The sequence below is a fragment of the Enterococcus gilvus ATCC BAA-350 genome (assembly GCF_000407545.1).
Taxonomy (GTDB): domain Bacteria; phylum Bacillota; class Bacilli; order Lactobacillales; family Enterococcaceae; genus Enterococcus_A; species Enterococcus_A gilvus.
The window spans coordinates 399,349-514,691 of record NZ_ASWH01000002.1 but is presented as its reverse complement, the minus strand read 5'-3'; the positions used below and the strand labels follow the sequence as shown (position 1 = coordinate 514,691).

105 protein-coding genes, 1 pseudogene and 2 other annotated features (2 of these 108 only partly in view) are annotated in these 115,343 nt (G+C 43.5%); of the genes and pseudogenes, 47 read left to right on the top strand and 59 right to left on the bottom strand.

Going from position 1 to position 115,343, the window contains the following annotated elements:
• The 5 genes from glpK to dhaM form a co-directional block, all read left to right on the top strand.
• Positions 1–452: the end of a glycerol kinase GlpK gene (gene glpK, locus I592_RS17535; RefSeq protein WP_010779235.1), read on the top strand. It extends 1,057 nt beyond the left edge of the window; the window shows 452 of its 1,509 coding nt (coding positions 1,058–1,509); its start codon lies off the left edge, out of view; it ends in the stop codon at positions 450–452.
• Between the two features lie 72 nt (positions 453–524).
• The gene (locus tag I592_RS17530) at positions 525–1,247 is read left to right on the top strand and encodes an MIP/aquaporin family protein (RefSeq protein ID WP_010779236.1); all 723 of its coding nucleotides are present in this window, start codon (positions 525–527) and stop codon (positions 1,245–1,247) included.
• A gap of 154 nt (positions 1,248–1,401) precedes the next feature.
• Complete coding sequence (gene dhaK / locus I592_RS17525) at positions 1,402–2,385, top strand: dihydroxyacetone kinase subunit DhaK (protein WP_010779237.1); 984 nt, start codon at positions 1,402–1,404, stop codon at positions 2,383–2,385.
• Positions 2,386–2,453: 68 nt separating this feature from the next.
• Positions 2,454–3,032, top strand: a complete 579-nt coding sequence (gene dhaL / locus I592_RS17520) for a dihydroxyacetone kinase subunit DhaL (protein WP_010779238.1) — start codon at positions 2,454–2,456, stop codon at positions 3,030–3,032.
• Positions 3,025–3,393: a dihydroxyacetone kinase phosphoryl donor subunit DhaM gene (gene dhaM, locus I592_RS17515; protein ID WP_010779239.1), complete on the top strand. Its 369-nt coding sequence runs from the start codon at positions 3,025–3,027 to the stop codon at positions 3,391–3,393. The genes dhaL and dhaM overlap by 8 nt, the downstream gene beginning before the upstream one ends.
• Positions 3,394–3,494: 101 nt before the next feature.
• On the opposite strand, the gene I592_RS17510 is transcribed toward dhaM, so the two are convergent.
• Positions 3,495–4,862 carry an MFS transporter gene (locus I592_RS17510; RefSeq protein ID WP_010779240.1) on the bottom strand — a complete coding sequence of 456 codons (1,368 nt, stop codon included), beginning with the start codon at positions 4,860–4,862 and terminating at the stop codon, positions 3,495–3,497.
• A 133-nt stretch (positions 4,863–4,995) separates the two neighbouring features.
• Between I592_RS17510 and I592_RS17505 the strand changes: the two genes are divergently transcribed.
• The 8 genes from I592_RS17505 (at position 4,996) to I592_RS17470 (ending at position 11,908) form a co-directional block, all read left to right on the top strand.
• Positions 4,996–5,415 carry a MarR family winged helix-turn-helix transcriptional regulator gene (locus I592_RS17505; protein ID WP_010779241.1) on the top strand — a complete coding sequence of 140 codons (420 nt, stop codon included), beginning with the start codon at positions 4,996–4,998 and terminating at the stop codon, positions 5,413–5,415.
• Positions 5,416–5,428: 13 nt separating this feature from the next.
• Complete coding sequence (locus I592_RS17500) at positions 5,429–6,001, top strand: hypothetical protein (protein WP_010779242.1); 573 nt, start codon at positions 5,429–5,431, stop codon at positions 5,999–6,001.
• 12 nt (positions 6,002–6,013) lie between these two features.
• Positions 6,014–6,223, top strand: a complete 210-nt coding sequence (locus I592_RS17495) for a hypothetical protein (RefSeq protein ID WP_010779243.1) — start codon at positions 6,014–6,016, stop codon at positions 6,221–6,223.
• 209 nt (positions 6,224–6,432) lie between these two features.
• Positions 6,433–7,140 (top strand): deoxynucleoside kinase, encoded by a 708-nt coding sequence (locus I592_RS17490; protein ID WP_010779244.1) that lies wholly within the window; start codon positions 6,433–6,435, stop codon positions 7,138–7,140.
• A 54-nt stretch (positions 7,141–7,194) separates the two neighbouring features.
• Positions 7,195–7,938, top strand: coding sequence for a nicotinamide riboside transporter PnuC (gene pnuC, locus I592_RS17485; RefSeq protein ID WP_010779245.1), 744 nt, complete (start codon positions 7,195–7,197; stop codon positions 7,936–7,938).
• A 200-nt stretch (positions 7,939–8,138) separates the two neighbouring features.
• A complete protein-coding gene (locus tag I592_RS17480; protein ID WP_010779246.1) occupies positions 8,139–9,623 on the top strand; it encodes a sensor histidine kinase in 1,485 nt (494 codons plus the stop codon).
• 170 nt (positions 9,624–9,793) lie between these two features.
• Positions 9,794–10,357, top strand: coding sequence for a PadR family transcriptional regulator (locus tag I592_RS17475; protein ID WP_010779247.1), 564 nt, complete (start codon positions 9,794–9,796; stop codon positions 10,355–10,357).
• Positions 10,358–10,372: 15 nt separating this feature from the next.
• Complete coding sequence (locus tag I592_RS17470; protein ID WP_010779248.1) at positions 10,373–11,908, top strand: MFS transporter; 1,536 nt, start codon at positions 10,373–10,375, stop codon at positions 11,906–11,908.
• Between the two features lie 74 nt (positions 11,909–11,982).
• Here I592_RS17470 and I592_RS17465 read toward each other — a convergent pair whose 3' ends face one another.
• On the bottom strand, positions 11,983–12,420 hold the full coding sequence (locus tag I592_RS17465; RefSeq protein WP_010779249.1) for an Lrp/AsnC family transcriptional regulator: 438 nt from the start codon (positions 12,418–12,420) through the stop codon (positions 11,983–11,985).
• Positions 12,421–12,631: 211 nt separating this feature from the next.
• Between I592_RS17465 and kynU the strand changes: the two genes are divergently transcribed.
• Both kynU and I592_RS17455 read left to right on the top strand, forming a co-directional pair.
• The gene (kynU, locus tag I592_RS17460; protein ID WP_044926865.1) at positions 12,632–13,903 is read left to right on the top strand and encodes a kynureninase; all 1,272 of its coding nucleotides are present in this window, start codon (positions 12,632–12,634) and stop codon (positions 13,901–13,903) included.
• 110 nt (positions 13,904–14,013) lie between these two features.
• Complete coding sequence (locus I592_RS17455; RefSeq protein ID WP_010779251.1) at positions 14,014–14,463, top strand: GNAT family N-acetyltransferase; 450 nt, start codon at positions 14,014–14,016, stop codon at positions 14,461–14,463.
• Between the two features lie 140 nt (positions 14,464–14,603).
• Here I592_RS17455 and I592_RS17450 read toward each other — a convergent pair whose 3' ends face one another.
• Complete coding sequence (locus I592_RS17450; protein WP_010779252.1) at positions 14,604–15,926, bottom strand: 2-hydroxycarboxylate transporter family protein; 1,323 nt, start codon at positions 15,924–15,926, stop codon at positions 14,604–14,606.
• A gap of 144 nt (positions 15,927–16,070) precedes the next feature.
• A complete protein-coding gene (locus I592_RS17445; RefSeq protein WP_010779253.1) occupies positions 16,071–17,702 on the bottom strand; it encodes a malolactic enzyme in 1,632 nt (543 codons plus the stop codon).
• Positions 17,703–18,052: 350 nt separating this feature from the next.
• On the opposite strand from I592_RS17445, the gene I592_RS17440 reads away from it, so the two are divergent.
• The 4 genes from I592_RS17440 (at position 18,053) to I592_RS17425 (ending at position 25,976) form a co-directional block, all read left to right on the top strand.
• Positions 18,053–18,769, top strand: a complete 717-nt coding sequence (locus I592_RS17440) for an alpha/beta family hydrolase (protein ID WP_010779254.1) — start codon at positions 18,053–18,055, stop codon at positions 18,767–18,769.
• A 206-nt stretch (positions 18,770–18,975) separates the two neighbouring features.
• Positions 18,976–19,653, top strand: coding sequence for a DUF4767 domain-containing protein (locus tag I592_RS17435; RefSeq protein ID WP_010779255.1), 678 nt, complete (start codon positions 18,976–18,978; stop codon positions 19,651–19,653).
• Positions 19,654–20,579: 926 nt separating this feature from the next.
• Positions 20,580–23,345 (top strand): leucine-rich repeat protein, encoded by a 2,766-nt coding sequence (locus I592_RS17430; RefSeq protein WP_044926719.1) that lies wholly within the window; start codon positions 20,580–20,582, stop codon positions 23,343–23,345.
• A gap of 156 nt (positions 23,346–23,501) precedes the next feature.
• Entirely contained in the window at positions 23,502–25,976 is a 2,475-nt protein-coding gene (locus I592_RS17425) for a helix-turn-helix transcriptional regulator (protein WP_010779258.1), read from the top strand.
• 68 nt (positions 25,977–26,044) lie between these two features.
• Here the strand turns inward: I592_RS17425 and xerS (I592_RS17420) are convergent, their stop codons facing one another.
• The gene (gene xerS / locus I592_RS17420) at positions 26,045–27,154 is read right to left on the bottom strand and encodes a tyrosine recombinase XerS (protein ID WP_010779259.1); all 1,110 of its coding nucleotides are present in this window, start codon (positions 27,152–27,154) and stop codon (positions 26,045–26,047) included.
• A gap of 215 nt (positions 27,155–27,369) precedes the next feature.
• On the opposite strand from xerS (I592_RS17420), the gene I592_RS17415 reads away from it, so the two are divergent.
• Positions 27,370–28,446 carry a bifunctional transcriptional activator/DNA repair enzyme AdaA gene (locus tag I592_RS17415; protein ID WP_010779260.1) on the top strand — a complete coding sequence of 359 codons (1,077 nt, stop codon included), beginning with the start codon at positions 27,370–27,372 and terminating at the stop codon, positions 28,444–28,446.
• Between the two features lie 31 nt (positions 28,447–28,477).
• Here the strand turns inward: I592_RS17415 and I592_RS17410 are convergent, their stop codons facing one another.
• Positions 28,478–28,804 carry a hypothetical protein gene (locus tag I592_RS17410; RefSeq protein WP_010779261.1) on the bottom strand — a complete coding sequence of 109 codons (327 nt, stop codon included), beginning with the start codon at positions 28,802–28,804 and terminating at the stop codon, positions 28,478–28,480.
• Positions 28,805–28,816: 12 nt separating this feature from the next.
• Entirely contained in the window at positions 28,817–29,215 is a 399-nt protein-coding gene (locus I592_RS17405; protein WP_010779262.1) for a helix-turn-helix domain-containing protein, read from the bottom strand.
• Positions 29,216–29,465: 250 nt separating this feature from the next.
• On the opposite strand from I592_RS17405, the gene I592_RS17400 reads away from it, so the two are divergent.
• From I592_RS17400 to I592_RS17340, 14 genes are all read left to right on the top strand, one after another.
• The gene (locus tag I592_RS17400; protein WP_010779263.1) at positions 29,466–30,221 is read left to right on the top strand and encodes an alpha/beta fold hydrolase; all 756 of its coding nucleotides are present in this window, start codon (positions 29,466–29,468) and stop codon (positions 30,219–30,221) included.
• A 140-nt stretch (positions 30,222–30,361) separates the two neighbouring features.
• Positions 30,362–31,381, top strand: coding sequence for a LacI family DNA-binding transcriptional regulator (locus I592_RS17395; RefSeq protein ID WP_010779264.1), 1,020 nt, complete (start codon positions 30,362–30,364; stop codon positions 31,379–31,381).
• 110 nt (positions 31,382–31,491) lie between these two features.
• Positions 31,492–33,714 (top strand): alpha-galactosidase, encoded by a 2,223-nt coding sequence (locus tag I592_RS17390; protein ID WP_010779265.1) that lies wholly within the window; start codon positions 31,492–31,494, stop codon positions 33,712–33,714.
• Positions 33,704–34,894 (top strand): MFS transporter, encoded by a 1,191-nt coding sequence (locus I592_RS17385; RefSeq protein WP_010779266.1) that lies wholly within the window; start codon positions 33,704–33,706, stop codon positions 34,892–34,894. The genes I592_RS17390 and I592_RS17385 overlap by 11 nt, the downstream gene beginning before the upstream one ends.
• Positions 34,887–35,468, top strand: coding sequence for a sugar O-acetyltransferase (locus tag I592_RS17380; protein ID WP_010779267.1), 582 nt, complete (start codon positions 34,887–34,889; stop codon positions 35,466–35,468). Before I592_RS17385 ends, I592_RS17380 begins: the two co-directional genes overlap by 8 nt.
• A 181-nt stretch (positions 35,469–35,649) precedes the next feature.
• The gene (locus I592_RS17375) at positions 35,650–36,297 is read left to right on the top strand and encodes a response regulator transcription factor (protein ID WP_010779268.1); all 648 of its coding nucleotides are present in this window, start codon (positions 35,650–35,652) and stop codon (positions 36,295–36,297) included.
• Positions 36,278–37,654 carry a sensor histidine kinase gene (locus I592_RS17370; RefSeq protein ID WP_139243510.1) on the top strand — a complete coding sequence of 459 codons (1,377 nt, stop codon included), beginning with the start codon at positions 36,278–36,280 and terminating at the stop codon, positions 37,652–37,654. Before I592_RS17375 ends, I592_RS17370 begins: the two co-directional genes overlap by 20 nt.
• A gap of 100 nt (positions 37,655–37,754) precedes the next feature.
• Entirely contained in the window at positions 37,755–37,892 is a 138-nt protein-coding gene (locus I592_RS21475; RefSeq protein WP_010779270.1) for a hypothetical protein, read from the top strand.
• Positions 37,893–37,897: 5 nt separating this feature from the next.
• The gene (locus tag I592_RS17365) at positions 37,898–38,707 is read left to right on the top strand and encodes a metallophosphoesterase (RefSeq protein ID WP_010779271.1); all 810 of its coding nucleotides are present in this window, start codon (positions 37,898–37,900) and stop codon (positions 38,705–38,707) included.
• A gap of 76 nt (positions 38,708–38,783) precedes the next feature.
• Entirely contained in the window at positions 38,784–40,289 is a 1,506-nt protein-coding gene (locus I592_RS17360) for a helix-turn-helix domain-containing protein (protein WP_010779272.1), read from the top strand.
• A gap of 92 nt (positions 40,290–40,381) precedes the next feature.
• Complete coding sequence (locus I592_RS17355; RefSeq protein ID WP_010779273.1) at positions 40,382–40,828, top strand: Spx/MgsR family RNA polymerase-binding regulatory protein; 447 nt, start codon at positions 40,382–40,384, stop codon at positions 40,826–40,828.
• Between the two features lie 219 nt (positions 40,829–41,047).
• On the top strand, positions 41,048–42,883 hold the full coding sequence (locus tag I592_RS17350) for a beta-glucoside-specific PTS transporter subunit IIABC (RefSeq protein WP_010779274.1): 1,836 nt from the start codon (positions 41,048–41,050) through the stop codon (positions 42,881–42,883).
• Between the two features lie 18 nt (positions 42,884–42,901).
• The gene (locus I592_RS17345) at positions 42,902–44,365 is read left to right on the top strand and encodes a glycoside hydrolase family 1 protein (protein ID WP_010779275.1); all 1,464 of its coding nucleotides are present in this window, start codon (positions 42,902–42,904) and stop codon (positions 44,363–44,365) included.
• 17 nt (positions 44,366–44,382) lie between these two features.
• Complete coding sequence (locus I592_RS17340; RefSeq protein ID WP_010779276.1) at positions 44,383–45,219, top strand: PRD domain-containing protein; 837 nt, start codon at positions 44,383–44,385, stop codon at positions 45,217–45,219.
• A gap of 98 nt (positions 45,220–45,317) precedes the next feature.
• Here I592_RS17340 and xerS (I592_RS17335) read toward each other — a convergent pair whose 3' ends face one another.
• The 6 genes from xerS (I592_RS17335) to I592_RS17310 all read right to left on the bottom strand — a co-directional run bounded on the left by xerS (I592_RS17335) (position 45,318) and on the right by I592_RS17310 (position 53,018).
• Complete coding sequence (xerS, locus tag I592_RS17335) at positions 45,318–46,460, bottom strand: tyrosine recombinase XerS (protein ID WP_010779277.1); 1,143 nt, start codon at positions 46,458–46,460, stop codon at positions 45,318–45,320.
• A gap of 1,056 nt (positions 46,461–47,516) precedes the next feature.
• Positions 47,517–49,460, bottom strand: coding sequence for a PEP/pyruvate-binding domain-containing protein (locus tag I592_RS17330; RefSeq protein ID WP_010779278.1), 1,944 nt, complete (start codon positions 49,458–49,460; stop codon positions 47,517–47,519).
• A 3-nt stretch (positions 49,461–49,463) separates the two neighbouring features.
• Positions 49,464–50,027 carry an adenylyltransferase/cytidyltransferase family protein gene (locus I592_RS17325; protein ID WP_010779279.1) on the bottom strand — a complete coding sequence of 188 codons (564 nt, stop codon included), beginning with the start codon at positions 50,025–50,027 and terminating at the stop codon, positions 49,464–49,466.
• Positions 50,028–50,179: 152 nt separating this feature from the next.
• Entirely contained in the window at positions 50,180–50,596 is a 417-nt protein-coding gene (locus I592_RS17320) for a DUF3788 family protein (RefSeq protein WP_010779280.1), read from the bottom strand.
• Between the two features lie 51 nt (positions 50,597–50,647).
• On the bottom strand, positions 50,648–51,541 hold the full coding sequence (locus tag I592_RS17315; RefSeq protein ID WP_010779281.1) for a helix-turn-helix transcriptional regulator: 894 nt from the start codon (positions 51,539–51,541) through the stop codon (positions 50,648–50,650).
• 103 nt (positions 51,542–51,644) lie between these two features.
• Positions 51,645–53,018 (bottom strand): M24 family metallopeptidase, encoded by a 1,374-nt coding sequence (locus I592_RS17310; RefSeq protein ID WP_010779282.1) that lies wholly within the window; start codon positions 53,016–53,018, stop codon positions 51,645–51,647.
• A gap of 185 nt (positions 53,019–53,203) precedes the next feature.
• Between I592_RS17310 and I592_RS17305 the strand changes: the two genes are divergently transcribed.
• Complete coding sequence (locus I592_RS17305) at positions 53,204–54,754, top strand: AcpB/EbpR/MafR family transcriptional regulator (RefSeq protein ID WP_010779283.1); 1,551 nt, start codon at positions 53,204–53,206, stop codon at positions 54,752–54,754.
• Positions 54,755–54,800: 46 nt separating this feature from the next.
• On the opposite strand, the gene I592_RS17300 is transcribed toward I592_RS17305, so the two are convergent.
• The 14 genes from I592_RS17300 to I592_RS17235 all read right to left on the bottom strand — a co-directional run bounded on the left by I592_RS17300 (position 54,801) and on the right by I592_RS17235 (position 69,117).
• Positions 54,801–55,679: a sortase domain-containing protein gene (locus I592_RS17300; RefSeq protein WP_010779284.1), complete on the bottom strand. Its 879-nt coding sequence runs from the start codon at positions 55,677–55,679 to the stop codon at positions 54,801–54,803.
• Between the two features lie 229 nt (positions 55,680–55,908).
• On the bottom strand, positions 55,909–57,099 hold the full coding sequence (locus I592_RS17295) for a DUF6179 domain-containing protein (RefSeq protein WP_010779285.1): 1,191 nt from the start codon (positions 57,097–57,099) through the stop codon (positions 55,909–55,911).
• 1 nt (position 57,100) lies between these two features.
• The gene (locus I592_RS17290) at positions 57,101–57,526 is read right to left on the bottom strand and encodes a DUF6323 family protein (protein ID WP_010779286.1); all 426 of its coding nucleotides are present in this window, start codon (positions 57,524–57,526) and stop codon (positions 57,101–57,103) included.
• Between the two features lie 397 nt (positions 57,527–57,923).
• A complete protein-coding gene (locus tag I592_RS17285) occupies positions 57,924–58,964 on the bottom strand; it encodes a peptidylprolyl isomerase (RefSeq protein ID WP_010779287.1) in 1,041 nt (346 codons plus the stop codon).
• 141 nt (positions 58,965–59,105) lie between these two features.
• Positions 59,106–59,636 (bottom strand): ClbS/DfsB family four-helix bundle protein, encoded by a 531-nt coding sequence (locus I592_RS17280; RefSeq protein ID WP_010779288.1) that lies wholly within the window; start codon positions 59,634–59,636, stop codon positions 59,106–59,108.
• 131 nt (positions 59,637–59,767) lie between these two features.
• Positions 59,768–61,516 (bottom strand): thiol reductant ABC exporter subunit CydC, encoded by a 1,749-nt coding sequence (gene cydC / locus I592_RS17275; RefSeq protein ID WP_010779289.1) that lies wholly within the window; start codon positions 61,514–61,516, stop codon positions 59,768–59,770.
• The gene (gene cydD, locus I592_RS17270; RefSeq protein ID WP_010779290.1) at positions 61,513–63,225 is read right to left on the bottom strand and encodes a thiol reductant ABC exporter subunit CydD; all 1,713 of its coding nucleotides are present in this window, start codon (positions 63,223–63,225) and stop codon (positions 61,513–61,515) included. The genes cydC and cydD overlap by 4 nt, the downstream gene beginning before the upstream one ends.
• 41 nt (positions 63,226–63,266) lie before the next feature.
• The gene (gene cydB, locus I592_RS17265) at positions 63,267–64,310 is read right to left on the bottom strand and encodes a cytochrome d ubiquinol oxidase subunit II (RefSeq protein ID WP_010779291.1); all 1,044 of its coding nucleotides are present in this window, start codon (positions 64,308–64,310) and stop codon (positions 63,267–63,269) included.
• Entirely contained in the window at positions 64,303–65,718 is a 1,416-nt protein-coding gene (locus tag I592_RS17260) for a cytochrome ubiquinol oxidase subunit I (protein WP_010779292.1), read from the bottom strand. Before I592_RS17260 ends, cydB begins: the two co-directional genes overlap by 8 nt.
• A 331-nt stretch (positions 65,719–66,049) precedes the next feature.
• A complete protein-coding gene (locus I592_RS17255; RefSeq protein ID WP_010779293.1) occupies positions 66,050–66,538 on the bottom strand; it encodes a DUF6773 family protein in 489 nt (162 codons plus the stop codon).
• Between the two features lies 1 nt (position 66,539).
• Entirely contained in the window at positions 66,540–66,737 is a 198-nt protein-coding gene (locus I592_RS17250) for a helix-turn-helix transcriptional regulator (protein ID WP_010779294.1), read from the bottom strand.
• A 196-nt stretch (positions 66,738–66,933) separates the two neighbouring features.
• On the bottom strand, positions 66,934–67,827 hold the full coding sequence (locus I592_RS17245; RefSeq protein WP_010779295.1) for a diacylglycerol/lipid kinase family protein: 894 nt from the start codon (positions 67,825–67,827) through the stop codon (positions 66,934–66,936).
• A gap of 167 nt (positions 67,828–67,994) precedes the next feature.
• Positions 67,995–68,636, bottom strand: a complete 642-nt coding sequence (locus I592_RS20825) for a helix-turn-helix domain-containing protein (RefSeq protein ID WP_010779296.1) — start codon at positions 68,634–68,636, stop codon at positions 67,995–67,997.
• Positions 68,637–68,796: 160 nt separating this feature from the next.
• Positions 68,797–69,117, bottom strand: coding sequence for a MazG nucleotide pyrophosphohydrolase domain-containing protein (locus I592_RS17235; protein WP_010779297.1), 321 nt, complete (start codon positions 69,115–69,117; stop codon positions 68,797–68,799).
• Positions 69,118–69,195: 78 nt separating this feature from the next.
• On the opposite strand from I592_RS17235, the gene I592_RS17230 reads away from it, so the two are divergent.
• Entirely contained in the window at positions 69,196–69,756 is a 561-nt protein-coding gene (locus I592_RS17230) for an LOG family protein (RefSeq protein ID WP_010779298.1), read from the top strand.
• A gap of 116 nt (positions 69,757–69,872) precedes the next feature.
• Here the strand turns inward: I592_RS17230 and I592_RS17225 are convergent, their stop codons facing one another.
• The 8 genes from I592_RS17225 to trpE form a co-directional block, all read right to left on the bottom strand.
• Positions 69,873–71,279 (bottom strand): C69 family dipeptidase, encoded by a 1,407-nt coding sequence (locus I592_RS17225; RefSeq protein WP_010779299.1) that lies wholly within the window; start codon positions 71,277–71,279, stop codon positions 69,873–69,875.
• Between the two features lie 70 nt (positions 71,280–71,349).
• The gene (gene trpA, locus I592_RS17220; RefSeq protein ID WP_010779300.1) at positions 71,350–72,105 is read right to left on the bottom strand and encodes a tryptophan synthase subunit alpha; all 756 of its coding nucleotides are present in this window, start codon (positions 72,103–72,105) and stop codon (positions 71,350–71,352) included.
• On the bottom strand, positions 72,102–73,295 hold the full coding sequence (trpB, locus tag I592_RS17215; protein ID WP_010779301.1) for a tryptophan synthase subunit beta: 1,194 nt from the start codon (positions 73,293–73,295) through the stop codon (positions 72,102–72,104). Before trpB ends, trpA begins: the two co-directional genes overlap by 4 nt.
• A gap of 37 nt (positions 73,296–73,332) precedes the next feature.
• On the bottom strand, positions 73,333–73,932 hold the full coding sequence (locus tag I592_RS17210; protein ID WP_010779302.1) for a phosphoribosylanthranilate isomerase: 600 nt from the start codon (positions 73,930–73,932) through the stop codon (positions 73,333–73,335).
• Positions 73,929–74,687, bottom strand: a complete 759-nt coding sequence (trpC, locus tag I592_RS17205) for an indole-3-glycerol phosphate synthase TrpC (RefSeq protein ID WP_010779303.1) — start codon at positions 74,685–74,687, stop codon at positions 73,929–73,931. Before trpC ends, I592_RS17210 begins: the two co-directional genes overlap by 4 nt.
• Positions 74,687–75,700: an anthranilate phosphoribosyltransferase gene (gene trpD, locus I592_RS17200; RefSeq protein WP_010779304.1), complete on the bottom strand. Its 1,014-nt coding sequence runs from the start codon at positions 75,698–75,700 to the stop codon at positions 74,687–74,689. The genes trpC and trpD overlap by 1 nt, the downstream gene beginning before the upstream one ends.
• Positions 75,701–76,225 carry an anthranilate synthase component II gene (locus I592_RS17195; protein WP_010779305.1) on the bottom strand — a complete coding sequence of 175 codons (525 nt, stop codon included), beginning with the start codon at positions 76,223–76,225 and terminating at the stop codon, positions 75,701–75,703.
• Entirely contained in the window at positions 76,222–77,571 is a 1,350-nt protein-coding gene (gene trpE, locus I592_RS17190; RefSeq protein WP_010779306.1) for an anthranilate synthase component I, read from the bottom strand. The genes I592_RS17195 and trpE overlap by 4 nt, the downstream gene beginning before the upstream one ends.
• Positions 77,572–77,751: 180 nt before the next feature.
• Positions 77,752–77,978 (bottom strand) — a binding site (T-box leader).
• Between the two features lie 124 nt (positions 77,979–78,102).
• Positions 78,103–78,334: a binding site (T-box leader), on the bottom strand.
• A gap of 126 nt (positions 78,335–78,460) precedes the next feature.
• On the opposite strand from trpE, the gene I592_RS17185 reads away from it, so the two are divergent.
• Entirely contained in the window at positions 78,461–79,438 is a 978-nt protein-coding gene (locus I592_RS17185; RefSeq protein WP_010779307.1) for a YncE family protein, read from the top strand.
• 36 nt (positions 79,439–79,474) lie between these two features.
• Here the strand turns inward: I592_RS17185 and I592_RS17180 are convergent, their stop codons facing one another.
• Complete coding sequence (locus I592_RS17180; RefSeq protein ID WP_010779308.1) at positions 79,475–80,188, bottom strand: nitroreductase family protein; 714 nt, start codon at positions 80,186–80,188, stop codon at positions 79,475–79,477.
• Between the two features lie 95 nt (positions 80,189–80,283).
• On the bottom strand, positions 80,284–81,141 hold the full coding sequence (locus tag I592_RS17175; protein WP_010779309.1) for a formate/nitrite transporter family protein: 858 nt from the start codon (positions 81,139–81,141) through the stop codon (positions 80,284–80,286).
• A 171-nt stretch (positions 81,142–81,312) separates the two neighbouring features.
• Here I592_RS17175 and I592_RS17170 point away from each other — a divergent pair, with 171 nt between their 5' ends.
• The gene (locus tag I592_RS17170) at positions 81,313–81,747 is read left to right on the top strand and encodes an OsmC family protein (protein ID WP_010779310.1); all 435 of its coding nucleotides are present in this window, start codon (positions 81,313–81,315) and stop codon (positions 81,745–81,747) included.
• Between the two features lie 100 nt (positions 81,748–81,847).
• On the opposite strand, the gene I592_RS17165 is transcribed toward I592_RS17170, so the two are convergent.
• The 13 genes and pseudogenes from I592_RS17165 to I592_RS17105 all read right to left on the bottom strand — a co-directional run bounded on the left by I592_RS17165 (position 81,848) and on the right by I592_RS17105 (position 96,570).
• On the bottom strand, positions 81,848–82,519 hold the full coding sequence (locus tag I592_RS17165; RefSeq protein WP_010779311.1) for an Mpv17/PMP22 family protein: 672 nt from the start codon (positions 82,517–82,519) through the stop codon (positions 81,848–81,850).
• A gap of 15 nt (positions 82,520–82,534) precedes the next feature.
• Positions 82,535–83,653: an NAD(P)-dependent alcohol dehydrogenase gene (locus tag I592_RS17160; protein WP_010779312.1), complete on the bottom strand. Its 1,119-nt coding sequence runs from the start codon at positions 83,651–83,653 to the stop codon at positions 82,535–82,537.
• Between the two features lie 82 nt (positions 83,654–83,735).
• Positions 83,736–84,806: a butyrate kinase gene (buk, locus tag I592_RS17155; RefSeq protein WP_010779313.1), complete on the bottom strand. Its 1,071-nt coding sequence runs from the start codon at positions 84,804–84,806 to the stop codon at positions 83,736–83,738.
• A 3-nt stretch (positions 84,807–84,809) separates the two neighbouring features.
• Positions 84,810–85,703, bottom strand: a complete 894-nt coding sequence (locus I592_RS17150; RefSeq protein WP_010779314.1) for a phosphate acyltransferase — start codon at positions 85,701–85,703, stop codon at positions 84,810–84,812.
• A 9-nt stretch (positions 85,704–85,712) separates the two neighbouring features.
• Positions 85,713–87,053, bottom strand: coding sequence for an aldehyde dehydrogenase family protein (locus I592_RS17145; RefSeq protein WP_010779315.1), 1,341 nt, complete (start codon positions 87,051–87,053; stop codon positions 85,713–85,715).
• 141 nt (positions 87,054–87,194) lie between these two features.
• Entirely contained in the window at positions 87,195–87,773 is a 579-nt protein-coding gene (locus I592_RS17140; RefSeq protein WP_010779316.1) for a TetR/AcrR family transcriptional regulator, read from the bottom strand.
• Between the two features lie 239 nt (positions 87,774–88,012).
• Positions 88,013–89,984 (bottom strand): annotated as a pseudogene (locus I592_RS22315) (C40 family peptidase).
• Positions 89,985–90,378: 394 nt separating this feature from the next.
• Positions 90,379–91,254, bottom strand: coding sequence for a DUF7973 family transport facilitator (locus tag I592_RS17130; protein ID WP_010779319.1), 876 nt, complete (start codon positions 91,252–91,254; stop codon positions 90,379–90,381).
• Positions 91,255–91,266: 12 nt separating this feature from the next.
• The gene (locus I592_RS17125; RefSeq protein WP_010779320.1) at positions 91,267–92,778 is read right to left on the bottom strand and encodes an FAD-binding oxidoreductase; all 1,512 of its coding nucleotides are present in this window, start codon (positions 92,776–92,778) and stop codon (positions 91,267–91,269) included.
• A complete protein-coding gene (locus tag I592_RS17120) occupies positions 92,775–94,220 on the bottom strand; it encodes an FGGY-family carbohydrate kinase (RefSeq protein WP_010779321.1) in 1,446 nt (481 codons plus the stop codon). The genes I592_RS17125 and I592_RS17120 overlap by 4 nt, the downstream gene beginning before the upstream one ends.
• Positions 94,221–94,320: 100 nt before the next feature.
• The gene (locus I592_RS17115) at positions 94,321–94,884 is read right to left on the bottom strand and encodes a glycerol-3-phosphate responsive antiterminator (RefSeq protein WP_010779322.1); all 564 of its coding nucleotides are present in this window, start codon (positions 94,882–94,884) and stop codon (positions 94,321–94,323) included.
• Positions 94,885–94,973: 89 nt separating this feature from the next.
• Entirely contained in the window at positions 94,974–96,074 is a 1,101-nt protein-coding gene (locus I592_RS17110) for a glycerol dehydrogenase (RefSeq protein WP_010779323.1), read from the bottom strand.
• Positions 96,075–96,267: 193 nt separating this feature from the next.
• The gene (locus I592_RS17105) at positions 96,268–96,570 is read right to left on the bottom strand and encodes a hypothetical protein (RefSeq protein ID WP_010779324.1); all 303 of its coding nucleotides are present in this window, start codon (positions 96,568–96,570) and stop codon (positions 96,268–96,270) included.
• A 289-nt stretch (positions 96,571–96,859) separates the two neighbouring features.
• Here I592_RS17105 and I592_RS17100 point away from each other — a divergent pair, with 289 nt between their 5' ends.
• Positions 96,860–98,020, top strand: coding sequence for a cation diffusion facilitator family transporter (locus I592_RS17100; RefSeq protein WP_010779325.1), 1,161 nt, complete (start codon positions 96,860–96,862; stop codon positions 98,018–98,020).
• Between the two features lie 37 nt (positions 98,021–98,057).
• Here I592_RS17100 and I592_RS17095 read toward each other — a convergent pair whose 3' ends face one another.
• From I592_RS17095 to I592_RS17080, 4 genes are all read right to left on the bottom strand, one after another.
• A complete protein-coding gene (locus I592_RS17095) occupies positions 98,058–100,046 on the bottom strand; it encodes an ABC transporter permease (RefSeq protein ID WP_010779326.1) in 1,989 nt (662 codons plus the stop codon).
• Positions 100,047–100,049: 3 nt separating this feature from the next.
• Positions 100,050–100,811: an ABC transporter ATP-binding protein gene (locus I592_RS17090; protein ID WP_010779327.1), complete on the bottom strand. Its 762-nt coding sequence runs from the start codon at positions 100,809–100,811 to the stop codon at positions 100,050–100,052.
• Between the two features lie 141 nt (positions 100,812–100,952).
• Positions 100,953–101,942 (bottom strand): sensor histidine kinase, encoded by a 990-nt coding sequence (locus I592_RS17085; RefSeq protein WP_010779328.1) that lies wholly within the window; start codon positions 101,940–101,942, stop codon positions 100,953–100,955.
• Positions 101,939–102,619 carry a response regulator transcription factor gene (locus tag I592_RS17080; RefSeq protein ID WP_010779329.1) on the bottom strand — a complete coding sequence of 227 codons (681 nt, stop codon included), beginning with the start codon at positions 102,617–102,619 and terminating at the stop codon, positions 101,939–101,941. The genes I592_RS17085 and I592_RS17080 overlap by 4 nt, the downstream gene beginning before the upstream one ends.
• A gap of 659 nt (positions 102,620–103,278) precedes the next feature.
• On the opposite strand from I592_RS17080, the gene I592_RS17075 reads away from it, so the two are divergent.
• From I592_RS17075 to I592_RS22210, 3 genes are all read left to right on the top strand, one after another.
• Positions 103,279–103,662: a hypothetical protein gene (locus I592_RS17075; protein WP_010779330.1), complete on the top strand. Its 384-nt coding sequence runs from the start codon at positions 103,279–103,281 to the stop codon at positions 103,660–103,662.
• Between the two features lie 45 nt (positions 103,663–103,707).
• Complete coding sequence (locus tag I592_RS20820) at positions 103,708–104,319, top strand: DUF2922 domain-containing protein (RefSeq protein ID WP_010779331.1); 612 nt, start codon at positions 103,708–103,710, stop codon at positions 104,317–104,319.
• A gap of 88 nt (positions 104,320–104,407) precedes the next feature.
• Positions 104,408–104,500: a type I toxin-antitoxin system Fst family toxin gene (locus I592_RS22210; RefSeq protein ID WP_139243511.1), complete on the top strand. Its 93-nt coding sequence runs from the start codon at positions 104,408–104,410 to the stop codon at positions 104,498–104,500.
• Between the two features lie 59 nt (positions 104,501–104,559).
• Here the strand turns inward: I592_RS22210 and I592_RS17065 are convergent, their stop codons facing one another.
• The 3 genes from I592_RS17065 to I592_RS17055 all read right to left on the bottom strand — a co-directional run bounded on the left by I592_RS17065 (position 104,560) and on the right by I592_RS17055 (position 106,745).
• Entirely contained in the window at positions 104,560–105,408 is an 849-nt protein-coding gene (locus I592_RS17065) for a TIGR03943 family putative permease subunit (protein WP_010779332.1), read from the bottom strand.
• A 10-nt stretch (positions 105,409–105,418) separates the two neighbouring features.
• Positions 105,419–106,312 carry a permease gene (locus tag I592_RS17060; RefSeq protein WP_010779333.1) on the bottom strand — a complete coding sequence of 298 codons (894 nt, stop codon included), beginning with the start codon at positions 106,310–106,312 and terminating at the stop codon, positions 105,419–105,421.
• A gap of 157 nt (positions 106,313–106,469) precedes the next feature.
• On the bottom strand, positions 106,470–106,745 hold the full coding sequence (locus I592_RS17055; protein ID WP_010779334.1) for an HU family DNA-binding protein: 276 nt from the start codon (positions 106,743–106,745) through the stop codon (positions 106,470–106,472).
• A 342-nt stretch (positions 106,746–107,087) separates the two neighbouring features.
• On the opposite strand from I592_RS17055, the gene I592_RS17050 reads away from it, so the two are divergent.
• Together I592_RS17050 and I592_RS17045 are read left to right on the top strand one after the other, a co-directional pair.
• Positions 107,088–108,593: an AcpB/EbpR/MafR family transcriptional regulator gene (locus I592_RS17050; protein ID WP_244265205.1), complete on the top strand. Its 1,506-nt coding sequence runs from the start codon at positions 107,088–107,090 to the stop codon at positions 108,591–108,593.
• Positions 108,571–110,085: an AcpB/EbpR/MafR family transcriptional regulator gene (locus I592_RS17045; RefSeq protein ID WP_010779336.1), complete on the top strand. Its 1,515-nt coding sequence runs from the start codon at positions 108,571–108,573 to the stop codon at positions 110,083–110,085. Before I592_RS17050 ends, I592_RS17045 begins: the two co-directional genes overlap by 23 nt.
• A gap of 16 nt (positions 110,086–110,101) precedes the next feature.
• Here I592_RS17045 and I592_RS17040 read toward each other — a convergent pair whose 3' ends face one another.
• Complete coding sequence (locus I592_RS17040) at positions 110,102–110,497, bottom strand: hypothetical protein (protein ID WP_010779337.1); 396 nt, start codon at positions 110,495–110,497, stop codon at positions 110,102–110,104.
• Positions 110,498–110,783: 286 nt separating this feature from the next.
• Between I592_RS17040 and ald the strand changes: the two genes are divergently transcribed.
• Together ald and I592_RS17030 are read left to right on the top strand one after the other, a co-directional pair.
• Entirely contained in the window at positions 110,784–111,920 is a 1,137-nt protein-coding gene (ald, locus tag I592_RS17035; RefSeq protein ID WP_010779338.1) for an alanine dehydrogenase, read from the top strand.
• Positions 111,921–112,002: 82 nt separating this feature from the next.
• Entirely contained in the window at positions 112,003–113,703 is a 1,701-nt protein-coding gene (locus I592_RS17030; protein WP_010779339.1) for a M3 family oligoendopeptidase, read from the top strand.
• A gap of 168 nt (positions 113,704–113,871) precedes the next feature.
• Here I592_RS17030 and I592_RS17025 read toward each other — a convergent pair whose 3' ends face one another.
• Positions 113,872–114,651 carry an ABC transporter ATP-binding protein gene (locus I592_RS17025; protein WP_010779340.1) on the bottom strand — a complete coding sequence of 260 codons (780 nt, stop codon included), beginning with the start codon at positions 114,649–114,651 and terminating at the stop codon, positions 113,872–113,874.
• 104 nt (positions 114,652–114,755) lie between these two features.
• Here I592_RS17025 and I592_RS17020 point away from each other — a divergent pair, with 104 nt between their 5' ends.
• Positions 114,756–115,343: the 5' portion of a TIGR00266 family protein gene (locus tag I592_RS17020; protein WP_010779341.1), read on the top strand. 108 nt of this gene lie beyond the right edge of the window; 588 of the gene's 696 nt are visible here — the first part of the coding sequence; its start codon is at positions 114,756–114,758; its stop codon lies off the right edge, out of view.

Here is a 115,343-nt window from a genome sequence, read left to right as displayed (position 1 = left end):
CTTACTGGGATCAGCAGGCTCGAGGGGCGATCTTCGGCTTGACGCGTGGAACAACGAAAGAGCACTTTATCCGTGCAACATTAGAATCACTGGCGTACCAAACGGCCGATGTCGTAAATACGATGGCGAAAGATTCTGGCACAGACATCAAGCTGTTACGTGTCGATGGCGGCGCATCGAAGAATGATTTATTGATGCAATTCCAAGCAGACATTCTTCAAACACCAGTAGAACGTGCGCCTTATTTGGAAACGACCGCTTTGGGAGTAGCGTATCTTGCCGGATTAGCTGTCGGCTACTGGAAAGACATAGATGAAATCAAGAAATTCGCAGCAGATGGTCGACGTTTTGACCCTTCAATGGATAAAGAAGTTACTGATGATCTTTACGAAGGTTGGCAAGAAGCCGTACAGGCGACCATGCAATACAAACATAAACCAAAAGAAAACTAATTCAATTCGTCAGCTGCGCAGCATGTAAAGTTGTGTAGCTGATATAAGAATAAAAATTAAGGGGATGAGTTTATGGACACAAGTATGTCAACGCAGGTAATTGGAGAAATTATTGGGACCATGGTTTTAGTATTATTAGGTGACGGTGTCGTAGCAGGTGTAAGCTTGCGTAAAACAAAAGCAGAAGGCGCAGGCTGGATCGCGATCACTCTAGGCTGGGGCGCAGCGGTTACGATCGGTGCCTACGCGGCGGGGTATATGTCCTTTGCCCATTTGAATCCTGCTGTAACGATCGGAATGGCGATCGCCGGAAAAATCGGTTGGGATATGGTCGTTCCATACATCATAGGTCAAATGATCGGTGCAATCATTGGTGCAGTTCTTGTTTATATTCATTACTATCCGCATTGGAAAGAAACCAAAGATCAAGCGACCATTCTTGGTGTATTCTCTACTGGCCCAGCGATCCGAAGCTTAGGCGCCAATCTTATCAGTGAAATTATCGGTACCTTCATGTTAGTGTTTGCGTTGCTGACATTTGGCATGGGTAAATTTGGCGATGGACTGAATCCAATCGCTGTTGGTATTTTAATCTTAGTTATCGGGCTGTCTTTAGGTGGGACCACCGGGTATGCGATCAACCCTGCCCGTGACTTAGGTCCGCGGATCGCCCACGCATTCCTGCCGATTCCAAATAAAGGAGACTCTGACTGGGGCTACTCTTGGGTACCCGTAGTCGGTCCGATCATCGGCGGTATTTTAGCAGCATTGTTATTTATGGCGTTGCCAATTTAAGTTTGTTTAGGGTAATAGGACATGTTCTATTACCCTACTATTTTTAATACCAATGTCTGCGGCCCCTGTAGAAGCGGATCGTGGACAAAAAAAGGGATTTGTTCTACGGTTAAGGAGGAACAAATACTTTGAAGTGAATAAGGAGGAAGAGCAAGTGAAAAAAATTATCAATGATCCAAAGAATGTTGTGGAAGAAATGGTCAGCGGATTAGTTGGCGCGTATCCAGATTATGTAAAGCAAGTACCGGAAACATTAGTTGTTGCACGTAGTGATGAGTATGATCAAGTGGCATTGGTCAGCGGCGGCGGAAGCGGTCATGAACCTTCTCATGCAGGGTTTGTTGGGGATGGTATGTTAAGTGCCGCAGTTTGTGGTCAGGTCTTCACTTCGCCAACTCCCGATCAAATCCATGAAGCCATCAAAGCAACTGATAAAGGCAAAGGCACATTAATGATCGTTAAAAATTATTCAGGCGATGTCATGAATTTTGATATGGCAAAAGATTTGGCAGAAATGGATGATATTGAAGTCGATTCTGTTTTGGTAGATGATGACATTGCTGTAGAAGACAGTACCTATACACAAGGTCGGCGCGGTGTAGCTGGGACCGTATTGGTTCATAAAATTTTAGGTGCCATGGCCCGTGAAGGAAAATCTATTTCTGAATTGGCAAGCTACGGAAAAGCGTTAGTAGAAGATATAAAAACAGTCGGCATCGCGTTATCTGGAGCGACTGTCCCAGAAGTGGGCAAGCCAGGATTTGTTTTAGCAGATGACGAAATCGAGTTTGGTGTAGGAATCCATGGGGAACCTGGGTATCGCCGTGAAAAGATCAAACCTTCTCACGCGATCGCCGAAGAGATCATCAGTAAATTGAAAGCAGAATTCAAGTGGCAAGAAGGCGATAAATACGGATTATTCGTTAACGGGATGGGCGCAACGCCATTGATGGAGCTGTTCATTTTATTCAATGACAGTAAAAAGATTTTGGCGGAAGACGGCCTCGATCTTGCTTTCAGTAAAGTTGGAAACTACATGACTTCGTTGGAGATGGCCGGAGCATCCATCACGATGATCAAATTAGACGACGAACGTGTGCGCTTATTGAATGAACCCGTTCACACGATTGCTTGGTAAAAAGAACTGTTAGCTGGAACGTATAACGATCGAAATGCTGTACAAAAGAGTATCCAAGGAGGCCCATTATGTTTACACCAGATAATTTACGAAAAACCTTAGAACTATTCAATGAAAAAATCCAGATCAAGAAAGACTATTTAAGCGAACTCGATACACCGATCGGCGATGGCGACCATGGAAACAATATGGCTCGCGGGATGGACGCGGTGATGGCTGCGGATCTGTCTGGAGAATTGCCGGACATTTTGAAGGCGACTGCTATGGCGTTGATCAGCAAAGTCGGCGGGGCATCAGGTCCTCTTTACGGGACAGCAATGATGGAAATGATGAAAGCCAGCAAAGAATCAAGTGAACCAGAAATCTTACTAAATGCAGCCATTGCGGGGATCGAAAAACGAGGCAATTCAAAACCTGGTGAAAAAACGATGCTTGATCTATGGGTGCCCGCGGTAGAAAACTTGAACAATGGAACGTTGAATCCAGCAACACTTGAGATCTTAGTCGAAAAAACAAAAAATATCAAAGCAACAAAAGGACGGGCTTCTTATGTCGGCGAACGGTCGATCGGACACATTGATCCTGGCGCCATGTCCTCTGCATATTTATTTGAATCCATGATCGAGGCAGGTGTTTTTAATGACTAGAGGCGTAGTATTGGTATCACACACAAAAGAAATACCTGAAGGACTGAAACGGTTGATCGGTGAAGTCGCAAAAGATGTTCCTGTTACGACTGCCGGAGGGTTAGAAGACGGCGGCATCGGCACATCAATGGAACGGATCTCTCAAGCGATCGAAGAAAATTCCGCTGACGAGCTCCTTGCTTTTTATGACCTTGGCAGTGCCAAAATGAATTTAGAAATGGCCATCGAAATGACCGAAAAAAAAGTGACGCTCTTTGATACCGCTTTGGTTGAAAGTGCGTACACCGCCTGTGCATTGTTGGCAGCAGATGTCGGAGAAGCCGATATAGAAACGCAACTCGCTGCTTTAAAAGTAAAATAGAAAATCGTTATTCGAGAAGAAGTCAGTGTGAACTGACTTCTTTTTTTGTTTTATCGATGTGCCTACAAAAACTGGCTGCCAAATCGGCAGCCAGTTTTCTGTTAGTTCGGTGTTTTTTCCTTGGTGATTCGTGTCGCAAAATAGACGAGTAACAGGCTGATTAGTACGATCAATGCTGCCGAGAAAAAGACGGCGTGATAGCCCGTGGTCGAAAGAGATGAATGTGCAAAAAGGGAAAAGATCATGCCGAAGAAGGTGATCATGAAGCTTTGTCCGAGTGTTCGAAAGAGCGTGATAAATCCCGATACTGCGCCAATATTGTTACCAGTCGCAGCCGCTTGTGCGGATAATACGCTGGTCGTAACCGTCGTCCCAATGCCAAAACCTGAGAAACAAGCCAAAAGGAGAAAGGCAAGATAAGGTGCGTGTTGAGGCAGTACACCTAAAACCGCAAATACCGCGATATTGACCGCCAAACAGAAAATCAATAAGCGTTCCCTACCGAAGCGCTTGCTAAGCTGGGCGGAAAAGAACGAACCGGTAATGAAGAAAATGGAGGACGGTAAAAGCGCCAATCCAGCAAAGGTTGGAGACAGGTGCATTTCCGTTTGAATCCATAAAGGCACATAAACTTGAAAGCCAATCAATACCCCGTTGATCAAAAAAGTGATCATTGTAAATAACAGAAATCCGGAAGCCTTGAACGCTTCGATGGGCAAAACAGGGTCTGCTTGCTTTCTTTCACTAAGAAGGAATGTGTACAGAAGGATGATGCCCGCGACGAAGAAAAGTCCGCCGAATCCGAGATTCGTAGTCAGTACTTGAATGCCAACGAGTACAAGAAACAGACTGACCGTTAAAAACAAATATTGTTTCAGTTCATTAAATGAGAATTTCGTTGAAGAAGATTTTTTTTCTTCCTTATAAAAGAACTGAACGATCAAGATCGTCAAAAGACCAAAAGGAATATTGATAAAGAAGACCCAATGCCAACTTAGCTGGCTGACTAAGAAGCCGCCAAGTAGCGGGGCAACCAAAGAAGCGATCCCCCAAGCCGAATTATTCAATCCCATGATCTTCCCGCGCGTCTCAAAATCGAACAAATCACCAATCAAGGCAAAGGTGATGGGCATAATGCCGCCAGCGCCGATTCCTTGGAGCACCCGAAAGAGAATCAGCAAAGAAAAGGATGTCGAAATGCCGCATAAAAAAGTTCCGACGATAAACAAGAAAAGTCCGAATAGAAAAACTCGTTTCTTCCCATATTGATCAGCCAGTCGGCTTAAAATCGGTGTTGCTAAGGCACTAGAAAATAGATAACTCGAGAATAATAAAGAAATAGGAACATCGCCAGCGAAGCTTTTCGAGATCGCGTTCGCCGCCGTCACGACGATGGTGGATTCGATCGCTGTCATAAAGGTCGCAATATAGATCGCCAGTAACATCCATCCTTTTTTTGTGTTGCCCATGAAAAGACCTCCTTAATAAGTCACGCATACAAGCCAATGGATTGACAAAAAAGTCAAATGGATTTATTATATGCTTGCGCACGCAATTATAAATCGCGCAGACGAGAGTTGTCAACTAAAAAGGAGGGGTTTTATGGAGCAGAAAACAGAAAGTAACTTGAAATGGTTAGGAAAATTATCGAGAGATTATCATAAAGAGCTTGATCTAGAGCTGGCCCCGTTGCGGTTGAACGCTACAAACTATTACTTTATCATGAAGATCCACGATCACGGAGGATTGCCTCAAGAGAAGTTGATCACACTGACAGGACTTAACGGAAGCAATGTGACGAGAACCACACAGAAATTAATCGATCTAGGATTTGTATTAAAAGAAAAAAACGACCATGATCGGAGAGGCTTTCTACTGGAATTAACCGAAGAAGGAAATGCGGTATATGCTGAAATCATCGAAAGCGTTGCGCGTGCTCAATCCAAGTTTCTCTCCTTGTTAACCTCAGCAGAGCAGGAAACATTTGAAAAACTATTAGGAAAATTAGCTGAGTCAGAATGAAAGGGCGATAACCATGCAAATCAAACACCATTTATCAGAACAATTAACAACCATGCCAAAGGACTATGAATTAGTCAATGAAGCGGTTGAGAGTAGAAATAAAAAAACAGTCACCATTGATCGCTACCAAAAAGACGGCGTGTATACCTATAACGGAGAAAGAATCATTGAAGTCATCGAGAACGGTGTTCTTGTAAGCTTCAAGGATTATTCCCACGTACCCGATGGAAAATTACTATCCAATGAACGGGCGATGGATCTGGCGGAGGAAGTCTTCCATAAAACCAACCGCTCATATGCCAGAGGACTATCCTTCATCCGAAATGAAAATCAACGACGTTCTTTTATTGACGAGAACGGAGTAGAACAAACTTTCCCTGTGCAATGGATCAAGTTTGCACACAGAAACGGCAGCTACAACTGGGTAACCCTCGGCGGCGGCGGTGCAGTGGTAGAAATGGAAATCGATTCACGATGGGATTATTTCCGCGGTCGTCGCAAAACGGAAATGTGGGACAACGATGATTGGGTTCTAGCAAGAGAAGGAAAAGGCCCGCAATTGCCAAGTCCGAGTGCGTTAGCGTAAAGGAGAAAACGGATGGACGAGCTTCAATATGAAAGAGACATTGAACTTCTGGGCACTCTTCGGAATCGGCTCCGTCAATTAGAGGAGTCAGAGTATGTCACAGCCTATTACAAAGGCTACAGCTCTAGTGGGATGACGCTGGATGAAATCAAGGATGCGATGGAAGAACTCACAGAAGAAATCCGAGAATTAGAGAATCGGATGGAAGATATGGAATGGTAATGATTTTTACAGGAGACGCGAATACATGAGATTCGCGTCTTTTTTGTTTTGATAGGAAAGAAAGCACATTCAATTTCGTGTAACCGAAAACACTATATATTGTGTCTGTTTTTCTCATATCACTAAAAAGACACAAAATCTAGACTTTACTTCAAAAAAGTTTAGGAGTACTATTATCAAGGATAAAAAATAATTTTTAGTGAGAAGGGATGGATGAAACGATGCTATTGATCGCTGGTACGATTGGTGCGGGAAAAAGCAGTCTGACAGATATGTTGTCGCAGGAGATGAACTCGAAGCCATTTTACGAGAATGTGGATGACAACGAAGTGCTGCCATTGTTTTACTCGAATCCAGAAAAATATACGTTTCTGCTTCAAATATTCTTTTTAAATAAACGCTTTTTAGCAATGAAGGACGCATTGCAGCAAGCGGACAATGTTTTGGATCGCTCGATTTACGAAGACAGTCTGTTATTTCATTTGAATGCGGATCTTGGTCGGGTGAGTGCTGACGAGGTTCTCCAGTACGACAATTTGATGGAGACGATGTTGAAGGAATTGGAGCATGCAGCACCGAAAAAACGACCTGATTTACTGGTGCATATCAAGGTTTCTTTTGATGTGATGCTGGATCGGATCGAAAAAAGAGGGCGTGAGTACGAGCAAGTAGCCACGAATCCAGAGCTCTTGGCGTATTATCGAATGGTAAATGAGCGTTACCAAGAATGGTACGACAACTTCGATATTTGTCCAAAAATCCAAATTGATGGGGATCGCTATGATTTTGTCGCTGATCCGCAAGCGGCGGAGATCGTGATCAAACAAATCAAGGAAGAAACCGAAAAACTGAATCTGCAAGAGCCCCAGAGCTCCCGCTATTCTTCAAGAAGAAGTATTGAAAAAGGTATTTTTTAGTATTTCTTTTTAAATGAACCAAAAAGAACGACCGTTTTCTAGAAGGAGCCAATCATGTTAAACTATTTCAAATTTCTACTTCACCAATTAAAAGGATGGCCGCAACAAAACTATTATCTCTTTTTCTTTAGCTTAGGCTGTCAGGTCATGACACTCGTCAATCAACCGATGAACGCACTTACAGTAATCACCTTTATCGGAACGACATTAGGCGTGTTATGTATTTTGTCCATCAACGCCGCAAAATCAGTCAACGGTGTTTTAGGAATTATTTCAGCCATTTGTTTTATTTACGTCGGATACTCCGCAAAAAATTATTTGAGCATCGGCGAACAAATCGCGTATATGATCACTTTAGATATTCCCGTTTTATTAAGTAAAGAATGGAATCATAACATGGCATCGAAAATTCGTAAATTTACTGGAAAGACATGGGTCCTCGCGATCATCAGCACGATCCTGATGTATTTCGTTTCGGGTTATTTGATCCAGCGCTTTACGGATGATCCGCGTCCTTGGATCGACGCGATCGCCTTTTCAATCAGTTTGAGCGCCGGAATCATTAGTTTCCTACGCTACAACAATCAATATTACTGGTGGCTGGCTTCAGGTCTTGCCCAGATGGTCCTTTGGTATATCTCATTCAGACATGGATCAGCCAGTTTGGCGATGTTCGTCAACAGTTCCGTCTACTTGATCAATGACGTCTTAGCCTTTACCGTTTCTCCTTGGTACAATAAAAAAGAACGGGAACGGATGCAGCAGATGGAAGAAGAATACTACCATTTGAGTCATTAATTAATCGAGCGCCTAACAATGCCTAGCTGTTGTTAGGCGTTTTTTTCTGCCAAAAACCATTCAAAATGTTTAAAGAAGTTTTGCTAGATGAATTTATTATGAACAATAAGAACATTCTTTGATTATTCTGTGATTTATGAGATTTGCCTTTGAAAATCAGTTATTGTAAAAGTATCGAGCATGAACGAAGGAGGGCGCGTATGCGTTATTTGTATCAACAGCTTTTAGCATTTTGGCTGATTATTATTTTGACGATCGTTTTGATCGGTCTTTCTTTCACGAATATTAACCGACGCACGTTGGTGGCTCAAAATTACAATCAAATTCGAGATTATATCGATTCTGTTGAACGTAATTTGAGTCATCCAGAAGAAAATTTACCGGATACGTTCTCTAGTCCTTACAATGCACTGACCAGAGAAGAACACCTACGCTTCTATTTATATAACGCTGAGGTCATCCTTGCGAATCAAGGAATCAAGTTTGTATTGCTGGATAATAACAAATCTGTCATTTATTCTTCCACAGAGTTCAAAATTTTAGATTCCCTATTAAATAACGAAGAATGGGAAATCATTCGAACGGGAAGAAGCCTTGAGAAAACGATCAAGTACGACCTGAGAGGCGAACCGAGTCAAACGTCCTACATTTTATCAGGACGATTTGACCAAGATCAATTTTACGGGGTCTTGATCGCAGCGAAATCAGCCCGAGATTTGGAAAATAGTCAGAAGCTGATTACGGACAATCTATTGAAGGGATTTGTTATTTCATTATTGTTTGGCGGCGCTATCAGTTTTGCCCTTGCGACACGTCAGGTGAAGAAGATCAACGATTTGAAGCGGGCAGTCAACCAAATCACGAATCGAAATTTTGAGATCACGGTGGAAGAGGAAAAAGGAAAAGATGAGTTCAATGAATTAGCACATGATTTCAATAAAATGGCGGTGGCTTTGCAGGACAATGAAAAGGAAATCATTCGCCAAGAAGAGCTGCGCAAGCAATTTATGGCAAACACGTCCCACGAAATGCGCACCCCATTGACGACGATCAAAGGTCTGCTGGAGGGATTGAAATACAATGCGATCCCTGAAACGCAAAAGGATAAAGCCATTGTGCTGATGCAAAATGAGACGGATCGGCTGATTCGCTTAGTGAAGCAAAATTTGGATTATGAAACCATACGCAGCCATCAGATTACCTTAACGATGTGTTCTTTTGATGGAACGGACGTATTAAGAAACATTCTGACGCAATTTCAAGAAACGGCCGACGCTGTGAATGACCGCTTGAGCTTGCTGAATGAGCAGCCGATCGAGGTGTACGCCGACCGGGATCGTTTCATCCAGATCATGGTCAATGTGATCCAGAACGCCATCCAATTTACGGACAATGGTGAGATAAAAGTCGACCTGCGAGAAACGGATTCAACGGTTCTTGTCTCTGTGGAAGATACGGGCATCGGGATGACCGAAGAGGAACAAAAAAACATCTGGGATCGTTATTATAAGGCAGATCCCTCTAGAAAAAATACGAAGCTCGGCGAATCTGGTTTGGGACTTTCTATTGTGAAAGAATTGATTCAGCTTCATGGCGGATCGATCGATGTTTCAAGTCAGAAGGAAGTCGGGACCCTGTTTGTGATCCGATTGCCGAAAAAGACGCTGGAGAAAGACAAGCAATAGAAGTCGCTGAAAACAGCGATCAAATTCGTTAGACTGATTCCTTTGAATCGGTCTTTTTTTGTGGAAACAAGGTGAGAGAACTTTCTAGTTGACAATGTGTCTAAAAGACTTATAATTACAAAGTCGATAGATCTAAAAGACTGATGAAGGGCATCAGGAAGGGGGATAATATGTACGATTTACTACTTTTAGGTTCACTGATTACTGGCGATAAGACCGGCTACAAGCTTCAAAAAATTGTCGGATCTGCCTTGCAGCCGATGCGAAAAGTGTCCAGCGGGGTCTTGTATCCTTCACTGGAACGGCTAGAGAAAGAAGGGCTCGTCACCTCCACGGTCCATGAAGAAGGCCGAAAAATGAAATTATGGCATATCACCGCGTCGGGTGTGGACCGATTCATTGAATTGATGAAGGAAAAAATCCCTTCGGACGCGAAGCGAAATGACAGGATTCACTTCAAGCTGCGTTCGTTGGATAGCGTGTCGCTAACGGAGCAACTAGCAATATTAGAGGAATTTCAGTCATTTATTGAAAAGGATTTGGATTTTTATCAACACGCGCAAAAGGATATGACAGAGCATCAGGCGCGTTTTCCAGAAAACAAGGAACGCTTTCGTATTTTGGCCGAAGCCTATGAATTGGATATCCAATTAGCCAAAACAAAATTAACATGGATCAATAAACAGCTTGCTGATCGAAAGAATTCTGCTCAGCAGCTTGATACTTATAACTAGGGGTGCAAACAATTTATGGAAAATTCTTCAAAAAAATGGTTCTCATTAGTCGCGATGTCTTTGGGCGTCTTTATGGGACTTTTGGACGTGACGGTAGTAAACGTGGCGTTGCCAACAATGCAAAAGGCCTTCGATGCGCCATTTACACAATTACAGTGGGTGCTGAATGCCTACACATTAGTATTCGCGGTCACGTTGCTGATCGTGTCAAAAATGGGAGATATGTACGGGCGAAAGAAAGTCTTTTTGGCAAGCTTGATTTTATTCGTCATTGCTTCAGTAGTGAACGGCTTTGCACCGACTTTGCTGGTTCTAGACATCGGACGGGGAATCCAAGCCATCGGTGGAGCAGGCATGATGTCTCTGTCAATGGCGTTAGTTGCTTCAAATTTTGATGGCAAGCAACGTGGGTTAGCGTTGGGGATCTTAGGGTCGGTTATTGGACTATCTTCCGCTTCTGGGCCATTGGTGGGCGGCTTATTGGTGGATACCTTTGGTTGGGAATCGATTTTCTTTATCAATTTGCCGATCGGGATCATCGCTGTTTTAATGACGATGCGTTATGTAAATGAGACGCCAAGCTACGGAAAAGATCAGAAAATTGATTTTCTTGGGATGATTTTGTCTGCCGCAGCATTATTTAGTGCGATCTATGGCTTGATCGAAAAGGAAACACACATCAATTGGGGTTGGACAAATCCTCACGTTGGTGGCTGGATGCTTTTAGCGGTCGTGTTCTTAGCGTTATTTATCTTTGTCGAATCAAAGGTCGAAAGTCCTATGATGAACCTGAAGATGTTCAAGAATATCAACTTTGTCGGGTCCGTGATCGTTGCTTTTGCGCTAGGTTCAGGAATTTATGCGTTTAATACGTACTTAACAGTATTGATGCAGAACTATATTGGCTGGTCTGCCTTTGACACGGGGATTCGTCAATTGGCACTATCTGTCTGGTCCTTGATTTTAGGACCCGTAGTTGGGATTCTGGGAAATAAATTCTCGAAAAAATGGATGATCGTTGCGGGCTTATTGGTCAGCGGCGCCGGTTTTCTTTTCTTGATCGGTCAGCTTTCCCCTACGATGGGGTATGCACAATTGTGGCCAACGCTAGTGATGATCGGGATCGCCAACGGGATCGTGAACCCGGTATTGAACTCCGCTGGGTTAGAAGGGGTCGCGCCTCATGAGATGGGGATGGCTTCAGGCTTGTTGAACGTCTTCCGACAATTTGGTACCAGCTTTGGGGTGGTGATCCTAGGCTTAGTAGAGGCAAACCGTTACGCGGCTGTCCTTAATCAGCATGCCGCATCAATGCACTTGCCAGAAAAATTGACCACCAGCTTGATCAATGCCGGGCCTTTCTCTGGTCATCAAATCGTGTTCTCAGAGGCATTAAAGAACGCACCTTTTGCCCACGAATTGCAAAAGGTAGTGGTGAATGCCTTTGATAAGGGACTGATCCAGATTTGTTACGTAGCTGGAACCATCGTGCTGATCGGTGCTGTAGGTGCAGCGATCTTTATGCGTGAAAACAAAGAAACCATTCAATAGAGTAGGCTCTTTATTAAAAAGATAGACCGACCGCCAATGTTAGATTGAAATCTAACGCTGGCGATCGGTCTTTTTTAGAGGTCATCAATGAATTTCTTGTTATTTTTTTCTTCTAAAATAATCGACGTAGAAACTTTCCCATAAGCCATCAACTTGGAAAGAATCTCCTCCACCTCGCTAACGGAACGTGCATGACCGAAAAGAATATAGTTTTCTTCTCCGGTTACGGCATAAATAGAAACAAAGGCACTGATTTCCTCGACGATAGAAACAAATTTTTGTGCTGGAATCGTCAGATCACTGATTTTAACGAACAATGGCAGGGTGTAGCCAAGTTTTTTATAGTCGATATCAACAGTAAATGCGTTTAAAATCTCTTCATCCATCAAGCGCTGAATGCGTGTTTTTACACTTGGTTCGGAAAGAGCGACTTCTTTTGAAAGATTTTTTACCGTTGTTCGGCTGTTTTTTGAAAGTAGTTTTAAAAGTTTCAAATCTGTTTGGTCAAGCATGAAAGAGTCTCCTTTATTTATGCTAAAAAAATCCTTCATTTTCCTTATTTAATAAAAATAGAGCCCGAAATCTATTGGTTATCGTATATAAAAAGACGGAGCAGATGGGTACAATTTTGAGTAAGGACGTTATCAGACGAGCATTGAGTGTATTATAACTGAATGCATCCGTTTCTGGTAGGAAAATTTGATTAATGGAGCGTGGATGACGATGGAACGAACATTTGAAAAGGGCATCGAATTTGCCAAAGCAATGGATTTAAAGGATGAATTACGAGACTATCGTAAGGAGTTCTTTCTCCAAGAGAACGAGATTTACATGGATGGAAATTCTTTAGGTATGGCCTCTAAACCAGCCGTTGAAAGTTTAGAGAAAATGATTGAGCGCTGGAAGGTGGAAGGGGTGCGTGCGTGGAATGACCTTTATCGCTACAGTGAGAAAATCGCGGATCTGATGGCGCCGTTGATCTGTGCCTCAGCAAAGGAGGTCACCGTGACTGGAAGTACGACAGCGAATATCCATCAGGCATTGGCAACTTTTTATCACCCAACAGCGAAGAAATATAAAATTTTGATCGATGATTTAAATTTTCCTACGGATCGGTATGCGGTGGAAAGCATCGTTCAGCTAAAGGGGTATTCAGCAGCAGAGGGCGTGAAGGTAGTGCCAAGTACAGACGGGCAATTTATTGATGAAGAGGCGATGATCGAGGCGATGACAGAGGATGTCGCAGTCATCCTGCTGCCGGCGGTCCTCTATCGGAGTGCGCAACTGCTGGATATGAAACGCCTGACGGAAGAAGCCCACAAAAGAGGTATCCTTATTGGCTTTGATCTCTGCCATGGGATCGGCGCAGTCGAAATCGACTTTTCAGTGATTCAACCGGATTTTGCTGTGTGGTGTACGTATAAATACTTGAATGGCGGCTTTGGATCAACTGCGGGCCTCTACATCAATCAAAAGCACTTTCAACAAACACCAGGCTTGGCTGGCTGGTTTGGAAATCGAAACGACACGCAATTTCAGTTGAAGCAACAGTTTGAACATCAACCAGATGCGAGTGGTTGGCAGATTGGTTCCCCCGCACTCTTCTCGATGGCGACGCTGGAAGGGTCATTGCAGGTTTTTAAGGCGGTTGGAATTGCGACAATCAGAGAAGTTTCACTGGCTAAAACGGCGTACCTTATGTATTTGATCGATGAACGATTGACCGCCTATGGCTATTCTTATACAAATAAGCAGGAAGATTCTCTTCGTGGCGGGCATGTATGTGTGGTCCATCGTGAAGCCTATCGAATTGCGGCGGCATTGAGAGATCATCACGTAGTTCCTGATTTTCGTGAACCCAATGTCATTCGCTTAGCGCCGATCGCCTTGTACACTTCCTATGAAGACATCCACAAAGTCGTTGATACGTTGGAAGAAATTGTTCGAGAAAAAATCTATTTAAATTACAGCAACGAACGTTCCGCGGTCGTTTGATAAGAAGAACTACCGACTATTAAAAGAAACAGCAATCGGTGCGCCGATTGCTGTTTCTTTCTCTATTTGTTACTGTGAAAGCAGGTAAAAGATAAAGGAGGGACGAAAGAATGGGCTTAACGATCAAAGAGGTAGGCGAACCCAATTGGCGAGCTGTCTGTGGTCTTACCGTCGCAAAGAATCAGAAAGGATTTATCGAAAGTAATGCGCGATCCTTATTAGAAGCGGCTTACGACGTATCCCTTCATTGGCAGCCTCTCGCTCTATACGATGGGGAACTTCTTGTGGGTTTTTCAATGATCGGTGCAAAGCAAGAGGAGGAGATGTGGCTAGATCGCTTGATGATCGACGCGCAATTTCAAGGAAAAGGCTACGGCACACGGTTTATCCCGATAATCCTTCAATTCATGAGGCAAAAGTATGGAGTCCGTCGAATCTATTTGAGTATCCACGATGAAAATGAGAAAATTCTTCCCTATTACCAACGCTTTGGGTTCATCGACAGCGGAAAATACGATCCTGAAAATGGAGAACGGATCATGTTTTTAGACATAGAATAACTGGTTGTCACGTCTTCATTAGCTTCTTAACTAAAATAAAAAGAACAAAGCGCATTGATGGTAGAGTCAACGCGCTTTGTTCTTTTTTTATCTAATGTTTCTATGGTTAAAAGAGAGGGAGAATAGAACTAACTAGTAGATTAAGAGAATAGCTGCATAAGGAATCCTGAAATGATCAGTACGATCGCACCGCCAAGACGGTTCCCCATTTGAGCGAAAGCAATCAATTCCATGCGGTTTGCGGCAGATAATACAGCCACGTTACCAGTACCGCCCATGGAGTTGTTACATAGACCGGCAGTAATGGTCGATTCGATAGGGTACAACCCAAAGAGGCGTCCGACGAATCCAGAAACAAGGGAGATCACAACCACACTTGTTAAACATAAAACAACAAATTGCCATGTTAATGCAGAAGCTAACACGTTCAAGTTCAATAACGCAATACCAATACCGGCTAAAACAGCGGCAGTTAGGTTTTTAACGATCAAATTATTGAACATGATTGCTGCGTCTTCATAATATTCAGGCAAGATGTTCGTGATTTTACAAATAACAACGATGATGATCATAAATGCGTAGGCATGGATCTTTGGAACGAAGAAGTTACAGATTTGTCCTAAGATGAAGAAGGACAAAGCAACCATCAAACCAACACCCAATTGAGCGATATCTGGTTTCACTTCGCGAGGTTTGCCATCGCCAAGGTCGCCTTTTTCCATCAATTTTCCGTTACCGTTTAATTTAGGCAACGATTGTCCAGCACGCGCGACTAACGCAGCACCAATGATTGCTAAAACGTTGGTCATAGCAGTTGCCGGGATCAAACGAGAGATGATGGCAGAAGCATCGGTTCCTAAAACATGTGCATAAATCGTTGATAATGGCACGGCGCCAGCACCCACACCGCCAGCCATAGCAGGCAATGAAATGTACAAGACAGAGTTCGCAAACCCTTTACCGATCAGCATACCAACAAGTCCAACGGCAAAGAAAGAAACGATCATTGAAATAAGAGCAACAGGAATAAAACGAACAGATGCCTTCATCAATAGTTTGCGGTTCATTCCTAAAATACTACCGGTGATCAAAGCAGCAATGTAAAAATCTAAGAAGCCCATGTTTGTCACGAAGTTTTCTGTTGATTTTACCACTGCGTCAGGTAAGATTCCGAACGTTGCGATTGCGGCAGAAGCAAAGATCGCAAAAACAGAACCGCCGCCAAGATAACTTTTAACGATAGGGATTTTGTTGCCGATAAAATGGAATAAGTTCCCAAAAATAACAAGAATCGCGATTGGTCCGATCATATTTGTCGGTAATTTTCCTAACGCCATCGCCACGATCAAGACAACGACCATGATCAAGTAGATAGGCAAACTCACACCGCTGATTTTTGTTGACCAGAAGCTGGTCTTTTTTTCTTCAACTGGCGTAGCAGCTGATGTATCTTTTTGTGTCATTTTTTAAAGATCCTTTCTTTAGTAAAACGTTGGTTGAATTCATAAAAATGGGGAGTAGAGTCACATCTACTCCCTCATCTAAGAGAGTTGTTTCTATCTATATCTAAACGAATCATTTAAGAGAGAGGGGAAGCTGATTCGGGATTAGTCTTTGTATTCTGGAGCCCATTTCGCTGCTTCAACAGCGGATTTTACATCTGAGATTTCTTCACGGTTCAATTTTTGGTCAACAACTGATTTAACCACTGTTTCCGCAATGATTTGTGAGAATTCCGTTAATTTCGCAACTGGAGGCAAGATTGATGCACCAGGTTTTGTTACGTCAACGATTCCGCCAAGTGCGCGGCTTGCTTGAGAAATGATTTCATCATTGACACGAGTAGACGTAGAAGCGATCAAGCCTAGGCCAAGACCAGGGTACATCAAGGCATTGTTTGCTTGTCCGATTTGGTACGTCACGCCGTTGTATTCCACATCAGCAGCAGGAATACCTGTTCCGATCAATGCTTTACCATCTGTCCAGTTAATTAGGTCTTCAGCAGTTGCTTCAGCTAATTTTGTTGGGTTTGATAAAGGCATAATGATTGGGCGAGGTGTGTGTGCAGCCATTTCTTTGATGACTGTTTCACTGAAGGCACCTGGTTGAGTAGATGTACCGATCATGATTGTTGGGTGGATTTCTTTAACAACGGCTTCTAAGTTTGTTAATTCTTCGCTATTTGTAAATTCGCCACGTTTTCTAGCAAATGGGATTTGACCAGGTGTCAAGCCTTCTGTATCTTCAAACAACAAGCCTTGTTTGTCGACTTGGTAGAAGTGTTTGCGTGCTTCTTCTTCAGGTGTTCCTTGGCGAACCATTTCTTTTAATAGAATATTTGCAATACCGACACCGGCTGTACCAGCACCAAATGTCAAGATCGTTTGATCTTTCAAGGCTTCACCAGAAATGTTCAATCCGCCTAAAACACCAGCAAGAACAACGATACCAGTACCTTGGATATCATCATTGAAGGTCGTGATTTTGTCTTGGTATTTTTCTAAAATGTTTGCTGCATTGCCGCGTCCGAAGTCTTCCCAGTGTAATAGTAATTCAGGGAAAAGATCTGATGCTGATTCAACGAATTGGTCGATGAAGTCGTAGTAAGTGTCGCCTGTCACACGTTCGTGGCGGTTTCCTAAGTAAAGCGGGTTGTTCAATAATGTTTCGTTGTTTGTACCAGCATCGATTGAAACAGGTAAAACTTGCGCAGGGTTGATACCCGCTGCAGCCGTGTAAACCATTAATTTACCGATGGCGATATCCACACCGTTGACACCCCAGTCGCCCATACCTAAGATTCCTTCTGCGTCAGTCACAACGATCAAACGAATATCGCGGCCGTCAGCAGCATTTTTCAAGCTGTCTTTGATGCTTTCTGGATCATCGATTGATAAGAAAGCAGCGTCTTGTGGTTCAACGAAGATTTCGTTGTATTGTTCGATGGAATCCGCAACAACTGGATCATAAACGATTGGCATGAATTCAACGATATGTTGACCCATTAATTTATAAAACAATGTGCGGTTTGTGTTGAAGATGTTCATTAAGAAAATACGTTTTTCCAAATCAGATGGTTTGCTTAGGTATTGTCCATACGCTTGAACGGCTTGTTGTTCTAATGTTTGAACAGTGCTAGGAAGCATACCAGTGATGCCGTATTTTGCGCGTTCTTCTTTAGTAAAAGCAGTCCCTTTATTTAGAAAAGGGTTGTTTAATAGGTTTAAACCTGTAATCATAAATAAATCCTCCTAAAATTTGATTGCTCACGAAGTATAAAAGGGCGGGCAAACTATAGTCAAAACATTGGGTAACGATAAAAAAAATTTATATGAGATGAAATTTATTAAGAGGTATCGAATGCTTGATATTTCGGGTATCCTCAGCTTTTTGCAAAAATTAAAATATATGCGTAAGAAAATAGTTTAGGAAAAAGCTGAGGGAGCAATAAAAGGTTATGTCTGAACTTACATCTATTAGTAAGAATTTTTTGAGCCCTTTTAAAGCGATAGTGTCAGAGGCTCAAAGATTTCCAGCAGCTTAGCGAAAATGATATGATAACAACGAACATAAGAAAGGGACGATTGCGTTGAAAAAATGGAAGAAGATTCTTCTGGCGGTATTGATAGCAATAGTTATTGTCATCGTCGGGGGCATCACTTATGTAAAAACACAAACTTATTCTCCCACATCTCAAGCAGAACAGGTGGGCAAACAGGCCAAGGAGGAACCTGACTGGTTATACTTCCCTTCAAAAGACACGTCAAAACCAATGGTTATTTTTTATCCAGGTGCGCTAGTCGAACCGGAAAGCTACAGTGTCTGGGCGAAGGAGTTGGCAGATGCGGGCTATCCCGTTTATATCATGAAAATGCCGCTTGATTTGGCTGTGCTTGCGCCGGATCGTGGCGAAAAGGTGCTTAAGGAACAGCCGAAACGTCCCTTCATCATGGGGGGCCATTCATTAGGCGGTGTGATGGCGAGTCGGTTTGCGAAAGATCATTCTGACAACTTAAAAGGCGTATTCTTCTTGGCGAGTTATCCTGATGAGAAAGGTCGTTTAGCGGATAGTGAAATTCCTGTGTTGTCTCTGACTGGTGAGAATGATCATGTCCTGGATAAAGAGGCCTATCAGAAAGCCAAAAAGAATTTACCTGAGGCAACAGAGTATCAAGAAATCGTTGGAGGAAACCATGCTGGATTTGGTGCTTATGGGCATCAAAAAGGAGACGGAAAGTCTACGATCAACGATCAAAATCAGCAAGTAGCACAGCGGCTGATCCAATGGTTAGATACGATAAAATAAAAGAATCCCTTATTCTACTTAGAAATACAGAACCGTTTCTAAGTAGAATAGGGATTTTTATGCCTTCATTGCGTTGCTATGAAATAACAATGATAGACAATACACGAATGTGCGAGTTTTTTCTAATTGAATAAAAAAAAGCTTCCTGATTCATTGGATTTATTGTTATTATAATCCTATAACAATCAAGCTAGAGGAGCGATTAGATGAAAAATTCAGTTATTAGTATGGGTGTTTTAATAGGTTTATTGGCCTTATCTGGGTGTAGTAAAAGCGAGGATACGACTACTAAAAATAGCAGTACGTCGCAAACATCGATTTCTACGACCATATCTTCCACTAAACAATCAAACATAACAACCAGCAGTATAACTAGTACAACGTCATCGACCAGTCAATCAATAGAAAGTACAAGTGAAACCATTTCTGAGCCAGAAACAGCCTGGAATGCTGAAAAATCAGGTACATTGGACTCATTTATGACTGGCTGGGGACAAGAGATGGGGCAAACCTATGGCGCGTACCAGCCGAACAATAATGTGAATTACTACGGCGTGCAATTTCCTAGTGAAGTGGTCGGAGCGAATGCTAAAATGCCGATAGCCATAAATGATATCATCGTTTCTAGTGAATGGTCCGAAACAGGCGAGTCTTCTGCGGAATACAGTATCGTCGCTGCCTATTCAGATGCGCAGACGGGATCACCCAAAGCGAGCATGAGCCGACACGTCTACCTCTTTGGCTTTACCAATGATCAGCCGGTCGTGCTAGTCTCCATGCAAAATCAAGGGATGCCCGACGGCGCTCTGCATTTCCGTCTGACAGAGAATGCGGCTTTGACCAATGGGTTTCAAGGGATCGTCGCTGGAAATGTATCGGAGTAGCCACGTTTAACTAAATGAAAGCTGCATTCACTCAAAGCCTCTTTTTAAGAGGCTTTTTCTTATATCCATACACACTCTCAATTCCTAAAAACATAGCACTGATCGCTAAACATAGCCAACCTTGTTTCTCAGATCGCGGCTTAGTTTTATTCGGCATCATTTGGTGGATAGATTCATTTTTTTAAATGCTAGTGATGTACAAATTATCAAAATCACTAAAAAGGTTTTATCAGTAAAGGAACTGACGAATCATGCGAACCGTAGAGAAAGTCATCTTACCGGTAGATGTGGAATATACGATGCATTTTAAAATCAAGGAGAGGCTGATCCACCTCAATAATAATGTTGGTATGAAAATGTACTCAAATGAAAAAGTTTTCTAAGTGGTTTAAACAGAGGCACAAGAAGATGAACTCCCCATCCATTTCTCAAAGCACTGACAAGATCGCTGATATCAAAGACCTCAGGAAGCTGCAAAATAACTAAAAAAGACAAAAAACTTATTTGATATCGGTTTTCTTGTGTTTTTTGTTCAATCAGATTGGAACGTTCAATCTGTTAACATCCTCTCTAGTATTCCCCCATCTTGACTATTTATCATTTACGACAAAACAGATTGTCTTTCCATTCACCATTAGGTATTCACTATTTTCTCCTTAAAAACTATTATTATCGGTTAAAAATTATTAAGAAAAAGGGTAGTTAATTTTCGTATTGTGAAAGCATTGCTGTAACAGTGTTTTTAGCATCCTTCACTAATTAAGAGCATTATTTATAGTGAAGAGTGCGTTTTTTTTATGAATTATACTGGCCTTACTGAAAGGATTACAAAAAGAAGGTGACTAAATTGAATAACATAAGAAAGAAAAAAAGGAAAAATGTAGTATGCCGTGTACTCTTGATCGGAGTGCTCGTCTTTTTACAAATTGCTCGTCTTTTTACAAATTGCCAATTTAAGTTACGGAAAAGCCTTGGCAAATGAAATCACTAGCACGGAATCGAGCACAGGATCGATAGAGAAGTCCGCAGAGAACAGTTCGATGGTTCAATCAAAAGAGTCTCAAACAGAAAGCATAAGAGAATCAGATAAAACAGTCCCCTCCTCCAGCGAAGGAAAGGAAAAGGATACTGTAAAAGAAAAAAATCCGGCAAACAAAACCTCAGAATCAACAGATCAGAAGAAGGACGAGACGATCGACGATGCAGAAGAACAGGAGATAGGACCAAAGAAAAGTACGTATAGAACGAGTTCAACTGCCGGCTTTGTGGCGGAAATTACTGGAAGTGCAGGCGTAAAGTATCATCTGTATTCCGATGGCACCGCCGTACTCGTGGATGGCAAAAGTGTGACTGGCGATTACAGACTCTTTGCGAATGCCAGATATCAAGAGGTTGTTTATCGAGTGACGAAGATAGCGGATAATGCCTTCAGTCATTCAGCAAATGGCAAGACGAATGAAAAAATCACTGGCATTGATTTTTCTAATTCGGAGAATCTGGAAGAAATCGGCAAGCAAGCTTTTTATGGCTGTACAAAAATCAAAACGGCGCTTGATTTTTCAAACTGCAAGAAGTTAACGACGATTGGCGAGGGGGCGTTTTGGGATTGTTTTGAACTATCCGGCTTGGAATTTGGAAGCCATTCAATGGTAAAAACGATTGGAAAGGATGCCTTTCGTACGTGCAAAAAACTAGCCGGCACTTCGATTATTCTTCCCGACAGTGTCAGAGAAATCGGGAACCAAGCGTTCTTAATCTGGGATGGTCCTCGTTTCAAACGATTGCAGCACAAAACCGTGCTTGAAATGGATGGACAGCTGCCAAGTTTAGTCAGTGTTCCTCCGCCAGTCACAGAAGAAATCAAGGGATATGAAAGTGCTGTAGATAGTTCGAATGATAAAACGACCCTGCACAAAGCAGCGAAATGGTTAGACAAGGATCGCACAGAAGCTGAAATTCGGATCGATTATGGCAGCAGTTTTGACCGTCAAGCAAAACTGGATGTTGTTTTTGTATTGGATCATAGTGGTTCAATGCTGAATTCGGCCGATGCAGTGGGCACGATCGATCAAGAAAACTACAAATACCCGCGTTCTTTTTTGACCAACGATGTGGTGAATGGCGCGACAAATATTTTACTAAACAGTTCGCAATCTGGCTATGATAACCAAGTGGCATTGACGGCTTTTGGTGGGGGAGAAAGGTATCTATTTCGAACCAATTTTTCAGATGACGCACATGGTATAAAAGAATTTCTATATGACAATCCAGCAACTACCTACAATCAGACAAATTATTCTGCCGGCCTTCAAGGAGCGATAGACACGATAGAAGAATACCAAAAGCCGGGACGAATTCCTGTTGTTATATTTATCAGTGATGGGTTGCCAGAAGGGACTGGAGATATTCACGGATTGAATCAAGCAAAAATCCTAAGGGACCGTGGGCACCGGGTCTATCCGATCGGTATTTATGGGACCGGTGATGAAAATGAACGAAGGAAAAATCTGGAAAATATTTCTTACGATAATAAGACGGCTTATTTAGCAAAAGACAGCGCAGCCTTCGAAAAGATCATGGAAGACGTCTTAGAAGATGTGGTCAATTCAGCCGTACCGTTAGAAATAAAGCTTGAAGATGTGTTATCTAAAGACTTTGAGCTATCAGAAGAGAGCGATGCAATCAGTATTTCTGAAGATGGAGGAACCGCAAGCACATCCGCTGGGAAAATAATCTGGGATTTAGGCGGCTGTGAACAAGGTGTCCTTCATACGATGAAACTAAAAGTAAAACTGAAAGCTGGGACGGCGCTTTCTACCAGCGGGGTTCTTCCCACCAATGATTCATTACAGGCGGAGGACAGTAGCATATTTTCGGTGAAGCAGCCAGAGCTAATTCGTTATTTGGCGCATCATACGTTTGAAAATGCATCATTCACTGGTAAGGAGCTGCCGGAAGAAATCAAAGAACTGTTGCCAGGATCGAAAGGAGGCTTCGGAGATCATGAGACGATCGCTGTGACTGATGTGGCAAAAACCACCCTTCGAACAAAAAATGGTCAATGGTGGGAATTTGTCGGCTGGGATGCCAATAAAAAAACGATCGCAAGTGCCGATGTTACCTTTGTTGGAAAATGGAAATACCTTGGCTATGAGTGGAGTTTTATTAAGCAAACGTCAGAGGGAGAGGGACTGAGAGATGCGGAGTTTAGTCTTTATCAATGGAGTGGACAAGGTGTTCCTGCAAACGACGACTTAGTGACAACAACGACTCTTACAGAAGGCAAATGGACGCTCCTTGCTGTGAATAGCAGTCAAGAAAATAGCCGGGTTGATTTTAATGTACCTTATGGGAAGGATTCTTATTACCAACTAGTGGAGACGAAGGCACCAAGCAGTTATCGGCAGCCAGATGGCCAATGGCGATTTACTTTTGATGAGAATGGGTGGATCAAGAACAATAAAATGGAACCGATAAAAGGGCCGAGTGGCGAGTTTCCTCCAGCATTTGAATCGATCAAAGAAGGCGAATTTACGGGATTTCTTGGAGTTGTCAATCATGCTTATAAAGGGGCGCTGCCGAATACTGGCGGATTCGGACGCTCTTCCTTCTCGATAGGTGCTTTCATTTGTTGGACGGCAGGGATGAGCGGTGTGGTCGTATGGTATTTTTTCAATAAAAAGAAGAAATGATCGCTGAGTTTCACTTGAAGAATTCGTAGCGATCTATCTATAGTGTCCATAACTGGAATTTGCGAGACCGAAGAGGGAGACCAAAAACGAAAACATCGTGTATTGTGTTATTTATTATGATAGAATAAATAACACAAACGCTGGGAGGTGCTAAAGGTGGAAGCAGCAAATAGCCACTCGCAAAGAATGAATGACTTATTCGAACAAGCGGTTAGATCCCCTATTGTTCTAATAGAAGCAGGTCCTGGATATGGAAAAAGTGAACTTTTGGAAGCTTTTTTGGAAAAAGGCATCTACAATCATGCTTGGCTTCGTTTACGGAGAATGGACAATCATTTGTTTTTTAATTGGAAGAAATTAACACAGTCTTTGAAGAAACTCATGCCCAATCAATCCGATGTGTTTTCTAAATTGGAAACCCCCACGACGCTGGGACAAATCGCAGAGTTAATCGAGTTGATCGAAGCTGCGTCTTTAGAGACGCAGCGAAGTGTCTTCGTGATTGATGACTACAGCATTTTAGAAGAGGAGAATGTCCGCTTTTTGTATGAGAGTCTGGTTGAGAGCGATTTTTCAAACCTTTGCCTGGTAATTCTCTCAAATCAAAAAAGCGACCTTCAAAGCCTTTGCATACGAAATAATATCGATTACTTTTCTATTGGTGAAACAAATCTGCGCCTGACAGAGGGAGAAACTGCGGATTTATTTCACGCAAACGCCCTTTCTTTAACAACAGAACAACTAGCAAAATTATCAGAGAGATGGCAAGGATGGCCGTTACCTTTGTATATGCTGGCAAAGAGCTGCCGCGATTCTGAAGAACTCATGCAACAAAGTCAGGATGTATTGCTACAGTTATTCCATACACAATTTTTCCAGGAGTATCCTCTTAACCAAAAAAGAAGTCTTATACAGTTGGCGTTACTGGATGTGATTCCCCCAGAATTGTTTGAGTTGTACGATGAAGCGGTCGTTGCCATGCTGAAGAAGCATCCACTCATTACCTATGATTATAAAAACGATGTTTACACTCTTCAAACCGCTTATAGAGACTTCTTAAAGGCCCGGCAAACTCTTATAGATCAAGAGGAAACACGTTCTTTTTATCAAAAAGCTGCAGAGGTTTTTTTGAAGCGAGAAAGAGACGAAGAGGCGCTGACGATGTTTGTCGAAAGCCGCCAATATGACCAAGTAGTCGCATTGATTTGGCGTATGCTGACACCTTTTACAGAGTATTCACAAGCAAAATTTCTCTATGATCACTCTGAGAAGATCCCCAAAAAGTATTTCGAGGAGCACCCGAGAGCAGAACTCCAAAACATTGGGTTGTTACTCTCTATTGGAAAAGTCCATGAGTCGGATAATCGGCTGACAACTTTGATAAAACGGCTTGAATCAGAGGATTTCGAAGATAAGACGGTCTTAGGCGATGCGTATCACATGTTGGCTCAAAACGATCGCTTGAGGGGAGACGAAAGTTTTTTAGAGCATACACGACTTGCCAGTATATACTTGCCGAAGGGCATGAAGCATTGGAATAAGCCGGTACCAGTCATTCTCAAAGCGCCTTGGGCTCGTTTCCCGTGCTATGAAGAGGGGGTTCCTGATCAAATAGAACACGCAAAGCAGGTGTTCCGCACACTCAATTCGTATATTACAACTATTTTAGGTGGATTAGACATCCATGCAGATGTTTTTTGTCAAGCTGAGATCGCCTATTTTCAGTATGACTTGAAACAAGCAAAGATACTTTTGCTGGAACTATTGCATGCGGCTGAAAGCGAACAGCTTTATGAATCGATGCTATTGGTCCGTCATTTCTTGATGCGAACGGAACTGCTAAAAGGAGAACTATCAGAAGCTGAATCGCAATTAACGGCAGTGACTCGATTGATTCAAGAGCAGGAACTGTACCAATACAACGGGTTTCAAGCGCGGATGGCTAGTTGGCTCGGCTTGTATCTCCACTCCCCAGATGATGTCCCCACGCGGGTGGTCAAAAATGACATAGAAAAAGGGGCGAAATGGGAATTGGCCAGAAATGGTTTCCCCCAAGCAAAATACCTCATTCAAAAGAACCGCTATGACGAAGCACTTGCGCTACTGAATTATCTTGAAAGGTACTACAGCAATTACAAGGGGCTTTGGATGGACGTGATGTATGCAAAAACATTTCGAGCGATCACGTATTTGAAAATGAATGAACACGATTTAGCCATTGCTGATTTAGAAGCGGTATACCACATGACTCACAGAAACAAAATTATCACACCGTTGATCGAGTGGGAAGAAGACATGCGTCATTTGATTCATGTCGCACAGGAAAAAGCCCCAGAGGCATTTGATCCTGAATGGTTGCGACTAGTTGGTGCAAAAGCGACCACCCTCGCCAAACGGGTATCAAAAATACGCAAGCAAAAAGTTGCCGAAAAAAATTCCTTGCGCTTAACCCCACGCAGGCTGGAGATTCTCAAAGATTTGGCAGAAGGCCTCACGTCAGAGGAGATTGCCGAAAAGAAGGAACTATCCATTCATACGGTCCATAGTCACATAAAAAATATCTATAATGACTTAGGTGTTTCGAATCGAATAGAGGCGATCCGAATTGCCGAACAAAAGAGATTACTGTAACCTCCCATACATTTGGATACGAAATAAGCATAGGAGACGACGCTCCTATGCTTTTTCCCTTTGTTGCTTTATGACCACAAATCATTCATCGCATCGCGTTTTTTCTTGCCTGCGATATGGGTGTAGACAGTCGTCGCCGAGGTGCCTGATTGTCCGAGCTGTTCTGCGACTTGGACCAGTGAATTTGTTTTGCTGTATAGCTGTGTGGCGACTGAGTGCCGCAGTTTATGGGGCGAAATCTTGATTTTAAAGGCTTCTGAATATTTTCCCACCATGGCTTCCACTGCACCGCTGGCGATGCGTTTGGCTTTGCCGCGGTAACGTGTTAAAAAGAGCGCCGTTTCATTTTCATCTGGATGATAGAGCTGCTCCCGTTGAGCGAGATATTCTGTCAAATAGTCGATGGCGATGGAAGAAATGACCACCATGTCCCATTTTCCGCCTTTTCGATAGACCCGTGCTTCTCCCGTGTGAAGGTCGAGATCCTGTACATTCATATTCACTAGCTCCGATAAACGCATCCCCGTCCCAAGGAAGAGTCCAATGATGGCCAGATCACGGAGCTGATTTTTTTTGAAGGCGGTGATGGCTTGCCGTGTTTCTAATGTCTCTATGTACCGCTGGTCAACGAAATCCAGAAAATCGAGGGCTTCTTCATCTAGAAAAAGTTTTTTCTCAATTGCCGCGCCACGCTCAGCCATGGTTTTGTTATCCTTGACATTTGCGACTTTTCCCATCATATTGTGTTCAAGATAAGGTTTTCCTGTATGACGATCAATGGCTTCATTCAAATAGTTGAACAGCGAGCGCAACGCAGTGACTCCCCGTTGGACCGTCGCATTTTGGCGCAAAGGCAGGGATTGCTCGCTTTCTTCCAAGCGTTTTTTGGTAGATTCTTTCAGAATTTTGGGCGCTTTGACAAGATGGGCTTTGTAAAACTCCAAATCTTCCGGCCACAAAGCAGAAAATTCCGCCAAAGTGACTTCCGAAAGCGTTTCGGCAGATGAAAAGCCTTCTTGAATCAGCCAATTCAAAAACCGTCGGTATTCTTTGGCGTACTCGTACAAGGTGATGGAAGAGTATTGATCGCCGCTTTTTTTACGAAAATAATTTTGAACGAACCAAGGGAAAAATTGAATTTCCTCTTCCATTCGTCGATTGGCTTCTTGTTGATTCATCCGTGCCAGCTCCTTTATAACTAAAAGTATAAGATAGAGTTTTTCTGGTGTCAAACGACAGTTATTTTATGTCAGATAGTTATTTTATAAGTGATGCTCTATTAAATGAATTAGTTATTTTATAAAATCAAAAAAAAGAAATAGTTGTTCATTTTTCGAAAGTATCCATCTGCCCAGGCGCGTATACTAAAAGACATAAGAGGGGGGCGTCACTCATGATTACGTCAGATAAAAAACGAGAAGAATATTACCAAGCTTTAAAAACCAGAGACCAAAAATACGACGGCATCTTTTTTGCCGGAATAAAAACAACCGGGATTTTTTGCCACCCGACATGCACTGCAAGAAAGCCTAACTATGAAAACTGCGAGTTTTATTCGTCGGCAGAGGAAGCATTGTTGTCGGGCTATCGGCCTTGTAAAATCTGTCAGCCGCTCTCATTTCCTCAAGCGATCCCTGAGGAGGTGCAATTGTTGGTAAATGAAGTCGAACGGCACCCAGAGAAGCGTTGGAAGGAAGCGGATTTTTCAGCGATTGGATTGAATTCAGCGACCGCTCGTCGTAAATTCAAAACTATTTACAACATGACCTTCGTGCAATACGCACGGGCACGACGAATGGGACTGGCCTTCAAAGAAATCAGTCACGGCAGCAGAGTGATCGATCAACAGTTTGAAGCCGGGTACGAATCGGCCAGCGGGTTCAATGACGCGTTTACTAAAATTATGGGAAATCCCGTAAAAAAGACCACCGCACGTCCGTTGAATGCTTCCTTTATTTCCACACCGATCGGTCGGATGCTTTGTTTGACCGATGATACGTATCTCTATTTATTGGAGTTTGAAGACCGACGTGGTTTGGAAAAGGAAATCGAGGGATTGCGGGGAAAATACAATTTTCGCATCATCTATGGACAGACTGTGGTCAGTCAAGAAGTGACGCGTCAATTAACCGAGTATTTTGCTGGGGATCGCACAGAATTCTCGTTGCCCTTGTTTTACGACGGCTCGCCATTCCAACAAGAGGTATGGCGGATGCTGGAGACGATCCCCTGTGGTGAGACACTAAGCTATCAAGAAATCGCGATACGTTTAGGGGATAAAAACAAGGTGCGGGCGGTAGGACGGGCAAATGGATTAAACAAGATCGCTATCGTTATCCCTTGCCATCGTGTGATCGGCAGTAACGGAAACTTGACGGGCTATGCCGGCGGATTGGAACGGAAGCAATATTTGCTGAATCTGGAGAAAAAGGAAAGACAGGTTGGGCGGGATGACCGTTCATTGAGCTAAAAAAACGAGCGGATTTGGATTCGCTCGTTTTTTACGTGAAGCGCATGAGGGCAATCAAAGCGGCTAAGAAAAGGAAAAGGTCCACTGCCATTAAATAGTAAATTTTCTTTTTAAGCTGAAGAAAGCGCGCCGATTCAGTGTCCGTCATGTTACTGACAGTCTTTCGTCGATTGAAAAGATACAGCAGCAGCCCTTCGCCGTGCTGTCCTCCGGCCGCAACGAGAGACCAAAACTTGGGATTTTTGATCCCTCGGCTTTTGGCATCCAATAGGACCAATGAAAAAACATAGTAAAACAACGAGAAAGCGGCAATTACGAACAGCACGCCTAAAATGATAAGTATCCCGATAGCATTCATAAAGAACTCCTCCTAAATTTTTTTGACGATCAGATAGAAAAGACTGAGGGTGTTGATACCGATCAATGCGAAAATAGACAGAACAAAGCCGTCACTCATAGAGGGGGTAAAAAGTAGGACCACCATCAATAAGCCATTGATACAAAGCATCGCAATAAAAATTTTTAAAAAGTGATTCACGACCGTACTTTCTTGTAAATGCTTCACCATTTCTTGATCTCCTTTCAGCAGCTCATCCAAGGACAATTTATAAATATCAGACAAGCGAATGATTCGTTCAATATCTGGATAGCTCCGTCCATTCTCCCAATTGGACATGGTTTGCCGGGTGATCCCTAAAACGGAAGCAACATAATCCTGCGTCAGGTCCAATTCCTTTCGACGTACTTTTAAGCGTTGACCAATCTCCATCGTAAGCCCTCGATTCGTTTTCTTTTTTCTAGCATAAAACAAATGCTGTCGAATCACTAGAAAAAGCGGGTAAAAATGCTTTTACATTGACCAATAAGGCGTTGTTTCGCTGAAAAAACATAGTTCGGGGTAAATGTCCAATCCATTTATTTTATATTATCTAAAGTTATTATACAGAGGAGCCACTGCTATCTCACGGGATACTTGTTATACTTAGAACAAATGTATGACGTTTTAAGGAGTGATCGCAGTGAGTTTCTTTAGCTATAATGGAAAGAAAATCTTTTATGAAACACAAGGAGATGGAAAGCCGCTTGTTTTTTTGCATGGAAATACTTCGTCCTCAAAGTTGTTCAAACCTATGCTGCCTCTTTATAAGGATTTCCAAGTGATCTTGATTGATTTTTTAGGTTACGGGCGTTCGGATCGTTTGAAAAAATTTCCAGTAGAGCTCTGGAAAGAGGAGGCGCGTCAAACCATTGCATTGCTGGAACATTTGGCTATCAAGGAAGCGAACCTTGTTGGGACGAGTGGAGGTGCCTGGGTAGCGATCAATGCAGCATTTCTAAGACCAGATCTAATCGCGACAGTCACAGCGGATAGTTTTGACGGCCGAACCTTCCATGATGGTTTTGATGAAGCGTTGCTGGCTGAACGTTCCTCTACGATGGCTGATCCAGAGGCCTCCGAATTTTATCATTGGTGTATTGGAGACGATTGGAAAGAAGTCGTCGAAAGAGACACCGATTGTTTGTGGCGAATGATTATTTCCAGAAGAGAGCTGTTCTTCGACTCGCTGCAAATATTGCAGGCCCCGCTGCTTCTAACAGCAACCAAAAAGGATGGAACGATTCGTCCAAATATTGAAAGAGAATACCAAGCAATCGTTGGTGAAGTGGTGAAGGGGGAATTTAAGATTTTTGAAAATCCTGGGCACCCGGCGATCGGAACGAGTGCAGAGGAAGTAGCTAAAACCATTCACCAATTTATTACTCAGTATAGTTAACGAAAAGTCCCTTGAGCTGGCCACCGTTCTCGCCAGTTCAGGGGGCTTTTTTATTTGTTTTGCCTAAACGGATTGTTAAAAGCGGTTGACGAATCTTAGAATTCCAGTTATTGTTTAGTAAACAATCGAGGTGAACATACATGGTAGGAATTCGCGATGTGGCGAGACGAGCCGGAGTGAGTCCGGGAGCCGTTTCGAGAGTATTGAATAATGATCCAACATTGTCGGTTACCGATTCGACAAAGGAACGCATTTATCAAGCAATCAAAGAATTGAATTACGATATAGACAAGCGTAAATACATCAAGCGTCGGCTGCCTTCGATCGGTGTGATCACGACCACCAGTCGGCAAAAGGAATTGGATGATCCTTATTTCAATGGTCTGCGGATCGGCTTAGAGCAAGAAGCTCGTCGTCTCCATTTAGGATTGAATCGTGTCTATAATTTGGAAGACAATCCGAAGACGTGGCAGGATTTTGACAAGCTGGGGGCGATCATTATTGTCGGGACGGTCTCAGAAAGCGCGGTGAAACGGTTAAGTAAACAAAATAAAAATATCGTCGTGCTGGATAACCCGGATATCAATCTTGAAGTGGACATGGTCTATGCGGACTTCGAACGAATGACAAAACGTGTGTTGCAGCTTTTCTATGAAAAGGGCCATCGACGGATCGGGTACATTGGCGGTGTGACGATTGAGATCAATGAAGCAGGCGAAAAAATTTACACTGAAAATGAGAAACGCTTCCGAGCCTATCAAGAATTTATGTCGGCTAATGGATTGGAAAAGCAAGCAAAACTCGGCTTGTGGGAACCGCTTGAGGGAAAACGATTGATGGATGAGTGGCTGGCTTCCGAGGAAGAACTTCCGACCGCGCTTTTAGTCGGCAGCGATCCACTATCAGTCGGTGTTTACCGTTCTTTACAGTCCGCGAACATTACAGTGGGCAAGGAGATCGATGTCGCCAGCTTTGACGATATTGAAATTGCTGAATTTCTTACGCCCAGCTTGACGACCGTGCACATCAGCGCCCAAGAAATCGCGAAAGCCGCGGTGCGTTTGGCAAAAGAACGAATTGAAGATGAACGGCAGGAACCGGTCATAATGACCTTTCCTTCAAAATTAGTGGTACGTGAAAGTTTTGTGCCCAAAAAATAAGCGTCAAGAGGACTTTAAAAAAAGTTCTCTTTTTTTTTTGAAATAATTCTTGACAAAATTGTTTAGTAAACATTATAAGGTAAACAACAAGTTAAGAGGAGGAAACACAAATGAATCAAAAGGCAGTCATGTTTGACCAAGAAAACCAGGTATTTCATCTACGGAACAATGAAATCTCTTACATTATTCAATTTGAAGAGGACGGAATTCTGAATCACCTCTATTTTGGCAAGGCAATTACCCGTTATAATGGGTATAAAAGATATTTGCGAAGAGACCGCGGATTTTCTGGAAATGTTCCGGGCAATGCTGAAAGGGCTTACTCAAAAGACACGTTGCCACAGGAATATTCTAGCCATGGATCGATGGATTATCGTGTACCGGCGTCATTGATTCGACGAGAAAATGGATCGAATCTGCACGATTTTCGTTATTTTGATTTTCGTATTGAAGCAGGAAAGCCTGAGCTTAGCGGTCTGCCTCAGTCTTATGTGGAGAGTGACGACGAAGCAACGACCTTGATCGTCGTTCTTAAGGACCGGGATCAAGAAATCTATCTAGAATTAGTCTACACGATCTATCATGACCGCCCAGTCGTGACTCGATCGGCACGCGTTCTAAATAAAACGGCGGAAACGATCGTAGTAGAAAAAATAGCGTCAATGCAGATGGATCTCACGAATAGCGGGATTTACGATGAAGTGATCTCGTTGCCAGGGGCGCATTTACGAGAACGTCAAATCCAACGGGAAAGCATTCATACTGGGATTCAGCGTTTTGAAAGCCGACGGGGAGCTTCAAGTCATCAAATGAACAGCTTTATCGCACTCGTCAACCATGACACCAATGAGTTCAGCGGCCCAGCGATCGGGATGCATCTCGTTTACTCCGGCAATCATGCCTTTGAGCTGGAAAAGGATCAAATCGATCAGGTCCGTGTGCTGACGGGGATCAATGAGTACAATTTTTCATGGTCGCTGTCTTCCGATGACGTTTTTCAGACGCCCGAGGTTCTTCTGACCTATTCTGATCAAGGATTGAACGGTATGAGCGGCAGTCTGCATCATCTGCTGCGGGAACGAGTTGCTCGAGGGGAACATCAATTGAAAGAGCGCCCGATCTTGGTAAACAATTGGGAAGCGACGTATTTTGATTTTGACAGCAAAAAAATCGAAGAAATCGTGGATGAAGCCGCCGATTTAGGTATTGAAATGTTTGTCTTAGACGACTGCTGGTTTGGTCATCGGGATTCAGACAATTCTTCTTTAGGGGATTGGTTCGAGTATGAAGGGAAATTGAAGGACGGATTAAAGGGAATCTCGGACTATGTTCATGATAAAGGGCTGCAATTCGGGGTTTGGTTTGAGCCGGAAATGATCTCAATAGATTCGAAGCTTTATGAAGCCCATTCAGATTACTTGATGCAGGAGCCGAATCGTACGCCTTCATCTTCTCGGGATCAGCATTTATTGGATATGGGGCGCAAGGACGTACGGCAAGCGATTGAAAAACAACTCTGCGCCATTTTGGACGAAGTGCCGATCGATTATATCAAATGGGACATGAATCGTAGTTTGTCCGATGTTTATTCGATCCAGCTCTCTCCAGAGAATCAAGGGGAAGCGGCGCATCGCCATATTCTCGGAGTGTATGAATTGATGGAAAACCTGATCGCCCGTTATCCGAATGTTCTATGGGAAGGCTGTTCTGGCGGCGGCGGACGTTTTGATGCAGGGTTCCTTTATTACATGCCGCAATCTTGGCCAACGGACAACACCGATGCAGTGGAACGACTGAAAATCCAATACGGGACAAGTTTAGCTTACCCGATATCTTCCATGACGGCCCATGTCTCCGCGGTTCCGAATCATCAAACGGAACGGATCACCTCATTGAAAACCAGAGGAGATGTTGCCATGAGCGGGGTCTTCGGCTACGAATTGGATTTGACGGAGCTGTCTGTTGAAGAAAAGACGATCGTAAAGGCGCAGGTTGCCCAGTATCAAGCCATTCGACCACTGATTCAATTTGGCGAATTTTATCGTCTGAATAGTCCTTTCGAAGGAAATGTCACCGCTTGGATGTTTGTTTCAGAGGACAAAGGCGAGGCGTTTGTCATGATGGCACGGACATTGGCTTCGGCGCAACCTGTATTTCACGAAATCTTTTTGACAGGCTTGGAGGAAACGAGCTGCTATCAAGACCAAGAAACAAATCAACGGTATTTTGGCGATGAACTGATGACACTCGGTGTTCAAGTCCCTGATTTTTATGGCGATTTCCAAACGGCAACCCTGCATTTGAAGAAAGTAGGAGAAGAAAATGATCAATAAAAACAGTCTCATGACCCGCCTGTCTATTTTATCCATCTCGCTTCTTTTGACGAGCGCGCTATCGATCAATGGTGCTCTGCCTCAGATGCGAGCCGCACTGGGAATGACGACGACCCAAGTGGAACTGGTCGCAACGTTGCCCGCGCTAGCCGTTGTCCTTTTTGTTGTCCTTTCCAGCTTTATTGCTGAGAAAATCGGCACCAAGCGAACCGTTCAATTGGGCTTGCTTCTGGTTGGCTTCGGCGGCGGCTTGGCTCCGCTATTCTTAAACAGCTATGTCCCGATCTTGATCAGCCGTTTCATTTTAGGTGCCGGGTTCGGACTCTTTAACTCCTTGGCGGTCTCAATCATCAATTTACTATTTCAAGAAGAACCAGAGGAGCGCGCCTCGCTGTTGGGCTATCGCGGCGCTGCTGAAAATATTGGGAATGCTGGCTTGACGCTTCTGGCTGGGGCGTTGCTGACCTTCGGCTGGAGAGTTTCTTTCAGTGTCTATCTCATCGCCTTTCCGATTTTGGTGTTATTTACTCTTTTTGTTCCAGAAATCAAGGAAGCCAAAAAAGCGAAAACGGGTGCAAAGGGAGAACTCAAAGCTTCTGTTTATTTATTAGCCCTCTTCGCCTTGTTCTTAGTCATGACGTTTGTGGCGATCGGCGTACGTTTTCCAACGATGGTGACGGATATCAAAGGAGCGGATTACAATGCGTCGGCGTTCTTAGCGGTAATGCCGATCATTGGGATCGTGACGGGGTCGTTATTCGGCTTTGCGAATCGGCTGCTGGGGGAGAAATGCTTGTATCTCGGCTTGGCAATGCTGGCGTTAGCGACGTTCTTGATCGCGATCTCTGAAAATAATTTTTTCTTGCTGCTGATTGGTTATTTTATCAGCGGGATTCCAGGGAGTTTGATTTTTCCCTTCATTTATAATTCATTGAATCTCTATGCTTCACCTGCAAAAATGACGGCTGCCACTTCAATTATTTTAATTGGCTGCAATCTTGGGAACTTTATCGCACCTTTTGGCTTGAGCACGCTGCAATTGGTTTCCGGTACGACGAATCTTTTCGCACCATTCAAATTATTGAGTATCTTACTCATCGTTATTTTAATAGGCATTTTCTTAAAGAAAAGAAGACCTGTCCAGTCTAAAATCTTAAATGGGGGGAAGAATCTTGACTGATACGATGCTTCAGACGCTAATGGACTCAGGGGAAACCTACTTCGAGTCCTTCGAATTAAAAGAAGAGCAAGCCTTTTATCGTGACTTGCTTTTCCGATTTAACCAAACGCTGCCTAGTAAACAGGAAGAAAAAGCGGTGATTTTGGAGGCGCTGTTAGGAAGCTTTGGTCAAGGTTCGTACATTGAGCAACCCTTTCACGCGAATTGGGGAAAAAATACGCACTTTGGAAAACAGGTGTACGCGAATTTTGGGTTGTCTTTGGTGGATGACACGACGATCGAGATCCACGACAATGTCATGATTGGCCCAAATGTCACACTGTGTGCGGGGACACATCCGTTATCGCCATCACTACGCGTTAAAAAAGCACAATACAATTTACCTATCGTGATCGAGAAAAATGTTTGGATCGGTGCCGGCACCATCGTTTTACCTGGGGTAACGATCGGTGAAAATTCTGTAATAGGGGCCGGCAGTGTCGTGACCAAATCCATCCCCGAAAATGTATTGGCTCTTGGCACTCCCTGTAGAGTAATCAGGTCCCTCACAGAGGAGGAGGCAGTTCAAAGGTAATCGAAGCAAGCAACTCAATTTTTCTACTGGTTTTCGTTTAAAGAGATTTCTCTGAGGAGAGATCTTTTTATTTTTTTCTAAATATTGTTTAGGGATGCGATAAGACTGTCGGAGGCTATTGTCAAATTTATCGAGATGGTATTCAATGATTTAGGTGGAAAGAGAGAGAGGATTTTATGGGATGAAGATTTTATTAGGTGAAGACGAAGACAAAATGCGGGAGCTGCTGACCAAGTTTTTTGAAAAGGAAGGCTACGACGTCGTGGAGGCGAAGGACGGTGAGGAAGCCTTAGAGAAATTCTATGAAGAAACCTTTGATTTAGCGGTTCTGGATTGGATGATGCCCAAAATGAATGGGTTAGAGGTGGCACAGACAATGAAGCGAACACGTGCGGTCAAAATTTTGCTGCTGACGGCTAAAAATCTGCCGGAGGACGAGGTACAGGCGTTATCTTCTGGTGTCGATGACTACCTTGCGAAGCCCTTTCACGCAAAGGTTTTATTGGTTCGTGTCGCCAAACTATTAGGGATCGTCAAGCAAGATATTACGCAACCCCTCGTGTTTATCGCAAATGAAAAACGAGTCAAGTGTTACGGAAAAGACCTTTCTCTTACGAAAAAGGAGTACGAGTTGTTATATTATCTTTACCAAAATCAAGGCGCTGCCCTTAGTCGTGAACAGATTCTGCTATCTGTCTGGGGAATGGATCATGAGACGGATGAAAGGACCGTAGACAGTTTTATCCGTATCCTGCGAGATAAGCTGGGAAAAGAGTGGATTCAGACTGTCTATGGGATCGGGTATCGTTTTGAAGAAGCGAAAAAATAGTCTGACGCGGTCCTTCGTCCTTCGAGTGAGTGTGATTTTTTTCATGATCGTTGTTCTCTTGGCCGTCTTTTATCGATGGGGATTCCCGACCTATTATTATTGGAAAATGGAGCAGCCGGTAAAAGAAACGCAAAAGAGCATCCAGCAAGGAAAGAACCCCTCCGCCTCTTCTGATGTGGTGGTCATTGATCTAGCGGCTAAAGAATTCGCCCACGAGGAAGAGGCGACGAATGATTTGGCCTTTCGTTTAGACAAAGAGGGGATTTCTCTAAATCGTTTTTGGGTCGATCGGACAACGATCCAATCTGTACAGGCGGGCGGTTCTGTCCAGCGACTGTATGCACAAACCAAACAGAAAAGCGATTTCTACACGCTGTTCTTTCAAAAAAAGGATCGTGTTTATTTAATTGGAACAAGTATCCCCGCTTTTAGCTCGGCGATTCGTACACTACTGCCGATCCTGATAGCAGCGACCGTGCTTTTTTTAGGGCTAGTATTCGGTTCGGTGGTTCTCTTGGTGCGGAATCAGATCATTTGGCCGATCCGACGATTGGAACAGACGACACGGAAAATTTCATTGCTTGATTTTGCGGAAGAGGAAGTCACGTCGGAAGAGAATGAATTAGGCAGCTTGAGTCACGCCATTGCCCGTATGAAACAATCCCTTCAGCAGCATGAGCTGGAAATGGCGGCACGTAACGAGCGATTGAAGAATTTTTCAGGCAATCTCGCACATGAATTGAAGACACCGTTAGCTGTCATGCGTCTGCTAGTGGATGGAGAAGAGATGGAAATAGGAAATCCCACCTTCCTTCAAGATATGGATCAGCAACTATCGGACATGAGTGGGCTGGTAACGAATCTCTTGGCGTATAGTCGCCAAATGAACGAAGCACCGGTTTTCCAACCGCTGGCAATTGAAGATGTTATAAAAAGAGAAGCGCAACAACATCGCCTGCTTGATCCCCAGTTTTCGATAGAAGAACGGCTCGAGCCTTGCACGGTGTCTTCCAATGAGCCGCTCCTTCAAATCGTTTTGAACAACCTGCTGACAAATGGGATCAAATACAGCCTTGACCGTCACCTGATTATGCGGGGAAAACGAAGCGGCTTTCATTACCAGCTACTCGTTGAAAACAAAGCAATGCCAATGACTCCTGAGCAATTTTCTCACTTGCTCGAACCGTTTGTGGTGGGCGAAGCTTCTCGAAATCATCACCTGTCGGGAACCGGGCTCGGCTTGTCGATCGTCCAAGAAACGGTCCATGCATTAGGCGGCACCTTGCAGTTGGAGCAAGACAACGGATGGTTTCGTGTCCTTCTGCGTTTTCCCATCGAAACGAGCGAGACAAAATAACTAAAGCATCGACGAAAACATCCTTTTTTCTAAAGGGGTGTTTTTTTGCACAAGTTTTGCATAATTGTTTTTTATCCTTCTACTCATAGGAGGGATGAACATGACAAATAAAACAAAACGAACGCTTATCATCGGCTGTTTATCCATTGCGTTGATCGTAGTTGGAGGGCTCTTACTTTTATTGATTTTGCAAGATTACCAATCGGTCCGTCCGATGGTCAAAAAAGGGAAGGTGTGAAACAAATGATCAAGAAAATCATCCTTGGTGTCGTACTGATTGTGCTCTCATTGCCTATTTATGCCTTCGCTATCGAGCCTAATATCGTGATCGTTCATCAGCTAGATTTAGGGGATCGCACCAAGCCTAAGGCGCTCAAGGTAGTACAGCTCTCAGATATTCAAGTATCCGAAAGTTATGAAACGAAGCGCTTAGACAAGGTGATCCGTAAAGTAAACCGCGAGAAACCAGATATCATCGTCTTTACTGGAGACTTATTTGATAATTACGCGAAGTATGCCCATGAAGAGGAAATCATTCAGAAATTAAAAGAAATGACCGCGACGGTTGGAAAATATGCCGTTTGGGGCAATCATGATTATGGGGGCGGTGCAGGACACATCTATGAACGTGTGATGAATCGTGGAGGGTTTGAAGTGTTAACGAATGCCGGCGAAACACTGCCGCTGCCCAATGGCAAAAAGCTGTTTATCGGCGGGTTGGATGATTCTTTGCTGGGGAATCCCTCCGTAGAGGCGACATTGTCCTATCGTGACCGCTACGATTACTCTGTATTGTTGACCCATGAGCCTGATGTAGCGGACAAATTTGTCGGAACGAATACCCAGCTTGTTTTAGCAGGCCACAGCCACGGGGGACAGGTTCGTTTGCCATTTTACCAAGTCAAAAATGTTTTAGCGGAAAAATATGTTCGAGGGCTATACGAGCTTAGCGATCACAGCAAATTGTATGTCAATACAGGATTGGGAACGACTGCGATCCACGCACGATTTGGCGTGCCGCCGGAAATTTCCGTTTTTGATTTGCATTTTTAATTAGGCTAGGCGTCATCTTGGTTGAAATCTCTTCTGTTACGTTAGAATAGAATCAAACGTAAAGGGGCGGACACAAATGAACAGTCAAGAACTTATCACCAAGTATCTTTTAGATAAAAAGAGCCGAGTCAAATTAGCGATCCTGCAATTTCTTTCGGATAATCCCTTTTATATTACCCGTGATTATTTAACTGAAGAGTTTCAGCTATCCACGCTGAATTTTACCCTGTATATGAAAGAGCTGGAAGCAGATATTCTTTCGTTACAGTTAAGTGAGCGGCCTATTTTAAAAAAGGGGAATTTTGTAAAAATCAACGTGCCTTATGCAGATCTGGCTACGTATTATTACCGCTTGCTGCTGGCTTATTGTGAGCAGTCGACGAATTACCTGATATTAGTATCTCTGCTGAAAAAAGATACCAATTCTATTTTAAGCATCAGTGAGAAAACCAATTTCAGTGTTTCCTACATCTATTCTCGGATGAAAAACATCAATGCGTTTCTTTTCCATTACGGGATCGCCATCACCTTTTCAAAGCCAGGTAAAAAAACGATCAAAGGAAACGAGCTTCAGCTGCATTATTGTCTGGTCGACATTTATTGGAACATTCATTCCAATGTAACGATCCACTCATCCGACGAGTCTTATCAGCACGCCGTTCATACGCTGAATCTGTATGTTAAAAAAGACGTACTGCAACATCTAGAAAATGGCATGATGGACAAGCTGTACTTGTTGATCCATCTGTGTTTGAAAAATTTCCCGATTACGAGTTTAGCGAAATTCCACGGGCAGCTGCAACAGATCCCGAACGTGGAATTGTTTACGCACCCGACCTTTGACCTGTTGAAGCCTAATCTTCCATTGAGCGATGAAGCAAGAATGGCGATCAATATCCTGTCACGTCTGCTGGTGTCAAAAACCGAAACAAGCGACGTCAACGCCGAGCAATACGCTGTGTTGCAGCAAGAAAAAACACTTTATTTTCGCTACGCAGAGGAGATGATCGCTACCTTTTCAAAAGCATTCGAATTGACCATTCCAGAAAATGAGCGCATTTTGTATACTTTAAATTTTATTCGGAACCAAGTTTATTATGACGTGCTGAGTAAAAACAATCCCAACACAACGATGGCAAGTTTCCTTATTTATACTGAAAAGAAACACCAAGAGGTAAAAGAGGCGATCGAAGCCTTTTATCAAGAATTCAAGTCTTTGAAGAAAACGGACTATCCCTTCATGGATAAGCAAAGTGAACAGGGGCTGCTGGAGGACCTGATCCATATTTACGATCGCTATAAAAAGAAAGAGAAGCTCGTGATCGGTGTCAATTTTACGAGGGATTATTATATCAACGACGACCTTTGCTCCCAGATCGAGCAGCACTTTGGGACGAAGAATGTCTTGTTGAAGAAGAAAGCCATGAATCAGTGCGACATCGTTATCAGTGACTGTCCGCTAACCCATTTGCCGGAAACAACGAGAATTGTCTATTTAATTGATGGAAATATCACCTCGAAAAAGATGAAAGAGCTGTTCAAACAGTTATCCGATCACATTTTTGACCTGCGTCAGGAATAAGCCGTTTTCTACAATTTAGTTATTTTTTCAATAAAAATAGAAGAATCCATCCTCCGCTTTCTCTTTTATCATAGAAAAAAGGAGGAATCACGATGGTGACTATTTTAATTGGCAATTCTTGTACATCCTGTCGGAAAACGAGGGCTTGGTTTCAGGCGTACGGCATCCCTTACGTTGAGAGAAATATTGACCACGAGCCTTTGGCGCAACAGGAATTGAGGCAATTGATCACGCTGTGCCCAAACGGTGTCGATCCAATACTTTCAAAAAAATCCAAAGCATACAAATCACTGAACATCGATTTTGAAGACGTATCCTTCAATCAACTACTGGTGCTTCTCAGTCAATACCATAAACTGGTGAAACGCCCAATTATTTTCGATGAACGCAAACTTCTAATTGGTTTTAATGAAGAGGAGATTCGGACACTCCTGCCAAAGAAAATCAAACAGACAAGCCGGCAGTCGCTTTACAAAGGCAACGTTGCGATGCTGTACGAAGATGTGCTCACACTGCAAAACGAAAAGGGAATCTATTAAAAGTTCGATTTTTCTAGAAATAAATAAAATAGATGTTTACGTTTTCATTTTTGTGTGCTAAGATACTTTTAAATCGAACAGGCATGTGACTGGTAATGCAGGCAGGACCTTAATAAGGCTTCATTTTGTTTAAAGCAAAGTGAAGGGTTATTTTGGTCCTGCCTTTTTGTTGTTTGAGTGGCCATCAAAGAACGAAATAAAATGAAATGAGGAGAAAAGATGAACTATCGGGAAACAGCAAAACAAATTATTAACAATATAGGCGGCAAAGAAAATATTTCTCACATTGAACATTGTTCCACGCGCTTGCGCTTTACGTTAAAGGACGATAATAAAGTCAATAAGGACGCCCTAGAATCAATAGAAGGTGTCATTGGTGTTCGTCTAAATGTTCAATGTCAAGTGATCATTGGAAACGATGTTGTCGAGGTCTATGATGAAGTCATCCAATTAGTTGGGGATACTTTTTCAACCAGTGGAGATGTTCCTAAAAAGAACCGTAAAATTGGCGCGGTTCTGCTTGATTTTGTTATTTCTGTATTTCAGCCATTAGTTCCAGCCATCGCTGGTGGCGGAATTTTAAAATCGTTACTGATGTTGGCATCATTGACAGGTTTACTCAGCGACCAAAGTCAGACATATCAGATATTGAATCTGATTGGTGGTGCTCCATTGTATTTCTTACCTATTCTGGTAGCGATAACCACGGCAAACAAATCAAAGGTGAATCAACTAGTTGCAGTCTCTATCGTTGGGGCGATGATTTTGCCTGAAATGACGACGATGTTAACGGAGGGTGCTAAACTTTTCTCTTTTACTATTGAGAATATTGCCTATGCCTCCCAAGTGTTCCCTGCAATTTTAACCGTTCTATTTTATTCATTGATGGAAAGATTCTTTACGAAATATTCTTTTAAAGCGATACGGATTTTCTTCGTACCGATGATGAGCATGTTGATAACAGTCCCGGTTGGGCTGCTGATTTTAGGGCCACTGGGGTACAATGTTGGAACGGTGTTCTCAAGCGTGATTATCTCTCTGTACTCAACAATTGGTTGGGTGGCAACTGCTATCTTAGCAGCTATTTTGCCATTGATGGTTGTTACGGGTATGCATAAGGCGATGATCCCCTATGCGGTATCTTCCATGGGAGAACTAGGTGCAGAGCTATTATATCTTCCCGCTTCATTAGCACATAACATCGCTGAATCTGGGGCTTGTTTTGCAGTTAGTTTGAAAACCAAAGACAAGAAACTACGCTCGACAGCTATCTCAGCAGGGATTTCGGCTTTGTTTGGGATTACAGAACCAGCGCTTTATGGGGTGACTATTCTTCATAAAAAAGTGTTGATGGCAGTAATGGGGTCTAGTTTTATAGGCGGCGCCATAGCGGGACTTTTTGCAATCAAAGCATTTGCTTTGGTTGGACCGGGAATCGCCAGCATCACTATGTTTGCTGATCCAGATAATAAAATGAATTTAGTTTGGGCGTTTGTAGTATTCGGTGCATCTTTTGTAGTAGCGTTTCTAGCAGCACTTTTCTTGTATAAAGACACTAAGGCAATAGAAAAAAGCGAAACAAAATCGACAACGGCTCAGAATGAATGGCTATCAAGTCCAGTAAAAGGCCAGGTTATTCCACTTTCAGAGGTTCAAGATGATGTCTTTTCTAGCGGAATGGTAGGAAAAGGTCTTGCGATTATTCCCGAAGAAGGTATACTTTATGCGCCAGAAAACGGAGAGATCACGACGGTTTTTGAAACAAAACATGCCCTTGGAATGAAATTGTCAAACGGTGCAGAGGTTCTGTTTCACATTGGCTTGGATACCGTACAAATGAAAGGAACAGGCTTTGAAGCGTACGTTTCCGCTGGAGACCATGTGACTCAGGGAACGCCTTTAGTAAAATTTGATATCCATGCTATCCAGGATGCTGGATTTGACCCAATCGTTGTTTGTGTTGTTACCAACGGCGAACGATTTGACGTACAGACGGTCAACGAGTCACAGCATGTAACTAACGAATCCAATGTATTATCAATAAATACGATTTAGAGAAGGAGTTTTTTTTAAATGACAGAGCAAACATTTCCTAAAGATTTTTTATGGGGTGGCGCAATCGCAGCAAATCAGGTAGAAGGAGCTTGGAATTTAGATGGAAAAGGCTTATCTGTAGCTGATGTCGCAACATTTAAACCTCATGTAGACAATAAAGATTTTTCTGCCCATATGACAGTGACTACAGAGGCAGTGAAAGAAGCCGCGGCGGATGAGACAGACACATGGTATCCTAAACGCCGTGGAATTGATTTTTATCATCATTTCAAAGAAGACTTAGCTTTGTTTGCTGAGATGGGATTTAAAACTTTGCGATTATCAATCGCCTGGACGAGACTTTTTCCGACAGGAGAAGAAGAGGAGCCGAATGCAGCAGGTATAGCCTTTTATAAAAATGTTTTTAAAGAAATGAAGCGTCTAAATATTGAACCGATCGTCACTTTGTCTCATTATGAGATGCCCCTGGCATTAAGTTTGAAATACAATGGATGGGTAGATAGATCCGTAATCAATGATTTTGTACGTTTTGCGAATGTCTGCTACGATAACTTTGGAGAGTATGTTCGCTATTGGCTGACCTTTAATGAGATAGACTCGATCCATCGACACCCATTTACGACTGCCGGGATCATTCCTGACAAATCAGGAACGCATCTTGAAAATGATATTTATCAGGCGTTGCATCATCAATTTGTTGCAAGTGCACTTGTAACAAAGGCAGCGCATGAAAAAATTCCCGAAAGCCAAGTTGGTTGTATGTTGACCAAGCTAATGACCTATCCGCTGACGTGTGAGCCAACAGATGTTGAATTGACTCTGAAAAAGAATTTGGAAAATAATTTCTATGCAGATGTTCAGGTTAAAGGGATGTATCCAAAAATGATTCTAAAAGATTTAGAGAATCGTGGAATTAAATTGAAAATAACCGCAGAAGAACGAGAAATTTTAAAAGATAATACGGTTGATTTTGTTACCTTCAGTTACTACATGTCCATGGCAGAGTCAGGCGATCCAAAAGCCGAGCGAACACCAGGAAACACGGTGTTGGGGGTGAAAAATCCTTATTTGCCTTCTACTGAATGGGGATGGCAAATTGATCCAAAAGGCTTGAAGATTTCATTGATTGAGTTGTATGATCGTTACCAACTCCCTCTAATGATCGTAGAAAACGGTATGGGAGCTGTCGATACCGTTGAAGAAGATGGTTCTATTCACGATCCATACCGTATCGACTATTTCAAAGCACATTTTAAACAAATGAAAGAAGCAATCGATGAAGGCGTGGACTTGATTGGTTACACCAGTTGGGGCCCGATTGATCTTGTCAGTGCAGGGACTTCCCAGATGACGAAGCGATACGGATTCATTCATGTCGATGCCGATGATGAAGGAAACGGAACATTTGACCGCAGCAAGAAAGACTCTTTCTACTGGTATCAAAAAGTGATTGAAACAAACGGTGCGTCATTGGACGAGTAGTGCGAGGAGGAAAACATGTGATTTTAATCAAAAAAGTCTTAAACTCAAGCGTAGTTCTCGCAGACGACGACGGAAAAGAAATCATCGCCTTTGGTAAGGGAATTGGCTATGGTAAAAAGGTCGGCGAACAAATTTCAGACGATCAAGTCGACAAAATGTTTTTAGCCGCGGAAGATAGAAAAATGTCTCAAATCATTGAGCTAGTCGGAGAAATTCCTTTTGAGTTTTTTGAGATTTCACGTGATATTATCCTCAATGCAGAACGCGAATTGGGAAAAACACTGAACAGTAATATCTATCTCACGTTAACAGACCACTTGCATTTTGCGATTGAGCGCTCAAGAGAAGGACTAGTTGTGGCGAATCGTTTGTACTGGGAAATTAAAAATTACTACCCAAAAGAATTTGAGATTGGTAAGCAGGCGCTAGCGTTACTAGAAAAGAAATACGCGATTCAGCTTCCAAAAGAAGAGGCTAGTAATATTGCGTTTCATTTGATCAATGCACAATCCGATGGTTCTGAAGCTAATGGGTTCAAATACGCTAAAATGATCAGCGGGATCGTGAATATGGTCCGCTACTCGATTCAAAAGGAAATTGATACCTCTTCGATTCATTATTCTCGTTTTATTACACATGTACGTTATTTTGTGGAACGTTTATATGAAGAAGGACTGTTAGAGGAAGGGGAAGATCAACTATACGAACAAATGTGGATTTTATATCCTGCGGCGATGGAGATTGCTGGAAAGGTCAAAAACTATATCGAAACTATCAACCATACCGCGATTCCTAAAGATGAGATTATTTATCTAGGGGTTCATATCAATCGATTAATGAAACACACAACCTAAGAATACAAACAGTTTTATTTTCCGCTCTATAAAAAACAACGTACAATCTGCATTATGAGATTGTACGTTGTTTTTTTACTTCAAATTTCTATCAGAGTCTACGTCCAAAGATCATTGATCACCGACCGTTTTTCTTTTTTGACGATGTGGGTGTAGATTTCTGTCGCTGAGGTGCCGCTTTGTCCGAGAATCTCGCTGACGGTTTTCAAATTTTTTGTTTTTCTGAAGGCCATCGTGCCGACGCTGTGGCGCAGCTTATGAGGAGTGGTGCGTTTTCCAAATGCGGTGGAGTATTTGTCGATCATTTTTTCGATAGAACCACCCTCCATTCGTTTAGCCACATTTTTGTGCTTGGTCAGAAACAAGGCGGCCACGGAATCGTCAGCATTGTATAGCGACTTCCGCTGATCGATGTATTCTTGGATATAATCGATAAAAATGGGTGAGATCATCGCGTGGTCAAGTGTATCGCCTTTTCGCTGTACTTGAATGTACAGGCCGTCATAATTAAGATCATGGACATTGGTGTTTACCAATTCGGATAACCGAATGCCCGAACCAAGAAAGAGGGCTAAGATCGCCGTGTCTCGAATACGATTTTTTTCATAGGCGGTCTTGGCTTGACGAGAGGTCAACGTAGTGCCGTAGCCGCTATAAACATAATCGACAAAATCAATCGCATCCGAATCTAAATACAGCATTTTTTCGATTTTATCCTTCCGCACGGCATCTGATGCGTCGACGCCGCCATTTTCGATATTCACCATGATATTTCTACGCAACATCGGCCGTATCACGTAATCCCCAAGCTGCTCGTCAAATTCTTCAATTTCTTCATTTGCGAGATATTTAAACAGGGAACGAAGTGCAGTGATGCTACGCTGAACAGTAACTTTTAGGCGATGTGTGTTTCGTTCAGTCAAGGGGGCTTGTGCCAAATCTTTTTCGGCTCTGCCTTCGAAGGTTCGCTTAGGGGATTGATTCAAAAAGGACTTATATAAAACGATGTTGTCTTTGTTTAGTCTTTCAAAATCTTCCAACCGAATCGTTGAGATATCAGCAACTTGAATAATCGTTTCAGAAGAGAGCCAAGTCAAAAACCGGCGATATTCCTTGGCATATTCGTACAACGTATTGGTAGAACGGGGGATGGCTTCTAAGTACAATAAATATTTTTGAATAAAGTCGGGGAGTTTTTCAAATTCTTTTTCATAACGCTCTTTTAGTAATTCGCGACTCATGTCATACAGTCCTTTCAGTTAGAGTAGGAGAGAAGTGGTGATCTCTCTATCCTTATAATAATAGGTATATACCAATTTGTCAAGAATAAAATAACAATTACAAAAAAAGGGTAGAGGTATCTTTTTTTATAAGGATTGCTGAAAAATGGTTCTTTTTGTAATGCTTAACAGGTGTTTTAACAAGGTATAAATAACTAGAAATATAAATGTGCAGAGGAGGTAAATATGAAAAAAGAAAATTCTTGATCGTGCTAGATAAATGTTTGATGAATTTGAAACTAAATTAAAGGAACAAATTTGAATCCATCTGTTAACAAAAAAACTTTGAGATCACTGATTTTACAGCATTTTTCAAACCATCAGCGGATTAGATCAAGCATAATTGTTCCGAAATCCGTAGAACAAACGCGTCAGTGAGAATTTACGGGATCCATGCGACGAATAGATTTAGCTATAAAAATCAGACTTTTTACCTTACAAATGAGTTCTAAAAATCATGCTTTCGGGAAAATACATATTGTTACGAAACCTTGATTGCTTAATAAACGCCTTCCTCAGCAAATAAATTGCTAAAGATCCTTCATTGACGACTTACTTCGCATGTTTTGATAAAAGTGATCCATGACGCTTGAAGTGTTCCATTAATATGGCTCCATTGTATATGCGTACTAAAACATCCTTTATGGACCGTTCGTTGCACAATGATCCGTACCAAATGATCCATTTTTGACTCGAGAACGTTCTTTTTGATTTACTGCCGACCGTTGGTTCTGTACAATGACGACTTAACGATCGTAAAGTTTTATCACGATTTTCTTTTCAATCGTAAATAATTTCGTGGTTTTTCTTTTCATTTGTAAAGTTTTGTTTCTATAGATGTATGATTTGCTGCGACTCGTGTAGATACTTAATTAACAGCTCTGACGTTTTTCCTCTTTTATGGTTTGAGAAAAACTGACATTATTCTCAAACCATAAAATATCTTCATTCCTCTCTTACGCCTGAATCATTAAAACAAAAAACTTTCCGACTACGAACGTCGAAAAGTTTTTTATTTTAATACGTCAATTTCTGAACTCTTTGAGCTTTAGTGAGTTGTTCACTTTCTGCATCAATCGTGTAGTTAGCGCCATATTCCAAATCAAGCGCATCAAACGAGCCAATCTGGATTGCAGGAATCTCATTCTCTCTTAGAACGATCGATAAATGGCACAAGATGGACCCGCTCTCGAAAAGAAAGCCGATGTTCTCTGCCTTGTTCGCATAGATGAACCGCAGCAGTTCGATGCTGGTCTTTTTACAGGCAAAAATAAGATTCTCGCCGTCGTTTGGTTTGTTTTCTTCATTGAAGGCATTATGAAAATGAAGATCGAAAGACTCCTCGTCAGTTAAATCCACGTAATGTAGCTTACCCGTTCGTTTTCCATGAGATAAAATGCCTTGAGAAATATCTTTAGAGGTTAATTCTGGCAAATCCTCAGAATTTTTAACAAGATCGATCAAATAAGGATTGGGGGTATCGTTGATTTCCAATAGTCCGAATTCGATCAAAGCCACCTGCTCCTGTAAAAATGTGTCAAACTCTTTTAGAATACGCTGAATCTCCTCTTCGGTTAAACAATTCTTTTGATTAGATTTGTCTGTATGCTGGATCACGGCTCCCTCAGAGATCTCATACCACTCTTCTTGGCAGAGCTCATGTTTAGAAAGGACCGTTCCTTCCCGTGAAACAAGGTAACTAGAAGCTGGGATCGTTCCCTTTGTAAAGAAATGCCCCTTGATTATTTCAATGATGGTGTTTTCGCCCTCTTTTTTGACGACACCGGTGAATTTAGGCGAATAAATTTCCTGAATAATGATAGAGGAAATCCAAAAGTCATCATTTGCCATCGTCACAAACTCGGCGACGCATTCCTCGATAGTTGAATATTTTGGTGCGGTGTTCATGGTACTTCCTGAATCTTCTAGTGAATTCAAGTGGATACGGTCAGTATCGCCAATAAAGGACCGAACTACCTTTTCAGAAATGAGCTTTGGATAGATCACGACCGCACTGTATCCGTGACAGAGAGGACTTCTTTTGATCGTCTCCAGAGAGGCTAGCTCTTGCTGCGTGCTTGATGTGTTGCTGACGATGACGTAAGCGTCCGAGACATGGGTGTTCTTTTTCTGAGCATCGATCCTTAGTGAAACTTTGTCACTCTTCAGCAATTGTTTAGGGATACTGTCTAGGTATTCGGCTGTTACAGGAACGGTTTTTGACGGTATTTTTGTAATAGAGGTCAATGGTCTGCATTGGATATAGGTAAAAATGTTCTCTTTTAGGGTCCATTCCACGTCAATCGGATACCCTAGGACGCGTTCCAGCTCTTTTACCTTCTGGCATAATTCAAACAATTTTTGTTCCCCGAACGGAATGACTTGTTCATGAGGTAGTGACCAGCCCTTTTCTGAGAGCGTGACAAGGACATCAGTGCCCGCCTCTTCGCCTGACACCAGCTTGTCGCCGCAGCCATCCGTGAAGCTGATGATGCATTCTTTTTTTGAAAAAGTAAAGGGACTAGATGAAAAAAGGACTCCAGAATAATCCGCACGAATAAACGGTTGGATCACGACGCCCATTTTATTCGAAGAGGACGTCTCTCCTTTTTCTTGACTTAAAAGCACTTTTTTAATTCCTGCCAGGACATCCTCAAAACACATGAGCCCCAGAATCGTATCGTAATGCCCTGCGAAGCTGTCATTGGCGCCATCTTCATTAAGAGCAGACGATCGAATCGCAAGATCATACAAATCCTCTTCAGTTTTGAAGGCTTCCAAATGCTGGAAAAGCGTTCGCTGGAACGAAGGACAATCTACTTCCGCAGGATCATCCGTTGCTTCGATAAAGATGCTTTCAGGGACAGGCAGTTTGTTTAAATACAACTCATGTAAGCCGTTTGCTTTGCCTCCATATGGATAGGAGGATGAAAAATTTTCGAGAGAACAACTATACAGCATCGATTACCCCTCCTTCGACATCCGAATAATTCTTTGGTCGATTTCGTTCTTTTTAATGAATCTGGAAACACTGTCGGGAACCAAGTTTTCCCATGGTTCGCCAAGTATAATTTTTGAACGTACTTCCGTTCCACTCGTTATTTTTTGTTCATTTGTCCGTTCCCACATGACCTCGATCTCACATCCAAGTGCTGAGAGTGTCGCGTATTTCTCATGGCTCCACTCATCGTACAATGTCATCAAATAGGTCCCATCTTTCGGAACATAATTAAATAATTTCTCAGGGACATTGATCGGAAAAGGCACGATATCAAATCTTTCTCTAGGGACTGATTGCTCAAGCAGAGCTGCCCGAATCATTTGAAACCGTTCGTAGTAAGTCATTGGATTGGCACTATCCAATGAGCGGTGCGGATTGGCTGCCGTAAATTTCGTGTAGCTGCTATCGGGGCTTGAAATGCCAATTAATAAATACTCACATCGGTTCAACCCTTCCAATAGATATTCCAAATGTCCGTTATGCAGGATTTGAAACCTTCCGTGGATAATTCCAAGTTTATTCGTCATTTTTTTCTCCAATACAAAAATATATATGTTTAATTAATGATACCATGCCGTTCATAAAAAATATGCCGTTTTTTAATGCTGCTCACGGGTTAAAAAAACAAAAAAATCATCGTGCAGCATCCGCAAGAACCTTAGATGCCACACGATGATGATTAGTTGATCGATTGTTTAAAATTCACCAAGTCAACAGCCGTCTGCAAACTGGCTTCATCTTGGATAGGAACCAAAACGGCAGTTAGTTTCCCCGATTGGTCAATGGTGGCGCCGTGAGCCTCCAGTCTTTGAAATAGCGCATCCGCCACAAGCTGTGGCCAAATGCGCGCTCCGAAAAAAACGCTCACCTTGACTCCCGTCTCCCAGACAGAAATCCAGCCAAGATTTTTCTTCTTAAGAAGGATTTTGCTCAACCAATTATGACCGTCCTTATAGTAGTGCCATTCCTCCTGATAAGAAAAGTCATGGAGCGCTTCAAGAAGCTGCTGGTAAAGCGCCAGATGCTCGGCTGACAAGTGATTCGCTAAATGTTCGATCGATGGAAATTCCTCAGGGTCCTTTAAAATAGGTTTCATACAAACGCCTCCTTTTTCTCTAGTCTACCAAGTAAAACCTGTAAACCCATGTCAAGTTTTGTATTTATTTCGCAAGTGTTCAATACGCAGCTTCATTTTTTCACGATAAGCTGCAGGCTTCAAGATTTCTACACGATCCCCAAATGAGAATAAATAGTCCAGAGTAGTCTCATCTTCCGGCAAAAGAACCGATACATGCAGGCGCCCGTCTTCTAGATATGTGACCGCCTTAAATTCCTCCAACACACGATAAGCCGCACTTGCATCAAACAACAAGGTCAACTCGATTCGCTTTTGCGGCGAAGTGTTTAGCGTTTTAAATACTTTTTGGGGAATTTGTCTGGTAAAAGTTTCGTCTTGAAGCCTCACATCACGCATACGAGCCACCTTGAACAGGCGCGCCTCGTTTCTCAGACGGCAAAAGGCATAGAGGTACCACGCTTTCTCACGAAAAATAAGCTTCAGAGGCTCTAGCGCTCGATCGGAAAATTCTCCCTTCGCATTTAGATAATGGAAGTGAACGACTTTTTTGGCGATGATGGCATGCTGCAGTGTTTCAAAAAGACCGTTGCGCAGTCCCGTCCAGTCAGAGAAATCAATCTCCAGCCAGGGGGTCTCCTTCTTTTCAAATAGGCTATTCATTTTTGACAGCAACGCACGTGATCGTCCGTCGTTCGTAAGATTTAGATTCTGTACTGCAAGGAGGATCTCCTGCCGCTCTTCTTCGGAAAAGAGAGCTTTTTCCAGCACATACGTTTCATTGATGAACAAACCGCCGCCTTTTCCTCTAACCGCATAGACAGGAATCCCAGCGGCACTCAACGCATCGATATCCCGATAGATGGTCCGTGGGGTGACCTCAAATTGTTCCGCCAGCTCTGGGGCGGTGGCGGACCCTTTTTCCATTAAAATAAAAAGTATCTGCAACAATCGACTTTCGATCATGACGCGCCCTCCCCTCATTATTCAGGATAGCATGCGGCTCTTTAGAGCGAAAGAAAAAATAGAAAAACACTCAAAGAACGGATCTTTGAGTGTCAGAGAGAAATTATCGTGCAGTTAAAGCGTCTTCCTTGTTCAAAAAGAAAGGCCGGTAATAGGCAGTGGCATTGCTCATTGGCAATACTTCTTCGCTTAGTTTGATGCCGATTTCTTCTATTATATAGTGTCTGCGTGCCTGCATACGGGCCCACATTTCAGGATACGCTTCCTGAATCAGCGCGCGGAGGCGTTCATCTGCCAATAGGATACCGCCCTCACAGCTTGCCCCCGAATAGCCGGGAACAGAAGGAATGATATCGAATTGGAACAGCATACCGCTTCGGATCGTTTCCTGAGAAGCAGGATAGATCGGTGAAGCCAACCATTCTTCATCCGCACAAAGATGACCTGGATTCAGGTGCCAGCCGTAGGTTTCTTTTGGTAGCACTTCTTCGATCTTGTCATATAAAACGGCGCCATTCATGTCCACCGTAATTGCCTCGAGCCACGTTTTGACTGCGTTGTAGTAAGGTTTTGCGACGCGATCCAGATAATCTCTTTCATTTTCCGGCAATTCTTCCGTGCTATGGACAGCGTAACCGCCACGGCTCTGCAGACCGCCTTTATAGCCGACAGTCATGGAAATCCGATCACCAAGCTGAATTTTCTTATTCGTTGGATAAAGGTTCGCTTTTTCAAAACGAGCCCCCGTTGCCATGATCGTTACCACGCTTGGTGTTTGCCCGTAATCATTCAACAATCCGCCAAGCTCCAGCTCACTTTTGCCGATCTCTAGCTGCTCCATGGTTTTTAGCACGCCGTTGCCAGCAAGCATAGCGCCGAATTCGTAATGAGCGACCTCATTTGCATTGTTACTGGTGCGCAGACCGTTTTCGCCAATTAGAATAGATGAGGCATTTGTAAACGTCGCCTTTGGTGCAGCTTTCTTCAGCCCTTCAACTAAAAAGTATGGCAAATCAAAAAGTGCAGTATTCTCTTCGGAAGAGCTGGTAAACTTCTTCCAGCCAATCAATCCAATCGTGCGTGCCTCTTGCAGCTGTGTTTGTTGCAAAATTTCTGACACAGTCAATGTGGTCTCCATGGGTTGATTTGGCAGAGAAAAATGCGGCATATGGACAGCCTCCGCCGCAATTCGAGCAAGAGGGGCTTTATTTAGATTTTCGTTGCCAAGTACCAGATAAGCGTCTCCGTTTTGATGGACCACGAGCAAGGCTTCCTCAAAACGTGGAACGAAGCCTGTAAAGTATTCAAAATTGCCGCCATGCTCTAAGTCAGCATAGATTGCGACTGCATCGTAATTGTTTTCTTCCATTTTTGCCAGCAGCTGCGTTTTGCGCGCTGCCATCGTTTCATCGGTCAATTGAACCGGTACGACATTCGTATCTAAATGTGGTGGTGTTACTTTCGCTAATTTAATCACAGTAAATGAACTCCTTTATTTTTTTCTATCATAACATAGCTTTTCATGAGAAAATACGTTGTATAGTTTTCTTTTATAGAATCAACTCACTCTTTTAAAGAATAGATTAATTAAATAGCTCGCTTTTTTTGAAGAAAATCGGTAAAATTATAACGAGAAAAACTATTTGTTTGAAAGGAGTCAATATGAAGCAGCTACTTAACTCCTCTACTTATCGACGAATCCAATTCGTTGAATTTTTAGATCAGCTTCCTTCTTGGTGCGACATTAAAGAAGCAGCAAGAACCGTTGATTGTTCCGTGAAAACGCTATTAACAGACATTGATTTTATCAATGAATTCTGGGGAGACTACATTTACATTGACTATTCAAAATTTCAGGGGGTTCGCCTGAACAACATTACCTCAAATAAGCTGGGGAATGTCTATGGTCAGATCTATCACGAATCATTAGAATTTCAGTTTGTTGAAAAAATGCTTTATGAATCCAATCAGGATGCCGAGTATTGGATCAACGAGCTGTTTATGAGCGAGGCGTCCTTTTATCGTATGGTGAATGCGCTGGAAGATTTTTTGAAGCGTCGAGGACTGACGCTTGAACGCTCCCCTTTTCGGATCACTGGTCCGGACGAACGCTGGGTCCGGTTTTTTTACCAGCAATATTTTACCGAGGCATATGGTGTCAATCAGTGGCCCTTCACCTTGGATCATGAAGAAACGACGTGCTTCATTATGCGCACCTCGACTGATTTTGATGTGTCGCTAGACGATCGTGAGATACAAGAAGCGGCGTACCTATTCATGGTGACGTTGAATCGGATGCATCAAGGCTTTTATTTGCCGGAGAATGTCTATGTTGAAGAGGACGACACGATTGATAAGGTATTGGATTTCAGCCGTCCCTTTGCGGAACACCTCTTGGCCGATACGGATTTTAGTTTGCCTAAAAAATGGTACAAAGAAGTGAGCCGAACGGTTTTCCATGAATTTTATAATTGGGACAATCCGGAACAGATCGTCCGCATCAATGGGAAGATCGATACGTTTCTAAAAAACTTGTCCCATGCGATCGAATTCCCATTAGATCGTGATGACCGTCGGAAAATCATTCAAGCGATGATGTCTTGGTACGTGGAATACAATTTCTATCCCTACCGACCGAATATGCTGTTTGATAAGCACCAAAAATTTGCGCGGGAAATTCAATTGGTGTATCCTATTTTTTCTGCGTTGGTCAAAATCCATTTAAGGGATATCGAGAAAAAATCTCCGGAGCTTTGGACAGATATTCGTCTAAACAATGTCTTTTTCTTACTGATGAAGGAGTGGACCCATCTCCCTATCCATCTGGAGAACATGCGCCAAAAAGTTTCCATCATGATCGTGAGTGACTTGGGACGGCGGCACGCAGAGATGCTTCAGGATTTCTTGATCGCCAATTACCATGAGCGGATCTCAGTGGATACCTTCAAAGAACCGGTGATCTCAACCGGCCCTGAGGATTTCGAAGCCTTCGCCAAGTACGACATAGTTTTGAGCAATAATCCTATCAAGGGATACGAAAATAGTAACGTCTTGATCGTCAACAATTTCTTCTCCGCTTCGGATCGTGACAACCTGTGGAATTTCATCATTGCTGTCCAAAAAAACGAAGCCCGCAGACACCTCAAGGAGCTTGGAAACATCAAAATGAAGACGGCCAAAGAAATTTATTTTTCTCAACAGATCCTCAATTAATCAAGAAAACGACCATTCAACTGAATCAAGTTGAATGGTCGCTTTTTTATTTATTTGCAAACACGATCAGGTTGTAGTCATCGTTGATACACGTTTGCAGTGTGATACGTTCGCCACCGCCTGAGCCAGTGATTTGATCCCAATAATCAGTGCCATCTGCGGCCATGCCGTAGTCATCAACGGTTACGATATGGGAGATCGTGTATGTTATGACGTTGTTGGCACTGTCGGAGACATCAATTGATTGGCCGTTTCCAAGTGAAAACAGCACATTGAAGATACCAGGATTGTGTCCGATAAAATGTGTATTCGCGCCATCGTTCCCCGATTGCACTGAGGCGCCGCCCCAAGTGGCTACTTGGTTATGATTGGCATCAATGATTGCCTGTCCATTGCCTTGTCCCGCATTTGAATAGGAAATGAACTGTCCATTGATTTTCATTTGGTTGGCTTGAATAGAGACAGGTGCAGGCTGTGCAGCATTCGTTGATTCTGCAGGGGCTTCTGTCACTTGCTCAGGAACAGCTTCATTCACTGGCGGGGCCGGACGTGTGTTGACTTCAGGAGCTTCTGTCGGTTCGGGTACTGACTCTGGTGTATTTTCAGGAGCCGTTTGCGCTTCTTCACTCACTACTGGGGCCTCTTCTGTTTCTGCTGGCTGTTCTGCTTCTTCTGATTGAGCGGGCACCACACTGCTATCAGTGGTAGCGGGTTCAGCCGCAGCTTCACTGGTTGAACCAGTGGATTTGTTTTCTAATTTGGTTGACGAAGAGGCGGCTTCCGTTGATTTCTTGCTCGACGATTGCACTGCAACTTTTGGTTCAGTTCCATTAGAGGCAGATTCCTGTGACTCCCCTAATACAGAAATCGCGCCAGTCGTTATGAGTAAGGCTGCGATGATAGTAAATTTCAAGTAGGTATTCATTTTCCGTTTCCTCCTATATATAGGCTGTTCTTCTTGCCTTAAAAGTAACGGAAAATAAGCCCTTTCACTGAATCCCGACTCGTAAAATAACTATTGATATTATATGATGGTTGAAAAAAACGGACAACAGCCCATTTTCTAGCAATATTTTCATAACTTTCCTTGATAAAGATAATTCTGGTCGAGCAAAATATTAGGGAAAACATTAATAATTTTGGCGAAACTGTTTTTAACTAAAGTCATAAGAAAATAATTCATATTCTTCTATATCAGAAAAGCGTGCATACCGTTCATCGATTGTCAGCGATTTTAATAAATCTTTTAAAAGTACGTCTAAAGGTCGGTTTGTTGTTGAATCAACGATTTTTAAAGGACTATTCAAATTATTACGATGTACAACAAACAATATAGAGACTTTTAAAAGATCGTCATCAAGTTCTTTAAAAAGCCTTTTATAAAAATTAGTTGTTTCAAAACTGATGTTGATGTATTCCTCTAAATCTTCTGGTGAAGAAATTACTTCATTTATTTTCGCTATTTTTTCTTCCTGATCCGCTTTAGAACAGGCTTCTATAAGCTGATTAAACCGGTCAGCAGGAATCATAGGAGGCAATTCTAATCGCTTCTTTGTAGAAGTGGTCACTAAAAAGAATGAACCCGCGCTCTCCGTGCCCTCTAAATGACGTGAGTAATCCCGAAAGCGAGAAAAGGCTCTCTGATAATACGTATTTTTCTGAAAAAGGAAATCAAGTGCTGGAAAATTTGACTGTGTTTTTAATTGATGGAGCGCATAGTGCGCTTCGATCGTATTCAGCAGAAGGGTTTCATTGTCTCTTTTTTCTGCTAATACTTTCCCAACGAATTGTTTAAACACACAGTCAAAAAGATTATTGATGTCCCTTCGATAATCAAACCCTAGCTTTTCTTGATACACGTTTAGTAACTCAACAATTTGTGTCTCAGGAATATACGTGATGAAGAAAACCTCAGCAGTTAAATTTTGCAGATAGCGTTCGTAAAAATCCAAGCCCACAAAATCTAATGGAACAGCTTCCGCCAATTGATAGTCTAAAAATGCGTGATCAACTTCTGCGGCAGCATACTCCATATCATAATTTGCAAAGAAGTGATCGATCTCAGCGAGACTTTCCTCCAGTGACTCTATTCCAAAGGTTTTAACATTCTTCAAAAGGACTTTGTAAAGGCGCTGCAGTGCATCGAATCGTTTTGCCAGTTGCTTTTCCCCTTGGTCAAAGCGAACAGGCACTGTCCCCTCTCCACCATTTTCCAAGACATATTCGATGGATCGTTGAATCTCTTCCGCTTGCTCGATAGTCATAACAGTGGTTCCGCTAAGTCGCTCTTGAACTTTTTTCAAAAAGAATGGATAGAAGGTTGGATCGCTCAAGTAATTTTTCATTTTATTCCTCCAATGCTGGGAAATCTTCAAAGGAGCCAATCAACCTGTCTAAATCTCCTTGATATTCTCGGTAACGGGCTTCGATCGCTTCACGAATTTCCTCGTCAGTGACAGAGCCAGAATGATGGGCGCGCAAATAATAAAAAATCGATTGACAGGCGGATAAATGGGTCACGTACTCACGTTTATAAAAAAGTGGCTCTAAAGCTAAAAAAGAAGCGAAGTAGTTGGTGTTCCCCCAGCTAAAATCGACTAAATGATGTTCTTCAAAGAGCGCCTTGCGTTCATCAGTGATTGCTGTGAAATCTGCTAGCGACAACTGATACTTTTTATTTCCCCCTTTAAGCCATTGATTGATCTGTAAATTTACGTCGGGTGCTTGTTCAGACAGCGACTGGTTAAATAACGTACTATCAAATCTCTTCATCCCTTCATTCTCCCCTTTCATAGACGTAATAGCACAGGTCAATCGAAAAGGCAATCTTGAAATTTAGTCAAAAATGTGGTATTATAAAGAGAGTTGAGAGAGTCTGTTTAAGCCTTTCTTAACTTTTTTTATTGCTTATTTTTTGTATCTAAAAATTTTGAGAAAATAAAAATAACCAAAGGAGCATATTATGATTCAAGCAACCTTGCTCTATCTTCTCGCCGCTGTATTTCTGATATGGGTTTGGAGTCCCGCCGCGCCGGTACGCTTCTTTCTACTTGTACTACTGATTTTTCTCTATTCGGTCACTTCAAAACGACTTCAATCAAAACGGCGAAAATAAGAAGGTGCCCAACAGTAATCTTTTAGTCTACGTCTACAAAAAAAGCAAGCCAGATTAAATCTGACTTGCTTTTTTAAACGTGATGCTTTTTATCCTAATGGGCTCAAACGGCGCATCTTGATCGTCTGTTTCTTGGTTGGCAATCTTTCGGACAACCGATAGGCCATCGATGACTTGTCCAAAAACAGTATAACGCCCGTCCAGTTCTGGGAGACCACCGACCGCTTCATAGTGGGAACGAACCTTCTCTGGCAGAGTCATGCGATACAGTTGTTCCTTGTCTGCCTGATTTCGTTCGACGATGAAAAATTGATTGCCGTTGGTGTTCGGACCATGATTGCCTAAACAAACCGCGCCATCAAAGTGATAGAGACCCTCATCGACTTCATCCTCAAAATACCCGCCGTAAATAGAGTGCTCCTCTTGCCCTGAACCGTCCAGCGCACCACCTTGAATGACAAAATCCTTGATCACTCGAGCAAAGGGGGTATTGTCATAAAACCCTTGTTTAGCTAGTCCACGCCAATTTTTGACGGCTTTTGGTGCATCCTGCCGAAACATTCGGAATGTAATTGTCCCCGCATCCGTTGCTATTTGGCAAAGCTCTTCGTTTGGCCCGACAGCCGATAACTGCATTAGGCGATCATTAGGGTACTTGATTCCTTGATCGGTAGCAATCACCTCTTGGATATACCAGTTCAGCTCCCTTACACCTAAGCGAGCAACCTTGAGGGAATACGTATACTCCCTTTTTGCGGTCGCCACGCGATATGACACGATGCCCCGCAAATTGTTGTGGGAATCTCCTTTGACTTTGAATAGACTCGTAAAATGCGCCTCTAAAAAAATCAATTCTTGCCGTTTTAAGGTGCGAAAGTGTTTAGCTTCCTTGCCTAAAACAAAACGTTCGATTTTTTCTGTATCCCCTTCTGCCAATGCCTGCGTAAATGCTTGCATCCGTTCAGTGATCTCTGCTTCATCCCAGTGACGAGGAATTAATTGATTGGTCACGGTCTCTGTTTCGATTTTTCGTTTCACAAAAGCAGAAAGAGCTCCTAACGCTCCCGCTGTCAAAATAAACTTGGCTTTCTTCATACCCTGCCTCCTAACACGCTTTTTTCTTATTGTAACAGAAAAAACATGAAGTAGTCATTCCGCTAGTGACAGTGGTCTTTGGAAAGTATTTATTTCTAATGCGATATTTTTAACGGCTGTTCTCAAATGATATCCGCCCTGCTATAGCGATTTCTTGAATTTGCGAATTTTCTTCATTGCCCACTCATAATGACTCGCAGTGGCGGAAACAAAATAACTTCCCAGCGTACTGCCTCCCACCCACGAAAAGCTGCCTTTCGAGAACAATTCTTCGTTTGAGAACGTATCGGCTAATACCATCACTTGCTCATGGCTTTCTGTTAAAAGCTGGCGTGCAGTCTCATAGCTGGTGGTTTGGTGCTTTTCCCAAAATTCTACGTTCATTGCTCCGTAGTTCTTCCAGTTATAGACCTCCTTCAAGAACTGCTTCGCCTCCCCTGCTTGATTCGCCGTCACCCAGTTCAACAGCAACTGATGCCATTCGTATAAATGGATCAGCACGTCGCGAAGATTTTTATCCCGCGTCCAATGAGCTTGCTTCTCATTTTCAACATCAAACTGAAACGTACACATTAATTTTTCCTCTGGAATCGTTTCAAGCAGCGCGTTCATTTTTTCATACGTGTCAGTCCCTGCTTGAATCAACTCCTTTTTTATTGTCGGTCTTCCCATAATAAACTCCTCCTCGAATCTCTTTGATACACTTATTGTAGACCAACACGTAACGTGGGAGTCAATACTTTTTCTTAGTACCACTGAAACAAAAAAAGCTTCTCCAGTGTAAACCAGAGAAGCCGTCCTTATTAAATGATGCCTTTATCGATTTGTTTTAGCTTTTGATAATGGGCATTGGTTCGTTGCAATTCTTCTGGACTGCCTTTCATCGTCAAGCGTCCATCTTCAATGAAAATGACTTGGTCCATTGCGTCGATCCCCTGCAAATGGTGGGTGATCCAAATCACCGTCTTCTCTTGCAATTCATGGAAAAAGGTATCAATCAAGGCTTGCTCCGTCACAGGATCAAGTCCCACCGTAGGCTCGTCCAACAAAATGATCGGTGCTTCCTGAAGTAAGATTCGTCCAAGCGCCAAGCGCTGGCGTTCCCCTCCAGAAAAGCGTAAGCCGGCTTCGTCCACCATTGTTTCCAGTCCTTCCGGTAAACTCTCGACCAATTCCTTCAATCCTACACGCGCTAAAACTTGCCAGAGTGCTTCCTCTGTCGCCGCTTCATTTCCGATGCGCAAATTATTCGCTATCGTTGTATGGAATAGATACGGTGTCTGATGAATCACCCCTAGATAGTTGCTGATGGCATCACCAAATGCATAAGTCTCCTCTCCATTCAGCATGATCTTTCCTTTTGTTGCCTTCAAATCGCCACGAATCAGATTCGCCAGAGTACTCTTTCCCGAGCCGCTTCGGCCAAGGATCGCGATCTTTTCACCAGGCTGCAACGTCAGATCAATGCCTGACAGCACTTGCTTATGACTGTCTGGATAATGATAATGCACCTGATCAATGGTCAACGTCACCGGTCCTGAAACCGTCGGAATCGTCTCAAGATGTTCTTGGATTTCCGGCAGCTCATTCAGATTTTTAATGGAGTCCTTGTAACTATTTGTTTCTTGCGCTGCAGCCGGCAACGGTGCAAACGCATCGATCAATGGAAAGACCGAGAGTACAAAGGCAGCGATCCAATTCGCGGCTCCCCCGTGATTTCCTGGAAATTGCCGACTTGTCCATAGCAGCAACGCAATGGTGATTACACCAAACATCAATTGCAAAATAAAATTGCGTTTTCGTTGAAAGCTTTGAAGTTTGCGCGTGACCTCTCGCAGTGCTTCTTCGGATTTTTCGTGATGGTTCACATAATCCTGCCCCCGTTGACTAAAGATCCAATCCGACACCCCTAACACATTGTCGGTCAAATCGCTGTACAGTTGATTCTTCATTTGCTTTTGCTGCTCTTGCCGTGCACCGTTGATGATCACCGACCATAAAGGCAGTAAAAATACGACGATTCCCAGCAGCAACAGCATTGCCAATGCGAAAAAGGGCGAAAAATACCCGATCCCGATAATAATAAAGACGTACAACAACCAGGCGATGATCGTTGGGAAAATAGTTCGCAGATACAGATTTTGGATATGGTTGATGTCCTCTGAAAGAAGACCCAGAATATCTCCGGTGCGATGGTTCTGTTTAAAGAAAATCGCGTCCTGCTCCAACGAATCGTAAAGCTTCACCCGTAAATTCGACGTCATCTTCAAGACCCAATTATGACTGACCAACCGTTCCACGTATCGAAAGACTGGCCGACCGATCCCAAATGCCCGTGTCAGCACGATGGGGATATAGATCAGCAAAATATTTTCAGGCAGCGAGGCAGCACGACTGATCAAGAAGCCTGAGTTGAACATCAACGCACCTGCACAGAAAAAAGTGGTGAAACCAAGCGTTAGCGCCAGTATCAACGATTTCTTGTACTGCTTGAAAAAGGGTTTGACCCATTCATCTGTTTTTAATACTTGAAACAAGCCGATTCGATTCATCCTTTTTCACCTCGCAATGCCTGACTCAACCTCATAAAGGCGCCATTTTTTTGTTTTAATTCTTCCAAGGTTCCTTGCTCCACCAATTGACCGTGGTCCATTACCAAGAGATAATCCATCTCTGCTAACCAATGCAGTCGATGTGTCGCGAAGAAAACCAAATGATCGTCCATTAACGGCAGCATCCGTTCCTTCAGCTCGACTTCTGTCTCAATGTCTAAGTGGGCAGTTGGCTCATCAAACAATAGAATTTTTCGTTCTTGATCTAAAAAGGCCCGTGCCAAGGCAATTCTCTGTGCTTGTCCGCCGCTAAGCGTGCGTGCGCCTTCGCCTAATTTCGTGTCCAATCCCTCCGACAATTCGTTGACCAAGTCCGTTAAGCCTGTGACCTTCACCGCTTTTAAAATCTCGTCATCCGTTGCTTCTGGATGATAAAAGGCAATATTTTCACGAACAGAGCGTTGGAAAATGTACGGATTTTGCGGAATGTAAATCAATTGTTCCTGCCACTGAGGCTGATCAAACGCAGGTAACTCATGATCGTTAAAGCGAATCTGACTTTCATTAGGACGTAAAAACCCGCTCAAGACATTGATCAGTGTTGATTTTCCTGATCCGCTCATGCCGATGATCCCGATTTTTTGATACCCCTTTACCGTAAAGTCTGCTTCTGCACCCAGCTTTTCTTCATAATCATAGCGCATCTTTACCTGCAGTTGACTTTCTTGGGCCCACGTCGGCAGACCGATCGTCACCCCTTTGTTCTCCGGCAGATCCAAAATAGCATTCACAGCATCCATCGCATTCTTCCCGTCCAAGGTCGCGTGGTAATCACTCGAAAAATCACGGATCGGCAAGAAATATTCTGGCGCTAAAATCAGCACCGTCAATGCAGGGAATAAAAGAATGACTTCATTGATTAGACGCAGCCCTAAAAGAACGGCGACTACCGCTACCGAAAGCGTCGTAAAGAAATCCAACGCAAAGGTTGAAAGAATCGCGATCTTAAGGGTATTCATCGTAGCCTGACGGAACCGCTCGCTGGTGGTGTAGATGCTCTTACTGTATTGCTTGCTGATGCCAAAGAATTTCAGCGTGTCGATCCCTCGCAGAGAATCAATAAAATGATTCGACAGCACTTGGAACACTTTGTATTGCTTGTCCGCTTTGCTTTGTGCCGCATAACCTAAAATGATCATAAAAATGATGATCAAAGGAAATACCAGCAATAGAACCACGCCCGATTCCCAATCCAACAGAAAAATGGCGACCAGTAAGATCCATGGAATAATCATCATATTCAGCATTTTGGGCAAGATCAAATGAAGGTACTCTTCTACCTGATCGATCCCATCTAACGCTGTTGTGACGACACTCCCGGTCCCTTGTTTTTGCACTACCTGTGGACCTAAGCGGAAAATCTTTTGCAGCAGCTCGCTGCGCAAGTCTTTGGCCTGCTGGTACGCGTATTCTTCTAAAACGTGCTCCCGCAGATACGTCATCACATGCCGCAATGCGAAAGAAACAAAGAACAGCAGCAGCCAATTGATTTGATTGTTTAAGCCTTCCCCGTTCCATAAATGAGTGATCGTCATGGATAGACCATACGCTTGCCCAATTATAAAGATTGCTTGCAGGACAGCAGATCCTGCAAGCAACATCAGAATTTTTTTGATACCGGGAAGTTGTAATAACTTCTTGTCTATCATGAGTAAACTCCTAAATGATTAAATTGAAATGACTCTTTTGATTAATACGAACGACCTTCGCCACTGCTTAGAGCAGTATTAGTGATTTCATGTGGATTCTTGATCCGTTTGCGGAAAATATAGTACGACCAAGCCGTATATGCTAGGACAAATGGCAAGATCGTCAAAGAAATATAGGACATGATCTTCAACGTATACGGGCTAGATGAGGCATTTTGGATCAATAGATCATTGCCAGGGATCGAACTGATCAATAGCCGTGGGAACAATCCGCTGAACAACAATGCGACCAGCACGATCAATGTCAAACCGCTTGTAATAAAGGCGATCATTTCTTTGTTTCTAAAGACAGAAACATTTGCGATCACAGTAAGTACAACGATCAACGCTAGCAAGCCCAACGTCACGGCAAAATTATTTTGGAAGAAATCGGTTTTGATATACATCAATACCGCAAAAGCCACTAATCCAAAATAAAGCACGCCATAAAGCATTTGCGCATAATTCTTCGCGCGGTAACGAATCGGACCTTCTGTACGCAGCGCGATGTAATTCAAGCCGTGTAAGTAGCACAACAATGTCAGCGCTACGCCGCCTACGATCGAATAAAGATTGATGTAGTCTGTAAACGTCGCGGTCATGTTGCCATTCCCATCGATCGGCATCCCTTGAATCATACTGATAAACAAAACACCAAAGAAGAAGGGCACGATAAAGCTGCCAATACTCAATGTCCAATTCCATAGCTGTTTACGCTCTTTTGGCATATGACTGCGGAATTCAAAAGAAACGCCGCGAATGATCAGGCCAAAAAGAATGATAAACAAAATCAAGTAGTAGCCGCTGAAGAGTGACGCATACCAATAAGGGAAAGAAGCGAACATCGCCCCGCCCGCGGTTAACAGCCACACCTCATTGCCGTCCCAAACAGGTCCGATCGTTTCAACGATCTGGTCCTTCTCTCCTTCGTCGTGTGCCAATGATTGCACCGACATCCCGACACCAAAGTCAAAACCTTCAAAGAAGAAAAAGCCTGAAAACAAAATACCGATTAACACGAACCATAATAATTGTAAACTACTCATGTGTGAACGCCCCCTTATCAAAAGGATCAACAGAGCCAGTATCTTCATTCATTTGATCAAGACCAGGTCCTTTGTTCAATTCGCGTCTCACCAAATAGATCATCGTAACCGCTAATCCTGAGAATAATAAGAAGTAAATGATGTTTGAGATCAATAGCGAGGTGACCGACACATTAGGCGACACACTGTCTTCGATCGTAAACAAGCCATAGACAGTCCAAGGATAACGACCCAATTCCGTCACTAGCCAACCCGCTGTATTTGCTAGGAAAGGTGCGAAAGTACAAAGTCCCATCACCCAAAGCATCCAGCGCTTCTCATATAAAATAGGATTTTTCTTGCGGGTAAAGAACAAGCCCATGATGGATACTAACAGCATCAGCATTCCAAAGCCTGCCATGATCCGGAAATTCCAGAACAAGACATTGACTGGTGGGTAATAATTCCGATCCCCGTATTTTTTGACCAATTCTTTGTTGATGGTATCCATCCCTTTAATAGAACCAGAGGGTTTATTATAAGAAAGAATGCTCAACATGTACGGGATCTGTACGCCAAAGACCTGCTTGTGCTCCCGTTCGTTGTCCCAAGCGATCAACGTCCATGCGGCTGGATCCCCAGTATCCTCATAGGTACCTTCCATCGCCGCAAACTTCATTGGCTGACCTTCGATCAAAGCCTTCATTTGCGCGTCGCCCGCGCCTAAAACTAAGACCGAGCCAAACAATGTAATCACTAAACCAATACGCATCGATTTCATGAAAAACTCCCGCATTTTTTGGTCCTTGCGCTTCAATAATTGGAAAGCCGCAAGTCCCGCAGCAATCATTCCGCCCATCGTGATCGCAGCCGCGATGACGTGACCAAATTCATACCACACTTTAGGATTTCCAATCACAGCACCAAAATCAATCATCTCTGCTCGACCGTTACGAAGGGCATAGCCAACTGGATGCTGCATAAAACTATTTGCCGCTAAAATCCAGAAAGCAGATAACATCGAAGCTAGAGTAACTAACCAAATAAAGGTGACATGCATGAGAGGTTTTACCCGATCCCACGTGAAAATCCAGAGTCCCAAGAATGTGGACTCCAAAAAGAAGGCCAATAATGCCTCTACTGCTAATGGCGCGCCAAAAATATCTCCGACGAACCGTGAATAATCTGACCAGTTCATTCCAAATTGAAACTCTTGGATGATCCCGGTCACGACGCCTACCGCAAAACTTAATAGGAAAATGTTTCCCCAAAATTTCGCCAATTCACGGTATTTTTCATTTTTCGTTTTAACAAATAATGTTTCCATAATGGCAACAACTAATACCATCCCAATTGAGAACGGCACGAAAAAAAAGTGAAAAACCGTTGTCATGGCGAACTGAAAACGGGCCAACGTCACTATATCCATTTTAATTCCTCCCCTACTGTTGTGAATAACAAAACTAAAAATAAAATACCCTCTGGAATAACTATAGTCCTTAAGGAATAAATTGCCAAATGTTCAGCTTAAGCGCTTTTTATTGATGAAATTTGAGAAAAGAGGAAAATAACTATTTCAAAGAAAATTTACACAGACTTTTGGTCATAATAAGGCTATGTATTCGTTTTCCTTTTTAAGAATCTCACTAAAAAGCTATTTTTATAGCCAATTTCAGATGAGAAATTTGAGGGACAGGAATAATTCTTATTAAAAGAAAAAAATAAAAACGATCCCCGCTTCAGGGATCGATTTTGTTAAACTAGTCTTCGTCGTCGTCCAATTTCTTTTCTAAGCGCTTTTGCCCGTATTCCTCAATGGAGAATATGACCCCAATCATGACAGCAGTAAATACCAAGGATGAAAGAAAAGTAATCCCCAACACTGCTAAGAAATGACCATCAAAAATCCCAGTATACTTTTCGCCGTACATGGAATAATTTTTTACTCCATTGATTATTGAGATTACGATACTTATGCCGATAATCACTGCTGACCATACTTTTTTTCTCGTTTTCGGATTACTTGTCGTTCTGTAACCTGCAAAAGAACCTCTGATCGCCAGATAAAACGCCGACACGATTAAGACGATCAATTCTGTCATATACTCGGAGACCGGCTGATTCATGAGGTTTGCCTTAATAAAAATTGACAGCATTACCAACGTACTCACTAAAATGAACGCCTCACTTTGAAGCTGATTATTTAACTGCGTGATCCGTTCATCCCGGACTTTTTTATGCATTCTCATCTTATGATTCCTCCCAAAATAAATCGTTTAATGTTTTGTTGAGTGTTTTACAAATGGCGATACACAGCTTTAATGTCGGATTGTACCTTCCCGCTTCGATCAATCCGATGGTCTGTCTGGTCACACCAATGGCATTCGCCAAATCCTCTTGGCTCATGTCATTTTCCAATCTTGCGATCTTTATTCGCTTATTTTTCACTTTTCAACACAATCCTCCCTTTTCATTTCTACGATTTCATTGTAGCTTATAGCAGACACTTTGTAAACTATATATTGCATTTAGTTCAGTATACTTTACAACGGATAGAAAGAACCAAACTTCCGCCTAAAATTCTATGAACGCAAAAAACACCCGGCAATTGGTTGCTGGGTGTTGGTGCACGTTGATTGGTTACTTACTCCCTACCGCAATAGACTTCGAGATGCTGCGGCAGTACTTTGAATGACAAGGGCAGTTCAGGCCCTTCGTCGCCATCCACACTTGGGTGCAGGTCCGCGGATTCTTTTACTTCCAAACGGCCTTCAGTAAAGGGAGTGTACCCGATATTTTCTGTCGATTCATCGATACCTCTGATAATGTCCGGTACACTTTTCAGTCGATCGGCAATGCTCTGATCCTTCAAATACAGCAGGTATAATTTTCCGTCATTGTTTTTTGCTTCAGGAACGATGTGGGTAAAGCCGCCAATGGTCCGTGTCAAAACGATCACCACCGCGCTGCTGTCGATCTCGGTGCTCTCGCCATCAATTTCCAATACGAAATGATAGTTTTCATCGTTAAAGACTTCTTTGACGCCATTCACAAAGTAAGCCAATTTCCCAAATTTTGTCTTTTCTTCCACGTCTACGTCACTAATGGCTTTAGGAATACTTCCCACCGAAACGATATTCATAAAATAGTCGTCATTGAGCTTTCCAATGTCTAGCGCTGTTTTTCGCTTAGGGTCAAAAGAATCGATTGCCTCTTCAGGGTCCATCGGAATATTCAGCGAACGACCTAAATCATTCACCGTTCCTAACGGGAAAAAGCCGAATGTTGGACGATACGGCTGTTCCGCCAATCCGCTGATCGCTTCATTGACCGTGCCATCCCCGCCCATCGCAAAAACACTATCGACCTCTTCTTCTGCGGCTTTTCTGGAAAACGCCGTTGCGTCTCCCTCCTGCTCCGTTTCAAGAACTTCGACTTCCTCATAAAATTGCTGCAATTTCTGTTGGGCACGGTCTTTATATTTCTTAGCTTCTTCATTCCCAGAACTAGGATTGACAATCAAGACTGCTTTTTTCATTGTTCGTTTCTCCCCTTCCATCTATCTGGAAAATACTGCGTATCCGTTTTCTATTTTTTCAGTATAACAGGTACAGGTTGATTTCCAGCGGGAGACGACTTATCCATAGCGTCTCTGCATAGTAATCAAAGAACTTCCGTAGTAAATCAAAATCAATTTATGCTTTCTTATATCGGGTATTTTTGATAGGTATAGCTTTTTTCTGAATGAGTGATTTTATTCCAATTGATTTCCACTCGTTTGTCTTTAAACTTAATTGCCGAGAATTCATCTTTTTTTGAGTGAATGCTGTAATAACTAAATTTTTGAGGTCTTTTTCTAAAAAAAGGCTCCTGTTTTTCAACCATCCGCATTTCGCCGGAACGTGTCTCCACGAGTTCAACTCGCCGATTTTTCTTTGAGCCCACCCTGATGGTAATCAACTCGTTGGGTGCGTGTTCATAATCAATAAGAATCTCTTCGCTAGTCGCAGTCCAGCCAATGAAAAAAAGTTTGAGTGTCACTAATGCTACCACCAGTATTCCAACCAATACCGTCACTAAACTTTTAATGATCTGGCTTTTCTTTTTACTCGTCCTGATTTTTTGTGAATAGTCCTCCACCATCTCTGTATCCTCCTTCAATAAATGATCAAGAGAGCGGTCCAATACATCACTCAATTTCACGAGAACTTCAAGATCTGGATAATTCCGTCCCACCTCCCAATTTGAAATACTCGTTCTCGAAACATGGAGCAGATCAGCTAAATCTTGCTGCGTGAGTTTTCTTCTTTTACGCTCCGTCTTTAATCGATTTGAAAAATGAGTCATTTTCTCCCTCCCTTTCACTTACAGAATAAAGAAATCGTCAGATAATGAAAGCTTGTTTTTGTGGCAACAGAGCCAAAATCAGATGCCAGAATCTTTGACATTGGCTATTGGAACCTTTTATTCGCTATAAGCGCATCGTTAAAAGAACCTAAAGCCTCCTTTAAACATCATCATAGCGCTGTGACAATTTTTGTTTGTGGGCAGACATGATCTTTTGAAATGAAATTCCATATTTGTCTGCGAGAATAACTATGTTGTCCAGCACATCCCCTAATTCTTCTGTCAAATTCTCTAATTGTGTTGGAAAATCTGAGGATTCCTCATCTGGACGGTCTCTGCCAATTTCAATCGTTCGAATTGCGCGACTTACCTCACCCACTTCTTCTGCTAAAAAATTTGCTCGAATAAACGGATCATACTGGTACCAATTTCGTTTTTTATAAAATTCACTGATCCATGCTTGATACTCATTCAATTCCATCATGCTCCCCCTTTTGCGAACGTAAGTTCTGACTCTATGGTATACTAATTTACATGCAAAAGAAAGGGTTGAAAGAAATTGAATATTGTTGTTTATTGTGGCGCCAGCAGCGGGAGTGATCCTATCTATCAGCAGGCTGCCGAAAAACTTGGCGGATGGATCGCTGAACAAAAACATACATTAATATATGGAGGCGGAAAGGCTGGATTGATGGGGATCATCGCTGATTCAGTGATTGCCAAAAATGGTGAAGTGATCGGTGTCATTCCAACTTTTTTAAAGAACAGGGAATTGCCACACCCCAATCTGACAAAAATGTACACGGTCGATACTATGTCTGAAAGAAAACAAAAGATGTTGGATTTAGGTGATGCTTGTATTGCCCTTCCTGGCGGACCTGGTACTTTAGAAGAAATAACTGAGATGATCTCTTGGTCAAGAGTCGGTCAAAATCCCAACCCCTGTGTGCTATTTAACGAAAATGGCTTCTATGACCCATTAAAAGATCTGTACGATCATATGGTTAAAAGTGGCTTTCTTTCAACTCAAGACAGAGAAAAAACACTTTTTTCCAATTCACTCAATGAAATCAGTGAATTTATCCAAGAGTACACTCCGCCTGAAGTACGAACGTATTAACGATCAAAAGACAGTTAGGTGAAGTTGATCATCAACTATTTTTCACACAAAAAAACAAGGGGCTTTCAGATTTGTGAAAGTCCCTTATTTTGATTCAGTTGTTTTGATTCAGTCAATTAGTCATTCAAGTTGTAGCGTAATTTCATATGCTCTGAGCCTGAGATGACCATATCGCCAAATAATTTTGTTTGACGCTTGAAGGATTCATCCGCCAATTTTTCGTTGGCTGCTGCTAGGAAGCCTTGAACGTCTTTTTCACCTGCTGCTGCTTTGTCCGTTTCGTTTTGGATCACGTGATAAGCGGACATTGCTTCTAATTCAAAGGTGTTGCGGAAATCTACATAAAAGTCGTAATCTGTATCCCCAAGCAACGCAGTCGCACAGCTCAACCAATACATATTGTTCATATCAAAAGTTCCCGTCGCATCTTTGTAGCATGACGGTGTGTCGTTGACATTGGAGTAGAAAGGCACCACTGTATTGAAGGTATTTGCCCCATAAGCCAACCAATGAACCCCAGCGATTTCAGCTGGTACATTGTTGCGAATTTGCAAAATGTGGACGTTGTGGTTACGGTTGATCCCGATTGGACGTAATTTCGTTTTTTCCGTTTCAGTCCCATCACCGTAAGGGTCAAATTCTGTGTTTTCGAAGTGAGAACTCAAAACAAATTTTACGTCTTCGATCGAAATCTTACGGTTTGCCCGACAGATGAAGGGTAAATCTTGATCCATAACTTCTTGTTCTACGTCTGGTGTGAAATATTTTTGGCCATACCATGCCCGAGGATTGTTGTAAACCGTATCTTTAATAGAAGAGCTGCCGAAAATATGACGCAAGTTGTAGCCTTCAAAATCTGGATTCAACTGATTGTCATCGATCAATGCCTTTAAATCCTTTGAACACAAAGTATCTGTGGAATCAAAATCAAAGTGATCAATGTTCATTCTGTTTGGTGCAACGACGTAAGCATCATCTGGGATACGTACGGCTGCCCAATGATGACCACCGATCGTTTCCAACCACCATACTTCTTCTTTATCAGAAAAAGCGATACCGTTTGGTTCATAAGTGCCGTATTCCTCTAATAAAGAGCCCATCCGTTCCACGCCTTCTTTGGCGCTGTGGATGTATGGCAAGACCAATGTCACGATATCTTCTTCACCGATGCCGCCTTCAACATAAGGATCAAGTCCTTGGATTCGTGGATTTGTCGTGATTGTTTCTGTCGCAGACATGGCGATATTCTCGCTGTTGATCCCTGCTGCGGGCCAAATGCCGTTCGTTAAGATCGAGTTTGGCATAGATGTGTAACGCATTGGATTGTCAGGCAATTCAATCGTTACTCCGCTGATCACAGATTGATAAGATCTTGGTTGGTCTTCTGGTTGAACGACCACAAAACGTTGTGGGTCTAATGCTTCATGCCCATCATCGTTCCTTGAAATCATAGTTGAGCCATCGATCGATGCTTTCTTTCCGACTAAAATACTGGTACATGAACCTTTTACTCTCTTTGTCATACTTGAAACACTCTCCCTTTTCATGGTATCTCAAGTATAACGCTAATAAAAATAAACACCAAACGAAACCCTATTCAAAGATTTTCGCCACCAGTTCTCCTGTTTTTTCAGTTCCCTGTTCTTCTAATGAACGAACGATTTTTGAACCGATCACCACCCCATCACAGACTTCTTGGAAATTTTGTACCTGTTCCTTGTTCGAGATCCCGAAGCCCGCCAGCACAGGAATCGTACTAACAGCTTTGACGGTAGCCAAATGGTCCATCAGATCCTGGCGGAAGTATTGATCCGTTCCGGTGATGCCGTTGACTGTGACCGCGTAAATAAAGCCTTCCGCATCCTTTGTCAATTCCTCGATCCGCTCCTTTGGACTCGTCAAGGATACCAAAGTCAACAGAGCCATATCTCCTAGATCAGGAGCCACTAGATCCCGGTGTTCATAAGGCAAATCAGGAATGATAAAGCCTTGGACATCCGTCTCCTTTAACTCTTCTACCAACTCCTTGATACCATAATGGAAAAAAGAATTACTGTAGCCCATCAAGATCAGCGGGACACTTGAACGCATATTTTGCAGCTTCGCGATCAGCTTCTTTAAGGTTACTTGCTGAGCAAAAGCTCGTAGCCCAGCAGCTTGAATCGTTGGCCCATCTGCAACCGGATCGGAAAAGGGCACGCCCAATTCGATCGCCGCTGCGCCTTGTTCCGCCAGCATCTCGATTTCTTCTTCCAATTTATCCAATCCCTGTGCGCCAGCCATGATGTAGGGCACAAATAGTTTTTCCGTTTCTCCTCGGCTTTTTAACGTCTTAGTTAAAGGTTTCATTCTGCTGCCTCCATTCGTTCTTTGATTTGCTGGACGTCTTTGTCTCCACGACCAGAAAGATTCATCACAAGAATCTGTTCCTTACTCATCGTTGGTGCGACCTTCATAACTTGAGCCAACGCATGAGAACTTTCCAACGCCGGAATGATGCCTTCTAAACGTGACAAATAATGGAAGGCTTCCACCGCTTCCTCATCGTCGATCGCTGCATATTCCGCCCGACCAATAGTATGCAAGTAAGAATGTTCTGGCCCAATACCGGGATAATCCAACCCAGCCGAAATCGAGAAAGCCTCCAGCACTTGTCCGTCGTCGTCCTGCAGTAGATGCATCTTAGCCCCATGTAAAATGCCGACACTGCCTTTATTGATGGAAGCCGCATGCTCTTCCGTGTCCAAGCCGTGCCCTGAAGCCTCCACCCCCATCAAACGAACATCTTCGTCTTCAATAAACGGATAAAACATCCCCATCGCATTGCTGCCGCCGCCGACACAGGCGATCACTAAATCGGGCAAGCAGCCCTCTGCCTCCAGGATTTGTTTGCGAGTCTCGATTCCGATCACACTTTGATAGTCACGTACGATTTCGGGAAACGGATGCGGGCCTAAAACAGAGCCCATCACATAATGCGTATCCTCTACCGTCGCCACCCAATAACGCAGCGCCTCATTCACCGCGTCCTTCAAGGTCTTACTGCCAGAAGTGACGCTTTCCACCTTGGCACCTAACAGCTCCATCCGAAAAACATTCAAGGCTTGACGCTTCACATCGACTTCCCCCATGAAGATCGTGCACTCCATACCGAAAAGTGCCGCTGCGGTTGCTGTTGCCACACCATGCTGGCCCGCGCCTGTTTCAGCTACGACTTTGCGTTTGCCCATTCGTTTTGCCAGCAGCACCTGCCCAAGGGCGTTATTGATTTTGTGGGCTCCTGTATGATTCAAGTCTTCCCGTTTTAAATAAATCTTTGCGCCCCCCAGCTCACGAGTCAAGCGCTCCGCAAAGTAAAGAGGATTCTCACGGCCTACGTATTGCTTCAAATAATAATCCAGTTCTTCTTGAAAAGCGGGATCTTTTTTTGAAGACTCGTAGGTTTCCTCTAATTCCTTCACCGCGTACATCAAAGTTTCTGGAACAAACTTCCCGCCGTATTCACCGTAAAAACCTGCTTCATTGGGTTCTTGATACATCTAATCACTCCTGTTTTTATTTTTTTGTGGTTTATTTTTAGTTTCGTATTGTTCTTTTTACAGCGTCACAAAATTGCTGGATTTTAGCCAAGTCCTTTTCTCCTGCTGTCTCTACGCCGCTGGAGACATCCACGACACGCGGATGAAAATACTGAATGGCTTCACCCACATTTTCAGCAGTCAATCCTCCCGCTAGCCAAAGTTTTTCTTTCAGAAGATTTCGCTGATCAATTAATTGCCAATCAAATGTGCGGCCGTTCCCTCCCATCAGCTTGGCGGGCGGGGCATCCAATAAATAAAACGGATATTGCCCGTAAGTCATCGTCTCAGCTTCGTTACTGCTAAAGGCTCGAATGATCGGTCGAGACAGCTTCGTTATATTCGTTGGCCCGTGGATCTGGACCATGTCTAATCCCGCTTCCGCGATGATGTCCTCCACTACTTCGTTTGTCGGTGAAACAAATACACCAACCTTTTGAATTTCCTCTGGCAGATTTTGTGTTAATTTTCGAACCTGCTGCGGAGTGACTTGACGAGGACTCTCTGCAAAGACAAACCCTATATACGTTGCGCCGGCAGTTACCGCCGCCTCGATCGCAGCCGGAGTTTTTAACCCGCAGATTTTGATTTGAGTCATGTTCGTTTCACCCGCAATTCCGCGATTTTTTCTGCTGGATCACTTGCCCGCATCAGTGTTTCTCCTACGAGTATTCCATGATAGCTTTGGCTGACTTTTTCGACATCTTCTCTGTCTTTAAAACCAGATTCACTGATATAAACCGTTTCACCTTCCGGCTGAGCCAAATTAAGACTGGTTTGCACTGACACGTGGAAGGTTTTCAAATTACGGTTATTGATCCCGATAATTTTCGCTCCAATTGCCTGCGCCTGCTTCAATTCGTCTTCGTCGTGTACCTCGACCAACACTTCCAAACCGCGAGCCGTTGCTTCTTGATAAAGGGCGGCTAATTTGGTGGCGGACAAGGCGGCGACGATCAGCAGTACGATGCTCGCCCCAGCCTGTTTGGCCCGCTCAAGCTGGCGCACATCAATGATAAAATCCTTGCAAAGGATCGGCACATTCACTGCCTGAGCGACTGCCGCCAGATCTTCGATGTGTCCCTTGAAAAAGACAGGATCGGTCAATACTGAAATGGCGCTGACCCCTGCCGCTTCGTATGCTTTGGCCTGCTTCAAAATATCGACCTCTTCATTAATATCTCCCTTTGATGGCGAGGCACGTTTGATCTCGCCGATCACATGCATGGTTTCCGGCTGGTCTTTGACGGTTTGATAAAAGGAAGGCCGCGTCTTAACAGGCATTGGTTTTACAGAAGCTAGGTCCTCGACCTCCTGTTTTTTTTCCTTCAAAATCGTGGTTAAAAAATCCATTACGCCACCTCCTGTTGTTTCATGATCAATTGCTGCAGACGATCGTAGGCTGCTCCTGAGAGGATGGATTGCTCCGCCTCTTTGATTCCTTCTACCAATGTTTTTACCCGTCCGCTAGCTAAAAAGCCTAAGCCGGCATTCAGTAACACTGTCTCATAATAGGCAGAAGGAACGCCTCGCAAAACAGATAATAAAATATCTTTGTTTCTTTCAACCGAACCGCCGACGATTCCCTCCAGAGGGACCCGCTGAAAACCAGCTTCCTCAGGGTCAAAAGAAAATTCTTCCACCGCACCGTTTTGATACAGCGCGCAATGCGTCGCTCCTGCCAGATTCGCTTCATCCATTCCACCATGTCCATGAACAACGATGGCGCGTTTTCGCCCAAGCTGTCCCAAAGTTTTAGCCGTTTCCGTGAGGGCCTCCCCTGCGTAGGTCCCCATCAATTGATGTTCCAATGGGTACGGATTAATGATCGGTCCTAATAAATTAAAAATCGTGGGCGTCGCTAATTCTTTGCGAATGTGCATCACCGCCCCCATCGCTGGGTGTAAATTCGGTGCAAATAAGAAAGCAATGCCTGTTTCCTTCAATAAATAATCAATTTTCACGGGGCTGACTGTTAACGAAATCCCTAACGCCTCCAAGACATCCGCGCTGCCAGATTTACTGGAAATACTGCGGTTGCCATGCTTCGCCATCGGAATTCCTCCACCAGCCAAAACAAAAGCCGCTGTCGTACTAATATTGAAGCTGTGGGAATGATCGCCGCCGGTCCCACAGTTATCCATCACGCCGGAGGGGGCCGCCATCATGGGTGTCCCTTTCCCTTGCATGACTTGTGCTAAGCCTGTCAATTCAGCCGCCGCAACGCCTTTTACTTTCAGCCCTACCAACAATCCGCTGATCTGAGTATCGGTCAATTGCCGATCAAAAATGGCTTTGCCCACCTGCTGCATCTCACGAATGGATAAATCATTGCCGCGATATACTTTTTCAAATAATTCTTGCATTTAAATCCCTGCTTTCTGTAAAAATTGCGTAAGGTAACTGGCGCCGTCTTCTGTTCCGATCGATTCTGGATGGAATTGCAATCCGAAAACGGGATACCTTTTGTGACGGATCGCCATGATGCAGCCGTCCACTTTCTCTGTTACTTCTAAATCCTGCGGTACAGCTTCTGGATCGATCATTAGCGAATGGTAGCGCATGACTTGCCGCTCCCCTGAGACCCGTGATTGTTTTCCGTGCATGATCGTGGGTGCACCGATGATTTTTCCACCGAACACTTCACCGATGGCTTGATGTCCGAGACAAATGCCTAAGATCGGTTTTCTGCGATAAAAGCGGCGGATCAGCAGTTCGATTTTCCCCGCTTCTTCAGGCCTTCCCGGTCCTGGCGACAGGACGATCGCGGAAGCCTTCTCTGCGGTGCTTAATAATTCTGGATCATCGTTTCGTAAAATAGTTAAATCCTCTGGCAAAAGCTGGACCAGATTATACGTAAAGGAATCGTAATTATCGACAAGTAAAATCATTTTCTTACCTCCATCAATGCTTTGGCTTTTTGCAATGTTTCAAAATATTCACTCGTAGGATCAGAATCATAAACGATTCCTGCCCCGGCTTGCACATGCGCGTTGTTGTCTTTGATGACCATCGTGCGAATCGCAATGGCGAAATCCGCTTGATCCTCTACACCTAAAAATCCGACCGCTCCTGCATAGATCGAACGTTTGACTGTTTCAAATTGATAAATCCGAGTCATCGCTCGAATTTTTGGTGCGCCGCTGACGGTTCCGGCCGGCAGGGTCGCCTTCAGCGCGTCCATCGCGGTGCGTCCTGGCTGTAGCCTTCCTGCCACTACGGAGACAAGATGCATAACGAAGCGGTATCGCTCGATGGTCAAATAGGTCGGCACCGTCACAGAACCGCGAACCGCAACTTTTCCCAAATCATTTCTGCCAAGATCCACCAGCATCCGATGCTCCGCGATTTCTTTCGGATCGTTTTGCAGCTCGATTGCTAATGCTTCGTCCTCCTGTTCATCCGCCCCCCGTTTTCGCGTTCCCGCGATCGGGTTCGTCGTTACATTATCACCTTTGACTGTGACTAGGCTCTCCGGCGAGTTGCCAATCACCTGAACATCTGGAAAATCCAAATAGTAAAGATAGGCTGACGGACTGCTTTTTCTCAACTGGCGATAATAGTCAAAAGGCGCACTCGTGAATGCCGCCGACAATCGTTGCGAAGGTACGACTTGGAAGAGATCCCCCGCCACGATTCGTTTCTTCGCTTGCCTGACGATCGCCTCAAACTCGCCTTGAGAAAAGTTACTGGTAAATGTCAACGGAGGAAGATTCCCCTCTGGCAATTCGATTTCCTGTTGAAGCGTTTCTTCGAGATTTCCCATTCGCTCTTCTAATCGAGCTTCTGAATCTTCGCTGTAGCAGTTTCCGACCACCAAAGTAGTGATTTGCTTCTGCTTGTCATAAATTACGTAGGATTCATACAGATAAAATTGCAGGTCCGGTACATTCAGCTCATCTTTCGGTATCTCTCCGATGTCTTCGTAGCACGCAGCAACATCGTAACCAACATACCCTATTGCCCCGCCTTGGAAAGGAAGTTCCTCCTGACACTCCTCATCAATCAGAACCTGCTTTTCCAATTCCTTTAACGGATCGGTACACGAAATTTTGTCACCGTTGATGCGAAATTCTCCCGCTTGAAAAGTCAGCAGCTTGACTGGATCAAATGCGATGATCGCGTAATCCTGAACCTCAGATCTTCGTTCAAAGATACAGGTTCCACGACTCTTCAAGCGATAATAAATGGTGATTGGATCAAGCTTTTTATTAGATAACTGTTTAATTTTTTTCATCTTAAGGCTCCTTTATTTATTGATTTTTACTGTAAAATGTTTTTTGTTTACAACTAAGAGGTTCCTTTTCAAAAAAACGAAAAAGCAACTTTGATTCTCGTCACGCATACGATTTTTCTAATCACGCTAAAGCGTGAAGAAAAACTCGCAAAAAAGCCCTCAAACCAAAATAAACTTTGGTTTGAGGGCGCAAATAGCACGGTACCACCTCTTTTTACTGTTCGTAAACAGCAACTCTAATCGTCTAACAACGATCGTACTCTGTAACGGGAGCCCCCGTCATTCCCTACTGTAGTTCAAGAACGCGCCAACAAGTCCATTCACTAAGGAAAAAATGTTTCTTCTCATCAACCGAAACTTTCTGTGATTTTTTCTATCCTAGCTACTTCTCTTGTTTATGCTTTTGTTTTATTAAATTGATGCTTCTCTGAAGGACAAATTCATGCGCCTATCATTAACCTGAGGAAAAACTCTTTTCAAGGGTGGTCCTTTTTTTAAAAACAAAAAAGCCCTCAGACCAAATAAACTTGGTCTGAGGGCGGATAATCCACGGTGCCACCTCAAGGATATGCCAAACAAGGCATTTCTCAATCAGTCGTCTAACAACGACCTTACTCTATATCGGGAGTTCCCGGAAGTTCCTACTATACGTTCAAAACTTCGTCCAAAAGTCCATTCGCATAATTCTCCTTACTGATTCGCAGCACCATCAGCTCTCTGAAAAAGGATTCATTATGTTACTTCTCTTTTGTAAGACGCTTATTTCGTTGAATATTACGCGTTATCCTTCAACTTGTCAACCGTTTTTGACAACTATTTTTCTATGAGAGCCTAAAACTGTTCCCATTTTCGATATATTGCTAAAATAAATGTATTGGAGGCGAGTTCGATGAAAAACATGCACATTGGAACACTCACTTGGCTGCGCCATTTTTTATCTGGCAGTTACTTTAACCGTGGAAATGTCTGGCGCGTTTTCCCGGAGTTTTTTCAATCTGCGGAGGAGCAAACATACCTTGTTCCCGGCTTAAAAAAGGCCCGCTCAATCACGCGGGAAGGCGAAAAAGCAACGTGTTTAGATATGACACCGCAAGGACTGACGCTGACGGAAGACTATCTGCTGATCTCTGCTTATTGTCACACCCACGAACATCATTCTGTCATTTACGTAGTGGATCGCCGAAATGGCGCCAAGCTCAAGACGATCCTCCTGCCAGATCTGCCCCACGCAGGCGGTCTCGCCTATGATCCGATCCATCGCAAACTATGGGTCAGTAATACACTTGGAAAAAACGCGGCGGTTGCAGCAATCACTCTCGAAGCGATTCTCCAATATTCAGAAAAACAGGGCACGATTGCTTATGAACAAAAAGTCCCTTTGAAAGAACTGCCTCGCGCCTCTGCTTTGACCTATGACAATGGGTATTTAGTGGTTGCCTTGTTCGCCTTGAAGGAACGTGGAACTGTCGTGTGCTACCCAATCGATGACGAGGGAAATTTGACGCAGAAACCAAATGTTTCCAATCACTCACCGAACCTTGCACCCCTTGCTTCACCCTTTGGCTCGATGGCGATTCCGAAAAAAATTCAAGGCGTGACCTTTTATAAACAGTTCATGCTTCTTTCAAAGTCTTGGGGCAAGCAGCCTGGGCAAATTTTTATTTTTGATATTCATAAAACCACTGATTTCTCAGATATTTCCCAAGCCATAAAAATCATCGAGACGCCCCCTTATCTCGAACAGATTTATGTAGAAGGCAACACACTCTTCGCACTATTTGAGAGTGGCGCTGCCGCTTACCGCAAAAAAACCTCTTTTGTCGTCAAAGAGGTTTTGCAGCTAGATTTACTTTCACTTATTCGATAAGTGCACCCCACCTCTTCAAAACGGTTTGAAGAGGTGTCACGTGACTGTTCCTAAATAGAGGAAACCATCTGGAGCACCCGGTGCACCTTTCGTGATCCCAAAGTTGAAATTCTTTCCGCTCTCTTCAGTCGCTACAGCTAAATGACATAGAGCGATCCCCACATCCAAATCTGTCATTTTATACATGATCCCCGGCAATCCGTTGATTTTCTTCTGCCTGTATACAAATAGCACACCTGGTTTTGCAATAATATACCACGGCTGACCATTTAAACCAGAGGGCGCTAATCGAACCGCATCTAAGCGAGAATCCGTCCCTTCAGAGATTTCCTTCAGCGGCTTGCGGTCAAAATCCGTTAATGTTCGCTTCTCTTCCTTTTCTGGATACCCAAAGGCCATCCCAATGATAAAATTCGGCTCGGCTTCTTTCGGCTTCAGCATACCCAGCCAACGCGAAGCATACCCTTTGGAAAATAAATACAGATCCACATGCTGAAACAAAAATCCTGCACAGGTGTTTCTTAAAAATTGTTCCTTGCCATAAATCAAAAAATAATGAGGCGCCTTGGGAATACCCATCCCCTTGACTTCTTCTGGACCCACGATCTTATAGGTAATCTCCGCATCTGGCACTAAGGGAGGGATTGTTTGAATAAAGCTTTTGATATCAGCCAATGCCTCTCCTGATAGCGGCTGGTCCGTGAACTTACGTGTCGATTTTCGTGTGAAAATACTTGAATACAACGCCATAAAAAGCCTCCTTTTCCCGCTCGTTTCTTTCACTATAGGATACATCTCATTCCTTCGCAACAAAAAAAGCATCAGGGAAAAATCCCCGATACTTCCTAATCGACATATTTTGATTCTGTGTTATTCAACCATGCATAACCAAGTCCCATGACCAATCCGCCGCCGATAAAGTTTCCAATCAGCGTGAAGAATAGATTGTGGGCGACATTTCCAGCCGTCATCTCAGCGATCGTTCCATGAGAAGCAAAGTAAGCTAAAGAAAATGCTGGGAAGTTCGCGATGACGTGCTCAAAACCTAAAAAGGCAAAGATGAAGATGATGAAGATGATCGCCATGACCTTCGCTGCATCGTCTTTCATTCGCAGACTGACTAAAACGGCAGTGTTTACGACGATATTCGCAAACATCCCTTCTACTAAGATTTGACCAGTGGATTTTGTCAATTTAGACGCGATCCCAGTAAACATATAGTTGTCTGGTTCTAGGTGTCCAAAAGGAGCGGTCAATGACAACAGATAGCCGCATAAAACGCCGCCAATCAAATTGAACAAAATACACGTAAATAATAATTTCACCGCAAAAGAGACGGACATCATTTTCTTGTACACACCGATCGTGGTGTACAGCATATTCGACGTCCCTAATTCTGCATTCATAAATAGGATCATGACCAATGACCAGCTAAACATAAAGGCATACGCCATTTTTTCCAAACCAGGAATCGCTTCCTGCATTCGAATAGCGATATAAAAAGCAATAGCCGTTCCTAAAGCTAAAAAGAGACATGCTAGCATGGAACGTACTGCATAACGAGGCAAACTCGAATTAAACAAATCCATTTTTTTACTGATTGAATACTCCAACTGAGCCATCAAGTCTGAATGAGGCTTCACATGCTTTTCGTTTTCAGACGCAGGTGTTTCTTCAATTTCCATAAATAAATCCGATTTCATAAGGTTCCTTCCTTCTTGGCAAAAGCCATAATGTACAGGTATCATACAGGATTTACAAAATATTTTCAATGAAAAGTTGTAAAAAAATGTAATGTTGAGAAAAATTGCACAAGTTATTTATTTTTTTTAATAAAAACCGTATGATTGAGTAAAAGAATGGAGGAATGTTTCATGGCAAAGCAAACATTAAAAGCTGAAGTTGAATCACTCGGCGGCATGCGGCTGAAGTGCTCTTCTCGCGGATTTGAATTTATGATCGATGAACCAACCGGTGTCGGAGGAACAAACGAAGCGATGAATCCATTAGAGGCGCTGCTTTGTTCGTTGGGCGCCTGCAAAATGATGGTCGTTCGGTTCTTTTATCAAGCAAAACAGATCAACCTGCATTCAATGCGGATCGAGATTTTAGGTGAGATCGATTCGGACCGTTTAAAGGGCAAGCCGGATGTAAAGATCGGCTTTTCTAAAATCATTACCAATTATTACATTGATGCGGACAATACCGAGGAAGAGATCGAAGCACTGGTGGCCTTTATCGAAAAAACGTGTCCAGTCAAAGACACGATCGTCCATGCTCCAGAAATGGAGCTGCATATCAATCCCTAAACAAAAAGAAAGCCGAACGCTTGATTTCTTTCAATGTAGAAAGCAATCAAACAGTCGGTTTTCTTTTATTTATAGCGCTGCGAGTTTCATTGTCCCATTTTTATGCCAATTTTTCTTCTACTTTCGGGTCACTGCTCCCCTTTTTCGAGGCAAAGGAGAGAATGATTCCCAAGGCGATCGAACAAAAAGCAGCGACGATCACCCGAAGATTTTCTGGTAATAAAAACACGATCGTGTGTACAGGAATCCAGAAGAAGATCCCAACTTTTAACCAATTGAAGGTCACAAAGGACACCCAATCAATTTTCCCGATGATTTTTTTTAACGTCACTGGCTCGTTAGCCGCTGCTGATTCGATCCAAATGTCCATGACACGGTGGAAGGTATTCATCGCAGGGGCAAAGGTCAGATTCATGATACTGCTGCCGCAAAGGGCCTGGACGAAAGTCACTCCGGCAAAAGGAAGCAGTTTTCCTGCCTGTGCCGCGCCGGCACCACCCATAAAGACTGGAAAAACGAGTGTTACCATACAGCCGATGATTCCCCAAACGATCGCCCGGAATAAAACCTGCAGCGACAATTGATAGTTTCCCGAAGCGATCCGCTTGCCTAGGATATCCCCCATCGTCGCCAGTATCGCGAACTTGATAAAGCCGCCGATATAAGGATGAGCACTACTTGACGCTAAGATTGGATCTCTCGTCACAGGGATCACGAACAACGCCAGTAATCCAGCCAACAAAAGAACCCAGATGATGTCTCCTTTTTTCATAGTCTCCTCCTCCTATCATTTAGGCGGCTGGTATTCTTTGTCCATCACCACCACTGCTTTGATAACCTCGCCGCTAAGAGAATCCGCCTCTGCCTGATTGATATTCTCAAAATCATAGTATTTAATAAATTGGTCAAATGGAAATTCCCCGCGTTTGTAAAATTCGATCAGATTCGGTAAATGGTATTTAGCGATCGTATCTCCGATCAATACCCCGCGAACCTTTTTATTCCCGAAAACAAGATCAAAGAACGTATTCACTTCAAAGTTTTTCTGCGTAACCGCTAGTGGGACGAAGGTTCCAGAATTGCTGAGGGAGTGAAGCGCTTTGGTCATCACAGGTCCAACGCCTGTGGAGTCGATGACGTAATCCAACCCTTTTCCGTCGGTTAATCCCATAATGAATTCTTGCGGATCATTTTCTTTGCTGTTGAAAATATGACTGGCGCCTAATTCCTTCGCTTTTTCCAAACGACCATCATTGATGTCGATTGCCACGATCGGGTAGCAGCCTGCGATTTTCGCTGCCATGACCGCTGAGAAACCAACCGCTCCCGTTCCAAACACCGCGATTCCTTCACCGACCTTTGGTTGCAGGACACTCAGGACCGCACCGCTTCCTGTTCCTAATCCGCAGCCCAATGGTCCCAATAGGCGCAGATCCACGTCTTTATCTACCTTCACGATATTGGATTCCTCAGTCAAGCTATAGGTAGAGAAGGAGGATTGATTAAAGAAGTTGTTAACCTCTGTACCGTCTTCTGTGTGCAGCACAAATTCTCCCCGAGGATTTTTCCCTATATTGTTCACCGCAAACCATTTTTCACAAGAGGATGGGTGTCCTTCTACACAGTGCTTGCATTCCCCGCAATACGCGTAAGACAGAATCACGAGGTCGCCCGGTGCTACGGAAGTTACCGCATTTCCCACCTGCTCAACGATCCCTGCACCTTCGTGCCCCAAAACATTTGGAAAGTTGATGCTGTTTCCATTTCTTTCTCCGTAATCTGAACGACACAGTCCAGACGCGACGATTTTTACTAAAACGTCCTTCGACCCGACCTCGGCCAATTCTAGTTCGGTAATTTCATAGGGTGCACCCTTTTCCTTTACTAATGCTGCTTTGATTTTCATGTGTGTTGCCCCTTTCCCTGTTCATTTGTTTTTTTAACGAAATGTGTACACTTATTCTGTCCTTTTATTAAGACTGATCGTCTTAAACATCCGAGCTGGTAAATTGCTTCAATTCTTCCTGTCCTAAGACGACCCGTTCTGCTCCTTTTGACAGAGCAATCATTTCATGTTCCCCAGGAACAGTGATGATCGGCGCAATGAAGCCTACCCGTTTCGTTAGTTCAGAAACGACCATTTTTGAGTAAGCGACACCGCCGGTCAAAGCGATGCGATCCACTTGTCCGTTTGTCACGGTTGCCAGGCTCCCGATTCCTTTGGCAATTTGATAAATGTATCCTTCATAGACCGTCTTCAGCTCTTCATCGCCAGCCGCCACGCGTTCTTCGATTTTTTTGGCGTTGCTCGTCCCTGCGTAGGACTTCAAGCCGCCTTCTCGTTTGTAGATCCGCATCATTTCTTCCAATGAATGCTCGTAGCACATGGGCATCACGTACTTCAATGGCAATCCGCCCGTACGTTCTGTTGAAAACGGCCCTTCATCATCAGAGATCAAGTCGATCATCTTGCCTTTATGATGAATACTGATGGTATTTCCTCCACCTAAGTGAGCGACGATCACCGTCGCTGTTTGATAATCCAATCCTTCTTCTCGTGCAACCTTCATCGCCACCGCCCGCATATTCAAAGCGTGACCGATACTCTTGCGTTCGATCCCCTTCAATCCAGAAATACGAGCCACATCCTCAAATTCATCTACTGACACCGGATCATAGATCAAGGCGAGCGTTTTTTCATTTCCCTGTTCTTTGATTTCGTTTGCTAGAATCGCCCCTAAATTTGAAGGATGCTCGATCTTCGTGACCCTTCTTAAATAGTCGATCATCTCTGCATTGACTTCATATGCCCCAGAAGAAACCGGCGGCAAACTCCCTCCGCGTCCAGCTACAGCGTCTAATTCTTTAGGATCAATGCCCTCCTCCTTCATAAAGGCTAATAATATATCTCGACGAAATTCCATTTGATCGACGACCTTTTGAAATTTTCTTAGTTCTTCTGTTGAATGAGAAATGCCCTGTTCCTTGATGATTTCTCCATCCACATAATAGGAAACTTTCGTAGAGGTCGATCCAGGATTGATTGCTAAAATTTTCATTTGTCATCCCCTCTTGCTGCAATACATAGCGACTAAAATTGAGTAGACCTTCTCCTCTTCCGTTGACCCGCGTGACACCATGACGATCGGCACGCTGGCGCCCATAATCAGGCCAGCCATTTTGGCACCCGCCAAAACAGTGAGACTTTTGCCTAAAACATTCATCGTAGTGATATCTGGGCCTACGACGATATCCGCATCGCCTGCAACAGAACTTTCATAATGCTTGATCGCCGCCACCTCTTTGCTCAAAGCCAAGTCCAACGAAATCGGGCCATCGATCCAGCAGCTTTCTGGTGCTTCAGACTGTATTTCCCGCATGATTTCTTCGGCTTCTACCGACGACGAAATTTTCGGATTCACTGTTTCCGCCGCAGCTAAAAGGCCTACTTTTGGTTTGGCAACGCCGATCTTATTCATGACTTCGATTCCGTGGGCGATCAGTGTCTTTTTCTCTTCTTTACTTGGTGCGGTGACCATCCCGCCGTCTGTTGTCAGTAATAATTTATGGTAGGCAGGAATTTCATTCAATGCTACATGGCTCAATAAGCCGCTGGCAGCAATGCCCTTTTCACGATCCACTACAGCTCTTAAAAAGGTCCGCGTTTGAAGATGGCCCTTCATCAAAAAGTCGATCTCGCCCGCTCGTACCATTTCTACCCCTATCGCGGCACATTTTTCCTCCGTCTCCGCCGCAACGATCCGTGCAGAAAACGCATTTTGGGTGACGATTTCGAGTATTTTTGCCTCGTCTCCAATCAAGACCGGCTCCAAGTAGTCTCGAACCTTTTCATGAAAGACAGATTGAATCGTCACCTCGTCGTTAGCACAAACCACACCGATGCGAATCTTCTCCTTACTAGAAAAATTTGCGAGCAACGCATCAAATTTCTGCATCGTCGTCACCTAATTCCACGGTTCGCCGTCATGCTTCGGCGCAATCGGCATCGCAACGCGGGAAATATTGATCAAATGAGTATAATTCAGATTCTCTGAGATAATATTATTTCCCCAAGAGCCGCAGCCTAGCGAAACAGTCGGATTCAATCCATTAGCTGGAGATCCGCCCGCATCAATCGTTGGCTGATTCACCACGACACGACTGACTGGCAATACTTCTCCTGCATAAATTCGGTGCTCTTTGCTGTTGCTGAACAATCCTGCCGAGTGTCCTGAACCTTCCCACAATAGATTTTCCCGAGCAAAAGCGACAGCCTGTTCAAAGGTATCGTAGCTCTTCAATGCGAGAACCGGCGCCATTTTTTCTTTACAGAACAGCTCCTTCTTGCCGACCGCGTCGACCTTCACAGCGATGATTTCGCTATCTGCCGGAATGCTGAGCCCCGCCGCTTCGGCGATTCGTTGAGGGTCCTGTCCGATCATTTCCGGATTTGCTTTTCCTTCTATAAAAAGTACGTCCCGTAATTTTGCTAAGTCTTCTTCTTCTGTGAACAGTGCTGCCTTTTTATCCTTCAATTGTTCAAACAATTCCACTTCTTTTTCCTCTGGGTAGAACAAGCTTTGCTGACACGCGCATACGATGCCGTTATCAAAAGAACGCCCGATCACTGAAAGCTCTGCGGCAATCTCTACATCGTAATCCCGGTCCAAAATTGCTTGTACATTTCCTGGTCCTACCCCATAGGCTGGGTGACCGCTAGAATAAGCCGATTTCACCAATCCTGGTCCGCCTGTTGCTACGATTAAGTCGACAGACCGCATAAGTTCTTGTGACAATTCGATACTTGGCTCTTCAATCACCTGCAGGAGGTCTCTTGGTGCACCAATGCTGACAAGTGCTTCGCGCATCAATTCAATGGTTTCCTTTGTTGTTTTCTTTGAACGAGGATGCGGGGATACGATCATGGCATTTCTTCCTTTTAATGCCATCAAACCATTTCCCAAAGGTGTGATCGTCGGGTTTGTCGTTGGCGTGACTGATCCGATGACGCCGCGAGGATGTGCAATCTCAATTAAGCCTTCCTCTGGAATCTCTCGAATCACGCCGACAGAAGGTTTGTTTTTTAAGCTCGCAAAGATGTTCGTCGCCATGCCTTGGTTCTTACCGATTTTATGATCCAAACGCCCTAATCTGGTCTCTTCGATCGCTAACTTTGCTAACGGCTCTGCTTGCTCAAATACTGCTTTCGAAATTACGTAAAGCATCTCATCCACTTGTGCCTGATCGTACCCACTGATTTTGTCCATTGCGATACGTGCCTGTTGTACCATTTCCTCAATTGCCATTTTCCCAAGCTCCTTTCATTTTTACATACACACATGTATGTATCTAACAATTCCAATATACGAATTAATGAAAGCGCTGTCAATTTAGTGAAAAAAAGAACTTGTTCGCGAAATACCGCTGTGAACAAGTTCTCCTTTTTTTTAAATGTTCCTAAAAATAATCGAAATACTGCAGGTGATGGCCTCTGGTGTGTAATTTTTTGTGACCTCGTCTGGCGTTCCAGAACCATACATTCCTTCAAAATAATTGTAAAGCATACTGGAAACAGCCGCTGCTTCATTCTCATTTAGTCCTTCTTTTCTCAATCCCGTTAAAAAGAACTCGTACAGACGCCCGCGCGTCTCACGGAAAATATCCAGCAGCTCCGCAAATTCTGGATAGACCTCCATGGTTTTCAGTGATTGCTGCATAAATTTGAATTCCGCTTGATTTTGTGACGGTACGATCAGTATTCTTACGACTTTTTCCTCAAAGCTCAAGTCCTCGTCACGCATGATCGCCCGTTTCTCTCCTTTGATTTTTTCGATGGTCATTTTGATCACTTCACTAAAAATCTCTGACTTATTCTTGAAATGCCAGTAAGCCGCACCGCGACTAACATTGGCATCTTTTGATATTTTGTCTAAAGAAGTATTTTCAAATCCCACTTCATAAAAATTTTGAAACGCGGTTTCTAACAAACGCCGCTTCGTTACTAGGCTCTCTTGTTTTCTTTTCATTGTCATCTCTCCTGTGTTAAAAAAACAAAAATAGAGTCTTTTCCTCTCTTTTTCTATTTTTCTTACTTTCTAAAATAAATTCACGAAATGTGTTACTTTGTGAAATTTTTCTTTTCTAAATCCTTCATTTACTTACTTAAATATAAAAAGAATACGATTACATTTTCACACACTTTTCTTCCTTTTAAAAGAGAAAAAGCTGCTAAGTTTTCACTCAGCAGCTTTTTTATAATGATTCTTTAGTTGATCGGCGGGATGATCGCCAATAATCCATTGCTCAATGTGATGGAGATTGATGCGGCTGTCGGCAACGTGTCTACCGCTGCTTTTTTCGTTGGCAGAGCAGTCGTTGCTAACGCGATCAAGCTTTCACCACGGAACAAATTAACAAATTGTTTCGTCGACATGATCTGCGGAATACGCGGGCTGTCGATCAGACTGGCAATCAATTTAGATTGAATGCGGTCATTGACATCAAAAACTGTCTTCGCAGACTGAACTTCTGGTCCAGCCGCTTTTACTTTCGTTTCTTTTGCATGATCAAATTCAGTTAAATCGTAGGCAGCGATGATCGCATTAAGCTTTTCAGCGTATTGCTTGTCTGTGGCATAGCGGCCCTGCAAGTGATTCGTCGCATCCTTGTAAGAGTCCGTTTGGTCTTTCCAAGCAGACTTATAGAACTCCTCGTTGCCTGAGATTCCTTTTTTGATCAGCTTCGCATAATCCTCCAGTGATTCTTTATAGGAAGGATATTTTCTGAATTCTGATGTGATTTGGAAATTCGCGCCATCATTGTCTTGTTCAAGCGTTTGGAATGTCACGCCTTGATCCTTGAATTTCCCTTTGATCCCGAACAAATTATAATTTGGTTTGCTTGCCAATGAGCTGTTTCCTGAACCACTTTCCAAAATGGCTTGAGCGATCATAACGGAAGAATAGATATCGTTCTTCTGTCCGATCTCACGAGAAGTTTCTCCGATTTTCTTAATGAATTGATCGGTCGTTTGATTTTTATTAAAAATGAATGGTTGATTGGTGCTGTATTCCCCGAAGGCATTTGATAAGGAGCCCGTTGCCTTTGGTAAGCCGGCAATGTTCACTCGAACGGCAAACGTCGGTGTGAAGTCGCTAATGTTTCCGATCTTAACGACATCGCCAGGCTGCGGTGCGTGAATATATTGGCCATTGCCAATATAGATCGCCACGTGAGTCGTGAAACTTGTTGGCGCTCCCCCAAAAGAGTAGATCCCCCGGTTGTGCTTCGCTAACCGGAATCTGAGTCCCAGCGTATTGTTGGTCGCCCGTCCAGCCGCCGATATTGTGACCTGTTGCATTTGCATAAACAACGTAAGCTAACCCAGAACAGTCAAAGGCATTAGGTCCTTTAGCTCCCCATACATACGGTTTGCCAAGGTAACGATAAGCCTCTTGAACGATCGCGGTTTGTACATCGTTGCTAAATGTTGGTGCTGGTTGATTCGAAGGCACACGAACATCTGCCGGTGCAGCAGAGGCATCCCCTTCTGGCTGCCGTGCTTCCTGTTGCGTTGGCTGACTAGAAGCTGCTTGATTTTCTGCCGGTTTTGGTGTGTTTTGAGCACCATTGTTGGCTGACGTACCTGTTCCGCCAGTGTGATTGTTTTGATTATTTGAGTTGCTGCCATTGCCATTGTCCGGTTTTGGTTCTGGTTTTGGAGTCGGTTTTGGATTGGGCTCTGGTTTTGGTTCCGGTTTTGGTTCTTCCTTCTTTTGGACCTCTAGATGGACAGAAGCATCTGCATCGGCCATCGTAAATTGACCATTGACAGCCGAGCTTGATGTCAAGACAGTTTGCGTTGCTGTATCAATGACTTTCACTTCTTTCAGCTCAAATCCTTCAGCTAGGGAAACAGTATAATGAACGAGTGTACCAGCCACTAACCCCTTGTCAGAGGTGTATTGAAAGGCGACACTGTTTCCATTACCATCGACAAAAGTATTATTCGCGATAGGTGTGCCATCTGCTAATAAATTATGCTGTTTCACTGGTTCAGGAGTTGGTGTTTCAGAAGTGTCTGTTCCTTCTGTACTCGAATTTTCTGTTGGCTGCGGCGCAGGAGTTGTACTTGCGACGGTGCTGCTTTCATCCGCAAAAACTTGTTGTGAAGATAAAAGAGTCGGCCCAAATAAAGTTCCCAGCGCTAGCAAGCTTATCATTTTGTTGTACTTCACATGTATACCTCATTTCTTATTTAAATACACGGTGGTATATAATTATTTTCCTTAATTACTCACTATATTAACATTAATTTAATGGTGTGTCTAAAGACACGACCATACTTCATAGAATCTTCAATTTTATCAAAAATAAAGTATATGTATTGCTGATGCACCTCCCCCTTCACCGCTCAAAATACTGATAAATCAGCTTATTTATGTGTTTATATTTTCTTCTTAAAAGATATATTCAAAAAATATGATTGCGAATGAAATCAATTTATTAATAATAATTTTAAAATACGAATCGTTTTAATTATTATTTTTTGACATTTTTATATAGTAAACATACGCATAAAATGAAAGAAACCTCGGATTATCATAATAAATACGACAATCCGAGATTTTTTTAAAGTATCGCCTGTATCCCTGTCATCAGCAGCGTGCATACCACGATCGTCAATGCCGCGTTGTCTACGTGGCTGTCAACATTCGTATTGAAGCTCCGTTGGAAAAAATTCCCCAAAAAGCCCGCAAGTAATCCAAAGGCGATCGCAATCGCCATATTTCCAAACATCAAGGTCGCTGTTCCCGTCACTAAAGTAATATGATGGGTCACTGGTATCGGCAGTCCAAAATATAAGACGATCAAGGACAATCCGCTAAATCCGAACATCAACACATCTACTTGAGTCATGCTCACCACTTGGAAGGTGACGACAGCCAGTGCAGCTATCCAGATAGCCGTGAAAACTAAATGATTCGCCGAGAGATCATAACGCTTTTCCCCGGTCGAAAACTTTCCAGTCAGCCCGCTTTTGCCAAATAGCAATCGCGCCAATATCCCTGAGGCAGCTACCGTGGTTGCACTGGCATCCATCGGCGATTCCATCACTGTTAAGGCAGTAACGAGTAGAAAACCCACCACTCCGAACAAACCGCCGACAAGCAACGTCGGAATATCTTTCATTTTCATTAAAGGGGTGATGGTGTCCGCCCCGGTAAATCCTTCGATACTTTTGGCAAATTCTTCATCATGAGACAAATTCATTCGGTGACGTCCGTAAAAGGCCGCTGCCCCTACACCACCTACAAAGGCGATATGAGGCGCAAAGGATGTTCCAAATGCGACCTGCAGTAAAAATGTATCACCCCCACCAGATAACGCGATCGCTGATCCCAAAAGCACCATCAATCCCATAAAGATGAAGAGCGTCGTGCCGCCGAACAAGGCACCGAAGACCCCGCCGGCAAAAGCGCCTACCAATGCTAAAAACATATCCATCGTTTTTTCCTCCTATTCTTCGTAGAAAGGAATCGGGATGATCGTCCCCGCATTCATCGTATTGTTTGGATCAAATGCCTGCATCAATTTCTTTAATACGATAAATGAAGATTCATATTCATCCTTCACATACGGCGCACGCGCTTTACCGATTCCATGATGGTGACACATACTGCCGCCGCGCTTCAAGGTTTCCTCCACAATGATTTTATTTACCAAATGATGGTATTTCGTCACTTCATCCTCTGGATCATCCGATTTCACCTGATAGCCATAAACAAAATAGATATTCGTTCCATTGATATAGCTGTGAGACGAATGCCCGCCAATGCCATCCATGTTCGGCACTTCCTTCATCACCCGTGCGACTACTGCTTCAAAAATCGCGTGGATCTCGCTCCAGCCCGCTGATATTTCCGTGGTGTAGCCGACATGGCCGGTCCGTCCAAACTCCGCGATTTCCTCATTGATCCGCTGGTGATCCCAGTTTAAGTTATTTAGCCAATCAATCATTACTTGATTGTCCATCTCTTTAAATTCAGCATCCTGCGCGACGATTTCTTTGATCCCTTTTGCTGTCGCCTCAGAGATCAAGGCATTTCCTTCTGTTGAGAACATCAAGATGTGCTTGTCCTCGACTCCCTTTGAGAAGGAGTGGATACTGGCATCGCCCGCATCATAGACCCGAGCAACAGCAGGCTTGTAGCCAGCTACCATGACCTCCCGCAGCATTTTCCAGCCCTTTTCTAACGTTTCAAACTGCCAAATCATGTATTGGGAATTCTCCGGCAGATAGCTGAACAGCTTCACCGTCACTTCGGTGATGAAGGCGATCGCCCCTTCATTCCCAACAAAAATATGACGAATATCCGGGCCTGCTGCGCGTCGCGGCACATTCTTGATGCGAATCACTTCCCCCGTCGGCAAGACCGCCTCGAGACCAACGATCATATCCTCAATTCCCCCATATAAGGTAGACAATTGACCGATACTGCGCGTCGCTACTAATCCGCCGAGCTGTGCGGCCGGCTTAGACTGGGGTGAATGCCCCGTTGTATAGCCCATCTTCCGCAGGTGGTTTTCTAATTCCTCTAGGGAAGTCCCGGCTTGTGCCGTCACCTGCATATTTTCTGTATCGATGTTGATGACCGTATTCATTTCAGAGCCGTCTACTAGAATGTACAGCTTGCGGGCACTCTCTAGGCCTTGCTCGATGCCGGAATTTCCCGTCCGCGGAACGACATTGATCCCGTTTTGATCCGCAAAAACGAGAATCCTTGAGACTTCTTCTGCTGTGTGCACCTTGACGATGGCTTCTGGAATCGGCCGTGTGTAGGATTCTTGTGCCTTTTGCCATTTTCGGAAGGTATCGATACTGTTCTTTTCTCGTTCCTTCTGATCCGTCTCGACATGGTCTTTTCCGACAATTTCAATAAGTTTATCGACAATCTCTTGATTCGTGATTGTTTTATTTTTCGCTTCTTCGATCGTAATATCTGCTACATAGTTTTCTGTTGTTTTCATTCTGTAAACGCCCCTTCTGTTACTTCATTTGCTGTTTTATAGTATTGATCGGTGATGTCGCGAATAGACGCATAGTTTTTAACGGCTGTTTGATAGACGTCTGCGTTTTCCGCATTTGGTTCAAAGGTATCTGCTTGACGCACCATTTTTTCGATCGCTGTTTCATAATCGGGATACACACCCAATCCAACAGCGACATTGAGCGCTGCCCCGAGGGAAGCTGCACCGTTGATGACATTTCGTGTAGCTGGCAGATTGAAGACATCCGCAAAGATCTGCATGAAGAGATCACTATTTGATCCCCCACCAGTAATCACTAATTTACTGCGAGTGATTTTCTGACGATCCAGCATGGCATCTACATTTAATTTCATCGTGTAGGCGATGGCCTCTAGAATCGAACGATAGATATGGGCATTCGTATGCCGTTCATCAAAGCCAAGGATCGTTCCTTTGCGGTACAGCGCTTGCTGATGGGGCAGCCAGTCGAGGACGGTCATCAAACCATCGCTTCCGGCTGGAACATCCAAGCCTGCTTGGTTCATCAGTTCTTCAGGAATCGTCTCCAGAGACAACGCCTCTTTCTGCCACGGTTTTGCTAAAATATCATTGATGAACCAGCTAACCATCCACATCCCCCGACGGATGCCGCCAGATTCATTTAAGAAAACATTCGGTATCGATGCTGGATTTGACCAATAAGGCAATTCGGGATCAAAGGGGGTGTACTCATTCGCGATCATTCCCGCGATATACGTCCCTAACGAGATCAAGACCGTATCCTCATCAATCAAGCCTGCCCCCAATGCCTCTACCGCTTTGTCATTGGCCGTCGCGATGATTGGTAAATGAGCGGGCACATTCATTCGTGCTGCTTCTTCCGGCAGCAGTGTTCCTAAAACGTCGCCAGGCATTTTCAACTCCAATAGCATGTCTCGCGGCATCCCAAAGTAGTCAAATAGATCAGGATTGTCACTCCAATCCCATTTTTCAGGATCGATCGGCCATGCTCCTGCGTAATTCGAAAAGGTATCCACAAAATTCCCTGTCATCCGTACCGTCAAATACCCCGTGTCTGCCGATAAATAAGCCACTTCTGGATTTGTGCCTTGATACGGATAACCGATCCGTTCATCCATCCATGTTTGGATCGGCTCTGCCAATGTACCGTCTTTCTTCATTAATACACGATCAAAACGGATACTCCCCAGCCCGATTCCGATAATTTCCTTTGGATCACCAGTGAATCTTTCCATCAGCTCCTGCATGGTCTCCACGATGCTCTCGTAAATATCCTCATGCTGTTCAGCGATCCCGCCTGGTGCCGTGACCATCGCCTGTAAAGGGTGTTTGGCTGAACACAGCTCATTGCCTTCAAAATCAAACACACTGATTTTTGTCGATTGCGTCCCCTGGTCGATGGATAAAATATATTTCCCCATTCTAGTTCCTCCTAATTTTTAAAATAAAAAAAGGCACACTCAATGAAGAGCCTGCCTTTCCCTCGTTTCTAGCAACCTGTCAGTTTCTACTATTTAATTGTTAAATGCTCCAGCACTCTTTATTCGTCGTTGAGATGCCGATCGCACCGGCATTCAGCGCATTTAAGATATCCTGCTTTTCACAGACCAGTCCGCTGGCGATCACGGGTGTCGGTCCCGCTTCATTCACCTGCTTGATGATTGAAGGCATCAAGCCAGGCATGATCTCAACCACGTCAGCGTTTGAGATCTGGTATTGCTTTTTCAAAGCGATCAACGAGCGCGAATCCATCATAGAATAGCGATGGACTGTCATCAAGCCTAACCGTTTCGCCTCAACGATCAAGGTTGCCTTCATAGAGACGATGCCGTCTGCCTTCGCCGTGCGCCGAATATAGTCGACAGCGATTCGATTTCCTGCCAGACCGTCGATCAAATCGATGTTGATCAAAACAGTCTTGCCTGCATCCTTTAAGCGTTTGACGATTTTGGGCAAGCTCATGATGTCGCCGCATAGTACGAAAACGACCTCCGCATCAAGCGCGATCACTTCATCGATCTGCTTCATATGGTTAATTGCCGGGATCACCGGATTGTCCTCAATCAATTCTTTCAAATAAGCCATCTCTTTTTCCCCCTGTTAAGTTGTAAAACGGTGGTGTAGATCGGGTGCTGTAGATCGATAGTAGCCCACAGAGGAAAACGCTGTCAATATTAATGTTTCTCTTTGTACGCCTTCACGTAGCGATCCACTGCTAAGATCGCGTCTATCACACTCTCCGCAGAGACTTCGGCTGGCAATTTATGGATAGACTCCCATGGGGCCGTCGCCGTTTCTCCAACTGCTCTTAATTCATCCGCAGTAATATCCTCAAGCCCTTGATCGGCTAAAGTAGTCGGCAGATTCAATTCCAATAATAGCTCAAGGTAACGATCGAATTCTTCCGTTTCTACCCCTTCCATCATCAATTGGCACAAAATACCAAACGCCACACGTTCGCCGTGCATTAAGTTTTTGCCGCGACCAAGAACGAGAAAGGCATTTTGGATCGGATGAACCGCACAAGTCCCTCCACTTTCAAAGCCCAGTCCGCTCATTAAGATATTCGCCTCAATGACGTATTCTAATGCGGGCGTCACGACCTTCGCTTCATTCGCCTGGATGGCTTGACGGCTATAGCTAAAGATGATTTTCTCACATTTTTCCGCGATGGCAAGTGAGGTCAATGTTTGATTGGCTTGCAATATCGTAGACTGCTCGGCTTTTTTGATGGCTCTCGCTTCGATCCACGTGGATAACGCATCGCCAAACCCAGCGGCTAAGAATCGAGAAGGGGCATTTGCGACGACTTGGCTATCTACCATGACCAAATCAGGATTCTTTCCATAGAACAAGTAATTTTCTAAACTGCCGTCTTCTTTATAAATAACAGACATTCGCGATGTCGGCGCATCTGTTGACGCCAAGGTGGGGATGATTACTAGTGGGATGGATAGATTGTGGGCCACGGCTTTCACGGTATCGATCGTCTTTCCTCCGCCGATCCCGATAATGAAGTCCGCCGCCAATTCTTTAGTTTGAGAGGTGAACTTCTCGATCGCTGCCATCGAGGCTTCCCCTTCAAACACCTGCTTCTGCACATCAAATTCTTCCCCATTGAGATAATCGGCAAAGTCGTTCCCGACCATCTCCATGACGAAAGAATCCCCTAATAAAAAGGGCTTCGTTCCGAATTTCGTTAAATAGTCTTTCCCAGTTTTTAAAATATTTTTTCCTAATATGAAATCTGATGGACTTACAAAAATTTTGGTCATCGTTTCTTCCTCCTCCATTTTTAGACACAAAAAAAGGCACACTCCAAGTAGGAGGTTGCCTTTCGCTTGTTTGTCTGTCAACCACTGACAATATACCACGTCAAGAAATCGTTTTCAACCCTTTTGCTTTTCTACCTAATCCATTCAATGAATAAAAGCTGTTCTAGCGCGCCAGAGCAAGGATCGTCACTCGTTACTTCTCTTCGCACGCTCGATCCTTCACGATTTTTTGCATCAATTTTGAGATGGAGCGCTCGTGGAAATGGGTCATCCGCACACTTTCGCCGCTTTCTGTGCGCCAAATCTTATTTTCATAAAATCCAACACAGTCACGGTTGCCATCCATTAACTCTTTCGCATAGCCCAAAACAAGACGGATAGCTTCTCGTGTCGGCTCGTCACTCTTGAAATACCCTGGGTAGCTGCGCAGGTACTCATCAAGGTCACTGTTCTTTGAAACTTTCCAATCTTCAATAAAATCATCTAGCGCTGTCACAACGTTGTTCGTTTGAATTTTCCATAAGGTTATATCTACATGGTTCTCCTTATGTTTGATCCTCCCGTTTTTGAATCCCTTTACAACTACATTATAAAGTGTTTACATTTTAAATGGCTGAGATATCTGCAAATTTTTTATTAAAAATCGTCAAAAAATGACATTTGTTTTAAAGTAAACTCCAAACAAATAAAGTTTACCCAAAAGAATAAGTGTTAATAGATTTAACTTCTTATTGTCAGAACTTTCAGTTATACTGGTACTAATTGATTTGAGAAGGATGATTACGATGTTACCATTTTTAATAAACAAAATTACCCAACGCTGGAAAGGCAACAAACGGACAAGCGTTGGCATACTAGCAGGGATTTTAGGGTTGATCTCTAATCTCATGCTTTTTTTAGCCAAATTTTTTATCGGTTCTATTTCAGGAAGCGTCTCGATCATGGCAGATGCCATGAATAACTTGTCGGATACCGCCTCTTCGGTTATCACTCTGGCAGGCTTTAAGATCGCGGGAAAACCGGCTGATGAAGGACACCCCTACGGACATGAACGGTTTGAATACATCAGCGGCTTTATTATTTCTATTTTAGTCACCTATGTCGGCATCCGTTTCTTGGACAGTTCCTTTCTTAAGATTCTTCATCCCAGCAGCGTGTTACTGACCCCAATTGTCTATATCGTGTTGATTTTATCCATTTTAATGAAATTTTGGCAATCGTTTATGTATCAAAAATTAGGCAAGGAAATTCATTCAGATACGTTAAGGGCCACTGCGCAGGACAGTATCAATGACGTGTATACGACCATCGCTGTTTTGATCTCCGCGATCATTGAATGGTTCAGCGGTTGGCGCATCGATGGCTACATCGGTTTTTTGATTGCCCTGTACATTATTTACTCAGGAGTCAAAATGATCTTAGGCTTTATCAATGATTTGATGGGGGTTCGTCCGCCAGATACCGAGGTATTAGCCATTCGGAAGCACCTCGATAATTTTCCTAATATTATCGGATACCATGACCTGTTGATTCACAGCTATGGACCAAACAGCATCTTTGCGTCTGTCCATATCGAGGTCGATCAGGATTGGACCTTGTCACACGCCCATGAGGTGATTGATTCCATCGAATACGAGGTCAAAGAAAATTTAGGCGTTGACTTGGTGTGTCACGTGGACCCCTACCCCCTTGACGATCCAGACTTCAAACGGATTGCGCCGGAACTAAAAAAGGTTTTAAAAGAAAGCCATCAACACCTTCGCTTTCATGACTTGAGGGTAGATAAGACCACCACGCCTGAAACGATCTATTTTGACTTGGTGGTTCCTGAAGAATTAAAGAAAGTATCGAACTCAGAATTACAGGACCAAATCAGCGCCCGCTTCATCTCACAAGGGGAACCCGCAAAACTAGTGATCACCTTTGATCGCACCTATCTTCTATAAAACGAAAGGCATTGGTCGAGAAACGACCAATGCCTTTTTATGCGTTTCGTTCAACTAATTGATAATAACTTCTCGCCGTCAGACGATACACGATGAAATACAAGACGGCAAAGACGACCGTCACGACTCCGCACACCATCAAGAAAAGCTGCCCGTTTACCAAACCAAATAAAATCAGTAATTTCTTGATCAAAGGAAACGCAAAGCACAAATGAATGATCGCCATAAGTAATGGGAAGGAGAACACCATCAGAATTTGACTGCTGATCACTCGTTTGACCTCCTGATGACTCATCCCCACCTTTTGCAGAATCTCAAAGCGTTCACGATCCTCTAATCCCTCAGAAATTTGCTTGTAATAGATAATCAACGCGGTCGCTAAAATAAACGTTCCGCCAAAAATAATCCCTAAAAACATGAAGCCTGCGGTGATGAGGCGATTCTCAGAAACAAAAGTCGCTTTGTCGTCAAATTTAAAGTTTTCAACGCCTACCTCCTGCTGCAGCCGATTTCTCAATGTATGAGCGACGTCTAATTGCTGCTTTTCACCGCTGTTCTGTAAATTGAAAGAGAAGCTGTATTTAGGAAGATGCAATTCACTCTTTGCATTTTTGGGCAGCCAATTTTTTAAACAGCGATCAATCACTGCCTGATTGGCCATCACGACAACATAAGAATCCGTCAATTCGACCTGCTGATTGATACCTGGAAAGGCGTCAATGCGCTTTTTGATTTGAAAGGTCTGATCACTCAATGTCAATTGTTTTCCTGAATGCGTACCGCTGACTGGATAAAAATAGATCTCGTCTTGAGATAATTCTGCTTTTTGATTGGTTTGCTTCTCGTATTCTTGCGCAGTCATGAAAAGCATCATCGCAACTTTCGCTGATTTCACCTGATAAAAGTCATCAATATCAATGTATTGATACCGGTTCTCCTTCTTCAAAAACATCATACTTTGTGTTGATGTCAGATAGACCTTGTCAGAAAACGACAGACTATCTTCTTTACGAACCTCTTCGATCACCTTTTCTACCTGCTTCGGGTGCTGATTCGTTGAAATGGAAATATCCCGCGGATAACGACCGTTTTCGACATCCTGTTTTCCGATATAAAGACTTGTCGTCGTCGCAACGGTCACTAAAACCATGGTCGATAGAATGCAAATACTTGCTAACCCTGCTGCGTTTTGCTTCATTCGATACATCATACTTGAAATAGAAATGAAATGATTGGTTTGATAGTAAAATCCCGCATTCTTCTTTAAAAGCTTTAGTAACGCAATGCTCCCTGTCGTAAATAAGAAATACGTCCCTATGATTACTAAGAGTACCGCGATGAAAAATTGTGACAAAGCGGCTAATGGCGCCTCAATGGTCACCGCGATCCAATACGCACTCCCTAAACAGCCCAACCCGATGAGTGCCAAGAGCCAATGAGCTTTTGGTTCCTCTTCGCCTTTTTTGGTTCCCTGCAAAAGAGTGATGGGATTGGTTCGATGGATGTGAATGCAGTTGATCACAAATAACAAAAGAAAGACCGCAGCGAATAAAGCCACGAGAAGCCCTATGCTTACAAAAGACGTATAAAAAACAAAATTCACTCCCGCACTGATCATCCGATGCAAAACAAGGAAAGAAAATTTTGCCAACACCAAGCCCGTGATGACGCCGCTGGTGATCACTAAAAGAAAGCTGAACAAGGATTCCCACAGCAGCAATTGATAAATCTCCCGTTTTCCTAAGCCTAAAATATTGTACAGTCCCAGTTCCTTTTTCCGTTGCTTCAATAAAAAGCTGTTCGTATAAAACGAGAAGATGACCGTAAAAATAATAATGATCACCTGTCCTAATCCGAACATCGTGCTTGCGGAAGCTCCCCCTGGCAAGGTACGCATTCCCTCATTTTTAACGAGCATTAGTGAAATCGTGTTTACAGCTACCAGAAAGAGCATCGACAGCAGAAAGGGCAAGTAGCCGCGATGATTTTTTCTCAAGTTCGTTAATGCTAATTTTGCATAAAACATCTGCTACGCCTCCTTTGATAGTAAGGCTGTCAGTGTTTCATTGATCGTCTCCAAGAACTCGTGATTGGCCTTGTTTCCACGATACAATTGATGATAAAGCTGTCCGTCCTTAATAAAAAGAACCCGATTGGCATGGCTCGCAGCGATCGAACTGTGGGTCACCATCAAAATCGTTTGGCCCTTCTCGTTTAACCGTTGAAAAACCTGAAGGAGCTGCTGGGAGGTTTTAGAATCCAGTGCCCCTGTCGGCTCATCTGCCAAAAGCAGTTCAGGGTCAGTGATGATCGCTCGTGCAATCGCGACCCGCTGCTTTTGCCCGCCTGATAATTCATAAGGAAACTTTTCGATCAATTTTTCGATTCCTAGAGCGCTGACAATGGGCTTTAGTAAGCCTGACAGCTCTTTGACTGGCGTGCGGGATAGCACCAGCGGCAATAAAATATTGTCTTTGACCGAAAAAGTATCTAATAAATTAAAATCTTGAAACACAAAGCCTAAATGATCCCGTCGAAAAGCAGCCGCGTTTTTCTCCTTGATCGTATTCAAGCTTCTTCCATCTAATAAAATATTCCCAGAAGACGGCTTATCCAGTGTCGCGATCAAATTCAATAAGGTGCTTTTTCCAGAACCCGACTCCCCCATGATTGCGACGTATTCTCCCTCGTCAACAGAAAAACTGATCGTCCGCAGTGCCTCCACCGGCAGCCCTTTAAATTGTGTTTGATAAATCTTTTTGACGCTCTCAACTTGCAATAATTCATTCATTGCGGCATCCTCCTAGTTCTTTTGATAGCAGTAAAGCAGCTTGGAGCTGCTCGTTTGCTCCTCTACTTCATCATAGAACCTTCTCTAAAAAAACACGACTTACGAAAATAAATCCAAACTTACAATCATGAAAGTTTGGATTTATTCGAAGGCAGGGATTTCTTCAGGAAAGATGATCGTTACCGTTGTTCCTCTATTTACCTCAGAGTCGATAAGTATGCGACAGCCCAATTTTTCAGCCGCCTGCTGGCTAAGATACAGCCCCAGTCCACTCGCTCGTTGCTGTTCCCGCCCATTTATTCCCGTGTAGCCCTTTTCAAAGACCCGCGGCAGGTCCTCCGATCGAATGCCGATACCGGTATCTTGAATCGTGAGCTGATTTTTCATAAAAGAAATCGTGATCGTGCCGTTCTCCGTATATTTGATGCCATTGAAAATCACTTGCTCCAAAATAAATATCAGCCATTTTTGGTCCGAATAAACAGTGCCTTCCAGTTGTTGAAGCTGCAGACTCAAATTTTTTTGAGAAAAAAAGGTCGCGTATTTTTTAACAACGGTTTTAACGATCGCTTCGATAGACAGTTGCTGAAACACAAAGTCTGTCTGGTCTAAATGCTGCCGCATATAATTCAAGATCATTTGCAGGTACTCATTGATTTTAAACACTTCATTTTTCATCGTTCGAGGGTCCAACTGGCCCGATTGGATCACTAAGTCTAAGGCCGCGACAGGCGTCTTGATCTGATGTAGCCAAAGCCCAAAATCATCCATCATCGCCTTTTGTTTTTGCTGCAGCTCCTCTTGCTGTTGATTTTTCTTTTCTAAAACAACCTGCAAAGTTTGTTGGTACGTCTCTTCTGCCAGCGTCTCGGCCTTAGGTAAAAACAGCAGATTGCTCACCTGAAGATCCTTCGTTGCCAACAGCTCCAGTTGCTGTTGTTTTCGAGAAAAGCGATAAAAAGAAACGATGGAATAGACCGCTAATACGAACAGTGTAAACAATAGACTATCCCAAATCGGTACAAAACTCGCGTCGTGGAGAAACGTCGTTAGGTAAATCAATCCCCAGAAAACAACGTACATGCCATAGAGGACACGCCGCTCAAAAAGAAAGGCTTTTAGTCGTCTCATGGCGTCTCCTCGATCAAATACCCTTTATTTTTGACCGTTTGAATCAGGCTGTCGATGCCAAAATCCTTTAATTTTTTTCGTAAACGCGTCAGGTTGACCGCCAATGTATTGTTATCAATAAAATCATCACTCTGCCACAGCTTCTCAATAATTTGCTCGCGGGGAACGACCTGTCCCTGCGCAGCAAATAGGACACTCAAGATGCGTGACTCATTCGGCGTCAAAGGCAGATGATCCTCCGATGAACGAAGCTGGTTCATTGAAGGCAAAAACTGATACGATCCAAAGGAGTAGCTTAGCTGCTGACCGTACTGATAACTACGCCGTAACAGCGCTTGGATTTTCGCCTGAAGAATCGTTAATTCAAACGGCTTTTCAATAAATTCGTCCGCCCCCATATTCAAAGCCATCACTTGATTCATCTGGTCCTTAGCCGACGAAAGAAAAATGATCGGTACCTCCGATACTTTTCGGATCTCCTGACACCAATAAAAGCCGTTGAAAAAAGGCAGCGAAATATCCAAGACAACCAGGTCCGGCTGCTCTGCCTGATACTCCTCAAGGACCCTTTGAAAATCCGTCGCCCTTACGCACGTGAATCCCCACTGTGTCAAATGCTGCTGAATCACAGAAACGATTGTTGCGTCATCTTCTACTAGAAAAATTTTGTTTGTCATCGTTATTCCTTCTGTTTTTCTTTCTATTATACTAAATATGAATCCGGCTCACCACTTAGGTAAGACGATGGGACCTTTAATTGACCGGCTGCGCAAGACATATAGTTACCCTTGTTATGGTAGTGATACCGTTGTTCCAAAGTTATTCCTCAAGGTATGTATGAGTACTGGTTTTGATTTTTTGCAAAAAAAACGACTTTTAGGCGGATTTCCTATGAAATCCGCCTCGTTTAGCTATAAAGTTAGTGCTCATTCCTCCTCAACGGTATTCTGTCTTGGCGGTAATGCTGTTTTACCCTCTCCGCTCAGTAAAAACCTTCCATTTTAGTCTTTTTTGTTATCCATTGTCAACGAGCAACTTCGAATGCTTCTAGCCAACTTAGAGTATTGCCTATTGATAAAACAACGTTTTCCCTTCACGAACACTCGATTTTCGGGGGTAACCATCGAAATTGCGGTTCGCTTTCTTTTTGAAAATCCGTTATCTTATAGTCACCGGCCGGAACAGCAACCTGATTACTAGAGAAAAACAAAGGAATCAAAAATTAGGCAATTAGCTACAAGAATTAATGGAACAAAGACTCGAAAAAGAAGAAGCGCCTAAACTTGTAACATACAATTGATACTATCAATTACCCTAAGAAGGAGGAACAGATCCCATGAATGACCCGCTTTTGACCCACCGTCAGCTTTTTTCCATGAGACCAAAGACACTTGAAAAACGAATTTCTGAACACTATTATACGACGCAAAACAGCAGCTTGACGATCAAGTATGCCTTGGCTTTACGGGTACGCTTTAAGCTGGGGGCGCTGGAATTCAAGGACATTCTGCGGGATCTGGTCCGTAAAGTCTTCTTAGAGACCAAAGCGACCCGCACCATGAAGCGCTTCTTCTACTATTTCCAAGATTACTTCATGGCGCCTGAATGGCAAGCCCTGACCCTTCGGACCTTTCCGATCCGTAAGTTCGGACAAAAGGCGTTAGCTGTTTTGCGTTCATTACTACCTGTTGCCCGTCCTGAAGAAACAAACGAACCGTGAGTTTAATGATTTTTCTGCGCAAAAAAACGAGAGAGGATGACAAAGATGACCCATGATCTAGTAACGACCTTCACGAAAGGCAATGGCAAGAACCATCGCTGGACCTATAAAAACATCGACACGACCCTGTCTGCCCACGAGATCAAAGAAGCTTGCGAACTCCTGACGACCTTAAATATCTTTGAACAAGACGGCGTAAAACTATTTGATACCGTCGTAACAGCAAAGATCGTGACGAAAAAAGAGACCGTGATTTTTGACAAACACGTAGAGAATGGGACATCTGAGCGTCCTGCCGCCTGCTTTCCTATGGCGGGTATGGTGGGTACTTTGCCGCCTTTGGCAACATCTAAAGCAGTATGTAAAGCAATATCTGAACCAATACCTCAAACAGTCCCTGCCACAGGCGAATGCGCGCCGAAGTCCGGCTTTCCGACGGTCACACTGACAGACGGATCAGACAACCAAGTCAACCAACAGTCATTAATAAAAAAAGCATTACCAATCGGAGCCACGCACAAAAACGTCGAACAACTCCCGACTGTCAGTGAGTCGAAGGCCTGGGAGGCGTCATCCAACCAAGTGACGGCCTCCCCGCCAAAGCCGCGAAAACGTCTGTTACAGAAGCTGTTTCACAAGAGTAAGCAGCAGGAATAACCTCACATCCTCTTTCGTAAAACGCGGAGAAAAAATTCCCTGTCGCTCACTGTGACAACCTCCCACACGGAAAGGAGGTGATGCATTCGTGAGCGATCTGATTCGATACTTCTTCGCCCCTCTTTTCGTGGGACTGATCATCGCCCTCGTCAACCACTGGCTGCGGGGGCGTGATCCATGACGAGACGCCAACGATCCCCCTACGTATACGCAGGGGGATAAACGTGTTGCATTGTTTTTTTAAAACGCGCGATACACGTATTGATTTTTTGGTGCGCTGATAGTCGTTGCTTTCGTTACAGCAACTGATGGAATCTGCCGCTGAAAGGGTTCAAAGAAATCCAGCGTGATCGTCCCTTCGACATGCAGCCACTCATTGTTTTTTACAGATATGTTTGGCGGCAGCTTGGTCATCAAGCCAAAAACGCCGGAATCAGCCACACAATGAATGATCCCAAATCGGAACAAGAAATCGTAGGTTTGGGTGTCTTTTTTTGTTTCATAAACGAAACCGTTAAAGGAAATCGTCTTACCGACAAAGGAATTTGGATAATTGTAAATTAATTCCATTACTTCTAGATAATTATCATCGGTCACTTCTAATTTTTGATCGGTCTCATATTTTTTCATTAGTTTCGTCATTTGATCATTATAGTCGCTCTTATTGTAATAAATACTTGTATCGGGTTTTAAATATTGCGTCGTCATTTCGGGATCTCCCACCGACTCTTTGCTGATTGGGAAGCTGAAGCCCTTTGCCTCAACGATCGTCGTATCTAAGCTGATCGTTGGAAACAGTGTCCCCACCACCAAAGGCAGCGCCAGTAGAAGATAGGCAATTGCTCTTTGATAAGGCTTTGACAGTCCATGGTCATGTCCTGCGTGGTCATGATGAGCAGGATCATGTGCCCCCTTTTTCTCGCTTCCCGCCCAAATTTTTAATTGGACCAAGGCCAATACTAACGATAAAAACATCGTTAAGAAAATCAGATAGCGATAATGGACATTGATATATTGATCCAATCTGCCGGAAACCTGTAAATACATCATCAATTCAAAATAGCCGGATAAAATTAAAAAGCGTATCATGGGTCTCCTCCTATATCACGAATGCGTAGATCGTAACGATCACGCTGATCAAAGCAATCAATTGAATGATAAATTTCGTGTGAAAGCTGCGTTTCATCATTAATAAATTCTTGATATCTACCATTGGACCGAAAACTAGAAAAGCCACGATCGCATTTGTTCCGAAAAGACTCAATAAAGAAGAGCCTACGAACGCATCGGCCTCTGAGCAAAGGGACATTGTGAAAGCCAAAATAAGCATGACTAAAATTCCGACGATTTTTGTCGAAGTCAATTGCAGCATAAAGTGTGTTGGCAGGTAGACCTGCATCCCGCTGGCAATCAGCGAACCAATGATCAGATAGCGCCCCGTATCGAAAAATTCATCAATCCCATGGGTAAGCACGGACCAGCTATTGCTGCGAAAAGTCTTTTTCGTTTCGGGCTCGTGTGTTTCTTCATGAAGGTGCAGCTCCTTCTTTAAAATCGGCGCGTGCTTGAAGTATGCCAGCCAAGAGCCAATAAGCAACGCAACAAGTAAGCTGCCTACCGCACGTAAAAGCGCGAATTTCATACTATTCCCAAAAGCGATGTATGTTGAGAACAACACAATCGGATTAATAATGGGAGCCGTGACCATAAATGCGAAGGCTGTGTGTTCAGGCACCCCTTTACGCATGAACTGTGTGATGATCGGCACGATCCCGCATTCACATGAAGGAAAAAAGAATCCTAAAAATGAACCCACTACAATAGCCAAAAATTTGTTATTTGGTAGAATCCTCTGGACTCTCTCCGGGGTCAAGAAAACCTGCAGAGCACCTGAAATGATGCACCCTAATAAAACGAAGGGAATCGCTTCGATCACGATCGATAGAAAGATCGTACTCATCTGCAAAACTGAATGTGGCAAAAAATTAAACATGGGTGTCCTCCATTTTTTTTACTGTTTTAAGATATACTCTTTTTGCTCAAAAGACACAAGAAAAATTTAATTCACAAACTTTTTTTTAGACTTTTTTATGCTTTTCACAACTTTTTGGGACAAAAAAAGCCCACTCAGATGAGCGGGCGTTCGTTGACTATTTTACAGCGTCTTTTAATTGCTTACCAGCCTTGAATGCTGGTGATTTGCTTGCTGCGATCGTGATCTCTTCACCTGTTTGAGGGTTACGGCCTTTACGAGCGGCACGTTCGCGTACTTCAAAGTTCCCAAAGCCGATGACTTGAACCTTTTCACCCGCTTTTAATGATGATTGGATTCCTTCAAATAAAGCATCTACAGCTGATGTTGCGTCTTTCTTAGTCAATCCAGTTTTTTCTGCTACTTGTTCAACTAAACTTTGTTTATTGATCATAATGTATAGCCTCCACAATCTTTTTTAATGTATTCCAAAGACAATTCTATTCGTTATTGGATAGAAAGGCAACCGTTAACACTCTTTTTCTGCTTTTTTCAATTCTTTCTTTTTTGTTTAATAGAAATTAAAAAATAAAAAATTTATTCAAATATTTTTAAATTTATAGTTAAAAAGCCTTATCAAATCGCGAATCTAGTTTATAATAATTCTTATCGGGAGTTAGTGAAATAACGAAAATAAGATAATAATAAGGTTTGAAGGCTTGTATTACCCCTTTTTGAACATTATATTAAATAAAAAAAATTCAAGGGGTACGATTATATGAATCTAAGAGGGTTAATGAAAAAGGAAACGACCAGACGTCTAAGACTGGTTGAAGAATTATACTATTCAAAAGAAATTGTTACTTCCGATTATTTAATGGACAAATTAAAGTGTTCACTACCGGCACTGATCAGTGATATCCGTTTTTTAAATAGCGAGCCATTGCCGCTGAAGGTGACGAAAATCAAAGGGGTCTACACGGTGGATTTTGATTTTTATGCGACGATCGATACCGTGTATGCCTATATTCTACGCACCAGCTTGGAGTATCAGACGATCCGTAGTCTCTTCTTCGAGAAAAGCAGCAGCATCCAGCCTGCGGCGAATCGTTTAAATTGTAGTTTTTCCAATATGCAGCGCTATTTGAAATCCATTGACAGTGAAGTAACCGGCTGGGATATCTCTGTTGAGCATCGCCCTATCCGGCTTGGCGGCGATGAGAACGCGGTCCGTCATCTTTATTATTTATTTTTTAAAGAATCGCGGCTTGCTTTTACTGAATATCCTTTTTCCAAAGAAATCATCAAAGTAGTCGATCGATTGATCCGAAGAATTCTTGAGGACAATCACATCACAAACAATATGACGATACATTTTCAATTGATGCATAGTTTTCTGATCGGCCTGCAGCGTCAAAAATGTGGGCATTACATCAGTGACCTTCCTTTAGACAGCGGTCTGATCATCCCGGATGTTAGCAGGCTTCAATACATGACTCGATTGTTCAAACGTGAATTGCGATTGGACTTCTCCGATCTTCAATTAAGAGAATGTTTGTGGCCTTTGTTTTCCCATCAGCTTATTTTAAATCGGCAACAGCAGTCACTGGCACATAAAAGAAACAAGCGTTTAGCGCAATTTTATGAGCTTCATCATTTGCTATTAGAAGAAGTGAGTCGTCTATTGGCGGTTCCGCTCTCTCAATCCGAAATAGTCGAAGCCTTGAGACTCTTGGGGAATGAATTGTTTTGTTATTATCCTCACAAAAAAACCATGGATATCCTGCAGGAAACGGATCAAATCATGGTGGATCTGATCGACAACAAATTTAGTCGCGAGATCCGCAAGTTGGAAGACATCGTCAGAAGATTTCTGATTCCTCAGGAACGGGAAGACTTTATCCCAAAATATATTCGCTGCCTGGTTACGAGCATTGACAATTTATTGCAGCGTTTGGTTGACTCTGATAAGCCAATCAAGATCTTATTATTATCTGATACCTCTACAACTCAGGAACGTTTTTGGCATGCGACGTTTCCTGCTTTTATTAAAGGCTCGGTTCAATATGAATACTTTGAAACGCCTTTTATAAAACAAGACCAACTAAATGAATTGACCAAGCAATACGATCTGATCGTCACAAATGTGACCATGCCAGATCTCATGCCAGCCTGCCCGTTGATCGCGGTCAATGCCTATCCAACGGCAAAAGATTTTGAGCGCATTCAACGATTTATTAATCAATATGAATCGCTCCCCTCACGAAAGGAACAATTTAATGAACTTACGCCGTCTACTTAAACGAGAAAGTCAGCGACAGCTACAAATGATCGAATTGCTTTATTACTCCAAACACCCTCGTTCTAGCGAGGAATTGGCAAAATTGATGGATTGTACGATACCGGTTATTTTAAGCGATATTCGATCCATCAATCTGCAAAGTGAGTATTACAAAATCACACGGGACAGCAGTCTGTATCAATTGGAATTAAAGGACAATGCGACGATCGATGTGATTTTTTCAACCATGCTGAATAATTCATTGGCCTTCAGAATTTTGGAGGCCCTCCTTTTCGAAGAGAGCTATACCCTTAAGGAGCTCTCTAAGAAAGCCTTTTGCAGCTTATCCAACCTTCAATACACAATGAAAAAAGTGGAAGATGCGTTAGCGAAATGGAAAATAACGATTTACCGACGTCCCTTTCGGATCGTCGGAGATGAAGTTGCGATCCGTCATTTGTTTTTTTTATACTTCTCAGAAAAAAAGGTGGTCCGAGAAAATACCCGTTTCAGTATGGAGTTTTTCAAATTTGGCGATGGTGTGGTTCGATCCATGATCGAAAAGAATCACTTATCGGTGTCTTTGGGGCAATACAATCGTTTGAGTATCACCTTTTTTGTTAGTTTGGTGCGAATCTCCAGAGGGCACCGGATGATGTATCGGAAGCTGAGATCAACGGCGATCGTGCCGCCAAGCTATCGCTCCATCAAAAATTTTAGTCCCTATTTACGGAAGGAATTGCATTTGGTGTACTTAGACGATGTGATGAAGGACAGCTTCTGGCTGCTCTATTCCGATCTTTTTCTGCTAGGGGAAGAACAGAAGAACCATGTTTTGCTGACGAACCATGCGTTGGCCTTTCACTATGAGGTCCATTACGAACTGGTGGAGCGACTCAGCGGCATGCTTGTCACGCCATTGAACGAGGAGCAGCAGGAACAGCTCATTATCATTTTGATCAATCAGCACCTGTTTCACGCTAGAACAAAGGAGTTCATCAGCGTGCTGCAAGATCCGAAGAAGGATTGCATCACGCTTCTAGAGACCTTTCACGCCCACTGTGTCCATCAGCTGCGTAATCTAGTGATTGATTTCACGGAAGAATACCAGTTGTTTCGTTCACCGGAATTTGTTGAAAATTATATTTACCAAATCATCGCCACGATCCCAAGCTGCTTGAACGGAATGAAAAAATCAGAAAAACCCGTCAACCTTTTGGTCGTATCCACGGATTCAAAAATGCAGGAAAGCCTGCTGACGGAGCTTTTGCGCCTTTCTATCCGCGGAAATTATGCCATCCATCAAATAAATGTTACCCAAATACATAAAAGAAGCTATCGGGATGTCTTTGAAGAATATGATTTAGTGATCAGCAGCTCGACCTTCGATGTCCCCCGCTGTAAAACGCCGATCATCGCAGTCGAGCTGTGTCCAAGTGTCCAGTCCTTGAATAAGATCCAAAGCCTGGTGGACCAAATGAACGAGCAAAAAAGCAAAGCGGTATACGCATAAAAATGGACCTGAGCGCTTACTGCTCAAGTCCATTTTTAGCTGCTATTAAACGTGCCAGTTCCTTTTCCATCGAGGCCTTCTCCGCCGTTAAACTGTCGATCATTCGCTGATATTTTTCGGTCCCGTTTCTTTTGCGGATGACATTCAATTCGACGAAGGAATACAGGATGACGACGGCTGACAAGCCAATGATCACTGCAAAAATAATTCCTGTATTTAGTCGTAATAATGTATATAAAAAGACGATCGCCGCAACCACGATTTCAATGATACTCAGTTTGGCTCGGCGTCCTCCTCCAAATAGTACACGCTTCAATGTTGAACCATGAAGCAATTCCTCATAACGAGTCAAGCGCGCTTCTAGAAAGCTGACCTGCTCTTTTAGTTGATCGATTCGTTGATTATCTGACATAGTGTTCTCGCTCCTTAATATCTTGACTCTTATTATCCCTAGTAATCTCCGCTTTCGCAAATATTTTATTTGTTATTATAGAAATAATAACTTTTTAACGGCATTGGCGAAGAGGCATGTCCGTCGCTAAAAAAATGAGAATATGTAAAGGGTACCATTTGGTCACAATGACCCTTCTGCCAGAAAAACTTCTTAAATTCTTATTTGAATAACCGCGAAAGTCTTGTACAATAATTTTGTAAGCGAATTCAATTCGCCCGCTATCAGCAAAGAAGGAGTGTGTCAAATGATTATTGGAATTCCAAAAGAGATCAAGAACAATGAAAATCGTGTTGCCCTGCCCCCATCTGGCGTATTTGATTTGACCAATCGCGGCCATCAAGTATTAGTAGAAACGAATGCCGGTAAAGGCTCCGCCATTTCAGATGATGAGTATACCGCGGCAGGCGCTACCATTATCGAGAATGCTGCAGATGTTTGGGCAGCCGAGATGGTCATGAAGGTCAAAGAGCCCCTTCCAGAAGAATATCAGTATTTCCGTAAAGGATTATTATTATTTACTTACTTACACTTAGCTGCAAACAAACCGTTAACAGATGCCCTAGTAAACAGCGGGGTCAACGCGATCGCCTACGAAAATGTGCAGCCTGCGGACAACACACTGCCTTTACTAGCGCCAATGAGTGAAATCGCAGGACGAATGGCGGCCCAAATCGGCGCGAACTTCTTAGAGCGTGTCAATGGCGGCAAAGGCATCTTGCTTTCTGGCGTTCCCGGTGTGAGACGCGGCAATGTCGTGGTGATCGGCGGCGGTGTCGTTGGGTTGAATGCTGCGAAGCTTGCAGTCGGACTCGGTGCTAACGTGACGCTTCTTGATGTCAGTGTGCCTCGTTTGAAGGAACTGGATATTATTTTCGGCAACAGCGTACAAACCATGATGTCTAACCGCTTCAACATTCAGGAATGCTTGAAGACAGCGGATCTAGTCATCGGGGCTGTCTTGATTCCAGGACACAAGGCACCGACTTTAGTAACAAAGGAAATGGTAGCGACTATGCCGGATCATGGCGTGATCGTCGATGTGGCCATTGACCAAGGCGGTATTTTTGAAACAGAAGATCGAGTGACCACCCACGACGATCCGACTTATGTCAAAGAAGGCGTCGTCCACTACGCGGTAGCCAATATGCCAGGTGCTGTGCCGCAGACCGCTACCCACGCCTTGAGCAACAGCACAATGACTTATGCAAACCTGCTGGCTAACAATCCGCTAGAAGAAATCTTGAAAACCAATCTAGCCCTGCGTCGCGGAGTGAACACATACGGTGGAAAATTAACGATCGAGGCAGTCGCCAACGATTTAGGTATGGAGTATACGCCAATCGACGAGTTATTGAACACTGAGCTATTGATGAATTCATAAAACAGGAAGGACCTGTCAGCGAGCTGCTGGCAGGTTTTTTGTTATAATAAGGTACATTCTTTGATTACAGGGAGGTTCACGGATGATTTTTTCAGATATTACCTATATACGCCCTGATTTGACGCGCTATGAAACGAATGTCGATCAGGCCATCCAGCAGTTTATCGAAGCTGGCGATTATGAAACGGCGAAGCAGGCCTTTGAGCGATTGGACCATCTGCGGGGCGAAATGTCAAAATACATGAAATTGGCGTATATTCGTCACTCGATCGATACAAAAGACAGTTATTACAGCGGAGAAAATGAGTATTGGGATCATCACACCCCTTTGGTCGAACAGATCCACAATCGCTTTTATCAAGCGTTACTAACCTCCCATTTCCGATCTGAATTGGAGGAGGAATTTCCTGCAACACTTTTTCTATTTGCGGAGGACCAACTGCGGCTGTTAGACGACTCGGTCATCGAACTGATGCAAAAAGAAAATGACGTCATCAGCCACTATACGCAATTGATTGCTTCAGCCGAAATAACATTTAACGGAAAAACCTGCACGTTGTCCGAATTATCTGCTTTCTTCAGTGATCCAGATCGGGCCATTCGCAAAGGGGCTCATGAGGCGTACGAGGAGTTTTTTGTCACACATGAACAGGACTTTGATAACCTCTATGATCAGTTAGTGCACCTGCGCCATCAGCAAGCCCAAAATTTAGGGTTTGATAATTATGTTGACTATGGCGACCGGTTGATGAATCGTTGGAGCTACGACAGAGACGCTTTAAGAGCCTTTCGCCAATTTATCATAGAGGAAGTCGTACCGATCAATCAAACGCTCTACCGCCGCCAAAAGGAACGTCTCGGCGTCGATACGCTTCTGCATTACGACTTGCCCCTCGTCTATCCGAAGGGCAATCCACGTCCTCAAGGAAACGACAAAGAGCTCGTGGCACGTGCACAAAAGATGTACCATGAATTATCAAGTGAGACAGGCGCCTTCTTTGACCAAATGATCCAGCAGGAGCTGATGGATCTCGTCAGCCGTCCGGGCAAGCAAAGCGGCGGGTATTGCGAATTCATTGACGAAGTCCAAATGCCCTTTATTTTCGCTAATTTCAATGGCACTTCAGATGATGTCGATGTCTTGACCCATGAAACAGGCCACGCCTTCCAAAGCTATTTGTCTCGCTGGATCAGAGAACCAGAGCTGGTCTTTCCTACTTCGGATACCGCAGAGATCCATTCCATGAGTATGGAGTTTCTGACGTGGCCCTGGATGGACAACTTTTTTGGGACGGATAGTGAGAAGTATAAATATGCCCATTTAAGCAGTGCACTGCAATTTTTACCTTACGGCGCGCTGGTTGACCATTTTCAAGAAGAAGTGTATACCCATCCAAATTGGACGGCTTCAGATAGGAAAAAATGCTGGCGAGAATTGGAACAGACTTATTGTCCTGAAAGAGACTATCGTGCATCTGAGGCCTTGGAGCGCGGCATCTATTGGTATCGCCAAGGACATATCTTTGAAGTGCCTTTCTATTATATCGACTACACGCTAGCGCAGGTTTGTGCCCTGCAATTTTGGAAACGAGCGATTGTCGAACACGATCCGACTACTTGGGAGGATTATCTTGCCATTTGCCGGATCGGCGGAAGTCAGACATTTTTAGAAACCGTGGCGCTGGGACAGCTTGACTCTCCCTTTGATCGCGAAAAGATGCGTGACCTATTGGCCTCTGCGGCCAGCTACTTATCCGACGTACCAGAGTCAGAATTGCAGTAACAAAAAATGCTGAAGAAGACAGGCTATCTAGGAAGATAGGTACTGCTTCTTCAGCTTTTTCTTAATTGTCCAGCGGGTGAATTCGGGTTAAAAGGCACTTATTTCTTTTGCGATATTTTTAACTCTCATTAACAAACCTAAAAAAATCTACTCATTGAGAGCAGATTTCTATTTGGGAATCACCATCCGACGGTCATTGCTCATTTCGTGAATCATGATCGGTCGCTGATAAAAATCATTTAAAATAGGTTCTTCTAACAGGGCGTCCCGAGGGCCTTGCTGAATTATTTTCCCGTTGCGAATCATCAGAATATGCGTCAATATCGGCAAAATTTCTTCCGTGTGATGGGTAACATAGAGCAAGCTTGGGGCGTCTGCCGCCTGCTTCATTCTCTCAATGCGTGCCAGCAGATCCTCTCGTGCAAATAGATCCAACCCGTTGCAAGGCTCATCTAAGATCAACAGCTCTGGTTTAGCCATCAGCGCTCGCGCGATCAGCACTAGCTGTTTTTCCCCTTGGGACAGCACCTGATAAGGTTTACCGATCAGTTTTTCAGCGCCCAGAGACGACAGCATCTGCTTCGCTTCCTTCATTTCGTCATCCGAAACCTGCTGATAAATCCCGATACTGGCAAATTTCCCCGATAGAACGATCCATTCCGCAAGCTCTTCTCGGTGGATTCGTTCTTGCAGAGACTGGCTCACCCAGCCGATCCGTTTCGTCAAATCGGGAATCGATGTCCGCCCAAAGACTTCTCCTAGAACCGTCAACCTCCCGCTTGAGGGCCACAAATTACCAGAAATCATATTTAGCATCAAACTTTTCCCTGCACCGTTCAATCCTAAAACTGCCCAATCTTCACCTGCTTTGATTCGCCAATCAATGTCCTGTAACAATACGTTCTGCTGACGGACAAACTGAACGTTTTCAAAAGATAAAATATCCATACTTTCCTACCAACCCCTTCCCTTTTTACAATTTTAACAAAATTTCACAGGAATGATATGGGAAATGATATAATTTAGCAAATGTCTCGAAAGGAGTTTTATCGATGAATTATGAAGTATCAGCCAGCACCTTTGCTCCAATCGCAAAGGTCCGCTTGCAAAAGGGAGAGAAATTACGGATTGAACCAGGAGCGATGGTCTACCAACTCGGTCAAATCGAATTAGAAGGAAAAATGAATACCAATGGAAAAAAAGGTCTCGGCGGTGCGTTAAGCGCTCTAGGGCGATCCGTGACTAGCGGCGAAGGCTTTTTCATCAGTAAAGTTACGGCGAATTCCAATGACGCGATGATTGCTATTGCTCCAGCCGTTCCAGGAAAAATTTTTGCTTTAGATGTCGGTGCTGAACACTGGCGCTTGAACACGGGGGCCTTTCTGGCGAGCGAAGAACAGGTGAATTATCAGATGAAGCGTCAAAAACTATCTGGTGCCCTATTGGGAGGAACCGGCGGCTTGTATGTTATGGAAACCACTGGCAGCGGCCAGATTCTTGTTTCTGCCTTTGGCGACATCGAAAAGATTGATCTAGATGGCGAGCAGCCGGTCATTATCGACAACCAGCATGTCATCGCGTGGAGCAGCTCGTTGGATTACAACATTAAGGTCGCTTCTGGCACGTTTGGCTTTACAACA

Coding starts and splice junctions, on each gene's coding strand:
- I592_RS17330 (WP_010779278.1), bottom strand. CDS start 49,460: ATGCTGTATAGTTGTTCTCTCGAAAATTTTTCATCCTCCTATCCATAT.
- I592_RS17470 (WP_010779248.1), top strand. CDS start 10,373: ATGGAAAATTCTTCAAAAAAATGGTTCTCATTAGTCGCGATGTCTTTG.
- I592_RS17500 (WP_010779242.1), top strand. CDS start 5,429: ATGCAAATCAAACACCATTTATCAGAACAATTAACAACCATGCCAAAG.
- pnuC (WP_010779245.1), top strand. CDS start 7,195: ATGTTAAACTATTTCAAATTTCTACTTCACCAATTAAAAGGATGGCCG.
- I592_RS17075 (WP_010779330.1), top strand. CDS start 103,279: ATGAATGACCCGCTTTTGACCCACCGTCAGCTTTTTTCCATGAGACCA.
- xerS (WP_010779277.1), bottom strand. CDS start 46,460: ATGAGTCGCGAATTACTAAAAGAGCGTTATGAAAAAGAATTTGAAAAA.
- I592_RS17130 (WP_010779319.1), bottom strand. CDS start 91,254: ATGGATATGTTTTTAGCATTGGTAGGCGCTTTTGCCGGCGGGGTCTTC.
- trpB (WP_010779301.1), bottom strand. CDS start 73,295: ATGTATCAAGAACCCAATGAAGCAGGTTTTTACGGTGAATACGGCGGG.
- I592_RS17125 (WP_010779320.1), bottom strand. CDS start 92,778: ATGAAAACAACAGAAAACTATGTAGCAGATATTACGATCGAAGAAGCG.
- I592_RS17185 (WP_010779307.1), top strand. CDS start 78,461: ATGAAAAACATGCACATTGGAACACTCACTTGGCTGCGCCATTTTTTA.
- I592_RS17225 (WP_010779299.1), bottom strand. CDS start 71,279: ATGACAAAGAGAGTAAAAGGTTCATGTACCAGTATTTTAGTCGGAAAG.
- I592_RS17355 (WP_010779273.1), top strand. CDS start 40,382: ATGGTGACTATTTTAATTGGCAATTCTTGTACATCCTGTCGGAAAACG.
- I592_RS17365 (WP_010779271.1), top strand. CDS start 37,898: ATGATCAAGAAAATCATCCTTGGTGTCGTACTGATTGTGCTCTCATTG.
- dhaL (WP_010779238.1), top strand. CDS start 2,454: ATGTTTACACCAGATAATTTACGAAAAACCTTAGAACTATTCAATGAA.
- I592_RS17415 (WP_010779260.1), top strand. CDS start 27,370: ATGATTACGTCAGATAAAAAACGAGAAGAATATTACCAAGCTTTAAAA.
- I592_RS21475 (WP_010779270.1), top strand. CDS start 37,755: ATGACAAATAAAACAAAACGAACGCTTATCATCGGCTGTTTATCCATT.
- I592_RS17350 (WP_010779274.1), top strand. CDS start 41,048: ATGAACTATCGGGAAACAGCAAAACAAATTATTAACAATATAGGCGGC.
- xerS (WP_010779259.1), bottom strand. CDS start 27,154: ATGAATCAACAAGAAGCCAATCGACGAATGGAAGAGGAAATTCAATTT.
- I592_RS17475 (WP_010779247.1), top strand. CDS start 9,794: ATGTACGATTTACTACTTTTAGGTTCACTGATTACTGGCGATAAGACC.
- cydB (WP_010779291.1), bottom strand. CDS start 64,310: ATGAGTAGTTTACAATTATTATGGTTCGTGTTAATCGGTATTTTGTTT.
- I592_RS17285 (WP_010779287.1), bottom strand. CDS start 58,964: ATGAAGAAAGCCAAGTTTATTTTGACAGCGGGAGCGTTAGGAGCTCTT.
- trpE (WP_010779306.1), bottom strand. CDS start 77,571: ATGAAAAAAATTAAACAGTTATCTAATAAAAAGCTTGATCCAATCACC.
- I592_RS17120 (WP_010779321.1), bottom strand. CDS start 94,220: ATGGGGAAATATATTTTATCCATCGACCAGGGGACGCAATCGACAAAA.
- I592_RS17290 (WP_010779286.1), bottom strand. CDS start 57,526: ATGAAGAGATTTGATAGTACGTTATTTAACCAGTCGCTGTCTGAACAA.
- I592_RS17480 (WP_010779246.1), top strand. CDS start 8,139: ATGCGTTATTTGTATCAACAGCTTTTAGCATTTTGGCTGATTATTATT.
- I592_RS17315 (WP_010779281.1), bottom strand. CDS start 51,541: ATGATCGAAAGTCGATTGTTGCAGATACTTTTTATTTTAATGGAAAAA.
- I592_RS17195 (WP_010779305.1), bottom strand. CDS start 76,225: ATGATTTTACTTGTCGATAATTACGATTCCTTTACGTATAATCTGGTC.
- I592_RS17050 (WP_244265205.1), top strand. CDS start 107,088: ATGAAAAAGGAAACGACCAGACGTCTAAGACTGGTTGAAGAATTATAC.
- I592_RS17140 (WP_010779316.1), bottom strand. CDS start 87,773: ATGAAAAGAAAACAAGAGAGCCTAGTAACGAAGCGGCGTTTGTTAGAA.
- I592_RS17490 (WP_010779244.1), top strand. CDS start 6,433: ATGGATGAAACGATGCTATTGATCGCTGGTACGATTGGTGCGGGAAAA.
- I592_RS17395 (WP_010779264.1), top strand. CDS start 30,362: ATGGTAGGAATTCGCGATGTGGCGAGACGAGCCGGAGTGAGTCCGGGA.
- cydD (WP_010779290.1), bottom strand. CDS start 63,225: ATGATAGACAAGAAGTTATTACAACTTCCCGGTATCAAAAAAATTCTG.
- I592_RS17180 (WP_010779308.1), bottom strand. CDS start 80,188: ATGGCGTTGTATTCAAGTATTTTCACACGAAAATCGACACGTAAGTTC.
- I592_RS17260 (WP_010779292.1), bottom strand. CDS start 65,718: ATGGATATAGTGACGTTGGCCCGTTTTCAGTTCGCCATGACAACGGTT.
- I592_RS17510 (WP_010779240.1), bottom strand. CDS start 4,862: ATGGGCAACACAAAAAAAGGATGGATGTTACTGGCGATCTATATTGCG.
- I592_RS17435 (WP_010779255.1), top strand. CDS start 18,976: ATGAAAAATTCAGTTATTAGTATGGGTGTTTTAATAGGTTTATTGGCC.
- cydC (WP_010779289.1), bottom strand. CDS start 61,516: ATGAATCGAATCGGCTTGTTTCAAGTATTAAAAACAGATGAATGGGTC.
- kynU (WP_044926865.1), top strand. CDS start 12,632: ATGGAACGAACATTTGAAAAGGGCATCGAATTTGCCAAAGCAATGGAT.
- I592_RS17085 (WP_010779328.1), bottom strand. CDS start 101,942: ATGAGACGACTAAAAGCCTTTCTTTTTGAGCGGCGTGTCCTCTATGGC.
- I592_RS17065 (WP_010779332.1), bottom strand. CDS start 105,408: ATGATACGCTTTTTAATTTTATCCGGCTATTTTGAATTGATGATGTAT.
- I592_RS17115 (WP_010779322.1), bottom strand. CDS start 94,884: ATGGCTTATTTGAAAGAATTGATTGAGGACAATCCGGTGATCCCGGCA.
- I592_RS20825 (WP_010779296.1), bottom strand. CDS start 68,636: ATGACTCATTTTTCAAATCGATTAAAGACGGAGCGTAAAAGAAGAAAA.
- I592_RS17235 (WP_010779297.1), bottom strand. CDS start 69,117: ATGGAATTGAATGAGTATCAAGCATGGATCAGTGAATTTTATAAAAAA.
- I592_RS17280 (WP_010779288.1), bottom strand. CDS start 59,636: ATGGGAAGACCGACAATAAAAAAGGAGTTGATTCAAGCAGGGACTGAC.
- I592_RS17405 (WP_010779262.1), bottom strand. CDS start 29,215: ATGGAGATTGGTCAACGCTTAAAAGTACGTCGAAAGGAATTGGACCTG.
- I592_RS17030 (WP_010779339.1), top strand. CDS start 112,003: ATGATTTTTTCAGATATTACCTATATACGCCCTGATTTGACGCGCTAT.
- I592_RS17445 (WP_010779253.1), bottom strand. CDS start 17,702: ATGATTACAGGTTTAAACCTATTAAACAACCCTTTTCTAAATAAAGGG.
- I592_RS17375 (WP_010779268.1), top strand. CDS start 35,650: ATGAAGATTTTATTAGGTGAAGACGAAGACAAAATGCGGGAGCTGCTG.
- I592_RS17455 (WP_010779251.1), top strand. CDS start 14,014: ATGGGCTTAACGATCAAAGAGGTAGGCGAACCCAATTGGCGAGCTGTC.
- I592_RS17305 (WP_010779283.1), top strand. CDS start 53,204: ATGAAGCAGCTACTTAACTCCTCTACTTATCGACGAATCCAATTCGTT.
- I592_RS17175 (WP_010779309.1), bottom strand. CDS start 81,141: ATGAAATCGGATTTATTTATGGAAATTGAAGAAACACCTGCGTCTGAA.
- I592_RS17170 (WP_010779310.1), top strand. CDS start 81,313: ATGGCAAAGCAAACATTAAAAGCTGAAGTTGAATCACTCGGCGGCATG.
- I592_RS17110 (WP_010779323.1), bottom strand. CDS start 96,074: ATGACCAAAATTTTTGTAAGTCCATCAGATTTCATATTAGGAAAAAAT.
- ald (WP_010779338.1), top strand. CDS start 110,784: ATGATTATTGGAATTCCAAAAGAGATCAAGAACAATGAAAATCGTGTT.
- trpC (WP_010779303.1), bottom strand. CDS start 74,687: ATGGATTTTTTAACCACGATTTTGAAGGAAAAAAAACAGGAGGTCGAG.
- I592_RS17080 (WP_010779329.1), bottom strand. CDS start 102,619: ATGACAAACAAAATTTTTCTAGTAGAAGATGACGCAACAATCGTTTCT.
- I592_RS17505 (WP_010779241.1), top strand. CDS start 4,996: ATGGAGCAGAAAACAGAAAGTAACTTGAAATGGTTAGGAAAATTATCG.
- I592_RS17055 (WP_010779334.1), bottom strand. CDS start 106,745: ATGATCAATAAACAAAGTTTAGTTGAACAAGTAGCAGAAAAAACTGGA.
- trpA (WP_010779300.1), bottom strand. CDS start 72,105: ATGAAACCTTTAACTAAGACGTTAAAAAGCCGAGGAGAAACGGAAAAA.
- I592_RS17090 (WP_010779327.1), bottom strand. CDS start 100,811: ATGAATGAATTATTGCAAGTTGAGAGCGTCAAAAAGATTTATCAAACA.
- trpD (WP_010779304.1), bottom strand. CDS start 75,700: ATGCAAGAATTATTTGAAAAAGTATATCGCGGCAATGATTTATCCATT.
- I592_RS17300 (WP_010779284.1), bottom strand. CDS start 55,679: ATGAATACCTACTTGAAATTTACTATCATCGCAGCCTTACTCATAACG.
- I592_RS17150 (WP_010779314.1), bottom strand. CDS start 85,703: ATGCAGAAATTTGATGCGTTGCTCGCAAATTTTTCTAGTAAGGAGAAG.
- I592_RS17145 (WP_010779315.1), bottom strand. CDS start 87,053: ATGGCAATTGAGGAAATGGTACAACAGGCACGTATCGCAATGGACAAA.
- I592_RS17295 (WP_010779285.1), bottom strand. CDS start 57,099: ATGAAAAATTACTTGAGCGATCCAACCTTCTATCCATTCTTTTTGAAA.
- I592_RS17360 (WP_010779272.1), top strand. CDS start 38,784: ATGAACAGTCAAGAACTTATCACCAAGTATCTTTTAGATAAAAAGAGC.
- I592_RS17345 (WP_010779275.1), top strand. CDS start 42,902: ATGACAGAGCAAACATTTCCTAAAGATTTTTTATGGGGTGGCGCAATC.
- I592_RS17255 (WP_010779293.1), bottom strand. CDS start 66,538: ATGAGAATGCATAAAAAAGTCCGGGATGAACGGATCACGCAGTTAAAT.
- I592_RS17210 (WP_010779302.1), bottom strand. CDS start 73,932: ATGACTCAAATCAAAATCTGCGGGTTAAAAACTCCGGCTGCGATCGAG.
- I592_RS17390 (WP_010779265.1), top strand. CDS start 31,492: ATGAATCAAAAGGCAGTCATGTTTGACCAAGAAAACCAGGTATTTCAT.
- I592_RS17060 (WP_010779333.1), bottom strand. CDS start 106,312: ATGTTTAATTTTTTGCCACATTCAGTTTTGCAGATGAGTACGATCTTT.
- I592_RS20820 (WP_010779331.1), top strand. CDS start 103,708: ATGACCCATGATCTAGTAACGACCTTCACGAAAGGCAATGGCAAGAAC.
- dhaM (WP_010779239.1), top strand. CDS start 3,025: ATGACTAGAGGCGTAGTATTGGTATCACACACAAAAGAAATACCTGAA.
- I592_RS17045 (WP_010779336.1), top strand. CDS start 108,571: ATGAACTTACGCCGTCTACTTAAACGAGAAAGTCAGCGACAGCTACAA.
- I592_RS17095 (WP_010779326.1), bottom strand. CDS start 100,046: ATGTTTTATGCAAAATTAGCATTAACGAACTTGAGAAAAAATCATCGC.
- I592_RS17450 (WP_010779252.1), bottom strand. CDS start 15,926: ATGACACAAAAAGATACATCAGCTGCTACGCCAGTTGAAGAAAAAAAG.
- I592_RS17320 (WP_010779280.1), bottom strand. CDS start 50,596: ATGAAACCTATTTTAAAGGACCCTGAGGAATTTCCATCGATCGAACAT.
- I592_RS17530 (WP_010779236.1), top strand. CDS start 525: ATGGACACAAGTATGTCAACGCAGGTAATTGGAGAAATTATTGGGACC.
- I592_RS17025 (WP_010779340.1), bottom strand. CDS start 114,651: ATGGATATTTTATCTTTTGAAAACGTTCAGTTTGTCCGTCAGCAGAAC.
- I592_RS17040 (WP_010779337.1), bottom strand. CDS start 110,497: ATGTCAGATAATCAACGAATCGATCAACTAAAAGAGCAGGTCAGCTTT.
- I592_RS17410 (WP_010779261.1), bottom strand. CDS start 28,804: ATGAATGCTATCGGGATACTTATCATTTTAGGCGTGCTGTTCGTAATT.
- I592_RS17245 (WP_010779295.1), bottom strand. CDS start 67,827: ATGAAAAAAGCAGTCTTGATTGTCAATCCTAGTTCTGGGAATGAAGAA.
- I592_RS17165 (WP_010779311.1), bottom strand. CDS start 82,519: ATGAAAAAAGGAGACATCATCTGGGTTCTTTTGTTGGCTGGATTACTG.
- I592_RS17160 (WP_010779312.1), bottom strand. CDS start 83,653: ATGAAAATCAAAGCAGCATTAGTAAAGGAAAAGGGTGCACCCTATGAA.
- buk (WP_010779313.1), bottom strand. CDS start 84,806: ATGAAAATTTTAGCAATCAATCCTGGATCGACCTCTACGAAAGTTTCC.
- I592_RS17325 (WP_010779279.1), bottom strand. CDS start 50,027: ATGACGAATAAACTTGGAATTATCCACGGAAGGTTTCAAATCCTGCAT.
- I592_RS17465 (WP_010779249.1), bottom strand. CDS start 12,420: ATGCTTGACCAAACAGATTTGAAACTTTTAAAACTACTTTCAAAAAAC.
- I592_RS17100 (WP_010779325.1), top strand. CDS start 96,860: ATGTTACCATTTTTAATAAACAAAATTACCCAACGCTGGAAAGGCAAC.
- I592_RS17385 (WP_010779266.1), top strand. CDS start 33,704: ATGATCAATAAAAACAGTCTCATGACCCGCCTGTCTATTTTATCCATC.
- I592_RS17495 (WP_010779243.1), top strand. CDS start 6,014: ATGGACGAGCTTCAATATGAAAGAGACATTGAACTTCTGGGCACTCTT.